This is a genomic window from Thermococcus sp. JdF3 (assembly GCF_012027495.1).
Classification (GTDB): domain Archaea; phylum Methanobacteriota_B; class Thermococci; order Thermococcales; family Thermococcaceae; genus Thermococcus.
The window spans coordinates 107803-223145 of the sequence record NZ_SNUK01000005.1 but is presented as its reverse complement, the minus strand read 5'-3'; the positions used below and the strand labels follow the sequence as shown (position 1 = coordinate 223145).

The 115343-nt window shown below is 52.9% G+C and carries 108 protein-coding genes, 1 tRNA gene and 1 pseudogene (2 of these 110 only partly in view); 52 read left to right on the top strand and 58 right to left on the bottom strand.

Going from position 1 to position 115343, the window contains the following annotated elements; all coding sequences use genetic code 11:
• Positions 1–713, top strand: partial view of a tyrosine-type recombinase/integrase gene (locus tag E3E42_RS09580; RefSeq protein WP_167904347.1) — the 3' portion only. The gene continues 211 nt to the left of window position 1, outside the view; the window shows 713 of its 924 coding nt (coding positions 212–924); its start codon lies off the left edge, out of view; it ends in the stop codon at positions 711–713.
• Positions 714–718: 5 nt separating this feature from the next.
• Here the strand turns inward: E3E42_RS09580 and E3E42_RS09575 are convergent, their stop codons facing one another.
• The 4 genes from E3E42_RS09575 to E3E42_RS09560 form a co-directional block, all read right to left on the bottom strand.
• Positions 719–1810 carry an ATP-binding protein gene (locus tag E3E42_RS09575; protein ID WP_370519645.1) on the bottom strand — a complete coding sequence of 364 codons (1092 nt, stop codon included), beginning with the start codon at positions 1808–1810 and terminating at the stop codon, positions 719–721.
• Positions 1811–1933: 123 nt separating this feature from the next.
• Positions 1934–3097, bottom strand: a complete 1164-nt coding sequence (locus E3E42_RS09570) for a tyrosine-type recombinase/integrase (RefSeq protein WP_167904346.1) — start codon at positions 3095–3097, stop codon at positions 1934–1936.
• A gap of 261 nt (positions 3098–3358) precedes the next feature.
• On the bottom strand, positions 3359–5095 hold the full coding sequence (locus E3E42_RS09565; RefSeq protein WP_167904345.1) for a DUF262 domain-containing protein: 1737 nt from the start codon (positions 5093–5095) through the stop codon (positions 3359–3361).
• 154 nt (positions 5096–5249) lie between these two features.
• A complete protein-coding gene (locus tag E3E42_RS09560) occupies positions 5250–5657 on the bottom strand; it encodes a hypothetical protein (protein ID WP_167904344.1) in 408 nt (135 codons plus the stop codon).
• 161 nt (positions 5658–5818) lie between these two features.
• Here E3E42_RS09560 and E3E42_RS09555 point away from each other — a divergent pair, with 161 nt between their 5' ends.
• Entirely contained in the window at positions 5819–6367 is a 549-nt protein-coding gene (locus tag E3E42_RS09555) for an integrase (protein ID WP_167904397.1), read from the top strand.
• A 565-nt stretch (positions 6368–6932) separates the two neighbouring features.
• Here the strand turns inward: E3E42_RS09555 and E3E42_RS09550 are convergent.
• The 4 genes from E3E42_RS09550 to E3E42_RS09535 form a co-directional block, all read right to left on the bottom strand.
• Positions 6933–7256: a hypothetical protein gene (locus E3E42_RS09550; protein ID WP_167904343.1), complete on the bottom strand. Its 324-nt coding sequence runs from the start codon at positions 7254–7256 to the stop codon at positions 6933–6935.
• Between the two features lie 32 nt (positions 7257–7288).
• The gene (locus E3E42_RS09545) at positions 7289–7966 is read right to left on the bottom strand and encodes a hypothetical protein (protein ID WP_167904342.1); all 678 of its coding nucleotides are present in this window, start codon (positions 7964–7966) and stop codon (positions 7289–7291) included.
• A 51-nt stretch (positions 7967–8017) separates the two neighbouring features.
• Complete coding sequence (locus E3E42_RS09540) at positions 8018–8386, bottom strand: DUF302 domain-containing protein (protein ID WP_167904341.1); 369 nt, start codon at positions 8384–8386, stop codon at positions 8018–8020.
• Between the two features lie 223 nt (positions 8387–8609).
• Entirely contained in the window at positions 8610–9071 is a 462-nt protein-coding gene (locus E3E42_RS09535; protein ID WP_167904340.1) for a hypothetical protein, read from the bottom strand.
• A gap of 743 nt (positions 9072–9814) precedes the next feature.
• On the opposite strand from E3E42_RS09535, the gene E3E42_RS09530 reads away from it, so the two are divergent.
• Positions 9815–12607 carry a minichromosome maintenance protein MCM gene (locus E3E42_RS09530; protein ID WP_167904339.1) on the top strand — a complete coding sequence of 931 codons (2793 nt, stop codon included), beginning with the start codon at positions 9815–9817 and terminating at the stop codon, positions 12605–12607.
• A 338-nt stretch (positions 12608–12945) separates the two neighbouring features.
• Here the strand turns inward: E3E42_RS09530 and E3E42_RS09525 are convergent, their stop codons facing one another.
• From E3E42_RS09525 to E3E42_RS09515, 3 genes are read right to left on the bottom strand one after another with little or no spacing between them, the layout of a single operon-like run.
• A complete protein-coding gene (locus E3E42_RS09525) occupies positions 12946–14280 on the bottom strand; it encodes a hypothetical protein (RefSeq protein WP_167904338.1) in 1335 nt (444 codons plus the stop codon).
• Positions 14267–14848: a hypothetical protein gene (locus tag E3E42_RS09520; RefSeq protein ID WP_167904337.1), complete on the bottom strand. Its 582-nt coding sequence runs from the start codon at positions 14846–14848 to the stop codon at positions 14267–14269. The genes E3E42_RS09525 and E3E42_RS09520 overlap by 14 nt, the downstream gene beginning before the upstream one ends.
• Entirely contained in the window at positions 14845–15492 is a 648-nt protein-coding gene (locus E3E42_RS09515) for a hypothetical protein (RefSeq protein WP_206206087.1), read from the bottom strand. The genes E3E42_RS09520 and E3E42_RS09515 overlap by 4 nt, the downstream gene beginning before the upstream one ends.
• 397 nt (positions 15493–15889) lie before the next feature.
• Between E3E42_RS09515 and E3E42_RS09510 the strand changes: the two genes are divergently transcribed.
• The 8 genes from E3E42_RS09510 to E3E42_RS09475 all read left to right on the top strand — a co-directional run bounded on the left by E3E42_RS09510 (position 15890) and on the right by E3E42_RS09475 (position 28066).
• Positions 15890–18967 (top strand): DUF1156 domain-containing protein, encoded by a 3078-nt coding sequence (locus E3E42_RS09510; protein WP_167904335.1) that lies wholly within the window; start codon positions 15890–15892, stop codon positions 18965–18967.
• The gene (locus tag E3E42_RS09505; protein ID WP_167904334.1) at positions 18964–22350 is read left to right on the top strand and encodes an ATP-binding protein; all 3387 of its coding nucleotides are present in this window, start codon (positions 18964–18966) and stop codon (positions 22348–22350) included. The genes E3E42_RS09510 and E3E42_RS09505 overlap by 4 nt, the downstream gene beginning before the upstream one ends.
• 1 nt (position 22351) lies before the next feature.
• Complete coding sequence (locus E3E42_RS09500; protein ID WP_167904333.1) at positions 22352–22882, top strand: hypothetical protein; 531 nt, start codon at positions 22352–22354, stop codon at positions 22880–22882.
• A 149-nt stretch (positions 22883–23031) separates the two neighbouring features.
• Positions 23032–25878 (top strand): helicase-related protein, encoded by a 2847-nt coding sequence (locus E3E42_RS09495; protein ID WP_370519644.1) that lies wholly within the window; start codon positions 23032–23034, stop codon positions 25876–25878.
• A gap of 240 nt (positions 25879–26118) precedes the next feature.
• On the top strand, positions 26119–26382 hold the full coding sequence (locus E3E42_RS09490) for a hypothetical protein (RefSeq protein WP_167904332.1): 264 nt from the start codon (positions 26119–26121) through the stop codon (positions 26380–26382).
• Positions 26383–26386: 4 nt separating this feature from the next.
• On the top strand, positions 26387–26662 hold the full coding sequence (locus tag E3E42_RS09485) for a hypothetical protein (protein ID WP_167904331.1): 276 nt from the start codon (positions 26387–26389) through the stop codon (positions 26660–26662).
• 51 nt (positions 26663–26713) lie between these two features.
• Complete coding sequence (locus tag E3E42_RS09480) at positions 26714–27145, top strand: EVE domain-containing protein (RefSeq protein ID WP_167904330.1); 432 nt, start codon at positions 26714–26716, stop codon at positions 27143–27145.
• A gap of 525 nt (positions 27146–27670) precedes the next feature.
• Entirely contained in the window at positions 27671–28066 is a 396-nt protein-coding gene (locus E3E42_RS09475) for a hypothetical protein (RefSeq protein ID WP_167904329.1), read from the top strand.
• A 295-nt stretch (positions 28067–28361) separates the two neighbouring features.
• On the opposite strand, the gene E3E42_RS09470 is transcribed toward E3E42_RS09475, so the two are convergent.
• Positions 28362–28438 (bottom strand) — tRNA-His (locus tag E3E42_RS09470).
• A 142-nt stretch (positions 28439–28580) separates the two neighbouring features.
• Between E3E42_RS09470 and E3E42_RS09465 the strand changes: the two genes are divergently transcribed.
• On the top strand, positions 28581–29219 hold the full coding sequence (locus E3E42_RS09465; protein WP_167904327.1) for a hypothetical protein: 639 nt from the start codon (positions 28581–28583) through the stop codon (positions 29217–29219).
• A gap of 1 nt (position 29220) precedes the next feature.
• Here E3E42_RS09465 and E3E42_RS09460 read toward each other — a convergent pair whose 3' ends face one another.
• The 5 genes from E3E42_RS09460 to E3E42_RS09440 form a co-directional block, all read right to left on the bottom strand.
• Positions 29221–29970 (bottom strand): biotin/lipoate A/B protein ligase family protein, encoded by a 750-nt coding sequence (locus tag E3E42_RS09460; RefSeq protein WP_167904326.1) that lies wholly within the window; start codon positions 29968–29970, stop codon positions 29221–29223.
• Between the two features lie 210 nt (positions 29971–30180).
• A complete protein-coding gene (gene hisS / locus E3E42_RS09455; protein ID WP_167904395.1) occupies positions 30181–31494 on the bottom strand; it encodes a histidine--tRNA ligase in 1314 nt (437 codons plus the stop codon).
• Positions 31495–31592: 98 nt separating this feature from the next.
• Positions 31593–32207, bottom strand: a complete 615-nt coding sequence (locus tag E3E42_RS09450) for a MarC family protein (protein WP_058937699.1) — start codon at positions 32205–32207, stop codon at positions 31593–31595.
• Between the two features lie 105 nt (positions 32208–32312).
• Positions 32313–33455 (bottom strand): cation:proton antiporter, encoded by a 1143-nt coding sequence (locus E3E42_RS09445; protein WP_167904324.1) that lies wholly within the window; start codon positions 33453–33455, stop codon positions 32313–32315.
• Between the two features lie 21 nt (positions 33456–33476).
• Positions 33477–34034 carry an HPP family protein gene (locus tag E3E42_RS09440; RefSeq protein WP_167904394.1) on the bottom strand — a complete coding sequence of 186 codons (558 nt, stop codon included), beginning with the start codon at positions 34032–34034 and terminating at the stop codon, positions 33477–33479.
• 158 nt (positions 34035–34192) lie between these two features.
• Here E3E42_RS09440 and E3E42_RS09435 point away from each other — a divergent pair, with 158 nt between their 5' ends.
• On the top strand, positions 34193–35656 hold the full coding sequence (locus E3E42_RS09435; protein ID WP_167904323.1) for an NAD(P)/FAD-dependent oxidoreductase: 1464 nt from the start codon (positions 34193–34195) through the stop codon (positions 35654–35656).
• A gap of 2 nt (positions 35657–35658) precedes the next feature.
• Here the strand turns inward: E3E42_RS09435 and E3E42_RS12035 are convergent, their stop codons facing one another.
• On the bottom strand, positions 35659–37347 hold the full coding sequence (locus tag E3E42_RS12035) for a transglutaminase-like domain-containing protein (RefSeq protein ID WP_167904322.1): 1689 nt from the start codon (positions 37345–37347) through the stop codon (positions 35659–35661).
• 131 nt (positions 37348–37478) lie between these two features.
• Between E3E42_RS12035 and E3E42_RS09425 the strand changes: the two genes are divergently transcribed.
• From E3E42_RS09425 to E3E42_RS09415, 3 genes are all read left to right on the top strand, one after another.
• Positions 37479–38006, top strand: a complete 528-nt coding sequence (locus E3E42_RS09425) for a hypothetical protein (protein ID WP_167904321.1) — start codon at positions 37479–37481, stop codon at positions 38004–38006.
• A gap of 46 nt (positions 38007–38052) precedes the next feature.
• The gene (locus E3E42_RS09420; RefSeq protein ID WP_167904393.1) at positions 38053–38961 is read left to right on the top strand and encodes a TIGR00269 family protein; all 909 of its coding nucleotides are present in this window, start codon (positions 38053–38055) and stop codon (positions 38959–38961) included.
• A 114-nt stretch (positions 38962–39075) separates the two neighbouring features.
• Entirely contained in the window at positions 39076–39732 is a 657-nt protein-coding gene (locus tag E3E42_RS09415; RefSeq protein WP_167904320.1) for a DUF257 family protein, read from the top strand.
• Between the two features lie 3 nt (positions 39733–39735).
• On the opposite strand, the gene E3E42_RS09410 is transcribed toward E3E42_RS09415, so the two are convergent.
• A complete protein-coding gene (locus E3E42_RS09410) occupies positions 39736–41700 on the bottom strand; it encodes an alpha-amylase/4-alpha-glucanotransferase domain-containing protein (RefSeq protein ID WP_206206085.1) in 1965 nt (654 codons plus the stop codon).
• 129 nt (positions 41701–41829) lie between these two features.
• Between E3E42_RS09410 and E3E42_RS09405 the strand changes: the two genes are divergently transcribed.
• The gene (locus tag E3E42_RS09405; RefSeq protein WP_167904317.1) at positions 41830–45291 is read left to right on the top strand and encodes a CARDB domain-containing protein; all 3462 of its coding nucleotides are present in this window, start codon (positions 41830–41832) and stop codon (positions 45289–45291) included.
• A 59-nt stretch (positions 45292–45350) separates the two neighbouring features.
• On the opposite strand, the gene E3E42_RS09400 is transcribed toward E3E42_RS09405, so the two are convergent.
• Positions 45351–45977, bottom strand: coding sequence for a diacylglycerol/polyprenol kinase family protein (locus E3E42_RS09400; RefSeq protein WP_167904316.1), 627 nt, complete (start codon positions 45975–45977; stop codon positions 45351–45353).
• Positions 45955–46644, bottom strand: a complete 690-nt coding sequence (locus tag E3E42_RS09395; RefSeq protein ID WP_167904315.1) for an HAD family hydrolase — start codon at positions 46642–46644, stop codon at positions 45955–45957. Before E3E42_RS09395 ends, E3E42_RS09400 begins: the two co-directional genes overlap by 23 nt.
• Positions 46645–46724: 80 nt before the next feature.
• On the opposite strand from E3E42_RS09395, the gene E3E42_RS09390 reads away from it, so the two are divergent.
• From E3E42_RS09390 to E3E42_RS09360, 7 genes are all read left to right on the top strand, one after another.
• On the top strand, positions 46725–46973 hold the full coding sequence (locus E3E42_RS09390) for a DUF131 domain-containing protein (protein ID WP_167904314.1): 249 nt from the start codon (positions 46725–46727) through the stop codon (positions 46971–46973).
• 1 nt (position 46974) lies between these two features.
• Positions 46975–48150, top strand: coding sequence for a cation:proton antiporter (locus E3E42_RS09385; protein ID WP_167904313.1), 1176 nt, complete (start codon positions 46975–46977; stop codon positions 48148–48150).
• A 37-nt stretch (positions 48151–48187) separates the two neighbouring features.
• On the top strand, positions 48188–49342 hold the full coding sequence (mfnA, locus tag E3E42_RS09380; RefSeq protein ID WP_167904312.1) for a tyrosine decarboxylase MfnA: 1155 nt from the start codon (positions 48188–48190) through the stop codon (positions 49340–49342).
• Between the two features lie 25 nt (positions 49343–49367).
• A complete protein-coding gene (locus E3E42_RS09375) occupies positions 49368–49619 on the top strand; it encodes a ribbon-helix-helix domain-containing protein (protein ID WP_370519643.1) in 252 nt (83 codons plus the stop codon).
• A gap of 9 nt (positions 49620–49628) precedes the next feature.
• Positions 49629–49994: a type II toxin-antitoxin system PemK/MazF family toxin gene (locus E3E42_RS09370; RefSeq protein ID WP_167904310.1), complete on the top strand. Its 366-nt coding sequence runs from the start codon at positions 49629–49631 to the stop codon at positions 49992–49994.
• Positions 49995–50103: 109 nt separating this feature from the next.
• Positions 50104–50538 (top strand): IS200/IS605 family transposase, encoded by a 435-nt coding sequence (tnpA, locus tag E3E42_RS09365; protein ID WP_167904308.1) that lies wholly within the window; start codon positions 50104–50106, stop codon positions 50536–50538.
• Entirely contained in the window at positions 50517–51827 is a 1311-nt protein-coding gene (locus E3E42_RS09360) for an RNA-guided endonuclease TnpB family protein (protein WP_167904391.1), read from the top strand. The genes tnpA and E3E42_RS09360 overlap by 22 nt, the downstream gene beginning before the upstream one ends.
• A 43-nt stretch (positions 51828–51870) precedes the next feature.
• Here E3E42_RS09360 and E3E42_RS09355 read toward each other — a convergent pair whose 3' ends face one another.
• Positions 51871–52731, bottom strand: coding sequence for a cation diffusion facilitator family transporter (locus tag E3E42_RS09355; RefSeq protein ID WP_167904306.1), 861 nt, complete (start codon positions 52729–52731; stop codon positions 51871–51873).
• A gap of 197 nt (positions 52732–52928) precedes the next feature.
• On the opposite strand from E3E42_RS09355, the gene E3E42_RS12030 reads away from it, so the two are divergent.
• The 3 genes from E3E42_RS12030 (at position 52929) to E3E42_RS09340 (ending at position 55605) form a co-directional block, all read left to right on the top strand.
• Positions 52929–53258, top strand: coding sequence for a hypothetical protein (locus E3E42_RS12030; protein ID WP_240913681.1), 330 nt, complete (start codon positions 52929–52931; stop codon positions 53256–53258).
• A 65-nt stretch (positions 53259–53323) separates the two neighbouring features.
• Positions 53324–54064, top strand: a complete 741-nt coding sequence (locus E3E42_RS09345) for a sulfite exporter TauE/SafE family protein (RefSeq protein ID WP_240913680.1) — start codon at positions 53324–53326, stop codon at positions 54062–54064.
• A 5-nt stretch (positions 54065–54069) separates the two neighbouring features.
• Complete coding sequence (locus E3E42_RS09340) at positions 54070–55605, top strand: flippase (protein ID WP_167904302.1); 1536 nt, start codon at positions 54070–54072, stop codon at positions 55603–55605.
• A 183-nt stretch (positions 55606–55788) separates the two neighbouring features.
• Here E3E42_RS09340 and E3E42_RS09335 read toward each other — a convergent pair whose 3' ends face one another.
• From E3E42_RS09335 to E3E42_RS09315, 5 genes are read right to left on the bottom strand one after another with little or no spacing between them, the layout of a single operon-like run.
• Positions 55789–57378, bottom strand: coding sequence for an alkaline phosphatase family protein (locus E3E42_RS09335; RefSeq protein WP_167904301.1), 1590 nt, complete (start codon positions 57376–57378; stop codon positions 55789–55791).
• Positions 57379–57384: 6 nt separating this feature from the next.
• Positions 57385–58533, bottom strand: a complete 1149-nt coding sequence (locus tag E3E42_RS09330) for a glycosyltransferase family 4 protein (protein ID WP_167904299.1) — start codon at positions 58531–58533, stop codon at positions 57385–57387.
• The gene (locus E3E42_RS09325; protein WP_167904297.1) at positions 58533–59690 is read right to left on the bottom strand and encodes a glycosyltransferase family 4 protein; all 1158 of its coding nucleotides are present in this window, start codon (positions 59688–59690) and stop codon (positions 58533–58535) included. Before E3E42_RS09325 ends, E3E42_RS09330 begins: the two co-directional genes overlap by 1 nt.
• The gene (locus E3E42_RS09320; protein WP_240913679.1) at positions 59683–60945 is read right to left on the bottom strand and encodes a terpene cyclase/mutase family protein; all 1263 of its coding nucleotides are present in this window, start codon (positions 60943–60945) and stop codon (positions 59683–59685) included. Before E3E42_RS09320 ends, E3E42_RS09325 begins: the two co-directional genes overlap by 8 nt.
• On the bottom strand, positions 60942–62126 hold the full coding sequence (locus E3E42_RS09315) for a glycosyltransferase family 4 protein (protein WP_167904295.1): 1185 nt from the start codon (positions 62124–62126) through the stop codon (positions 60942–60944). The genes E3E42_RS09320 and E3E42_RS09315 overlap by 4 nt, the downstream gene beginning before the upstream one ends.
• Before the next feature lie 71 nt (positions 62127–62197).
• Between E3E42_RS09315 and E3E42_RS09310 the strand changes: the two genes are divergently transcribed.
• The 7 genes and pseudogenes from E3E42_RS09310 to E3E42_RS09280 all read left to right on the top strand — a co-directional run bounded on the left by E3E42_RS09310 (position 62198) and on the right by E3E42_RS09280 (position 68754).
• Positions 62198–62803: an acyltransferase gene (locus E3E42_RS09310; protein WP_206206093.1), complete on the top strand. Its 606-nt coding sequence runs from the start codon at positions 62198–62200 to the stop codon at positions 62801–62803.
• A 10-nt stretch (positions 62804–62813) separates the two neighbouring features.
• Positions 62814–63917, top strand: a complete 1104-nt coding sequence (locus tag E3E42_RS09305; RefSeq protein WP_167904293.1) for a DegT/DnrJ/EryC1/StrS aminotransferase family protein — start codon at positions 62814–62816, stop codon at positions 63915–63917.
• 22 nt (positions 63918–63939) lie between these two features.
• Positions 63940–64890 (top strand): UDP-N-acetylglucosamine 3-dehydrogenase, encoded by a 951-nt coding sequence (locus E3E42_RS09300; RefSeq protein ID WP_167904389.1) that lies wholly within the window; start codon positions 63940–63942, stop codon positions 64888–64890.
• Positions 64887–66233 carry a nucleotide sugar dehydrogenase gene (locus tag E3E42_RS09295; protein WP_167904292.1) on the top strand — a complete coding sequence of 449 codons (1347 nt, stop codon included), beginning with the start codon at positions 64887–64889 and terminating at the stop codon, positions 66231–66233. The genes E3E42_RS09300 and E3E42_RS09295 overlap by 4 nt, the downstream gene beginning before the upstream one ends.
• Positions 66234–66319: 86 nt before the next feature.
• A complete protein-coding gene (locus E3E42_RS09290; RefSeq protein WP_167904388.1) occupies positions 66320–67453 on the top strand; it encodes a site-2 protease family protein in 1134 nt (377 codons plus the stop codon).
• A gap of 88 nt (positions 67454–67541) precedes the next feature.
• A pseudogene (locus E3E42_RS09285) lies at positions 67542–68512 on the top strand (TIGR00269 family protein).
• A 41-nt stretch (positions 68513–68553) separates the two neighbouring features.
• Complete coding sequence (locus E3E42_RS09280; RefSeq protein ID WP_167904290.1) at positions 68554–68754, top strand: TIGR04140 family protein; 201 nt, start codon at positions 68554–68556, stop codon at positions 68752–68754.
• A gap of 57 nt (positions 68755–68811) precedes the next feature.
• Here the strand turns inward: E3E42_RS09280 and E3E42_RS09275 are convergent, their stop codons facing one another.
• On the bottom strand, positions 68812–69570 hold the full coding sequence (locus E3E42_RS09275) for a hypothetical protein (RefSeq protein WP_167904289.1): 759 nt from the start codon (positions 69568–69570) through the stop codon (positions 68812–68814).
• Between the two features lie 139 nt (positions 69571–69709).
• Between E3E42_RS09275 and E3E42_RS09270 the strand changes: the two genes are divergently transcribed.
• Together E3E42_RS09270 and E3E42_RS09265 are read left to right on the top strand one after the other, a co-directional pair.
• Positions 69710–70324, top strand: coding sequence for a hypothetical protein (locus E3E42_RS09270; protein WP_167904288.1), 615 nt, complete (start codon positions 69710–69712; stop codon positions 70322–70324).
• A 4-nt stretch (positions 70325–70328) separates the two neighbouring features.
• On the top strand, positions 70329–70637 hold the full coding sequence (locus E3E42_RS09265; RefSeq protein ID WP_167904287.1) for a transcriptional regulator: 309 nt from the start codon (positions 70329–70331) through the stop codon (positions 70635–70637).
• On the opposite strand, the gene E3E42_RS09260 is transcribed toward E3E42_RS09265, so the two are convergent.
• From E3E42_RS09260 to pcp, 3 genes are read right to left on the bottom strand one after another with little or no spacing between them, the layout of a single operon-like run.
• Positions 70618–71229: a DUF2238 domain-containing protein gene (locus E3E42_RS09260; RefSeq protein ID WP_167904387.1), complete on the bottom strand. Its 612-nt coding sequence runs from the start codon at positions 71227–71229 to the stop codon at positions 70618–70620. The genes E3E42_RS09265 and E3E42_RS09260 overlap by 20 nt on opposite strands.
• A gap of 28 nt (positions 71230–71257) precedes the next feature.
• A complete protein-coding gene (locus E3E42_RS09255; protein ID WP_167904286.1) occupies positions 71258–73267 on the bottom strand; it encodes a DUF460 domain-containing protein in 2010 nt (669 codons plus the stop codon).
• Between the two features lie 39 nt (positions 73268–73306).
• Positions 73307–73909 (bottom strand): pyroglutamyl-peptidase I, encoded by a 603-nt coding sequence (gene pcp, locus E3E42_RS09250; protein WP_167904386.1) that lies wholly within the window; start codon positions 73907–73909, stop codon positions 73307–73309.
• A 61-nt stretch (positions 73910–73970) separates the two neighbouring features.
• On the opposite strand from pcp, the gene E3E42_RS09245 reads away from it, so the two are divergent.
• On the top strand, positions 73971–75083 hold the full coding sequence (locus tag E3E42_RS09245) for an NAD(P)/FAD-dependent oxidoreductase (protein ID WP_167904285.1): 1113 nt from the start codon (positions 73971–73973) through the stop codon (positions 75081–75083).
• 12 nt (positions 75084–75095) lie between these two features.
• Complete coding sequence (locus E3E42_RS09240) at positions 75096–75443, top strand: ASCH domain-containing protein (RefSeq protein WP_167904284.1); 348 nt, start codon at positions 75096–75098, stop codon at positions 75441–75443.
• Here the strand turns inward: E3E42_RS09240 and E3E42_RS12205 are convergent.
• From E3E42_RS12205 to E3E42_RS09230, 3 genes are all read right to left on the bottom strand, one after another.
• The gene (locus E3E42_RS12205; protein ID WP_370519648.1) at positions 75436–75576 is read right to left on the bottom strand and encodes a type II toxin-antitoxin system VapC family toxin; all 141 of its coding nucleotides are present in this window, start codon (positions 75574–75576) and stop codon (positions 75436–75438) included. The two genes, E3E42_RS09240 and E3E42_RS12205, sit on opposite strands and share 8 nt — an antisense overlap.
• 250 nt (positions 75577–75826) lie before the next feature.
• Positions 75827–77146 carry an RNA-guided endonuclease TnpB family protein gene (locus tag E3E42_RS09235; RefSeq protein WP_167904283.1) on the bottom strand — a complete coding sequence of 440 codons (1320 nt, stop codon included), beginning with the start codon at positions 77144–77146 and terminating at the stop codon, positions 75827–75829.
• A 124-nt stretch (positions 77147–77270) separates the two neighbouring features.
• Positions 77271–77489: an antitoxin VapB family protein gene (locus E3E42_RS09230; protein ID WP_167904281.1), complete on the bottom strand. Its 219-nt coding sequence runs from the start codon at positions 77487–77489 to the stop codon at positions 77271–77273.
• 97 nt (positions 77490–77586) lie between these two features.
• On the opposite strand from E3E42_RS09230, the gene E3E42_RS09225 reads away from it, so the two are divergent.
• On the top strand, positions 77587–78801 hold the full coding sequence (locus E3E42_RS09225) for a hypothetical protein (protein ID WP_167904279.1): 1215 nt from the start codon (positions 77587–77589) through the stop codon (positions 78799–78801).
• Between the two features lie 29 nt (positions 78802–78830).
• Positions 78831–78920, top strand: coding sequence for a DUF433 domain-containing protein (locus E3E42_RS12200; protein ID WP_167904385.1), 90 nt, complete (start codon positions 78831–78833; stop codon positions 78918–78920).
• A gap of 9 nt (positions 78921–78929) precedes the next feature.
• Here the strand turns inward: E3E42_RS12200 and E3E42_RS09215 are convergent, their stop codons facing one another.
• On the bottom strand, positions 78930–80429 hold the full coding sequence (locus tag E3E42_RS09215; RefSeq protein ID WP_167904384.1) for a carboxypeptidase M32: 1500 nt from the start codon (positions 80427–80429) through the stop codon (positions 78930–78932).
• 146 nt (positions 80430–80575) lie between these two features.
• Between E3E42_RS09215 and E3E42_RS09210 the strand changes: the two genes are divergently transcribed.
• Positions 80576–81409: a carbohydrate kinase family protein gene (locus tag E3E42_RS09210; RefSeq protein WP_167904278.1), complete on the top strand. Its 834-nt coding sequence runs from the start codon at positions 80576–80578 to the stop codon at positions 81407–81409.
• Here the strand turns inward: E3E42_RS09210 and E3E42_RS09205 are convergent.
• Genes E3E42_RS09205 through E3E42_RS09185 form a run of 5 tightly spaced genes read right to left on the bottom strand, consistent with a single transcriptional unit; the run spans position 81406 to position 85351 of the window.
• Positions 81406–81828 (bottom strand): hypothetical protein, encoded by a 423-nt coding sequence (locus tag E3E42_RS09205; protein ID WP_167904277.1) that lies wholly within the window; start codon positions 81826–81828, stop codon positions 81406–81408. The two genes, E3E42_RS09210 and E3E42_RS09205, sit on opposite strands and share 4 nt — an antisense overlap.
• Complete coding sequence (locus E3E42_RS09200) at positions 81825–83129, bottom strand: DUF58 domain-containing protein (RefSeq protein WP_167904275.1); 1305 nt, start codon at positions 83127–83129, stop codon at positions 81825–81827. The genes E3E42_RS09205 and E3E42_RS09200 overlap by 4 nt, the downstream gene beginning before the upstream one ends.
• Positions 83130–83138: 9 nt before the next feature.
• On the bottom strand, positions 83139–84092 hold the full coding sequence (locus E3E42_RS09195) for a MoxR family ATPase (RefSeq protein ID WP_167904273.1): 954 nt from the start codon (positions 84090–84092) through the stop codon (positions 83139–83141).
• Positions 84061–84513 carry a hypothetical protein gene (locus E3E42_RS09190; protein WP_167904271.1) on the bottom strand — a complete coding sequence of 151 codons (453 nt, stop codon included), beginning with the start codon at positions 84511–84513 and terminating at the stop codon, positions 84061–84063. Before E3E42_RS09190 ends, E3E42_RS09195 begins: the two co-directional genes overlap by 32 nt.
• Entirely contained in the window at positions 84500–85351 is an 852-nt protein-coding gene (locus tag E3E42_RS09185) for a DUF4129 domain-containing protein (protein ID WP_167904269.1), read from the bottom strand. The genes E3E42_RS09190 and E3E42_RS09185 overlap by 14 nt, the downstream gene beginning before the upstream one ends.
• 68 nt (positions 85352–85419) lie before the next feature.
• Here E3E42_RS09185 and E3E42_RS09180 point away from each other — a divergent pair, with 68 nt between their 5' ends.
• Positions 85420–85914 carry a DUF2118 family protein gene (locus E3E42_RS09180; RefSeq protein WP_167904267.1) on the top strand — a complete coding sequence of 165 codons (495 nt, stop codon included), beginning with the start codon at positions 85420–85422 and terminating at the stop codon, positions 85912–85914.
• A 6-nt stretch (positions 85915–85920) separates the two neighbouring features.
• Here E3E42_RS09180 and E3E42_RS09175 read toward each other — a convergent pair whose 3' ends face one another.
• Positions 85921–86217, bottom strand: coding sequence for a hypothetical protein (locus tag E3E42_RS09175; RefSeq protein ID WP_167904383.1), 297 nt, complete (start codon positions 86215–86217; stop codon positions 85921–85923).
• 125 nt (positions 86218–86342) lie between these two features.
• Here E3E42_RS09175 and E3E42_RS09170 point away from each other — a divergent pair, with 125 nt between their 5' ends.
• Positions 86343–86840, top strand: a complete 498-nt coding sequence (locus E3E42_RS09170) for a peptidylprolyl isomerase (protein ID WP_167904382.1) — start codon at positions 86343–86345, stop codon at positions 86838–86840.
• Here the strand turns inward: E3E42_RS09170 and E3E42_RS09165 are convergent.
• The 5 genes from E3E42_RS09165 to E3E42_RS09145 all read right to left on the bottom strand — a co-directional run bounded on the left by E3E42_RS09165 (position 86808) and on the right by E3E42_RS09145 (position 94594).
• Positions 86808–87722, bottom strand: a complete 915-nt coding sequence (locus E3E42_RS09165; RefSeq protein ID WP_167904265.1) for a type II secretion system F family protein — start codon at positions 87720–87722, stop codon at positions 86808–86810. The two genes, E3E42_RS09170 and E3E42_RS09165, sit on opposite strands and share 33 nt — an antisense overlap.
• A 5-nt stretch (positions 87723–87727) precedes the next feature.
• Positions 87728–88792 (bottom strand): type II secretion system F family protein, encoded by a 1065-nt coding sequence (locus E3E42_RS09160; RefSeq protein WP_167904381.1) that lies wholly within the window; start codon positions 88790–88792, stop codon positions 87728–87730.
• A gap of 11 nt (positions 88793–88803) precedes the next feature.
• A complete protein-coding gene (locus tag E3E42_RS09155) occupies positions 88804–92283 on the bottom strand; it encodes an ATPase, T2SS/T4P/T4SS family (protein ID WP_167904263.1) in 3480 nt (1159 codons plus the stop codon).
• Between the two features lie 3 nt (positions 92284–92286).
• Positions 92287–93069: a hypothetical protein gene (locus tag E3E42_RS09150; protein ID WP_167904261.1), complete on the bottom strand. Its 783-nt coding sequence runs from the start codon at positions 93067–93069 to the stop codon at positions 92287–92289.
• Between the two features lie 79 nt (positions 93070–93148).
• On the bottom strand, positions 93149–94594 hold the full coding sequence (locus E3E42_RS09145; protein WP_206206083.1) for a DUF515 domain-containing protein: 1446 nt from the start codon (positions 94592–94594) through the stop codon (positions 93149–93151).
• A 76-nt stretch (positions 94595–94670) separates the two neighbouring features.
• Here E3E42_RS09145 and E3E42_RS09140 point away from each other — a divergent pair, with 76 nt between their 5' ends.
• Both E3E42_RS09140 and E3E42_RS09135 read left to right on the top strand, forming a co-directional pair.
• Positions 94671–95003 (top strand): TIGR04076 family protein, encoded by a 333-nt coding sequence (locus E3E42_RS09140; protein WP_167904259.1) that lies wholly within the window; start codon positions 94671–94673, stop codon positions 95001–95003.
• Positions 94960–96033, top strand: coding sequence for a GTPase (locus E3E42_RS09135; protein WP_167904257.1), 1074 nt, complete (start codon positions 94960–94962; stop codon positions 96031–96033). Before E3E42_RS09140 ends, E3E42_RS09135 begins: the two co-directional genes overlap by 44 nt.
• Here E3E42_RS09135 and E3E42_RS09130 read toward each other — a convergent pair whose 3' ends face one another.
• Positions 96034–97284, bottom strand: coding sequence for an ABC transporter permease (locus E3E42_RS09130; protein WP_014788866.1), 1251 nt, complete (start codon positions 97282–97284; stop codon positions 96034–96036).
• A gap of 1 nt (position 97285) precedes the next feature.
• The gene (locus tag E3E42_RS09125) at positions 97286–98317 is read right to left on the bottom strand and encodes an ABC transporter permease (protein ID WP_167904255.1); all 1032 of its coding nucleotides are present in this window, start codon (positions 98315–98317) and stop codon (positions 97286–97288) included.
• Between the two features lie 119 nt (positions 98318–98436).
• On the opposite strand from E3E42_RS09125, the gene trm14 reads away from it, so the two are divergent.
• Complete coding sequence (trm14, locus tag E3E42_RS09120; RefSeq protein WP_167904253.1) at positions 98437–99534, top strand: tRNA (guanine(6)-N2)-methyltransferase; 1098 nt, start codon at positions 98437–98439, stop codon at positions 99532–99534.
• A gap of 24 nt (positions 99535–99558) precedes the next feature.
• Here trm14 and E3E42_RS09115 read toward each other — a convergent pair whose 3' ends face one another.
• From E3E42_RS09115 to E3E42_RS09100, 4 genes are all read right to left on the bottom strand, one after another.
• Positions 99559–100077 (bottom strand): cell division protein, encoded by a 519-nt coding sequence (locus tag E3E42_RS09115; protein WP_240913678.1) that lies wholly within the window; start codon positions 100075–100077, stop codon positions 99559–99561.
• 4 nt (positions 100078–100081) lie between these two features.
• A complete protein-coding gene (locus tag E3E42_RS09110) occupies positions 100082–101833 on the bottom strand; it encodes an OPT family oligopeptide transporter (RefSeq protein ID WP_167904251.1) in 1752 nt (583 codons plus the stop codon).
• A 341-nt stretch (positions 101834–102174) separates the two neighbouring features.
• Positions 102175–102513 (bottom strand): DUF4493 domain-containing protein, encoded by a 339-nt coding sequence (locus E3E42_RS09105; protein ID WP_167904249.1) that lies wholly within the window; start codon positions 102511–102513, stop codon positions 102175–102177.
• A gap of 45 nt (positions 102514–102558) precedes the next feature.
• Positions 102559–103236 carry a fumarylacetoacetate hydrolase family protein gene (locus E3E42_RS09100; protein ID WP_167904378.1) on the bottom strand — a complete coding sequence of 226 codons (678 nt, stop codon included), beginning with the start codon at positions 103234–103236 and terminating at the stop codon, positions 102559–102561.
• Between the two features lie 139 nt (positions 103237–103375).
• Between E3E42_RS09100 and E3E42_RS09095 the strand changes: the two genes are divergently transcribed.
• Positions 103376–104338, top strand: coding sequence for a hypothetical protein (locus E3E42_RS09095; RefSeq protein ID WP_167904377.1), 963 nt, complete (start codon positions 103376–103378; stop codon positions 104336–104338).
• A gap of 3 nt (positions 104339–104341) precedes the next feature.
• Here E3E42_RS09095 and E3E42_RS09090 read toward each other — a convergent pair whose 3' ends face one another.
• The gene (locus E3E42_RS09090) at positions 104342–106735 is read right to left on the bottom strand and encodes a hypothetical protein (protein ID WP_167904247.1); all 2394 of its coding nucleotides are present in this window, start codon (positions 106733–106735) and stop codon (positions 104342–104344) included.
• Between the two features lie 132 nt (positions 106736–106867).
• Here E3E42_RS09090 and E3E42_RS09085 point away from each other — a divergent pair, with 132 nt between their 5' ends.
• Complete coding sequence (locus E3E42_RS09085; protein WP_167904068.1) at positions 106868–107110, top strand: hypothetical protein; 243 nt, start codon at positions 106868–106870, stop codon at positions 107108–107110.
• 61 nt (positions 107111–107171) lie between these two features.
• On the opposite strand, the gene E3E42_RS09080 is transcribed toward E3E42_RS09085, so the two are convergent.
• Entirely contained in the window at positions 107172–108326 is a 1155-nt protein-coding gene (locus E3E42_RS09080; protein ID WP_167904245.1) for a tryptophan--tRNA ligase, read from the bottom strand.
• A gap of 120 nt (positions 108327–108446) precedes the next feature.
• Positions 108447–109856 carry an acetate--CoA ligase family protein gene (locus E3E42_RS09075; protein WP_167904376.1) on the bottom strand — a complete coding sequence of 470 codons (1410 nt, stop codon included), beginning with the start codon at positions 109854–109856 and terminating at the stop codon, positions 108447–108449.
• Positions 109857–110059: 203 nt separating this feature from the next.
• Here E3E42_RS09075 and E3E42_RS09070 point away from each other — a divergent pair, with 203 nt between their 5' ends.
• From E3E42_RS09070 to E3E42_RS09055, 4 genes are all read left to right on the top strand, one after another.
• Complete coding sequence (locus tag E3E42_RS09070; RefSeq protein WP_167904243.1) at positions 110060–110635, top strand: helix-turn-helix domain-containing protein; 576 nt, start codon at positions 110060–110062, stop codon at positions 110633–110635.
• A gap of 24 nt (positions 110636–110659) precedes the next feature.
• Positions 110660–110965, top strand: a complete 306-nt coding sequence (locus E3E42_RS09065; RefSeq protein ID WP_058939297.1) for a DUF211 domain-containing protein — start codon at positions 110660–110662, stop codon at positions 110963–110965.
• Positions 110966–111526, top strand: coding sequence for a transcriptional regulator (locus tag E3E42_RS09060; RefSeq protein WP_167904241.1), 561 nt, complete (start codon positions 110966–110968; stop codon positions 111524–111526). It begins immediately after the preceding gene.
• Positions 111527–111724: 198 nt separating this feature from the next.
• Positions 111725–113098, top strand: a complete 1374-nt coding sequence (locus E3E42_RS09055; RefSeq protein WP_167904239.1) for an alpha-amylase — start codon at positions 111725–111727, stop codon at positions 113096–113098.
• Between the two features lie 40 nt (positions 113099–113138).
• On the opposite strand, the gene E3E42_RS09050 is transcribed toward E3E42_RS09055, so the two are convergent.
• From E3E42_RS09050 to E3E42_RS09040, 3 genes are all read right to left on the bottom strand, one after another.
• Entirely contained in the window at positions 113139–113519 is a 381-nt protein-coding gene (locus E3E42_RS09050; protein WP_167904237.1) for a hypothetical protein, read from the bottom strand.
• Between the two features lie 99 nt (positions 113520–113618).
• Positions 113619–114668 carry a hypothetical protein gene (locus E3E42_RS09045; protein WP_167904235.1) on the bottom strand — a complete coding sequence of 350 codons (1050 nt, stop codon included), beginning with the start codon at positions 114666–114668 and terminating at the stop codon, positions 113619–113621.
• 504 nt (positions 114669–115172) lie between these two features.
• On the bottom strand, positions 115173–115343 hold the 3' portion of the coding sequence (locus tag E3E42_RS09040; protein ID WP_167904233.1) for a hypothetical protein. The gene runs 297 nt beyond the window's last position; the window shows 171 of its 468 coding nt (coding positions 298–468); its start codon lies off the right edge, out of view; its stop codon occupies positions 115173–115175.

Sequence of the window (115343 nt, the reverse complement as noted above, 5' to 3'; positions counted from 1 at the left end):
AGAACCTTCAGAAACAGTATTCCCCCTCCATGTATCGCAAGCACATCACATATCTCAAAAAGCTCTTCAGAATCGCCGGCATTCCGCTTGAACACAACCTCAAAAGCCCGAGATATGTTGGAGTGGACATGACAGTCATCACCGTTCAGGACGTCCAAACCCTCCTAAAGGTAATACACAGGGTTCAGTTTGCGAAAAGGGAAGAAGTCTCCGGGAGAATTGCCAACAAAATCATGCTGGGCCTCTTAATAATGGCGACGAGCGGTCTTAGAGTGTATGAGCTCACAAAATTACCCCTTTTGTATATTGACATTGACCGAGGACTCATCAAAGTGCCACCAAACGTCGCCAAAACGGGCCAGGCGCGGGTAACGTTCATAACAAAGGAAGTTCAGAGCCTGCTGAAGCAGTATGTCGAAAGATACAGCCCAAACCCCGATAAGCCAGTCATCTCTTACTTCAGCCTCGAAAAACCATTCATTCGAAAGGAAGAGCTGGCCAACCAGCCGATCCGGCCCAAGCACATGAGGAAATTCTTCTCGCAGGAATGGGACAGGCGGAACGGCAATGCAACGGTTAAGAAGCTTCTCATGGGGCACTCAATCAGGGGCGATATAAACGCGCTCCATTACTCCCACCACACAACGGAGAGCCTTCAGAGCGTTTACGATAAAGTCTTCAAAAAATTGAAATTCGGGGCAAAGCTCGTATGAGTGCCTTAGATGGATTTCTCAATTTCTTCCAATCTCGTTTCGAGAATCGCCTGCCGTAAGGGACGCTCTGGAATCTGGTAAACGCCCCGCTTGGGTTTTACTAAGAAACCCCCATCAACGAGGTTCTTGAGAACCTCCTTTGCCCGCCTTTCGGAGATTCCCACAACGGACGTTATTTCAGTAAGGACTTCCTCGGTCGTCACGCCATACGAGGGCCCCTTGGCGATCCTTTTCAGGGCGATTATATACGCGGGAGACCTGTATATCCTGATGAAGTCTCTCAAATCCTTCTTCCAAAGCCTGACAGCGTGATGAATCGTCCTCGCCAACGCTTCCCTGTGGGAATCCCCCTTAACCCTCAGCTTACCGTAATACGCCAGAAAACCTGGAACGTTTGAAAGCTCCCGGGCGGCCTCATAAAGCTCCTCCTCTGGGGCATCTGGAAGGCCCTTCCTCAAGTACTCAACGCTTTCCTCAACCGTCCACCTGGAGATGTGAATTTTCTCAACGTATCTCGCGAAGAATGGCTTATCTCCTGAGGGATTTATTATCCTCTCCAGAAGGCCAGGCATCGAGCCAGAGAGGACAACCGTTACATTCTCAAAGCCGTCTGAAATCGTCTGAAGCATGCCGAGCATGTTCAGTGGAGCGAACCTCGGAAGGACCTGGGCTTCATCAAACACCACCACCGTCTTTTTTCCCGACCTGTTCAGGTGCCTGAGGAGGTTCAGAAACGCATTCTGAAACTCGGCGATTCCCTTTGGCTTAACATCCATCTTCACGACTCCGAGGCTCAGTGTGGCGGAGTATTCTAGCTCTTCTGGTATGTTCGTCGAAACGGGGACGAGTTCGGTGTAACTTATTGCCTCACGCCCCATTCCAAAGGCCAGGTCATAATAAAGGTAATTGTATTTCGAGCGGTGCTTGTTGAGAAAGACGTTGATGACGCTGGTTTTGCCGACCCTCCTCGAACCTAAAATCGCCACAAAGTCGCCTTCATCAACGGCATTTTTGAGTTCCCTAACCGCCCTCCTGTGTGCTTCTCCATGGAGGTTTTTCTCATCTCTTATCGGGCGCGTGCTGAACAAAGTGAACACCCCATCACTAGTGACGGGCCGTCACTTTTAAAGGTTTCCATGCAGAAGTCTTTGACACCTTGAGACATGAAAGCGAACTAAGCCCAACTTTGGAACCAAGAAAAAAGAAAGACACAGGAAATCTCACCTTCTTCTCCTGCGCTTTCTTTTGCCCTTTTTGGGGAGATACCGTGAAACCATCGCCCGCTGTTTCTTCGTCAGGAATCGGACGTTGCCGAAGACCCTGTTGTATTCCTCAAAGAGCTTCTTGTGGTGCAATCCCCTTGCATAATGGAGCTCGTGAACCGTGCTCGGCGAGTGCCCGACGAGTTTTTTGAGTATGAGCTCGTTTCCGCCCTTTTCATACCAATATTGGATGAAGAACTTCCTGAACATGCCCGCCGTGAGCGTCCCCGGGCTGTAAATGAGCTTCACCCTCAGGCTCTTGTGCTTTTTGATGAGTGCATCGAAGAACGTCGGGTTCTCGGATTTTCTTGTCGGCACGGCGAAGAGGTATCCATCGTTCGCTTCGACAGCGTATTTGAATTTGGCTGTGTACATTTTGAGGCAGGCCCTTGCCTCCGGATGCAACGGGAGAATCTCGAAGCCTTCCACTTCCTTCAACTGTCTGCCGACTTTCGTCGCTGAGTGGGGAAGTCTGATTATGTTGTGCTCAAAGTCGAACCAGCTAATGTGCGCCCTCGCGATTTCTTCTTTCCTTCTGCCCGTCGTTGCCAGCAACAGCAGGAACGCGAGCGTCTTGCAGTACTGCTCCTCCTTTATTTCATAATCCTCAAAGAGGTCTTCGAGGGCCCGAAAGAGGTTGTCAATGTCTTCCTTGGTGACCGTTTTGGTGTTCATTGCAACATGCATCTTCCACTTTCTCCTGAGCTCTGTTTCCACGGCTTTGAGCCTGTTTATTATCTCAGGGTCGTTGATACCAACTGCCGTCAAGAACCTTCTCACAGTCGCGATTCTGTCCTTTTTCACCTTGTATCCGAGATTCTGGCCGTCCTTGCCCTTGAGGGAGTCCAGGTATTCCAGGTACTCTTCGATGGTCACAGCACTTACAACGTAAATCTGCTCCGATGACTGGCCGAGCACGGGCAGGACTGAGAGAAACTCTTTGAGGAACTGGATTTGCTTTTTCTTGTGCTTCTCACTGATGTCTTTGAGCTCCAGCTCGTTGAGGTACCTCTCGATTTCGCTGGCTGGTATTCCGTATCTTTCCCCGCGTGTCCTCTGGACGATTTGGATTCCGGCTGGAAGCTGGGCCTCGTATACACTTTTCACCATCGCCTCTGCCATACAAATCCACCCAAAATCTGAAGTTGGGAGTGGGCAATTAAATATAACTCTCCGCACTTAAACAAAGAAAAAGAAAATTGGAAATCAAAAAGTTAAGCCGTTATGGGTATTTCAAGGCCTGTTGAGATATATTTGGAGAGTTTTGTCATAATGGGCTCTTGTTCCAACCTCCGGACATTTTTCTTGAAAGTCCCGCTCTTTAGACGATGGATGAAGTTGGAGTGTTCACAGTTTATATTTGGGAAAGAAAATAAGGTTAAATTAACTAATGATCCCGGGATACTCCTTTTTCAGCGCCGAATACATTAATTCGACTCTTTTGCTCAGGAATTCCTCGTAATTCTCCAGTTTCCAGAGCTCTCTGTCGAGTGGTATGAAATGACTCATTAAGGTGTTTTCACTCAGACCAATCTTGTAGATATATCCCCGCTCTTCTGCATAATATCTTCTTGCATCCTCGTCATGAAGGGGTAAATCCCCGATTTCGGAGTTCGTGGACTTATGTATGAACGTTATGTTGCCCAGGTTGTTTATCATAATCTCCTTATCAGTGGGATCGTCAATCACCAGATTTTGGTCGAGGAACTCTCGGGGGAATATATGATGCTTCGCAAGTGAACCATATGGAACCTGAGTAATTAGATGTCCTGCCCAGTCGTTCGCGTTCTCTTGAGCAAGGAGGAGGTAAAGGATAAAGAGATACTGCCTGCCACTCCTCTTCATCACGTTTACATTGAGTCCCCTCATGAAAAGGTCTTTCCGAATCCTCGTTGGATACTTCCTCTGTTCAATGTTCCTGAGAAGTTCATTGTATGGGAAGGTGCCATTGCTTTCAGAGATTACACTCAAGTCCGCTTCAAGCTTGGAGTCCGGGCTTGTGCTGTAATATCCCACAAAGTTTACCAGGATAAACCAGTGTTTTATCCGGTCGATTTCCTCGGAAGAGAGATTTTCGAAGTCTTCAATATCCGCTGTGTAAAAGTACTTGGCGAGTGGAACAATGGTCTGCTGGGAAGGCAAGAGCTGGGCACTTGGAAGAGGGAGTTCATTTTTCACGAAGTCAACTGCAAGCTTAAATGCTTTGGCTGACTTCTGCAGAGTGGGTTTGAGGTTTTCCTCGGGATATTCTGCAATCCTGTCCAGACTCGAAGCGAATTTCTCAACATGAGATATCTGGGACTGAGCAAATCCGAAGTTTGACAAGACCAGTCTGATGATTGGTTGGATTTGAATCTCAAAGGTCTCCTCCCTAATCTTCCGGTAAATATCGTTGTATATTGTGTCTCGTATCAGCCCACCCATCTTCCCTGCTAAGAGTGAGAGCATGAGCTCGACGTTTCCAATACGCACGCCTTCTTTGTTTATTCTGATAAACGCTTGGGCCATTTCCATCACAGTTTCAGGATCCTCTTTGGTTGTACTCATTATGTAAACGGGGACTTTGTATTCGAGTATTCTTTTGATAACCGGCTCGGCCTTTTTGATGTATTCCTCGCTGTATCTTGTAATGAGATCGTTGTATGTTTTCATGTCGTATGTTGCAAAGGCTCTCAGGAGAAGTGAAACATCAATTCCACGCTTGTCGCTCTTATACAGCCTGTAACCTCCTTTGTCCGTTGGGTACAATGAGATTGGCACTTTAAGAGTAATCTCTCTCCCGTTCCGAGGAAGACGCCACCCATTGAAGAGGAGGAGAAGCGATGTTAGACGTTGCTGGCCATCAATAACATAATAATAATCTCCACCATTATCCACAACGGAATCCGTGAGGGGCACAGCGAATGGGTCATCTTTAATAAAGTCCTTGCTCGAGGGTTTCCAGAGGATGATTGCTCCAATTGGATATCCCCTGAGTATTGAATCGATTAAAGACTTTACATCGTCTTCGTCCCATACATAATCCCTCTGGAATGCAGGGAGGTAATAATTGTCTTTTTCCAATATGTTCTCAATAAGCTGGGGTATTGTCCAGACCTTCGGCTCGAGAAAAATCCTCACTCAGCATCACCAGAACAGTTACTTGAGAACAACATTCAAATACATTTCGATTTTGAATCTTTTTGATTCTCGCATCTTCAGAAAGTCTGCACAAGGGTATATTCGGCTTCGGGAGGTTGTTACATGGAATCCAAAAGCAGTAAAAATCAAAAAGTTAAGAGACAAGTTTGAACTCCATACCGTCTTTTGCATGCTGGAGTATCTCAAATAAAATGGCTTCTCGTTCGACTTCACTGAGGAAAAGCATAAGTGTGATCTGGGTATCTGGTTCTGGATTGCGGGTAATGATATTCTTTCGCCGAGTGCTTCCGTCCCAGATGCCCTGGATTTTCCATACCCTAATAACGACCTTGTTGCTTATCCTGAAGGGCTCTGCGAAGATTATCAAAGTATTAACAAATCGCTCCGAGAGTGCGCTGGCAAGGGCTGTAACTGACTGAGGAGGCAAGTATAGCACCTCAACTCCGTCAAAGTATTCTGGGATGTTCCTTGCCTGGATTGTTGCTGTAGGTTCGGGGAACACTCCCATAGTACCAGATGCCACATGAATCCTCCACGCCATGCCACCACCTCGGCTTCGAGCGGGGGGTGGGGAGTTAAAACTAACGGATCACTTCTGTGTTTAACTTACGACCCTAAGCTCAACAAATTGCCACCAAAAAGTAAAACTTATAAGCAAAATTTGCATTTAAGTTAAACAAAAAACACAATTAGGTGGCCATCATGGGCTGGGACCAAGGCCTGGATTACGAAGAGACTTATCGGCTTCTGCTCAAAGATCTCAAAGAGGCAAGAAAGAAGGAAGGTGTAAAGGCACTCAAGAGAAGAATGTACTTAGTGATACTTTTGACACAGCTTAGAAACGGTTCACGAATTGGAGAGGCAATTGAATTCATCTCCAAGGTCTCAAGAGAATACTCACAGGAAGCATTCATTACAGTTGAGAAACGGCGAGACGGATATCAACGATTGATGATCTTGCCCAGAGAGGTCAAAAAAGCGGATTTATTGGCCCTCGAGGGGCTCCTTGAACGGGAACTTCAGAAGCATGGTAAGAAAGGAGTCGTCATCAAAATATCAACGTGGGTGAAGAAAACATACGGCTTCAACACCCACAGCCTAAGATACGCGTTCGTGGGTTACTTAGCAGAAAAAAAGTATCCACCCCAACTCATTGCCAAAATAACCGGCCACAAGAGGCTAGATTATATCCTGCATTACACGCAGGAGAAGGCCGCCCACGAACTGCTCCTGAGATTAGATTCGATCTAAGTCCTCCGGACAATTCCAAAGAATACTTACACAAGTGTTAATTCAGTGTAAGGCATTTGCCTTACAGAAAAAATTTTTAAACCCAACTCGCGTATATTATGTCGGCGGCCCGTAAGGGTCGCACAGAAGCAAAAAGATGAGAAGAGAGAGTCACCCAGTCCAGAACCAATCATCATGAGCCTCCTGCTTGCGGGGCTGAACACGACCCGCGCCCCTCGTGCTGATTGACGCGCCCCTGAAAACCATGTCCGCCGGGTCCAACAAAGCACCTGCCGCATCAACCAGCTTTGCAATGGCTTTCGCTAATCTCCAGATTTCGTTGCCTCTCATTTCGACACCACCTCTTTCAACTTGTTCAAAAGAGACCCACCCTCGTTTTCTCTTTCCTTGTCTAACCCGGTTAAAGGTTTCGATTCTCCAAATTGCACTTAAAGAAAATCACGGGGAGAACGTGATGATGACTAACTCTCCAACTTTGAAGCCCACCAGCCTCTCCAACCGCCCAGAAACCGGGAGCACCCACGACTCAAACCTTAAATCTCCTGCGTAAGGCAATCACCTTACACTAATCCACCCGTTGTATCTCTCCCACGAGCATCTGCACGAGTTCCTTAGCACTCTTCCCCCTGAACTTGGGGACGTCTTCTTTTGAGTGAATTTCAATAACGTGCCGTTGAGCACTCTCAAAGTCATCAAAAGCGTCCAGGCAGGCTTTACAATAAAACTTCGAGCTTGAGGGGACCTCGAACACGAGGGCGCCAATGGCAACGTCCTCGTCAAAGCCCAGCTCCTTGAGCTTCTCGGTTGTTAAACCCATCTCCTTCTTGACAGCCTTGAGCAGGACCCCATAATCCTCACTCGCCAGCCCGGTTTCAATATGAAGGAACATTTCTCATCCCCCCATATTATCGAGGTCGAATATCAGTCGTCTAAATAATACACCATAAGCTCAATGAGACTGTCCTCTTCGAGTTCATCAAGGTAATTGTAGTAATAATCATCGTCATCATAAACCGTGGGCTGGACGTTATGCTGAGAATTCTGTTCTGCATTGCTTCCATCAAAAATTCCAGCCATGACAATTAAGAGGACAATACCAAGCACAACTTCTCCCTCAATGAAGCTGAATATTGCCATTACTAAAAAGAACCCTCCTAAAAGCAACCTAAACATCGCTCCAACTGTTCGACCCCAGTTGCGCCTTTTCTGTATTTTTTGAGGCATTTTATGCTCTTTTGGATGTATTCCCTCGTTTTTCGCTGGTGCCCTCTTTGCCTTGTGAGATCGATTTTCTTTTTGGACGTTGGGATCTTTCTTAGGGTTGGAGAGTCTTTGTTCTGAGCTGGCAATAATCTCAAAAACTAACTTGTCAGGGGTTCTTTTAACCAATTTTACACGTATCCTCTTGGGGCGGGGTTTATGAGGAATCCAGAAAATGTATGTTTCCCCCTCTTTGAATTTGTCCATCACCCAGAATGTCCCTTTGCGGTCTTTGAAGACTTCTCCTTTCTTAAAGAGAGATTCCCCTTCGGAGCCTGTAATCCGGAACTTTCCGACTTGTACAAGATTGTTTTTCTTCACGAGCTCCAGTTTCTTCATCCAACCCCTCCCGAACATCAAACAAAAAGATATGAGAGAAAGGTGAGGAAGTCAGTTAAATCCAATCTCTTTCAGGAGTTCCACAACCCTGTTGAACGGCTCTGCCAGAACCTCCTCGTCCCAGAACTCATCAGGGACTGCCATCTTCGCGTGAACTTTGCCACCGTCCTCGTACAGAAGCAGGTGGCACGGGGCAACCATACCGATCTCCTCGTTTCTCTTCCAGAGCTCGTAGAAGATTTTAGCATTGCAGAGGCCAAGCGTCTTGTACTTCGGCATGTCAATGCCGAGCTTGTTCTTGACAACAGCCGTGAAGTCCTGCTCCCAGACAACAGCAAAGCCGGCCTGCGGAAGAGCCTCCTTCACCTTGGCCTCGGCCTCATCGAAAGACCCATTGAACACTAACCTGGCCTCAATCATTCAATACACCTCCAACTAGCCCTCTCTAAGTTGCTGGGTCGATGTACGCCGAATATACCGCCAAACGGCAAAGCAGAATCAGGATTGCCAAATTTATAAATTTTTCGTGTAAGGCATTTGCCTTACACCAGTAAAGGATTTTTTACTTAATACAATTTGACAAATTGGGCCAGAGCAATCCCGCTTATTGGGTTCGAGAATGAAACAAAATGCACAGGCGATTTCAGCCATCTCGAACGGGCGTGAGACTCCTCTCGCCGTAATCTTTGAGGAGTATTCCAGCCGCGTGGATGAGCGCGTCGATGAACCACTCGCTCGGCTCGACCTGGAAGTATGCCATAATGGGCTTCCCGTTAAGTGCTCCCTTTAGGAGAACCCTGTCCTTGGAGAGTTTAATGAGAATCAAATCTGCAATTGCACCCGTTTTATGATTCCGTATAACCATTCCTCGGGAAATTAACATAAAACCGTTAATCCAAAATGCCTTAACGTCTTCTCCGTTGTGAACTTTAAATATTTTGACTTTTTTGATATTGATGCTGACGTCGAGATCGGGCGAGAAGTATCCATCGGCGATTGGGTCAATACCAATGTCCCCTGGCTGTGCTTCTTCGAGTTTCAAGTCCGGGTTATCTTTGATTAGTTTGACCACAATCTCGGAGGGAGTTAAGTTCTCCCCGTCCATCGGCACCACCTTCACGACCCCGAAGAAGACTGTGGGAGGCTGAAGTTTAAAAGAACTGCGTCAGGCTCCTGCCTTACACTTACGACGGCGAGACAGGGAAGTTAATGTTTAAAAAAATGTCGTTTTTATGTGCAGAAAAAATATATAAACCTGTTCCCTGTAAGGTTTTTAAGATTTTGTAAAAAATCCAAAGAGAACATCACGCGTACATTTTAGTGCATTAGGTACACAGGTTTGCACCTGTACCCTAAGGTTTCTGAAAAACAAAAAAATCGTTGAGGGAACCAGAGAACATTACGATGAACAAAAGTAAACATTGTGGGGCATGTTTGTGAATTCCGCTCGTGAAACTCGCCCCTTACCACTCCTTTTGTGTATATAAGAGAGGTTAGACCCCCCTGAAAATGCGAAAAATTCGAAGGGTACGGAGAACAGAGAACACGAATTTGAATACATTTGTACAGTAAAACTTGTACACGGGTGCGTTACTTTGGGGTGTATTATGTTCCCTGTTCTCCGTACCCTAATATTTTTTCGCGTACTTTCGCTGAACACCCCCCGTATATAAGCCATTTTTTGCAAAAATTTTACACTCCTCACCTGCGCACCACCTGTATAACCCTCACCAGGGGGCATCAGCGTAAGGCACTTACCTGACACCGCCGGTGTAAGGCAATCACCTTACACCAGCACCAGCTTGTTTTAATTGTTCATACCTAACTCCTTCTTTTCGGGTGGATGGTATGGTTGTGGAAGTCGAGAATGTCGACATTAACGACGTCATTTTAAGGGTTGAGGAGCTGAACCTGCGTGTCGAGGACCTCTTCAGGAGTCACGAAGAAATCAAAAAGAAGATCCATGAGAAAGGTGCTTCAAACATTGGGAGCTTTAGCTTCCTTGCACGGAAGGCTGTAAAGGCGATTTTTGGTGAGGAAGTTGGAGTCATTACCCAAGAGCACCTTGATGCTTTTGCAAAGATTTTACATCAGATCAAAGCAGAGATATCAGATGAGGAGTCGAGGAAAAAATTTTTTCCTCCGTTTTCTGAAGAGGAAAACGGCAAAAAAGACACAGAATCTGTTCCTTCCCAAAAGGAAAAGGAGGAAAAAGATAAAATCCAAAAGGAAAAGCAGGAAAATCTCAGAGAGATTTTTGAACTTCAGCTTCAGGCAATCAAAAGGACAGTTGAGTTGAACAAACAACATGACTCTCTTGTGATATTAGCATTATGTCATGAACGGGATTATGTTACATATTCTAACCTGATCGACAAGGTTACTCAAATCAATAAGGTTCTCGGAAAGAGATACGCCAACTCTTCCCTAAGACAGGCCATTTCAAGAGTCGGGAATGATACCAATATTGTGGAGAAAAAAGTCTCACGGGACGTGAGATACTTTCGTCTGCTCCCTGAAGTCAGGGAAGAAATATGTGAAACCTTCACAAAGCTCCTGGAACATGAACAAGCGAAGAAAGGTCTTAAATCCCTTGATGGAAGCGACAGAGAAGCAATGATTGAGGCCTTCAAAACATTCATCTCCAGTTACGTCGGGGAAAATGAGAAAAAGATTTATCGAGAAAAACTCGCCAGCCTGATGACGGAAGAAAGCAAGAAAAGCCTTGATATTGACTTCATCCATCTCAGCTCAGTTCTCGAATGTATTCCTAAGAAACTCTTGGAAGAACCCGAAGAAGTCATCTTGGCAGCCGAAGACGCCGTTGAACTCGTGCTGAAAGAGGAGTTCTTCCAAGATAACCCGCCCCAGATTCACGTTAGGTTTTACAACCTGCCCAAGACACTCGAACCACGATCTGTGGGTCCCGAACAGATTAACCGCTTCATTCAAGTCCGCGGCGTTGTAACGAGGCTCTCAAGCATCGAACCGTTCATCTCAAAGGCCGTCTTCCTCTGCAAGGACTGCGGAAACGAAATAATTCGCATGCAAAGAGAATACTCAACAAAGCTGATAAAACCGACCAAATGCGACGCCTGTGGCTCCAAAAACCTCGAACTCGATGCCGAAAAAAGCAGATTCAGGCGATACCAAACGGCGACAATCCAGGACCCTCCGGAGAAGCTGAAAGGAGGCCAATTGCCAAGGAACCTGAACATTATCCTCCTTGACGACCTCTGTGACAACATTATTCCGGGGGACAGAGTAATCATTACCGGCACACTGAGACTCCTCGAAGGTGAGGAGGACAACAAACCCGTGAAGAAATTTGTGCTAATCGTGAATCATATTGAGAAAGAGAGTAAAGACGAGGAGGACATTACAGTAACCCCTGAGGAAGAGCAGAGAATCCTTGAGGAAGTTAAGTCGCCAGAGTACAAGAGGAAGCTGATTCAGTCTTTTGCCCCGACCGTGCACGGATACGAGAACGAGAAGCTCGGCATACTGCTTTCCATCTTTGGAGGGCACGACGAGTATTCGCCCGTGGGGGAAAGAAAGAGGAAGCGAATTCACGTCCTTCTCGTTGGGGACCCGGGAACGGCCAAATCTCATCTGCTCGACTTCACAGCTAGGATTGCTCCCCGGGCCGTTAGGACCTCCGGAAAGGGAGCAAGCGGCGTTGGACTCATGGCCGCCGCCAAGAAAGACAACATCACAGGAAGGTGGACAGTTGACGCCGGAACCCTCGTGTTAGCAGATAACGGCTTCGCGATCATTGATGAGCTGGATAAAATGAGCAAAGAGGATCGTAACAGCCTCCACGAACCGATGGAACAGGGCAGCGTTTACTTCGCTAAGGCCGGCCTCAACATGGTCCTCAATGCAAGGGCCACAGTCATTGCCGCGGCAAATCCGAAGTTCGGCAAGATTAACAGGAACAAGACGCTCCCCGAGCAGATTGACCTCCCGCCCTCACTAATGAGCAGGTTTGATTTGATATTCACGTTCATAAACACAGTTGATGAGAAGAAGGACAAGATGGTTGCCGAGGCCATCCTAAAGAGGTGGTATGAAGGCGAACGGATTAAGCCCCCATATTCTCCCGAGTTCCTCAAGAAGTTGATTATTTACGCTCGGAAGAAGATAAAGACGCTGAAACTCGACCCCCAGCTGAATGAGGAAATTCAGGAGTATTACCTGAAGCTGAGGAAGAGGCTGAAGAACAGTGAGGGCTTTTCGGTAACGCCAAGACAGCTAGAGGCGGTTTTGAGGCTCGCTGAGGCTCACGCAAGAATGCATCTTCACGATACGGTGACGAAGGAGGACTTTGAGGTGGCTGTGAGTCTGCTCGAGTACTCCCTCCAGAGAGCGGCAATTGACGAGGAAGGCAACGTTGACGTTACGATACTTGAGATCGGGCGGTCATCGAGGCAGCTGAAGTTAAAGCAGAAGGTTTTAGAGGCAATTGAGCGGCGCCAGGCCTCCGGTGATTGGGGGACACCAAAAGAAGACATTATTGAAGATGTTCAGCAGTTAGGCTTTAAGCGGGTTGAAGTTGAAGAGATGCTCAAGGAACTCATGGAATCAGAGGAAGTTTACCAGCCGAGAAGCGGGTATTACAAGATAATGGAAAAAGATTAAACTAAATCCAGGCTTCGATGATTTCATTTTTTATTTCCTCTTCCTTAATTTCCCAAGGCTTTCTCTAATATATCCGCCACATCGTACACATAAAGCCCATACTTGTCAAGTACCTGTTGGAGTCTCGAGTACTTCGTCGGTGACATCATCATGCCACAGCAATTATCGTATCTTTCAAAATCAGACACGGATTCTCTGACAAAAAAGTCTTATGAGGACGGGTAGAATTAAGTGCTGCTTCGTGGGCTTCTGATGGGAATCTTGCTTTTTATCTCTTTGACCTTCTTACTGTATCTTCCAGAGACAGGATCCCTCACCCTGAAAGGGCGAACTTCCACTCAATCAAAAGAATCCATGAAATCAAACAAATTCTTCTTTGGTTTCTCAGTTGTTTTCTTTTTGCCCGTCCGCCGCTTTCTTGGTCTGATGCTTATACTCTCCAGCATTTTTTTGCCAGCTGTGGCAAAGTATTCTCTGCTCTCCAGGTGGTCCCGGATTGTTCCCTCAGACAAGACTTTACGCTTGAGTTCACTGAGCTCACGAAGTGCGATAACATTGCTTATCGAATGGCTAATCCTTTCGGCCACTGACTTTTGTCTCATCTTCATTGAAAGAATCTCTTCCCGAAGCCTGTCAAGGTTCGTATCCCTGAAGCGTATCTTGTCTGGATGCCAATAATAATATGAATCATTATCAAAGAGGCTGGTATCTCTCTTAAATACCGCTTTTTCATACTCTTCCTGGGTTGAAAAACCTTTTTTGATCCAATAATCATCGTTTTCAGGGTCCGAACCCTTAGACGGCCAAACGATTCCCTTCCACGGAATACCAACAATATCACCATATACAAAAGTGCCGAAGATATCCGATGGCCTAAGCTTAACTTCCCTTGGATGTTCCCTCTGTATCTTCTTGATATTTGAGAGGTAAATAATGACGTTTTTGCTTTCCTCCCCGAAGAAATCATCAATAAGCCTCTTAAGGGACCTCATTCTTCCTGAGCGGCTTTTGGTAAATGTGTGGCCTTTGAAATCCACCCAAATGTTGGTATATCCCTTCTCTGCATAATGAGCGATAATGCTCTTTGTGGTTTCCGCTGGATAATCCACATCAAGCGGCACAAAGATTGGTTTGGTATTCCACTCGTTCAAGGTTTCAACGACATGATCAACATACCTTACAAAAGACCGCGCACCATAATTAACAGCGGTTGCACCAGTTTCACGAGCAAATCTCACATGTGGAACGAACAGTACCGCAGAGTATTCGTGAAGATAATCCAAAAATCTTTCAAAGTATTCCATCCCAAAGACCTTCTGAGGGAACTTGGAAAATGAAAGCGGCAGAGCAATGTTATAATTAGCCAGTTCCTCGCTCAGCTTAAAAGTATCCCTAATGCCGTCATCATCACTTTCCCTAACGGCATGAAGTATCGAATTGTAACTTCTGTCCATATAAATCGTTCGATTGACTTCGAAGAGCGTCTCTTTCCTCTCCTTCAAGTCGAGAATTCTCCGACGGGCGCGGACAGGCACATCCTTGCTCAGATAAAGAGTCCTCACCGGAGTCTCAAGGCGAATTCCCCCGAGGTCAACCTTCTTGATAACGAATCCCGGGACGTCCTCGGCCGAAATGCTTTCCTCAACCCCAGTATGCAATTCAATTCTCGCCACTTCGCTCCACCTCTTCAATGAGCTGTTCCACAAGGGTTATCCCAGTTTTACTCAGATTAAACGGCCGACCTCCCCTTTCAATCGAATCAATGACACTGAAAAGAACGTGAAGGACTTCATCCTTTGTGAGCCTCTTATCCACCTTGTATGCATTCACCAAAAACCTGAGACTGTACCGGAGGAACTTCTTCAGCTCTGAAAAATTCTGCTCGACCCACTTCCGGGCCTTTCGGTCGTCCATGATAAGAGAGTGGAGACTTCCCTCAATGTACTTGGTATAAGCAATTGCCACACTCTCATATTCTCCTTTCTCAAAAACCTTATCCCCTATTATACTGAGCAACGCAGCATAATCGTACTCGTCTGCGAATTCCACTAACTCACTCAATCCGATTCTTTCAATCTCCGCCTGGTTTTTCCGCGAGATCTCATCATAAACCACCCGGCCCATGAGGAAGTTATATTTTCTCAGGAGATTTGCTAAGAACATTCCGTCATTGATTTCATTCTCAGCTAAAAACGCAATATAAAACGAGCTGTCCCCCACCACAGACTCCCTTCGACTCATATTATCCACCTTGCACTCTTTGCTCTTTGGAGGAGGGCCGCCTTCATATCTTCGGTTATTATGCCCTTCCTGACAAGACGATTAACGATACTCTCGGCATTTTTCAAGACATCGCGAGATAATTCAGATTTAATCGAATACTCCTTGTTGGTCTCGTCAGTGTAAAGCAGGAAAAGAAGTTCGTCCCACGAAAGCTTAGTGTAAAGCGGAACGATAAGTTCCACGGCGGAGAGAAGGGCAAGGGCGTCTTTGTCTTCCTGAGCCTTTCTTTTCAACCCTTCAATAAGCTTTCTGTAAACCCTTTCACCCTTGTCTGTAATTACGAGGTATCCACCTTTGGCCTTCTCAGCCTTTGATTTGTTTCTCGGGGGACGGTATTCCCAGCAGTCCACAACGTAAAGGGGATTTTTTATCGCATCATCCAAGTCATCAGAAAACGGCCCTTTCAGATGAGGCACGAACTCCACAAGCCGTCTTACCTCAGGGTGGAACTTCCAGAGGAAGAAGAATATCTTCTGCAGGTGGAGAACGCTAATCTCGCCACCAGCCTTCCCCAGGATAAGCAAGATGAGGTATTCGATGGTTTTGAGATCATTCTCGTCGTGAAACTCCCGGGACATTTCCTCCACCCGCAACAACGGCACATTAAGACAATCGCTCAATCTCTGATTTAAATTTTTTGAAAGTTACTGCGTCATAAGGCCATAAGTATGTTTCAGATTCCACTTTCCTCAATACACCTCAGCCTAATCCTCACCGGGATTTACTGTACTGATGGCCTCTCAACTTTAATGGAAATTGAGTAAAGACATTAAAAGACATCAGAAACCGCCCGCTCCACCGCCCCTCATACCCCATTCCGGGGTCGTGACGGGGAACAGGCGAGAGGTTCTTGTGAAAGTCACCGTACCCGTTCATTTTGGGATGAATCCCATAATAAGGATTCCGTGGGGGGCAACACCCGGGGCGTTACACGATGTATCGCCCATCATCAAAAGGTATTTATTGCGGGCGGTGTTAAGTTACCCGGGTGTGAATAACATGGAGAGGAGATTTATCGAAAGCCCCCGGTTTCCAATCTGGGAGGTCAATGAGAAGAGCCTCAAAGAGAAGGGCCCGGCAAGGCCGCCGTACTGGGAGATGGTCTTCTACTGGACGAGAAAGCCCCTCGTTGGAGCGAGGGCCGTAATTGCTGGAGCACTTTTACCGGAGGACATTGACGAGAACCGCTTTAAAACGCTCATCGACCTAAATGAAAAGACTCCCCACCGCGCCAACCCTAAGATTCCGGCCGAATGGGAGAAGTACTTCAGGGGCAAGAAGCTCCTCGACCCCTTCGCCGGTTTTGGCTCAATACCGCTCGAAGGGCTCCGCCTCGGATTGGACGTTACCGCCGTCGAGCTTCTCCCCACAACTTACGTCTTCCTAAAAGCCGTCCTTGATTACCCGAAGAAGTTCGGAAAGCCCCTCGTGAAGGACGTCGAGAGATGGGGCAACTGGATAACCGAGCAGCTGAAGAACAACCCCGAAATCAGGGAGCTTTACGACGATGACGTTGCCGTTTACATCGGCACCTGGGAGGTGAAGTGCCCCCACTGTGACAGGTGGACTCCGGCCATCGGCAATTACTGGCTGGCGAGGGTTAAGGACGGCAAGGGTTACAAGAGACTGGCATACATGAAGCCCGAGCGGGACGGCGATGAGGTCAGGATAAGGGTCATCGACCTCAACGAAATCCTCGGCGATGTGTCAAAGGCAAAGGTGGACACCAAGGCGGGGGAGATAACCTTCGAGGGCGAGGTTTATGTGAGGAAGGCCAGGGAAGCGGTAAAGAGCGGGAAGCTCAAGGAGGGCGACTTTAAGGTCGAGGGAGAGAAGGTGATTTTCAAGGTTCCTGAGGCGAACATTAGCAATCAGCAAAAACAGTTGAGGTGCTTGCTCTGTGGCAACGCAATAAAGTACGCTGACAAGAGCGGAAGACACTACACGGAGAGAGTTAAAGGTACCAATGAGTTTTATGTGAAGTTCGCGCTCAAGAAGTACCACGAGGGAGATGAAAGCTTCGCTCGTCAGAGGCTCCTCGTGAAGGTCAAGGTTAAAGACAGGGACTTAATTTTCGAGCCCGCTGGAAAAGAGGACAACGAGAGGCTGTGGAAGGCGAAGGAGAAGGTTAAGGAACTGCTCGAGAGGAAGGACCCGGACGTGCCGACAGAAAAAATGCAGCCCTACGGGGGGGCAACTCTTGGAGATATTTACAAAGTATTCATGAGCTGGAACAACCTCTTCAACCCGCGCCAGCTCCTCACGCTGATTAAGATTGTAAAGCTCATCCGCGAGGTCGGGAAGAGAGTTGAGGAGGAGAAGCTCAGGGAGGGCTGGAGCGATGAGAAGGCCTTCGAGTACGCCGAGGCGGTGGCGACGTATTTGACTGCAACCCTTGTACACTTTGCAGATTACAACTCAGTTACTACTGGATGGCACTCAGGATTTTGGGGGTTAATAAAAGTTGTTCACACGTTCACATCAAGGGGTATCACAATGAATTGGAACTGGAGTGATGTGACACCATTTAATCGCAACTCAGGCGCTTCATTCTGGGGAATGCACAAATACACAATAAGAAGCGTTGAGTATCTCACTGCAACCTTCGCCCCCTCTGGCCAGAAGACCCTCACTGACTTGGTAAGGGATAACACCGTGAAAGTTCTCCAGGGTGACGCGACCTCGCTCAACCTCGGCGAGAAGTTCGACGTCATCGTTACTGACCCGCCGTACGCTGATGATGTCGCTTACACAGAACTGAGCGACTTCTACTACGTCTGGCTCAAGAGGGCTTTGAGCGATTCCGACGGGAGGAATCTCGTCCCGAGGTTCCACAGAACGGCCTTCTTCAAGAAAATCGGCCCCAAGTTGGTTGAAATCAAAACTCAGTGGCAGGAGTTTGCGAAGAAAGAAATTTCAATGTATCCCGCCCGTTTTGGAAACAAATCAGGAAAAGAAGCAAAAGAAATTGCACAGCAACACTTCGAGAACCTCTTCAGCCAGGCCTTTGTTGCCATGAGGAATCACCTAAAGGACGACGGACTTTTGGTTACCTACTACGCCCACACCGACCCGGAGAGCTGGGCTAACCTCATCGAGGCCGGCTGGAGGAGGGCCAAGCTCCAGATAACGAGGGCGGTACCCATCGGCACCGAGTCAAAGACGAGCATCGTCAGCAGGGGCAAGATGAGCCTCGACACCTCAATTGTCGCAGTCTGGAGGAAGCCAGCTGGAGAGAGAAAGTCCGTCCAGATCTCAGCCCTCAAGACCGAGATGGAGAGAAAGGCCAAGGAGTCAGCCAAGGAGTTCATCAGGTATGGCTATGCCGGCCTTGACCTGCTCTATGGGGTAATGGCCGCTGTCCTTGAGGAGGTCACCAAGTACGGTGAAGTCCTCTCGCCGAAGGGCCCGCTCCCGACGGAGGAAGTCCTCAACGATTACGTTTACCCTGCAACGATAAGGGGCATAATCGAGGCCATAGCGGAGGTCGAGGAGGGTCAAAGGATAACGTCGAACGAGGCAGTCTTTTACACTGCATACAAGGTGCTTTTCGGCAACAAGACCCTCAAGCCCAACGACATAATACTCCTCAACCTTGCAACCTTCACCGAGCCGAACGGCCTAATCAGGGGGGGAGTGTTAAAGCAAACCGGCTCGGCCAGCAAGAAGGAGTTTACCCTTTACACTCCGGACCTTCTCGGGAAGAAGGCCCTCGATGCCAAGGAGCTCCAGAAGTTCCTTTACGAGAAGGGCCTCAACCCGCTTGAGCCGGAGCCGAGGAACGCGATTGACGTCCTCCAGCTCCTCGAGTACCACGCATTGCTTGGAAAATCCCGCCTTGAGGAGGTTATCGAAAAGCTCAGGAGGAAGTGGAGCGCTGAAGTCGAGGAGGCCCTCAACATCGCGAAGCTGGTGAGTGAATATTACACCGCCGTTTACGGCCAGCTCCTGTCCCCGTTGGGGGGCAGGATAAAGGCCGATGAGCGTGATATTGAGAAGGAACTTGAAAAGGACGGCCACTTTGAGGTTCTCCTCATGAGGAGGCTCGTCAGGAGCGTTGGAGGTGGAATGTTATGAAGCTTGGAGCCTTTGAAATCTGGGACGACGTGATGGACGAGGCCCTCGACAAGCAGGTGGCCCCGGAGCTCGGCGATGTGGTGAGCGGCAACGCCCCTGAGATATACACCGATTCGAGGGAGTTCTTCAGGAGGACTTACTTCACCGACTCGATGCTCGAAATCATCGGCAAGCTCGTCGAGACCCTCGAAGGCGGCGAGAGGCACAACATATTCCTCATTTACTCCCTCTTCGGTGGCGGTAAGACTCACACGCTCCTTACCCTTTATCATGCATTCAGAGAGCCGGATGCCATGCTTGATCCTGAGGTTCTGGCCGGCCACGATCCGGAGAAGAGGGAGAAGATCAAGGGGCTGGCGGAGAGGATAAAGGCCCTCGGCGGTGTTAAAATCGTCCCTGTTTACGGCAAGGGCAGGCTCGGCCAGCCGAGCAAGCCCCTTGAGGTCGGGCCGTATAAGGTGAGAACCGTCTGGGGTTACATTGCCCACGCCCTCGGGAGGTATTACATCGTCGAGAGGGACGACGAGAATGCCACGGTTCCGGAGATTGACACTCTGAGGGAGCTCTTCAGGGGAGAGAGAGTAATCCTTCTCGTTGATGAGATCGTGGATTACTTCGACAACCTTTACAACTCGGGGAGCGAGGACGACAGGAGATACGCGAAGAACGTGGATAACTTCTTTGACAGGCTTTCCACGGCCCTGCTCGGCTCCGGAAGCGCGATGGTCATGACGCTCCCGATGGAGAAGAAGGAGGGCATGTTTGAGGTCGAGAAGGAGTACAACAGGGAAGTCGTCATGGCCATCTGGGGCGCCGTCAGCAGGGTCGGCGGTTCCGAGCTTTACTCCCCGCTGAGGACTTCTGGAGCGGGCAACGAGCTCGTTGAGGTGCTCAAGAAGAGGATTTTCAAAGGAATTGATGATGAGGAGAGGGTCAAGACCCTGACCAGAATGCGCTCGGAGCTTAGCAATACCGACGTCTTCGGCCATGCGCATAACCTTGAGGACGAGCTCTGGAGGAGTTACCCGTTCCACCCGGAGTACGTGGACGTCCTCAGAACGATAATCGAGAGGACTGGATTGCAGAGGACGAGGGACATGCTCAGAATCACGAGAATCGTTGTAAGGGAGCTGGTCCGGAAATACTCCGAGACGGGCTTTGCTCCCTCAATGATAATGCCCCACCACATTGACCTCAAACACGAGAAGCTGAGGGGCATGCTGTTCGGCAAGAGCGAAACCTTCATGGATTACGCCACCATCGTTGATACTGACATTGAGAGAGACAAGTTCAAGGACTTCACCAACCCAGGACTTGCGGAGATAATTCTCAAGTACGTCTTCCTAAGGACGTATCCCTTTGACTCGCCCGTCCCCTTGCCGGGTTTCCCAACGGCCGATTCCATCGCGAGGGGCGTTTACGAGCCGAACGAGTTTGACACCAACGGGTGGCTTCCAACGGACATTGATGATACCGTTGAGGAGATAACGGCGAGCGTCCGCTTTGTGTATCTCAACAAGAAGGACAAAGTTCTCTGGTTCTGGCGCGTCGCCAACGTGGCCCAGATGGTGGACAGCAAGGCCAAGGAGCTCCTCGAAATGAGACCCGGCGAGGTGTGGAACGAGCTCGTCAAGTACGTGAACAGGATGATCAAGGAGAGGAAAAGACTAACTGCAACAAAGGGCAAGGGTGCTAAAATCGAGGATCATGTGACCTTCTTTAAGGAGCAGTACATCATTGTGGCAAAGGACCCGCAGGAGTTCCACGACACTCTGGATTACAAGCTCCAGGTGCTGGTGAGGGACGACGTTGATGAAAGAACTCTGAGGAAGCTGATTTACGCTTATGGAACCGGTACGAGGACGTACAGAAACACGGTTGTCGTCTGTTATCCAGTTGGGGGGAGCTTTAAACCGCTCCTTGAGACAACGGCAAGGATAATGGCGTGCGATGAGGTCATCAGGGACATTGAGGCCAAATACGGCAAGTTCGGTGAGGAAGTTGTCAAGATACAGATGAACATGGTGAAGGACATTAGGGGCAAGGGTCTGGAAGACCTTGAGACTCAGATTGTGAACTCCTTCAGGGGGGTGGCTTATCCAGAGGACGACGAGGTCCGCGTCACCAAGGCCCCGTCCAGCTCAAAGTCAGTCGTTGAGAACGTTTACTCCGCCCTGCTCAGCAAGGGCAAAATCGTGGACGAGTTTGACTTTGACTGGCTCGTGGAGACTCTCAGGGGCGTCGGTGTGGAAGTTCTGAGGCCCGAGGGATACAGGGTCTCGGAGCTCATCGCCATAATAAGGATGAACACGCGCCTGCCGATGATTGAGGACAGCCACATTAGCGAGGCCATAAAGAACGCCGTTCTCGACTTGAGGATCGGCCTTGAGCGCAATGGGGAGGTGTTCTTCAAGAAAGTTCACAAGGAGATTCCAAGCTCCGAGGAGGAGGGTAACCCGCCCAGTGCCGTTAAGCCAAGGGACCTAATCCTGCCGAGAAAGATCGCCCTTCACAGGCAGGTCTGCAGTCTGCTGAAGAAGGAGAAGGATTTAATCGTGCCTCAGGGGGACAAGGACTTCAGGGTGAAGACTTGGTACGAGGTTTATTCGCCATCATCCAAGATTGGAATTCCGCTGAAGAGCCTCGTGACTGGAGAGGAGGACTGCAGAGTAAAGGAAGGGTATTTCGACATGGTTCTCTGGGGCCACATCGTTGAGAAGAGGGAAGAGACCCCAATAACAGAGGGTGAATTCGAGCTTGAGATTGAAGTTCCTCAGGTGAAGGAGAAGCCGGGAAAACCTGTCCAGCTTGAGGCAAGGGTCGTACCCCTCGGAAGAGACTCTTTCACGGTGGAGCTCTCGGTGAATCATGGAGAGCTGGACTCTTACGAGGTTAGGCTTGAAGACGGAAAGCCGGTTGGGGTTACTTGGACAATAATCATGCCAGAGACGAGGACAATCGCGACGATTGAAGGACGGAGCCCCAAGAGAACGCGTTACAGGGACGTGAGTTTAATCCCAGACCTTGGCATTGAAATCGTTGAAACTGAAACCCTCAAAGAGGAGCACAAGGGCATGTTCCTGACTTCAATCCTCGACATTGAGGACGTTGATACGCTTGGCCTCATCCCCGAGAACGTTAAGGGCATCGTAAGCGGAAGCCTGAGGATTGACAGGCCGCTGTGGGAGGGCCGCTTTGAGGGCGTGGACAGGGAAGTGCTGACATATCTCGTAAGGGAGATGGAGGAGCTCCTTGAAGGCAAGGCCAATCTTGACGTGGACCTCAGCCTCTCGGAGGAAGTAATGATTGATGACCTCCTCTTCGAAAAGCTCAGGCCTCTCAACGGGAAGGTTCGGTTCAGGCTCAGGAAGGAGGAGGATTGAGGTGGAAGGCAGCGTCGAGTACCAGGTGAACCTCAGGTACATCAAGAAGGCCTTCCTCCCAGTAACGCGGGAGCAGAAGCTCGCCGAGTTCGTGCCGGTGTTCAACGTTATGGGCACAGGGGAGCAGAAAAAAGTCCCTGGAAAAGTTGAAGCGAGAGCGAGGGTGTACCTCCCTGAATTTCTCAATTTTACCAAGAAGCTGGGGTTTAAGGTCGAAGCAAACGAGAGTCTCCTCAAGTGGCTGAACCTGCCTCCGTCAAAAAGGGAAAGGCTGGAGTACAGCGGGAACAAGCGGATAATCCTGAGAACCAGCGATGATTACGCTTACCTTCGCCTGATGGTTTACGGCGTCGTTATGGCGGTTCTTAAGACACCAGCGGAGTGGGGTCAGCTTGAGGAATATGTGCTCGCAATGGAACCGATACAGCTTCGCTTCTGGGCTTCGAGGTTCAAAAACACTTATTGGAAGTATAAGAACCGGAGGAAGCTTGATTACCTTGCAAGACGCTTCCTGGAGGTGGAGTGGATTTGAGCGAGGACATTAAGGGAGCCCTTCTGGGGGACGTTCTCCTCCACAGCCCTGCACTGTTTTACACCGCCCTAACCGCTCCGGCAAGGAGGCCAATAACCCCCTTCAAGCATCAGTTCCAGCCCCTTTACCATGCCATGATCTCCCGGCCGGTGAGGATACTTATCGCCGATGAGATTGGACTGGGGAAGACTGTCCAGGCGCTGGCCATTGCGAGGTATCTTCAGCTGAGGGGCGAGGCCAAGAGAATCCTTGTCCTCGTGCCGAAGATTCTCCGCGAGCAGTGGAAGCAGGAGATAAGAAGAGTTGGGGGTTTTCCAACCGTAATCGAGAACGGTCGCGAGGTCGAGAGCAAGCTGAGGAACACGTATGGATACACGGTCGTCTCAATTGATCTTGCCAAGAGGTCCCCCCATCGCGAGAGGTTCCTCGATATTAAGTGGGACTTGATAATCGTTGATGAGGTTCACAACGTTACCCTCGGTACCCAGAGGTATGAATTCCTCAAGGACCTTGTTGAGGAGGGTGGACAAGACCTCAACCTGATTTTCCTTTCAGCGACGCCCCACCGGGGCAATCCCAAGGATTACCTCGCAAGGATTGCCCTCCTTGACCCAACTCTCACCGACCAGTATCAGAAACTTGACAAGCCGGGTTTTTACAGCAAAACTCGGGATACGCTCGTTATGAGAAGGACCAAAAAGGTCGTCAACGAGCTTGAGGGCAGGGAAGTCTTCAAGAAGTGTTATTTTGGAGCAGTTGTCGTTGAGATAAGCGACGCTGAAAGGGCCTTTTTTGATAAGCTCGATAAAACACTCTTCGAGATGATAAAAGATGCCAGGGAGAACTCTCCAGAGGCCCTTCTCGCGGTTCTTGTTAGGAAAAGGGCTTCATCGAGCTATGAAGCGGCAGTAAAGACAATCAGCAAGATTGCTGAGAGTGCAAACTCTGAAGGGAGTGGGAAGGCAGAGAAGGTTAGTAAATACATCAAAAGTCTCTTTGGCCTCGGTTATGATGAGATTGAGCTGGAAGACTTCAACGAGCTTGACGATGCCGTTGAGAAAATAATCGCGGAGTACTCCCCTCTGCTCGACAGGAAACAGGTGGAGTCATTCAGGGGACTTCTTGAGTTAGCAACACAAATCAAAGAGAGGGACAGCAAGCTTCAGATGGTGGCGGAGATTGCTGCATACCATATCAAGCAAGGGGGGAAGGTAATAATCTTCACGGAGTTCAAGGACACGCTGGAATACATAAAGAGAAAGCTTCCCAAGATTCTGGCCGACGAGTACGGCGTTCGGTTGGAAGGTCGTGAGATTTCCCTCCTTTATGGGGGAATGTCGAGCAGAGAAGTGGAAGAACAGATGGCCAGGTTTGAGAGGCATGGAAAGCTTCTGATATCAACTGACGTTGCCTCAGAGGGTTTGAACCTTCAGATTGCCAGCGTGGTCATAAATTACGAGGCTCCCTGGAGCCCGATAAAGCTCGAACAGAGGGTCGGAAGGATATGGAGGCTCAGTCAGCCAAGGGAAACAACCGCTTACACTCTGTTCCTAGCGGCAGAGACTGACCTGTACATTCTGGAGAACCTTTACCAGAAGATTATGAACATAACTGAAGCCATTGGAAGTGGGCCGCGTCTTGGCAAACCTGTTTTCGGAAAACAAATGTTTTCCGGGGATTTCGAGGCACTGTGGAAGGAAGAAGTCTCCGAAGAGAGTGCCAAGGGAGAACAGCCTTCCGAGTACGACCTTGTGATTGCGGCAATAAAGAGGGAACTTACAGGTTACGCGGGGGCCATAATACACACCCTGAAGAGTCTCCGACGGAACATTGAAAAAATGATTCCTTCAGACACGGCAAAGCAGGTTCGGGAGGAGCTTGAACATATACTCACTCCGAGAGACTTTGATAGGGACACAGTCTCCGAAGTGCTGAGGACTTATCTCACTGAGGTCCTAGGGAAAAGGAACATTCCAGAGATTTCCCCGATTCTTCATGATGTCGTTAAGGAAGGCCCCTCGAACCTAAGGCCGATGAAGATTGGTGTCAGGGGCGGGGATGGCGTTGAATACCTTTATTTTGTAAGGTTAGTTGACGAGAAAGATGGCCGGGAGTTCCATCGTTATCCTGTCCTCGTAAGGAGGAATGGTGGAAAGCTTGAGTTCCTTTATGGCGTTGACGTGTTGAAGCGCCTTATTGAGGTGTTCTCGCAGGAGTTCGTTGTTATTGGCCGGCCCGAACCCACAATGGAGGAGCATGTAATATCTTCCCAGCTCAGGACACTCGCAAGGGACAGGTTTTACAGGCCCAAGACAAAGTACAGAAATTACGAGCGGGCATTTTCAAGGGGCAAGCTGAAGAAGGGGCGCCTCTTCAAGAACACGAAAATTGAAACAACTGAAGTATTGAGGATCGAGGGCATCAGCGAGGAGAGGTTCAACATACTAAAGCATGTTCCCAGTGGGATTCTCGACGTTTATGGGCTCTCGGAGAAAGACGTGGAACCGCCCACCGATGAATACAAGCGCATCACCGAGAGGAACTTCGTGCCATTGGAGGATATCCTAAAGAGCGAACGGAAGGCGATGGAGATCGTCATGGAGCTTGAGAGGAAAAGGTTGGAGCAGGAGTATGGCCCCGGTGGAGGCTGGGAAGTCAAAGACGTCTCATTGAAGGCGCATTACGACATTAGGGTCGTCGAACCCGAGGGGGAAAAGTACATTGAGGTTAAGGGTCACAAGCCACTCCTGCTTACTGCAGAGGTCACGCCCGCGGAGTATAAATTCGCGACGGACTCCGAAAACGTGGATAAGTACTGGATTTATATCGTCGCAAACCTCGGAAAGAAAAAGCCGGCCATATTGAAGGTTTTCAGGCCTTTTGAAAGGGATGCTAAGGTTTACGCAGTCCTCGAAGACGGGAAGGAAGTTGAGATTACCGGAAAGGTCAGCATCAACATTGAGAACAAGATTCGGAAGATCCTCTTGGTGGGGTAATTTACTGCATCTCCGTTTATTCTCAATTTTTATCTCACAATTCCAAACGATTTTATAAAAACGTTTGAACTTTTGAGACTTTGGGACCATCAATGGAAAACGTGATCGTTTAGGTTACCTGAATAAATTTGTGTAATTATGCAATGAGCATCTTCGATAAAAAGTGAATGATATCTTGGCATTTAACGAACCAAAAATGTTATTTATTCCAAGGATTATAAATCACATTGGTGGGTTTAGATGGACCCTGGGAAGATTGTTTCCGCTTTTATTGGGCTCGGGATAACACTGTTTTTGACATTTAGTGTCCCGAGTATTGAACAGATAATTTACGATGCTTTCACACCCCTTGTACTTCAAACTTCTCAAGGAATTCAGGCATACGATTGGTTAACTGCATCTCTCATCAAAGTGACTTGGATTCTTATGGGGGTGTCTGTGATCATCTCGATTGTAACTCCAATAAGGGATGCACTTACGGAGCTTATATCCTCGCTTGGGTGATATGATGGATGAGTGGGACCTCCTTGAACAACTTGCTGAGACCTTTGAGGTACTGAGCAAGATGCTTATCGAAATTGCTCTTCCAAGCGCACAGTTCATAATCGCACTGACTTTTTATGGTCTTGTGTTGTATCTTTGGGATATCTTGGGAGTGACGCCCAATACTCCATTTTACAATGTGATGGTGGATCTCTCTAATGCCCTCTGGATCGGGATTAGTTTATTGGGACTTGCAGGCACATTATCCGCGTTGAGGCATCTGGAAGAGCTTCCATTCTAATGACAACTTATTTATCCTTTGACGTTCTTATTCTCTGGTTGGGTGAGTGGAATGAAGTACTGGCTCTGCATCACCACTCGCGACAACTGGGAGGTTGTCAGAAAGAATAACGTCTGGGGCGTGGCTAAGAGGCACAGGAACACCATCGCCAAAGTCAAGCCCGGTGACAAGCTCGTCTTTTACGTCAAGCAGGGGAGGAAGAACAAGGAAGTTCTCGAACCCAAGATCGTCGGCATCTTTGAAGTCGTGAGCGAGCCTTACACTGACTCAAGCAGAATCTTCAAGAGCCCGCCGCACCTAAACGAGACTTACCCCCTCAGGGTCAAGATTAAGCCCCTAAAGCTCGGCGAACTTGACTTCAAGCCTCTCATCCCAAAGCTGAAGTTCATCACTAACAAGAAGCGCTGGAGCGGGCATTTAATGGGCAAGGCAATGAGAGAAATCCCGGAAGAGGATTACAAGCTGATTGAAGGCCTTCTTTGAACCCCCTCGATTTCTTCACCAACTTTTTGCGAACGGTTCGGTGTAAGGCAAACGCCTTACACCGGCATCTCTAAGAGCACATTTCTGTACACCCACATGAAAAAGGGGTTTTCTGGGGGCTCGTCCACCCCATTGTCGCGCCACAAACCGCCCAAGGGGGTTGCCCGGAAATTATGAGAAAGCGTACTTTTACGTGCTCTGCGAGACTTTTTGTTTTAGCATCGTTTTTCAGCTAATTCAAGCCTTCTCGTGCCTTCTTTTTTGGGCGTGATTTAGTGAATGTACAAGTTTATGCGTTGCATTTTTTGCAACTCGCATTCAAATGCAAAAATTAATGAAAACAGCCCAATGAAAAGAGGCCCTCTCCGCCCTTCTTTTACACTTCACGAGTTGCAAAAAATGAAACTCGGGGGCTTCCGAGTTATCAAATTTGATAACTCGAGCCAAAGGGGGATTTCTTAATGACTTCACTCAGTGGTCAAGAGTTATGTTTAATTGCTCGTCCTGCAGGGCGGGTGTTGGTGGTTGGCGATGGAAGCGGTCGGAGTGGTTGTATCCAAACTCTTCCAGGAAATTGGAAGCCTAAACCTTGAGGAGGTCCATGAGAAGGTGGCTGGGGCACTGGTTGAGCGTTTGAGCGAACTTGACGTACCGAAAGAGTTCTGGCGGGAGGTTTACTCCCTGCTGATTGGGACTTATGCAGACCGTGAGGCTCTCCTTGATGCCAGGAACCTCTTCAATCACGTCCTCGACGACTTTGTTGAGCGGGGGTTGGTTGATTCAAAGAGTGCTCTTAAGCTTCGGATATTCGTTGAGTACTTCGAGCACGTGCTGTTCCCAAGGAGGCAGGACTGTGTGAGGGTTCCTTCCGTCACCGCCCTTGAGGCGTTCTTCGTTCTCGCTTATGGCGAGGCGGATTAATGCCCTTTATTATTTTTTGGCTTTCAGTGTAAGGCATTTGCCTTACACCGGTTTCTGCGTGCGAAAGTTGTTTAAATCGGGGTTCTTCACTCTTTTTGGTGTCAGGCTATGGGACCAAACACGTGTAAATACACGTGTATTTACACGGGTGATGTACGGAAGCGTTCAGAGACGCGTAATGTAACGCTGAGAATCCGGGCTGATTTGGTTGAGTTTGCAAGGAAAGAGGGCATTAACATGTCGCGTTTGCTGGAGTTGGCTTTGGAAGCGTTTTATTCCGGGAGAAATGTTGTTATGGGGCCAGGGCCGGGATTTGAACCCGGGCTAGGGGATCCACAGTCCCCTGTGCTAACCAGGCTACACCACCCTGGCCATTTCCAGCTAAACCTTTTGGGTTAGCTTTATAAAGTTTTCGACAGAAGGGGCTGAAAGAGGAAGCTGAGACCTTTTACTTACCCCAACCCACGCTTAACGACGCTTTCGCGGGAATTAAGAATCGTCCGGAGGTTTCGACATGAAAGCCAAACGCGAAGCCCTTGTGAGCCTCTTCACGGCTATGAGGGAAGGAAAGGTTGACGCGGATATAATCGATCACCTCATGCTCATCAACTCGATAAGGGGAATCTACACGACCTCCTCCTGCTCCGGCAGGATCGGCATAATGGAGGAACCGGACCTCGGGGCCAAGCCCCTCGCGAGGTGGCTGATCAAGGTCCACAGGCCGATGGAGTTCGAGGAGGCAAGGGAGGCCCTGAGAAACGCCGAGAAGGGCCTCATATTCCTCAAGAGCCAGCCGCCCATATTCCACATCGTCGCCGAGGACGTGGAAAAGGCAAAGAGGCTCCACGAGATCGGTTTGGCCTCGGGTTTTAAGTACACCACCTTCAAGGTCGTCTCGAAGCGCTACCTTGTGGAGATAAACGCCACGGAGTACCTGACGGCACCGCTCGGCAGGGATGGAAGGATACTCGTGGACGATGAGTACCTCCGTTTCGCGGTTGACCTCGGCAACGACATGCTGAGACGGAGCAAGGGCCGGCTGCCCCGGCTTGAGGAGAAATTCAGGGCACTGAGGGAGGAGCTCGGTGAGGACGAACTGTTCTACGAGCTGGCGGAGCGGTATATGATAGAAGAAAACTGGAAGCTACCTTAAATCACCGGCTCTCGTTCCACTCCGGATTTCCATACCTCTCCTCCACCAGCCTCTCGGCGAGCTCGAGCTCATAGTCGGTGAGCCCACCCTCCTCAGGCTCAAAGGCACTGAAGAAGCTCTCCCTGAGCAGCTCGTAGGCCTCCCAGCGGCTCAGATTTATGCCCTCGCGCTCCAGGGTGGTTACCCTCTCCCAGATGCTCGAAACGCCCTTGTCGGCGAGCTTGGCCTTGGAGACCCTGAGAACCCTTCCGAGTACCTCAACGCGCGTGGAGTACATGAACGTGCCGTGCTGCAGGATGACTCCCTTCCGCCTCGTCTGTGCGGAGCCACTGATTTTTTTCCCGTTGGCAACGATATCGTTCAGGCCTGAGAAGCCCGCCTCAAGGCCGAGCTCTTTCAGCGCATCAACCAGCGGGCCGGCTAAATAGCGGTAGCTGCTCTCAACGTTCCTGAGCATCGGATGGTAGTCCTCGCCGACAACGACGGAGTAGGTTACCTCGCCGTATTCGTCGTGGAACACCGAACCGCCGCCGGTAATCCTGCGGACGACGGGGATGCCGAGCTTCCGTGCCTCGTCAAGGTTGACGTCGTGGACGACGCTCTGGAAGCGGCCTATGGTCACGGAGCTCGGCGAGAAGGCGTACAGCCTTACCGTGTCGGGAACCTTTCCCTCTATCCTGGCCCTCATTATCGCCTCGTCTATGGCCATCTGGACCTCGGGCCTTGCAACGATGAGCGGGATGAACCTCATGGCACCACCAGGGTTAAAAAGTTCGAAGTGTTTTTAAGCCCAGCGATGATGACGCCCAAGCCCTTCCGAGGTGACGATGAGGAGAGCGGTCACCACTGAGCTGCTTTCATCCTCTCTAACCCGGGCCCACGATAAAGACATTTCCTGCCCGGATAGCCTTCAAGCGACAAAATTGGGTCAAAGAAATGCTGGGGAGATAAAGCAAACCCCTCAGCCCTTCAATAACCCAACCACGGCCTCCGCGACCCGAGCCTTCTCGACGGTTCTCTGCTCGCCGCTCTCCATATCCCTTACCGTGACCTTTCCTTCCGCCAGGTCCTTCTTCCCAACGAGGACGACGTACGGAACTCCGAGCTTTCCAGCATAATCGAGTGCCTTCCTGAGCTTTCTTCCAGTTAGCTCGCAGTCGGTTTTGACGCCCGCGGCCCTCAGGGCGCTCGTTATCTCAACGGCGGCCCTCCTCAGCTCGACGTCCTTCCCGATGGGTACGACGTAGACGTCGGGCCTGAGCTTCGGCTCCGGGATGAGCCCCTTCCATTCGAGTATCGGAATGAGGCGCTCGATTCCAATGGCAAAGCCCGTCGCCGGGGTCGGCTTTCCGCCGAAGACGGAGATAAGGTTGTCGTAGCGGCCGCCGCCGCCTATCGAGCCTATGCCGAGGTCGTTGGGGGCGATGGCTTCAAAGACTATGCTCGTGTAGTAGTCGAAGCCCCTCGCTATGCCGAGGTCTATCCTTATCCACTTCGAGACGCCGTAGGCATCGAGCAAATCGACCAGCTCGTAGAGGCGCTTGATTTCCTCCTTAGCTTTCTCGCCCGTGAAGAGCTCCTCAGCCTTCGGAAGAACCTCTTCGGGAAGGCCCTTTATCTCCACCAGCGCCAGGACTTTCTCGACGCCCTCATCGTCCAGCCCGAACTCCCTCAGGGCGCCGGCGAAGTCCTCCCTGCTCATCTTGTCCTTCTTGTCTATGAGCCTCATCAGGCCTACGTCGTCCTCAACGCCGAGCATCTTTGCGAACTCGTCGAGGAGAACGCGGTCGCCTATGTTAACGGTGAAGTCCTCGAGGCCGGTGGCGAGGTAGCTCTCAACGAAGAGGGCTATGACCTCCGCATCTGCCTCAACTTTATCGCTCCCGAGGAGCTCCACCCCTGCCTGCCAGAACTCGCGGTAACGGCCGCTCTGGGGTTCCTCATAGCGGAACATGTTGGCCATGTAGTACCATTTAACGGGCTTCGGGGCGTTCTGGAAGCCGTTGACGTAGAGCCTCGCGACGCTGGACGTCATGTCGGGTCTGAGCGAGAGGTTCCGTCCGCCCTTGTCGTCGAAGGCGTAGAGCTGCTCGACCACCTCCTCACCGCTCCTCAGCTTGAAGAGCTCGGTGTACTCAAAGGTGGGCGTGAGAACCTCGTGAAAGTTATACCGCTCGAAGACCTCGCGGATTCTCTCGAAAACCCATCTCCTCTTCGCCATCTCCTCCGGGAGCAGGTCTCGCGTTCCCTTAACTTTTTCAAGCCTTACCTTCATTCTCAACCCTCCTTTCCTGGAAAAAGTGCAGGGGGTTAAAAGGTTAGCCCAGGAGTTTTGGCCCTGGCCCGTTCTCCGGACAGTAGGCCGAGGGGTTGTCATCCAGCAGACGTCATCAGGAGGTATATCCCGACGACGCCCTGGACCATCATCTGGGCACCAATAGCCATCGTGAACATACCGATTATCCTTATGAAGACCCCCAGGGTCGTTTTGCTGACGTTCTTGATCAGGTACAGCGTCACGAACATGACGAGGGCCGTCATCAGGATGGCAAGGAACACCGCCGCGGTCGCGTGGTAGAGACCCTTCTCCGCGGTGAGGGTTATCGCGGTCGTTATCGCGGCCGGGCCGGCTATCAAGGGCGTCGCAACGGGGACGGCGGCAAGGGCGAGTATGTTCTTCTCTTTTTTGAGGGTCATCATTCCGCCGCTTTCGAGGGCCTCGAGACCTATCTTGAAAAGGACAAAGCCGCCGGCAACGCGGAGGGCGTTTATGTCGATGTGGAATATGTCCTGAAGAATTATCTGGCCCGAAACCGCAAAGAGGAACAGGAGGAGGAAGCCTATCAGGTTCGCCCTGACAATAAGCGTCCTTATGTCCTCTATGTGGAAGTCCTCCCTGAGCAGGCTGACCAGGAGTATCTTGTCGCTCGGGTCTATCATGATGAGCATGAATAGTGCGGAACTGAGTATCGAAAGCCACTCGCTCATGCTCCCCACTGCGGTGAGGGTTTTATAAACCTATGCCCGGAAGTGTACCTTGGCGATGACGAGACCGGCACTGGCTGAGGTGTGATGAGCACTCGGTTGGCCGAGCTAACGCCTCGAGAAGACCAGCTTGAGGAGCGGCGGCGTGACCAGCGTCGTCGCCATGACCATTGCGATGGCTATGGAAAAGCTCTCGTTCGTCAGGATTCCCTCGGCGAGGCCTATGTTGGCCATTATAAGGCCCACTTCCATTCTCGGAATCATTCCAACGCCTATCTGGAGGGACTCCATGGGGCTGAACTTCGAGAGGATTCCGCCGATTCCACAGCCGATGATCTTCCCGACTATGGCGAGGAGTGAGTAAACCAGCGCGAAGGCCCCCGCCGCGAGGACCACGTGGGCATCGGTTTCGGCGCCGACGCCGACGAGGAAGACGGGAATGAAGAAGGCGTAGCCGAGGGTGATTATCTTGTCGGTTATCTTCCTCGCGTCATCGCTCCCGGCGACGAGTATTCCCGCCAGGTAGGCACCGGTTATGGCCGCTATCTGGAAGTACTCGGCGAGGTAGGCGAAGATGAGCATCACGACTATCGAGACCGTGGTGACGGTTTCGGGGAGGTTTATCCTGTGGGAGGAGCGGAGAACCTTCTTGACGATTCCCCTGCCTATGAGGTAGCTGAGGAGGAAGAAAGCGGCGATTTCAACGAGAAGCACCGCTATATCCCCTACGTAAACCGTCCCCTTGGTGTTCATGGCCACGAGAATCGTCAGGATTATTATGCCCAGGACGTCGTCCACCACGGCGGCGGCCAGGATAGCCGCACCGACCCTCGTCCTGAGGCGCTTCATCTCCATGAGAACGCTCGCGGTTAAACTGACGCTCGTCGCCGTCATGACGCCGCCGAGGAAGAGGGCCTCCATACCCGGGTAACCCCACCTAAGGGCCACGGCGTAGCCGAAGATGAAGGGAAGGGCAACACCCAGGGAGGCTATGAGAAAAGCCGGGAGGCCGACGCGCTTGAACTCCTCCATGTCCGTTTCGAGACCGGCCAGAAAGAGGAGCATTATGACGCCCAGCTCGGAGATGAGCCGAACGCCCTCGCCGTAGGTCACGAAGTTCAGAAGGGACGGGCCGAGGAGTATTCCCCCGATTATCTGACCCAAAGCCGCGGGGAAGCCGAGCCTCGAGCTTAGGTAGCCCATCAGCTTGGCCGTAATCAGTATGACCGCCAGCTCCAGGAAGACGTCCATGGTAACACCCGATTTTAGTGGTCAGAGGGAGACGAGGCGTATGAGGCGTATTATGTCCTTAACCTCCAGCAGGCCGTGGGCCCTGCCACCGTCGTCCACCACGGGAAGGTGGTGCTTTCCGGTTTCGAGCATTATCCTTATGGCGTGCCCCAGGTCGTCGTTGATTCCAACCGTTATAGGCCTGGTGACCATTATGTCCTCCACCCTCGTCGCCCTCGTGACGGAGTACCTCTTCAGCAGGCCGAAGCCCACTATGGAGTGCCTCCGGGGAACGTCGAAGAGGTGGAGTATGTCCTTCATCGTGACGAATCCGACGAGCTTTCCCTCGGAATCAACGACGATAGCGGAGCTTTCCTCCTCGCCCATGCTCTCGATGAGAGTTGCCAGGGAGTCGTGAGGGTGAACGACGAGGTAGTCGCGGTCCATGACCAGCCTCACGGGGACCTTGGAAACGTACCTGATGTTGTGGCTAAGCTCTTCCTTGCGCTGGAGCTGGAGGAGCCGTCTCTTGCTGTGGATTATCCGTATCTTCTTCGCTTTGGCCTCATGGGATTTTTCCCCGGCATTCAAAGTGTCCATACACCCCACGTTTAAACACTAATGTGCGAAAGTGTTTAAAGATTTCGGAGATTCCTTTGAGTGTTACGTGTCAAAAGTATCGTACGCCCCCGACAGGTTAACCAAAAACTTGCCAAAAACTTTTTAAGGGCCTGCCCATAGACATCGGCAAGGGAAATATGGTTTCTGAAGCAGGAAACGGAAAGACCTACGATGTCGTGATTATAGGCGCCGGCCCCGCCGGCCTCTTTGCGGCCTACGAGCTGGCGGAAAAGAGCGATTTTAGGATTCTGGTGATAGAGGAAGGCGGCAACGTCGAGCAGAGGATCTGCCCGATGTACGATCTCGGCTACTGCATCGGCTGCCAGCCCTGCCACATAATGAGCGGCGTAGGCGGTGCGGGGGGACTGAGCGACGGCACGATAAACCTCAGGCCGGACATAGGCGGTGATTTAAGCGAGCTTACGGAAGACGAAAACTACGCCTGGCAGCTCGTCTGGGAAGTTGACAGGATTTTCCTGCGCCACAGGTCACCCAGAAACCTGTTCAGGGGAAACCCGGAGGAGATCCGCTACTGGGAGCAGAGGGCGGCACAGGCGGGTGTGAAGTTCATCCCGATAATCCAGCGGCACATAGGTTCGGACAGGACGCCCGAGGTTATAGCGGATATAAAGAGGTACCTCGAGGGCAAAGGCGTCGAGTTTCTCCTCTGGACCAAGGCCCTGGAGTTCGGGCCGGGCCGGGTGAAGGTGAAGAGGGGAAAGAACATCTTCACGATCAACGCCAGCTACATAATCGTCGCCCCCGGAAGGGGCGGGGCGGACTGGTTCCACGACGTGGCCGGGAGGATAGGGCTTGAGGCGAGGCACGGGCCGATTGACGTGGGCGTCCGCGTCGAGGTTCCCGCGATAGTCATGGAGCCGATAACGAGCATAAACCACGACCCCAAATTCCACATCTACACCGACACCTACGACGACTTCGTGAGGACCTTCTGCACCAACCCGAACGGCTTCGTCGTCGAGGAGAAGTACGACTCCTACGTCGGCGTCAACGGGCACTCGATGCACGAGAAGAAGAGCAACAACACCAACTTCGCCTTTCTGACGAGGATAGAGCTGACCGAGCCGGTTGAGGACACCACGGCCTACGGGAAGAGCATAGCACAGCTCGCAACGACTATCGGCGGCGGAAAACCGCTCCTCCAGCGCCTCGGCGACCTCAGGAGGGGCAGGAGGAGCACGTGGGCGCGCATAAAGAGGAGCGACGTTGAGCCGACCCTGAGGCACGTCACGCCGGGGGACATAGCGATGGCCCTGCCGCACCGCGTTGTGACCAACATCATAGAGGGGCTTGAAAAGCTCGACCGCGTTCTTCCGGGCGTTGCGAGCGACCACACCCTGCTCTACGCACCCGAGATAAAGTACTACGCCATGAAGGTCGAGGTGGACGAGAACCTTGAGACGAGCATAGAGGGAATCTTCGCTGCCGGCGACGGTGCCGGCCTGAGCAGGGACATAGTGAACGCGGCCGCCACGGGTCTTTTAGCGGCGAGAGGGATACTCAAGAAGGAGGGCATTTTCACGGAGAAGGACTTCAGGAAACCGGGGAACTGGAAGAACAAAATAGAGGAAATGGAATAGTTTCAGCCCGCGACCTCCATGACCAAAAGCAACTCCGGAACCTCAAATGAATCCCCTGTGTGGTCTCTAACCGTTATTTCCCCGTATTTTCCGATTTTTAGATAGTAGTGGTCACACTGGCTCAGGATTTCACGCCACTCGCCCCCATCGAAATCAGGCCCAGGCCATAGGTAGCGGACGAGCTTCCCGGCCATCAGGGGGGTGTAGTAGAACCCAATGAGGGGGTGGCGCGAGGAGAGCACCCAGCCCTTCTCGAAACCACCCGGAAGGTAGCCGTTGGCGTAGTCGCCGGTGGCCAGCAGGGCCCCGAAGTCCTTCTCCGCGAGGTCCCTCAACCGCTCATCTTTCGTGTACCCTGGGTACTTCTCAACGAGCAGTTTCTCGACGAGGGTCTCAAGGCTCCCGATGTCCCCCTCTCCAGGTGCTCTGGCCATTGCCTTGAGGCGCTCGGCCCCCCAGGTCCAGTTTCTAACCACGACCTCGCCACGCTCATCTAGCGAAACCATGTAAACGGTCACGTTCTCTATCTCGCCCATGCCCGTGTATATCGAGTACCAGTAGTAGTTTCCGAGGGGAACTGGCGGAAGTCGCTGGTCGAGGACGAGGTAGGTGCCGTTGACCTTGATGGCAACCGTCGCGTGCCCGGTGCTCCTGTTCCAGTAGTCGATGCTCAGAACGTAGACTGGACTAACGTTGGCCTCGAGGAGGAGGCCCGCCGTCAGGAGGGCATAATCGGTGCAGATTCCGCTTTTCAGGCGGTAAGCCGTGTCGTTGATGGCCTGGACGCGGGTGAGGTTGAGGTACAGCCACTTTTCGGTTTCGTTCAGGCTCTCCCACCGGGCCACGCTTTCCTCAACGAACTCGGCCTTGGTATGGTTGTAGGTTATTGTAGCATTTATCCACTCAAGGATTGCCCACGCCCGGTCAAGAACCGAGCCGCTGGAGAGGTTCCTGGCTATACCGGAGATTTGCTGCCTCATAATCCTGCTGAGACCTGCCTTGAGAGTTTCCTCATCGAGCCCGTATCTCCAGTCCAGAGCGGGATCGGTCCCGATTTCAACCTCATAGCCGTCGGACAGGTAATCCTCATCTGTGTCGGGGCTGATGGGGTCGAGGCCGTGCTGGGCCTCGTAACCGTCAAGAAGGGTATCGTTGTCGGAGTCCTCCTCCCACGGGTTCGTTCCGTAGGCAAGCTCCGAGTAATCGTCAAGCCCGTCATCATCGCTGTCCTGCCTGAGCGGGTCGGTGTGATATGTGAAAATTTCCCCGTAGTCACCCAATCCATCTCCGTCGGTATCGGCCGAGAGGGGGCTGGTGGTGTAGTTTAAAAGCTCGCTGGGATCACTCAGGCCGTCTCCGTCGGTGTCTTTCATACGGGGAGAGGTGTTGTAGACGTTCACTTCGAAACCATCGCTGAGACCATCGTCGTCAGTGTCCTTGAGTGTCGGATCAATGCCGTGTTCCAGTTCAAACCCATCGCTGAGACCGTCCCCGTCGGTGTCATTATTGTTGGGGTTCGTCCCGTATTTACCCTCCTCCGAGTCGGGTATTCCATCACCATCGCTATCAGCGACGCCGCTGCCCGTGACGGTTGGAGTGAGTGAAGTCTGCCCACCTCCAATGCACCCCGCGGAGAACACGGAGATCACGAGCAGTGAAACCACGAGGAACACCAGCCCAATCCTGCGCACGGAACCTCACCAGAACACGGGGCGCAAGAAGGACTCTTAAGGTTTTATCTCATCACATGATACTTTCTCACCATGTGAGATTAAAGGAAAAATTTCTAAGATCCCGCGATACAATTTTGATGGGTGGTCGTATGGAAGCGCTCGCCATGGTGATAGGCTCGGCGGTTGCGTATCTCTTCCTCTCGGGGAGGAAGGAAAAGGAATGGGAGGAGGAGCTTGAGCTCAGCAGGGGCCTCAACATCATAAGAACCTTCAAGGACCCGGACTATAACATAACCCCCAAGAACCGGCAGAACACCAAGGTCGCCGTTAAGCACGCCATTAAAATAGACAAACGCGCCCTCCTGGAGGGCATGCCAAAGAGTGCGACGGTGATTATCGTGGACAGTGCGGGAAGGGCCTACGCAGGCAAGTTCGGAGGAATTGAATATGAAAGGAGAGGCCTGATCCTGAAGAAAGACGTCCCAAAGATCAAAATACGAACGGCAAAGCAGGGCCGGCCAGTTGTGAGGGAGTACGATGAGATCCGAGAGGTATACGTCAAGCTGATGAAGAGCACCGAGGGGATAATAGACGAATGGAGGAGGGACAAGTTCTACTACGCCGCAATCGTGGCAAAAAAGAAGGGTGTGTATCCATTTAAAGTACGGAGAGGATAACGTTAAAAGCCCCCAACCTCTTCTATTTTTGGTGAGAGAAATGCCCATGAGGTGCAAGTTCTGCGAGAGGCCGGCGTTTATAAAACTCCACTACCCGAAGATGTACCTGTGCCCCGAACACTTCACCGAGTACTTCGAGAGAAAGGTCAAGCGCACGATAGAGCGTTACAAGTTGATAAAACCCGGCGAGAGGATTCTGGTCGTGGTGAGCGGGGGAAAGGACTCGGCCGTTACAGCCCACGTCCTCAAGAAGCTCGGCTACGACATCGAGTGCCTTCACATCAACCTGGGCATCGGCGAGTATTCCGAGAAGAGCGAGAAGTACGCGAGGAAGCAGTGCGAGAAGCTCGACGTTCCCCTCCACATCGTCCGCGTTAGGGAGCTCCTCGGGAAGGGCATCGGGGAAGTGAGAACGCGCAGACCGACCTGCTCCTACTGCGGGCTGACGAAGAGATACATCTTCAACAAGTTCGCCTACGACAACGGCTTCGACGCGGTAGCTACCGGCCACAACCTCGACGACGAGGCGGGCTTCATCCTGGCAAACATCCTGAACTGGAACACGCAGTACCTGGCCAAACAGGGACCGGTAACCCCGGCGCAGTTCAACGGAAAGCTCGTGAAGAAGATAAAGCCCCTCTACGAGCTTACCGAGAGGGAGGTAGTCGCCTACGCTCTCGCCAACGGCATAGAGTACCACATCGAGGAGTGCCCCCACGCGGTCGGGGCCACGACGATAGAGGTCAAGGGCATACTCAATGAGATGGAGGAGAGGAGGCCAGGGACGAAGATAAACTTCGTGAAGGGCTACCTCAGGAAGAAGGAACTCTTTGAAGGGGAGCTCCAGGAGGCCGACCTCAGGGAGTGCAGGGTCTGCGGCATGCCGTCGAGCGGTGAAATCTGCTCCTTCTGCAGGTTCTGGCGCAGGGAGGAGCCGATAAACTTCAGACTCTGATTCCTCCCCTTTCGAGGGACGGCTTTCGAGAGAGGGGAGTAAGACAAAAGACTATTTAAATCTAGCAGGGATATTTTCTCACATCATCAACACCACAGGTAGCAGGTGATAAAAATGAGCGTACCCGACGGCCTCATGATGAACCTCTGGGAATCACTAAGGATGGGCGAGATAGTCCTCATGGAGCGGACGGACAGCGGGGATCAGTACTTCGGATTCTACCAGTTGGTGAACTGGGGCAGAAGCAGGGGGTACAAGGTCGTGGTCATCGACATCCTGGACTCGCTCCACATTCTGAAGGCCAAGGCGCGGCTCGCCGGCCTCGATGACGGGGTTCTGAACAGCGTGAAGGTCATCAAAATAGGGGGCACAATAGAAATCGGTGAAGTCGTTGGGTGGATACGGGACATCTCTGAGCCGGTTATTCTCGCAAAGAAGTTCATGGAGACCTACACCACACTTCTCGAATCAGGAGGACCAACCCTAACGGCCGTGGTGGGTCTTGAGAAGCTCTTCGTGGCATCGGAGTTCTCGCCGAAGAACGTCCAGGTCATAATCAGCGCCATATCCAAATACGTTGGCGATGAGAGGAGGCTGTCCGTCCATTTCCTGAAGGCCAACGTTATAGACGGCATGAGACAGCCGGTGGTCAAACTTCTGGAGGACCTGGCGACCACTGTAATCCAGATCTCGAGAAAGGACAAGGTGACGGAGTTCAGGGTGCTGAAGTCGGTGGATCCGAAACTCGAGGGAATGACGATAAAAATGTGAAAATCAAAGTTCCCTGAACCGCAGTCTGAATCTCAGCTCCCCATCGACAGGCAGGAGGACAGTGTAGCTGACGCCCTGCTGCACGAAATCCCAGCCGGCTTCGCTCTGACTGAGGGTCTTTATTGGGTACTTCCACACCCTTGCCTTTTTGTCGAGCTCCACCGCCACCCTTCCGATGCCGTGGGGGTCGTTCACCTCGAACTTCTCAGCCTCGAACTCCGCCGGCTCCTCCATGACGCTGTGGACGGCAAGGTTAAGCTCGACGCCGAAGAGGGCCTTTGAGTCACTCCTAACGGTGTAGTCCACCACGAAGCCATCCTCAGTCAGGTGGAAGGTCTTCTCCACCCTCGCCGGCCTTCCGGAGACGGTTCCGTCCCTCTCGAGGGTGACGCCGCCCTCAAAAAGGCCGTAGTCGTAGGCACCCGTCACGAAGTCCCCAAGCTCGATGTGCCTGTTGAGGCGGTACTCCTCGAGTGCCGTCTCCGGCTCAAGGAAGTGGTCCTGCAGGATGGCCCTCAGGTGGTCATCGTAGGCGAGCTCGCGCCGTATCTCGTCCGGAATCTTCCTGCCGACCTCGTGTATGCTCGCCACACCCTCCTCGCCTTCCTCCTCGGGGGTGGCGGACTCAGGAACCTCGTGGTAGTGCTCCCAGCGCCTCGCGAGCACATCGTTGTAGTTGACGGCCCTCCTGCGTGAGGAGAGCTCAAAGAGGGCACCGCCGTAGGAGGGCTTAAAGACGGCATAGAAGTTCTCGTCCTCGATGAATACCTCATCGCGGCCGTCAAAGTCTATGTCGCGGACGAAGCTGCCCGTGGAGGCGAAGCCGTTGGCCCGTATTATGTTCTCCCAGACCGCCCTGCGGAGGTGCGGGAGGTAAACCCCTCCGAATACACCGTGCCAGTAGGCGTCGTTGCACTGGGCCTTGAGGATGAACCTCCTCGCCTCGGGATTGTCCCTCACCAGCTTGCTCACCATCAGCATCCTCTTGTGCATGTAGTTGCTCTCGGGGTACTTGAAGAAGAAATTCTTCCAGATTCCTCCCCTGACGAAGACGCGGTACTTCTCGAACTGGCCGTGCCCCTTGAGCTTTTCAACGAACTCCACGAAGAGCTTCGCCTGCTTTGCCGGGAGGGACCACTCGCTCATCTCGAAGTAGGAGGCAATGGGCAGGTAAACCAGCCCGCGGGGCTTGAACCTCGCAAGGTACTCGGAGTAAAGCGTTAGATTTATCCTCTCATCGCTCGAAATCCTGTCAAAGAACTCCCTGAGCCAGCCCTTCTCGTAAACCCACTCGTACGTTCCCGGCCAGACACCGAACTTCTCACCGTCGTCGTGGAAGACAGCGACCCTGCTCTCGTCACCGTTGTCAAGGCTGTGGAGGTACTCGACGGTCTTCTCAACGGGGCGGAACGGGATGAGGTAGCGGAGCTTCTCGTCTATCGGGAAGACAGCTATTACCTCCCCGCCGTCCTCGGTGTAGTACGGCCAGTAAAGTTCCTCCTTGCTCAGGCCGGCACTCATGAAGTGGTAGTCATCGACGATGACGTAATCGATTCCCGCCTGCCTGAGGCTCTTAACGAGTTCGGGCTGCCAGACGCGCTCGGTGAGCCAGACGCCCCTGGCGTCGTAGCCGAGTTTCTTTGCAAAGTCCTTCAGGAGGGTTATCTGCTCAATCCTGTCCTCTTTCGGGATAGCCGCCAGAACCGGCTCGTAGAAGCCTGCCACGACTATCTCCAGCTGTCCTTTCTTCACCAGGGAGCGGAGGAGGTCTATGTATTCGGGCCTGTTGGCCTCGAGCCATTCGAGGAGGGGGCCGCTTATGTGAACCGCGGCCTTCATGTTCGGGTACTCCTCCAGAATCTCCATGAAAGGTCTGTAGGACCTATCGTAGGCGCTCTCGAAGACCCAGCCGAAGTTTCCGAGGGGCTGATGGTTATGAATGCCAAATATAAAGTTCACCATTGCCAACCACCCACCAGATATGTTATCACTAGCGGTGATATGGGAAGAAAGGCATATAAACCTTTTTCTCCTAATACTCACCACGGGTGACTACCGTACACCCCTGGGGATTTACCCCCACTGGAGGTGGATAATGTGAAGAAAACGGCGGCAGTTGTGTTAATGTTCGTTCTGTTGCTTGGTTTAGTGCCCACGTTTAGCGGCCTCGTCAGCGCCATGTACGGCACTAAAATCATAGACGGCAGCCTAAGCGACTGGACTCCAAGCGATTTGGTTGCGGTAGGCAAAGATACCGGACTTGAAGGAGCCAACCTCGACAGACTCTATGTTTCATGGGACGACCAGTACCTGTACATCGCGATAAAGACGAACAATACAAAGCACTGGAACACCGTTCTTGGAATAGGAATAGACGTGGATCCCGGAACCGGCAACGGTTACGTTGGGGTCGATCAGGATGGAGACCCATCGAATGGTTTTGAGGATATCTGGTGGAGGGACATTGGTTTTGGAGGGGATTATGCTATAGATTACGAGCTCTACTTCTGGTACGATTCTGGAAGCCAGGGGATAGGCGGTGGAGACTTCAAGCACTGGAACGGGAACGGATGGGAGGATGTTGGCATAGGAAACGTCAACTACGCATCATCCCCGGACCCTTCCTTTGGAACAGTGGAACTTGCAATCCCCTGGGACAAGCTCGGTGGATGCCCGGAAAGGATTGCAGTAATTACCTGGCTCGCCGGCAGTGATGCCCACAGCTCGGCGATAGATACGCTTCCTGTTGATCCTGCGGTGGACTATCCTGCCGTTGGAGACGGCGAATGGACCGACAAGGACATACTCACAAACCTCGTTGAATTACATGTCACCCCCAAGACAATAGATGGCAATCTCAGCGACTGGAGCGAGAACGAACTGGCGGCCGAAGATACCACTGGTACGGGCGTTGACGTGGGCAACCTCAGCAAGTTCTACGTCTCCTGGGATGACCAGTACCTCTACCTTGCCATTGAGACCAACAACACCAAGAACGGAGGAATGGCGTACGGCTTTGGAATCGATGTTGACCCAGGGACTGGGAACGGATATACCACAGGTGGAGACGCCTGGGGGCGGGGCATAGAGTTCTCCAATGGATACGCGCTGGACTATGAAGTTTACTTCTGGTGGGACGACGGGAGCGCATCAATAACCGCCGCGCAGCTCAACCCATACGAGGGCGGCTGGAGCTGGCCAAGCCTGACCGATATGGGTGGAAAGTATAACTACACTGGAGACAGTTCAACAGGCCTTAAAACCCTCGAAGTCGCAGTACCATGGTCAGCCATCGGAGGAATGCCCAGCAAGTTCGCGGTCGCCGCATGGGTAACCGGTGGAGGCGGCTCTGCCGTTGACGTCCTCCCGCAGGAAGGTGCCGCCGCGGACAACGCAGACGAATGGAGCGACACGGACGTCATCACCGAGATGGCGGACTTCGAGATGTTCATTCCCGTGCCCGAACTCACCGCCAGCATAACCGGCCCCGGTATCGCGGGACTCAACAGAACGACCGAATACCGCGTCACCGTGAAAAACCTCGGTTCCCTCCCGGCCTCCGATGCCGAGGTCAGGGCCTACGTCAACGATACGCTCATCTCCAACTGGACGGTTGACCTCGGTGCCGGCGAGGAGAGGGAGCTCACCTTCACATGGAGACCAAACGAAACGGGCAGGTACACGCTGAAGGTTACGGTGGACGAGGACAACCTTATCACGGAGGCCAACGAGGACAACAACGTCGTCACAATGGACGTTGATGTGGTGTGGGTTGGAAAAATAGAAGTTGACGGCAACCCGAACGACTGGCCATCGGCGAACCTGCTCAACGACACGTACACCGTAATCAACGGAACGTTCATCTGGAGGGACGCCGAGAACGACCAGAGAACGGACAACGACAATTACCTCGAGGAAACCGGTCACACCTCAAGCCACGCCGACCTCACCGAGGTAGCGGTGACGAAGGACGACCACTACGTTTACTTCCTCTTCAGGTTCAGGAACATGAGCAACATGAAGCTGGGGGCAAACGGAGCAACGTTCATAGCCGTCCCGATCGATTACAAGGACGGCGGAAAAGCCGGAGGTTTTGCCGGCAGTATGGACATGAGTTCGGTTATAGAATGGGACATCCAGATGGCCGTGAACCTCAAGTGCTCTGGATGCAGCGGGAACACATCAGTAAAACCCGCGGGCAACAGCGTTGAGTCCATACTGTACTTTATAGACCCGAACAACGACATGGTCACGGTGAACGGGGCCGTCGTTGGGGTTAACATCTCAGCGAACACAGTCGAGGTCAAGATTCCGGTGGAGGTCTTCAACGGCGCCACTGACTTCAACTTCCAGGTCGCAACCGGCCTGAGCTGGGGAGGAGGAGTCTGGAACTTCGGAGAGCCGTTCAGCGACGACGAGATCAGCGACGCCGTTGATGTCCTCAGTGACAAGCCCACCGGGGAGGAGGTCATGGACGGATACCTGGATTACTACATCCACATCGAGACCAACGGCATGGTCGAGAAGGCAAACGATGTGGATTACACTTCCGTCCGCAGGAAGGTACAGATGCAGAAATTCTGGAGGGGCTTCGTGTCCCTAAACAAGTATTACGGAATGTGGCACTTCAAGAACGACTACGGGCGCTATCTCGAACTCGACGAATACTTCAGGAACGCCACCCTGCCGGAGGAGATAGAGAAGAAGGTCGAGGAATACGAGAACACCGTGAACGACCTCCTCAAGCTCTACAACGAGGGGAAGGAGAACATCGATAACGGAAACGCCGCCCTGGGAGCGTCCATTAAGATATTCCGCGCGTACACCGGACTGAAGCGGGTAGTGCACGAGATGGAGGCGCTGAAGAAAATCGTCGAGGAGGGCAACCTCGAAAGGCTCGAATACCTCAAGGAGCTCTCCAAGAACCTCACCAAGACCATAGACGGAAACCTCGACGACTGGAGCGTCCAGCCGGTGGCAGTCGATGAGACCGGCTACGGACAGGATGGCGCGAACCTCAAGGCCCTCTACGTCGATCACGACGACCAGTTCCTCTACATAGCCCTGACCACAGAGAACAGCGCCTCGTGGAGGGTTTCCTACAGCATATCCCTCGACTACAGGGCCGGCGGATACACCACCGGCCAGGACAGCTGGAGCAGAAAGGTGAGCTTCAGCAGGGGAATAGATGCACAGCTATACTTCTTCTGGAACGGGGAGTTCTTTGGAGACCCCGGAACCAGCACCATAACCAGCGCCCAGCTCGCCCTGTGGAACGGAACCGGATGGAAGTACGAGGACCTCAAGTGGATAGGATTCTACGCATACACGGGCAACCAGAAAGACGGTCTCCAGACCCTCGAGATAGCGATTCCATGGGAAGCCCTCGGCGTCAAGCCGGGAGAGATAAACGTGGTCGCCTACGTCACGGGACAGGGTGCCGGCGATTCTGCCGTTGACTCACTGCCGCTCCAGGACGCCGTCAGGGACAGCGACTCAGGCCAGGAGTGGGGCGACGCCGATACCTTCACCCAGTTCGCGACGGTCACGGTAGAGTGACCTTTCTTTTCGATTTTCCATTTTCCACTCTTCTGCAATGCCGCTATACAAACAAAAGCTCAGATGAGCAATCCCGCCAGGTAAACGGCTAAGGCCACCGCCAGCTGGTTGGAGAAGTTGTCGTCGGGCGGGAGGTTGTAGAACTCCGCCACGGTTCCAGCTATGGAGCCCACCAGGGCCAGCGGAAGGCCAACGAGGGGCCAGAGTATGGCAACCCCCGCGAGGAAGTAGGCCAGGCTGCCCTCGAAGCTCTTGCCGTTGGAGAAGCGGTGCCTTCCGAGGGATTTTCCTATTATCGCCGCCAGGGCATCGCCAACGGTGGCGACGGTGATTGCACCAACCGCCACCTCCATCGGGAAGAAGTACACGACTATGAAAGATGCCGCGGCGAAGTAGATGTGAGCCGCGACGCGGTAGCGCTCGTGGGAGCGGGTTATCTCGTCTATGTGTTTTTCCAGAACCTCAACCCTTCCGATGACGTCCCCATCAACGTATATCCTGAGCCTCCTCTTTATGTTGTCCCTCAGCTCCTCTATTATCCTGAAGGGCTCGAGGACGACGAAGAGGAAGAAGGCCAGACCTATGAAAGTCAGGGTAAGCTCCCTGCCGAACAGGTGATATGAGAGCGGAACGAGCAGACCCGTCATGTGGAGGGACTTACGCTTAAGCTCGCTTTTCATGCTCACGCTTTATCACCTCCAGGGCTTCGATGAGGTCTTTGACCACGTAGTCGGCGTGCCTGGCGAGTCTGCCACTGAAATAGCCCCTCTGAACCAGTATCGTCGTCGCCCCAATCTCCTTCCCCCCACGCATGTCGGTGTCGTCCCTGTCCCCGACCATGTATATCTCCTCGTCCGGGAAGAGACGCCTGGCGAGCCTGAAATTGTGGGGTTCGAGCTTGCTGTGGCCGGTTTCACCGCTTATTATCAGTGCGTCGAAGTAGTCCTTTATCCCAAGGTACTCCAGCTTCTTCCTCTGCCATTTGGTGGAGGAGTCCGTAATGAGAACCAGTCGCGCACCCATGGCTTTGAGACCCCTCAGGAAGGAGACGGCATCAGGGTAAAGCTTCAGATTGGAAAAGAACACCCTATCGACCAGTTCCGTTATCTCATCCAGCTCGTCCGGGCTGATTTTGGAGTAGACCTTGCTCATCACCCTCTCGACGAGCTTATCGAAGTCGAGGGTGTGAAATTCTCTCGACTGCTCCAGCTCGCGGTAGCGGGCCGTGAGAATGTAGAAGAACGCCCTGAACTTCCTCTTCCTGATGAGATAGGGTATCAGGCGGAGAACGCTGTACCTGCCGGCCTCCCAGGTGTTGCAGAGCGTGTCGTCGAGGTCAACGAGCACGAGCATATTAAAGAATCCCCACGGGTCGTTTTAACCCTTTGGGTCTGACGCTAAGTTTTAAAAGGTGAAAAGGAAGCCCATACCGTATGGACGGGAAAACGCTGATACTGAGCGGGATGGCGCTTATATTCATCGGCTTCCTGCTGGTCTTCATAGGCACCATCGTTTCTTCAATCGGAGGGGAAGCCGACGTTGAAGGTGGTGGGGTGATAATGATAGGCCCCATTCCGGTAATATTCGGAACAAATAAGGGGGCCGCTGGGCTCGCGGCAGTACTGGCGGTAATACTCATGGCACTCTGGCTAATTGCGGCCCTGCTGACAAGGGGGGACTGACGTGGACTTCCTGGCGGCGCTCGCGATTCTTCTCGTCACGGCAAAGAGCATAGAGTGGCTCTTTGAGAGGGTGGAGGTACACCCGATAATAGCCCACGTCCTCACCGGAATACTCCTGGGACCATTCGTCCTTGGATTGATAGAACCGACGGATGATCTGGGAGTCCTGGCCGAGTTCGGGCTTATAATGATGATGCTCTACATGGGGCTCACCAGCAACTTCTCCGCCATAGCCCAGAACACCAAGAAGGCGGTGGTCGTTGCGGCACTTGGCGTGGCGTTCTCCTTCGCCCTGGGCTTCCTCACCGTCGAGGTGGCGGGGAAAGGAACCACGGCCGCGATATTCATCGGAGTAACCCTTGGAAACACCGCGATAGAGGTAACCAGCGGCGTACTCGTGAAGGAACGTGTGAGGAGGGAGGTCTCATCGATACTCATGGGGGCAGCGTTTGCCGACGACATAATGGCGGTTTACCTGATCGGCATAATCACCGCCCTGGCTGGAGGGGGGCTCGACGCGGCTTCCTTTGGGATATTGACGGCCAAGATATTCGCATTCATAGCCGCAACGCTTCTGGTATCTGAATACATCTTCAAGAGGTCCCGGTGGTTCTACTCCATCGTCAAGAACCTCAACGTGTTCTTCACCTTCACGCTCATCCTGACCTTTACGCTGGCCATAATAGCCCAGTGGGCGGGCCTCAACCAGATAATAGGCGCCTACCTCGCGGGCCTCACCATAAGCCGCCTCCGCGAGAGGAAGGACCCGCTCGTCGTGACGAGGATAAAGCTCAACGAACTCATAAACGACCTCCAGGTCGTTCTCACCGAGTTCTTCATACCCCTGTTCTTCATCTACGTCGGGCTGATGTTCAACCCGCCCCTGGCCGACATAAGCCTGGCCCTCATAGCGGCGCTCTACCTCGCGGCGGTGATGGGCAAGCTCATCGGCTGCGGCCTCGGTGCGAGGCTCTTTGGCCTGAACTGGAGGGACTCGATAACGATAGGTATCGGAATGGGTGGCAGGGGAAGCCTGGAGCTGGCCATACTCACGTTCGGCCTCTCCGCGGGCCTCATAGATCAGGTTCTCTTCGCGAGCGTCATAGCGGTCTCCATGCTCACCGCGCTGACAACACCGGTGTTCTTCAAGGGCTACCTGAAGAGGGCAAAGGCTTAAATTCGGGGGATAAAACTAGGCACAGGCTGGTGAGACCATGTTCCCGAAGAAAGGAGCGAGCGAAGAGGAAGTTCTGGCGGAGCTGGAGGAGAAGACGTCAGAGGACCTGACCTTTGATTCAGGCAGGATTCTCGGCTCGATGTGCACCCATCCACATCCCTTCGCCGCGGAGGTGGTGCGGCGTTACATCGACAGGAATCTGGGCGACCCCGGGCTGCACGTTGGAAGCCAGAAGGTGGAGAGAGAGGCAATAGCAATGCTGTCCAGCCTTCTCGGCCTCGAAAGGGGCTACGGGAACATAGTCTCAGGGGGAACTGAGGCCAACATTCTCGCCGTGAGGGCGTTCCGCAACCTGGCGGATGTGGAGAACCCCGAACTCATACTTCCCAGAAGCGCCCACTTCTCCTTCCTCAAGGCGAGCGAGATGCTGAAGGTCCGGCTCGTCTGGGCGGACCTGCGGGAGGACCACTCCGTCGATGTGAGGGATGTTGAGGAAAAGATAACCTCCAACACGATAGGCATCGTTGGAATCGCCGGAACCACCGGCCTCGGGGTTGTGGACGATATTCCGGCCCTGAGCGATCTGGCGCTGGACTACGGGCTTCCCCTCCACGTGGACGCAGCCTTCGGGGGTTTTGTCATTCCCTTCGCCAAGGCTCTGGGCTACGATATCCCCGACTTCGATTTCAGGCTGAGGGGCGTCAAGAGCATAACCATAGACCCCCACAAGATGGGGATGGTTCCCATCCCGGCGGGAGGGATAATATTCCGCGAGAAGCGGTTCCTGGAGGCGATAAGCGTTCCCGCGCCGTACCTCGCCGGCGGCAAGGTCTGGCAGGCGACGATAACCGGAACCCGGCCCGGGGCGAGCGCTTTGGCGGTCTGGGCGATGATAAAGCACCTCGGATTCGAGGGCTACGCTGAGATCGTCAAGCGGGCCATGGAGCTGAGCAGGTGGTTCGCGGGAGAGCTCAAGAGGATCCCGGGGGTTCACCTCATCCGCGAGCCGGTCCTCAACATCGTTTCCTTCGGGGCAAAGAACCTAGAAGAGGTCGAGGAGGAGCTTAAGAAGCGCGGCTGGGGTGTGAGCGCCCACAGGGGATACATCAGGATCGTCATGATGCCCCACGTCAGGAGGGAGCATCTGGAGGCGTTTCTGGGGGATCTGAGGGAAATCCTGAAAACCTTTTAAATATGTCCGACAGAATATCCCATCGGTGAGACTATTGACGGCGGGAGTTAAGGTCTCGGTGAGGCTTCCCCCCAAACTTGCCAGCGAGATAGACAGGCTTGTGGAGGAAGGTCTCTTCAGCAACAGGAGCGACTTCATAAAGGAGGCCATCAGATACTACCTCAGAAACGTCAAGGAAAGCATGGAGGAGGATGAGAAGTGGGTCCTCGCAGCTGTGGAGAACGTTCTCAGAGAGGACTGGGAAAGCGAAGAAGACAGCTTCTGGGACGATTACTGAGGTGGAAACATGTTTAAGAGGGGAGAGATAGTTCTCTTGCCATTTCCATTCAACGACCTGAAACGGGCCAAGACCAGACCCGCACTCGTCGTTTCCAGCGAAAGGTTCAACCGAATCAGCAACGCCGTGATAGTACTCCAGATAACATCCAACATTGATAGCGGTTTCAGGGAGTTAAACGTCCTAATTTCGGACGAAGACATAGAGAGATACAAGGGAACGAAGCCGATAATCCCGAGCATCGTCAAACCTTACGTGATAGTTTCAATCAATAAGCGGCTCGTCATCAAGAGGATAGGTCTCCTGAAGGAGCACAAGATGAGGGAGGTCCAGAAATCGATCAGGGCCGTTCTCGGCCTTACATTTTTCTTTTGAAAGCCTCGCCGTTCACGGCGGGGATACAATAAACAACCCAACGAGCCTTTGAACGGGAAAGCACAAAGTATTTAAACCACAATACAAACCATACATTAAGGGGTTCACAATGAAGCCAGAAACACCAACACTCTCAAGAACAAGGCACGCAAAATACTACTTAGCCTATCACTTCATTTGGATACCAAAATACCGGAGGGACATTCTCATCGGAGAAGTCGCCAAAAGGCTCAAACAAATGCTCAAAGAATACGCCGGGGAAATTGGCTGTGAGGTTATTGCCCTCGAAGTAATGCCCGACCACGTGCACGTTTTCCTCAGGGCAAAGCCAAACCTCTCGCCCGCCAAAATAATCAACCACTTGAAGGGCAAAACCGCCAGAAAACTCCTCCAAGAATTCCCCGAATTGAGGGCGAAAACCACGAATGGAAGATTATGGTCACGCTCCTATTTCGTGGCAACTGTCGGCTACGTGACGGATGAGATAGTTAAACACTACGTTGAAACCCAATGGGAGCGTGAATTAAAACGAAGAGGAGCGTAACCCTAAAACTCCAACCCTCCAAAGAGCAAGAGGAGAAACTCCATCAGTTAGCTGACCTTGGGGCCAAAGTTTGGAATAGAGTGAACTACCTCAGGCGACAACAATTCTTCCAAGAGCAAATCGTGGACTTCAATACGACGGAAAAAACCGTTTATGTGGAGTTTAAGAAAGAAATCGGTTCAGCCACAGTCCAACAAATAGCGAGAAAGAATGCAGAAGCTTGGAGAAGCTTCTTCTCACTCCTCAGGAAAAAACGGAACGGTGAACTCCCCGACTGGCTTAAGCCAAAACCACCGAACTACTTGAAGAAAGACGGGAAGAGAAAACCCTTAATCGTCTTGAGAAACGACCAGTACAGGATTGAGGGGAACAGGTTAATCCTCAAAGGCCTTGGGAAGTTCAAACGCTTGGAAATCCAGTTCAAGGGAAGAATACACTTGAGAGGCAGGCAGGGACGGTTGGAAATAACCTACGACGAGGTAAAACGCAAGTGGTATGCTCACATCAGCTTTACGGTAGAGGAAAAACTCGATGGTGAGGAATGGGTTAAGCTCCCAAGGAAACCAAAGGGGAACCTCTCTGCGGGAATTGACCTTGGAGTAAACAATCTAATGGCAGTTTACGTGGAAAGCGGAGAAAGTTTCCTCGTGAATGGAAGACCGCTCAAGAGCATTGACTTCTACTGGCAAAAGAGGATTGCCGAGTGTCAATCAAAACTCAACAAGTCCGGAGCCAAAACGAGTAGAAAGCTCAGGAGAATGCATAAGAAGGCCAAACTTCAGGCCAAACACTACATTAACACGGCAGTCAGGGGAACGGTTAGAAGGCTTTACGAGTTGGGTGTCTCCACAATTATCGTTGGTCATCCCAAGGGAATAGCTCGGAACTCTGATAAGGGTAAAAAGCAGAATTTCCTCCTCTCTCACGTGTGGAGGTTCAATTACGTTATCAAACGTCTAAAAGAGGTTGCGGAGGAGTATGGTATTTCTGTTGTGGTTGTTGGTGAGGCTTTAACTTCTCAAACGTGCCCCGTTTGCGGGAAGCCCCACGATGGGGCGAGGTTCGTTAGGGGATTATTTAAGTGTCCCGCAACGGGGCTTGTGTTTAATGCGGATTTAGTTGGAGCATTTAACATTTTGAGGAAGGTCGTAAAAACCATAACCCCGAGTTTGGGCGGTTTGTTCGCCCAAAGGAGGGGTAACGGGGGGAAGGCCCTCCCCGAGGGGCCGAAGGCCCGCTTTGAGTTGGGCTTCAATGAAGCCCCTCAAACCTCCCTGCCAGTTGGTTAGGGGGTTCTCGTTGGAACCCTCGCCCTTCAGGGCGGGGAGGAGGTCAGTGAGTAACCCCCTTTATATCCACGTGCACGAAGGCGACCTCAACCTCGGGGAGGCTCTCTATAACCCTCTTCACCTCCTCGCTGACGTCGTGGGCCTCCTTCAGGGAAAGCTCCGGCGGAACCTCTATGTGAAGCTCAACGTGGAGCTTGCTCCCGACGTAGTGAGCCCTCAAATCGTGGACGCCGAGGACGTTGGAGACGCCTAGGGCGCGCCTCTTTATCTCCTCACAGACCTTGAAAGATGGAGCTTTCCCGGTGAGGTAGCCGACGTTTTCCAGAATTATCTCGAGGGCCACCTTGACGAGGAAGACGGAAACCACGAGACCCGCGAGGGAATCGCCGTGCTGAAAGCCGAGTTTCTGCGCACCCAGACCAATGAGAACCGCAACGCTGCTGAGGGAGTCGCTCCTGTGGTGGTAGGCGTCGGCTATTAGGATCTGACTGTTGAGCCTTTTTCCAACGTGAACGGAGTAGCGGAACATGAGTTCCTTGGCGAGTATGGAAACGACCGTGACTCCGAGCATGAGACCGTTTACCTCTATGCTCTCCCCGTGGAGGAGCCTCATCAGGGAATCCCTTCCAATTTCGTAGGCGACCACGATGAGGGCTTCCCCTATGAGAAACGCCACCAGGGGCTCAAATCTGGAGTGGCCGAAGGGGTGGCTTTTGTCGGGCGGTTTTGAGGATATCCTAATGCCCGCGTAGCCGATGACGCTCGTGATAACGTCGCTTAAGGAGTGGACTCCGTCGGATATCAGGGCGATGCTGGAATACATGAAACCTACGGCTAGCTTAAGCAGGGAAAGGAGAACGTTGCCAAGGATGCTGACCCAGATGGGCCTGTACACCTCCTCCACGGTATCACCACAATTTTGTGCATATGCACACAATATTTAAGCCTTACCGTCCCCTATTTGGATATTTAACTTTATTAGGTTTTCCAATTTTATTAGGCCAACCTAATAAAAGAGCAATAAAAATAAGCCGACGGTCAGTCCGTCACTCCATCATCACGAGCCTCAGGCAAGGCTGAACTCATCATCCCGGGAAAAGGTTGAAGATGGGCCTTAAAAGGGTTGCTCAGAGATCACCTTTCCGTCCTCATCAATCGGTTCGCCCATCACTCATCATCGCAGGGGGAGATTGGAAGAGGGGCTTAAAACGGTTGCCCAAAAAGATACGCCGAGCGATACATAATTCCCACGACCGATGGAAAATCTTTAAATTTCCATTCCCAGCCCCCTACGACAAGATTAAGGCCAGGATAGAGGGCACCGGATTCACTTTGGTTTCAGACTACGTGACCTACGTCTTCCGCGAGTTTCTGGCGAGCCTCAAAGAAGAGGAGAAGGAGGAGGCTTTCACCGATTTTCACCGAGGATGAGAAAGAAAAGGTTAAGGAGCGCCTTAGGGCCCTCGGCTACCTGCCTTAAACTGGAGGTTAAGGCCTTGAACCCGCTGACCTTCGTAGGACTGGGCTTCCTCGTCGGCTTTCTCGTGGGCCTAACGGGGGTCGGCGGCGGGGCCCTGATGACCCCTTCCCTCATCTTTCTCGGCGTTGAACCCCTAACTGCCGTCGGAACCGACCTGCTCTACGCCACCGTCACCAGGATATTCGGCGTCTTCTTCCACGGGAGGAAGGGCAGGATAAGGTACGATATAGCGCTCCGCCTCCTCGCCGGAAGCGTCCCGGCGATAGTTCTGGGCGGGATAATCCTCCGCGAGATAGACCGGAACGCCCTCAACGACCACCTTACCATGCTCCTCGGGGCAATACTCGTCGTCAGCGCAGTTTTGAGCCTCCTCAAAGGCGAATTCCGCGTCCCGGTGAGGCCGAGGTGGGCCTACGTTTACCTGCTCGGCTTCATCGTTGGCCTGACGGTTCAGTTCACCTCCGTCGGAGCTGGCGTCATAGTCAGCTTCACCCTGATGAACGTTGCTAGGCTCGACCCGAAGGATGTGGTTGGGGTTACTATAGTCCACGGGCTGGCGCTTTCGGCCCTCAGCTTCCTGAACTACGCGGGAATGAGAAGCGTGGACCACTCCCTAGCGGGGGTTCTCATAGCCGGGACTGTCCTAGGGGTCTACCTCGGGACGCATGTTAACACTCAAGTCGACAAGGAGAAGCTTAAAAGGGCCATGAACGTGATAATACTGCTGATAGGCATTTTCACACTGCTGGGCAGGTGAAAGGCTTGGACGAGGTTAATCATGCTCTCCAGAGGATGGCGAGGGGGACGGGAATAGTTTTCTTCGGAGGAATAATCGGAGTTCTTATAACTTTTGTGTCACGAACCCTCGTAGCCAGGCATTTTGAGAGGGCCCAGTACGGAACGTTTAATCTCGCCCTCACTCTCCTGAGTATAGGCCTCATAATGGCCCTTCTGGGGTTTCCATCAGGACTGCCCAGGGAGCTCTCCCGCTACCGTAAAGAGGGCCCGGAAAGGGTAGCACGTCTCATCTCCACGTCCCTGATCCTAATCCTCATCACCTCTCTGATGATTACGGTTGTTTATCTGCTCCTCGCCCCCTACATCTCCCAGATCCTCAACGACCAATACCTCACAAGGGCCCTTCGCCTCACGGCTCCAGCAATGCCATTTATGGCATTGACCTCAATTATAATAGCGATTTCCAGGGGATTCGGCAGAGTAAGAGAAAACTTCTACTACCAGAAGATACTGGCACCTTCGGCCTATCTGCTGGTTGTCCTCATCGTCGTTTTCGGAGGGCTAGATTTCGAAACCCTCTTCGTGGGATACGTTCTTTCCCAGGCCCTGACTTCCATGAGCCTCCTCATCGAGACCCTCCGGCTGGGCATTCTCAGGCTCAGGTTCTCCTTCGACGCTACCATCGCAAAGGGTCTGGTAGTGTTCTCGGTGCCCCTCATGCTTACGGGGATACTGGACTACATCATGAACTGGACAGACACCCTGATGCTGGGCTATTATTTCAACTCAGACATCGTCGGCCTTTACAACGCTGCCTCACCCCTGGCAAGATTCATTCCGGTCTTTCTAGGGTCCGCTGGCTTTCTCTTCACTCCCATAGCAACATCATTCTATACGGAGGACAAAATGAAGGAACTCAAAAGGATATACCAGATAATAACTCGGTGGATTTTCCTGCCGACGTTTCCCCTCTTCCTGCTACTCGTGGTCTTTCCCGAGATCATGATAACGGCCCTATTTGGGGCGAAGTACGCATCATCTTACCCCGCCCTTGAGATACTCGCCATCGGGTTCATGTTCCACACCCTCCTTGGGCTTAACGGGATGAGCCTGACTGTTATCGGAGAACCCACCTCAAACCTCATTGGAAACGTGTTTGCCGCAACATCCAACGTCCTTCTCAACATCATTCTTATACCAGAGTACGGAATAAGCGGCGCGGCCATCGCCACTTCGGTTTCCTACATTGTCGCAAACCTCTTCCGCTCCGGATGGCTCTACCGCAGGACGGGGATTCATCCATTTGGGAGGAGCTACTCCCTGCAGGTGGGTGTCGCAATTCTAATAACACTCGCTCTGAAGGCTCTCGCCCCTGCCAACGTGGGATTTATCACTGCCCTCATCGTAGTCGGTGCGTCGTTCCTGTGTTATGCAGCAATAATACTCCTCCTGAAAACCGTGGAGCCCGAGGACATTGATCTGGTAAGGGCAATAGGCCAGAAGTTCGGATGGGATCTGGGGTTCATTACCAGATTTTTGGAGAGGTTTGAAAGATTATGAACAACAAATCGCTATTTGTATGCCCTCAGCTATCGTCCAATGTCTAATGAAACTGAGGCTTAACATGAACCCCAGAAAGTTTCAGCCCCATATGAGATAGCTACCAAGCCTTTACTAAGAGAAATAGATGGTCTGGAAATAAAAATCAAAGAGTACAAAAACTCCTGTTCAAGAAGAGCATGTCTAAAGTCTGCCTTTAACCTTAAGATTCTTAACAGCTCTCTTGATCTTTTCCTCAGTTTGTTTCTGCTCATAGTAACTGGGGTTAACATATTTAGGTTTTCTTTTTATGAATGTCGAATCCTCTTTAAAAATCTCCATTAAAACCTTTCCGTCCATATCATCAGGAATTGGAATGCCAAAAATATGGAGGATTGTTGGTGCGACATCAATAATTTCCGCTGGCCGAATTTCATGCCCCTCCTTAATTCCTGGGCCACATGCAAGGAAGATACCATTTATATGATGAGTTCCAAATGAAGAGTTCACGCTCTCAAAGACAGGACCACTCAGGTCTAGAAATGTTGTAAGGCCATACCCCCTCTTCAACAAAAATACAATATCAGGAGCCTCAGGGAGGTATGGGCCAGAATAAATCTCTTCTTTCAGGTATATAGCCTCAATAACAGGCTCTCCTGTTTCCGGGTCTTTAAGGTTAGACAGCTTAGATACTAACTCATCCACAAGTCTCTTATATTCAATTTCATCGTGAACTTTTTCACGATTAATTGAGAGGTACTGTGATGCTCCTGTGAACAAAATTCCAGGATAAACCAGACTCTCCTTAAGATCTATCTCAACAGATGAGGCGGGTAATTTTGATTTAAGGCGTATCGGGAGGTATTTCCGTATCCAGTCCAAGCGAAGTTTTCTAAGAACTCTCAAAATAGAGGCCTGAGTGATGCCAATCTTCATTAGCAAAGAGCTAGTGAAATTCTCGGGAGATTCCTCTTTCTTTTTAAGTTTAATATACCCCATGTCATAAAGCCATCTAGTAATGTTGAAATACCTGTTAAGCTCACAGAACCCATGGTCAGACATCAGCATGATAATAGTATCTTCTGGCACAGAGTTCAGTATGTTCTCCAGACTTCTATCAATTTCAGAGTATATCCGAAGCATTTTTTCTTTGTTTTGAAACTGTTTGTGCTGAATGACATCAGTTGCCCTAAATAAGACGAAGAAAAAGTCCCATGAATAATTTTCCATTAGATGAAGAACGACTTCTGTTCGTTTCTGTATTGTTTTAATCAATTCATCTACGAATTCTTCAGTATCCCATTTCTTTTTAACGACTTCCGGATCCGGTTCTATAATATACTCAAGTTGTTCCAACTCCCGCAATAACTCAGGTGGATAAGTATAATCACTTGATCCTGGAGGGGTCAACATACCAGAAACCATAACCCCCTTGATCTTTTCAGGGGGGTACGTAACAGGATGATTTATAACTACTGATGTCTTGCCATGGAACCCAAGGTAATCCCATATCTTTTTGGATTTCACATCAGTAGACCTTACTATTCTAACTTTCCCCGTTTTATTGTCAACAATTAAGAAGTTATATACTCCCAATTTTGCTGGATTTTTACCAGTAGCAAATGACGGCCAAGCAGGCACCGTAACCGGAGGAAGAGTACTCTTTAAAATCCCCCAAGAACCCCGCTCAAGGAGTTTTTTAAATGTTTTCAGTTTTTTCTGCCTAACAAATGGAATGATCACGTCCCATGTCGCTCCATCCAATCCCACTACCAAAACTTTGGTATCTGACATGAGCAATCACCCAAGAACCTTGTTATACACTCCCAAAATTTGGTGTACTACCTTGCTCCATGAGAACTGCTCCGCATACTTCCTCATCTTTTCCCTGTCCCACTCTTTGTTAAGGGCCATTAAAATTTTCTCTGCTAAGCACTCCGGATCCTTAGGAGGACAAAGGAACCCATAATCGTTGGAAATTATTACTTCCTCACTTCCACCATTATACGTAGAAATTACAGGTTTCCCACATGCCAAAGCCTCAATGTTAACAACACCAAAATTTTCTACTAAACTCGGTAAAACAAAAACATCCGCGGCATTCATCCAAAGAGCCACTTCATCGTGAGGTTTGCGTCCTACAAGAAACACATGTTTTTTAAGCCCAAGACTTAGTATCTCTTTTTGAAGATGGCTATATAAAGGTCCTCCTCCAACAATATAAACCACAAAGTCATCCCGTAGTTCCTGAAGTATTTTAGCCGCTTGTATTAGGTATATATACCCTTTTTTCTCTACAAGATTTCCAACACTCACGATGACTCTTTTGTTAGTGGGCACGCCCAGAGTCTCCCTTGCGACGAATTGATCAATTGGATAGAATTTTTTAAGGTCTACTCCATTTGGAACATAGTATAATTTAGAAGCAGGCAACCCCAACTCCTTTAAGAGTTCCACACATTTTCGTGATACATTAATTATAGCGTCAACAGAATTCCAAGTCTCCATAGCATGCTTTTTTTTCATAGAATTAAGCCTAGTTACATGAAGACCGTGTGTTGTTAATACCAAAGGAACTCTATAAACTTTCTTCAGTTTGAGACCGGCATACCCGCTTGGCCACGTGAAGTGAGCGTGGATCAGGTCAAACTCAAGCTTTTCGCGTTTTATCACCCTCAGGGCAGCCTTAAAGAAGTTCTCCCCCAGTTTTTTCCTGAAGTACGTTACGGGAGCGTGGAAAAACCTCGGGAAAAACACCTTTACATTATCATACTCGTAGTTAGCAAGGCCTTTATTTACACCCCACGGCTGGGGGGAGATAACGTAGATGCTTTTAAAGTACCTTTTTAGATACCAGATCTGATCTTTGACAAATATACCTCCATAGTACATGCCATCCCTATCTGGGTAAGAGTTTGTGACTATCAGAAGATTTCTATCTTCCTCCATTATTTACTCCCTCCAGAATTTATCTTAAAAAAGTATGCCCTCTTAATGGCTCTTTTATTAACTTTCCAATTCCACTTTTCCCTCAACCCCGAGGAAGGCCTTATTTTCAGGATGCCATCAAGCACACTTTCAAGATTGTCACTATCAACATCAACGGCAACTCCACATCTATATAAATTAACGAAGTCCTCCATTAGCGAATTTTTGTTGACTATTACCGGAACTCCCATTGCAATGCTCTCGAACATTTTAACTGCTATTCCCCGCCTAATGTTCTCTGTTGGAGGATAAACCGAATAAACAACATCACATAGAGAATAATACTTGGGGACGTCAGGGTATTTAACCTCTCCAATAAACTCAACATCCGCTTCCGAATACTTGGAAGATACTAATTCCTGCATCTTTTTTTCCGAAGGGCCTCCCCCCACAAAGAGGACCTTCACTAGTTTATTCTTCTTCGCAAGCTCAAGCAATGGAATAAAATTGGAGACACTCCTTATACTCCCTATATATCCCACAACAATCTTACCTCGTTTTTTCTTGGGAACGCAATAAAAAGATTGAAGTTCAGGCACATTCCACACTACGGGGATTTTATCGGGGGCCACTCCACCACTCACTAAGAACTCCTTAATCCCCTTGTGCTGTCCTCCAAGAGATCTACTTACGGTTATTACAGAATCTGCCAAACGGGCAAATAGGAGTTCGGATGCTCTAAGGAGCTTTCTCAAAAGACTCTCGGTTTCGTTTTCCTTCATTAAGGAAATGCGGGTATAGTACAGGTCATGTATATCATAGATAAACTTTGTTTTCAAAAGACGGGATAAAAAGAAAGCCAGTGGTGCCGTATCCATGTCGTTTGCATGGATAGCATAAATCTCATCCCGGTGATCCATGATATACTTAAAAGCTTTGAGATAAAAAATGGGGATCTTTAAAACAAAATCCCCCAACGACGAATATTCTGACTTCACGACTATTCGATGGACTTTGATCCCATCTATTACCTCGTTGGGAGAGTATCTGCCTTCCCTATCCCACGCCACAACAGTTACCTCAAAACCCAGTTCTAGTAGGGTTTTTGCTTCCTTGTAAACTCTCGGATCAGGTTTAAACGGATTCGTGAGCAACAAAAATACTCTCACATCAATCATCTCCCTGCAACTCACCGCTACCACTTTTTAAGTATCCACGAACATGTAAACCATAACTCAAAGAATCCAACACCTCAGAGGTCATGAACATGTCCGGGAAGTTCTTCGAAGGCTCAATCGTCGAGGTTTGAATTCCAAGGAGCCTCGTTGCAAGGCGGAACAGAGCATCATTCTTCACATCCTCCGAGAATCTCCTTCTTGAAATCTGCCTGTAAAGGGCATAGCCAAATCTAAACAATCTATGCCCGAGTGGATAATCTCCAATCATTGCGCTCCTAAAGGATACTACGACATCCCTCGGAAATTCTCTCCACTTTCCCCGCTCCCATCTAAGCACGATGCTGGGGGTATTGTCTTTTAGGGGACTTAACAGCAAACTGGCGTTCGTGAGATACTCCTCCTTCCACTTAGAAGCATACATGAAGGATGCAATACCAAACGCATATGCCCCGGTCAGATAGTATGCGAACATCAGCCCACTCTCTGCCCAGTTAAACCTCCCGTTAGGACGCTGAACGTGTGAGAGCCATTCGACTCCCCGTAACATACATCTTTCAAGCCACCGTTCTCCAATGACGTTCTGAATCTTGGAGAGGTAATACAGGGTGACTCCCTGGTAATGAATGCAGGGTACATTTAGGTTATATTTAGCATTTCCGGGGGTTACAGTATACGGAAAGGCGCCGTTTTTAAATTGTGAGTCACAAACTCTTCTGGCGGCTCTCTTGGCGCCGTCAAAGGATAACTCATCTCCAAAGACGCTGTAGTACTGAGCCAAAAAAGCTCCACAGGTTGCATTGACATTGGGATAATCCGCTGTGTACAGCTTGGACTTGCGGAAATATCCCGGCTCAATCTCGTTATTTAGAACAAAATCTCTCGCCTTTTTCAGGGACTCTTCGATACGCCGTTTCGACCCCCCATCGAGGTCTGGATGTAAAAAGGCTATGATCAATGCCTCCCCAACAAAGGACGTTACAAGAGCAGACTCCTGGTTGTAGTTAGGATGAACCTCGTTCCATGAGCCGCTGGAATTTTGTCGGGATAATAGAAAATTCACAAGCTTGAGGATTAAATCGGTATCTTGATCCCCCCTGAGTCGAATGAGTGATTTTAAGTACTCAGCGGAGACTCGATTCCTGACTATCCCAAAAATGGGATCCTTTATGTATCCCATCTCGTCTTCTATTATTAAATACTCAGACACTCGATCCAGCAGTGAGTGAAGGTACTCGCTAAGCTCTGTTTTCATCATCTATCCCTCATGAGGTTGAGGATCCTTAAAAACATTCGGGCTGAGTTTTCCCGACTATACTTAGACACATATTTTAACCCTCTGATTGCCATTTTTCGACGGTTGGAGTTCATGAGATACTTTATACACATGGCCACTTCCTGGGGAGTCCTGCCCACACATCCAGCCCTGCTTTCCGATGCAATTTTCTCGATCTCCCCATGGCCAACACCCACAAATGGCAGGCCGCACGCTAGGTACTCATATATCTTGGAGGGTATCGCGTACTTCAAGCTTTCATCAATCCTTATTGGAGCCACTCCAATACTGGAGGAACAGAGAAGTTTAACAACCTCCTTCCTGGGGAGTACCCCTATGTATTTAACCCATCCTGATATCCCAAGTTCTTCTACCCTCGCCAGCACATTTTGAAGTGTCTCGCCTTTCCCAGCCAAGATTAAGGGTAGCCTATCACTTTCATCAATGGCAGAGTATCCCCTCAGAAAAGTGTCAAAATCCTGGGCATGGCCAAAGTATCCCGCATAAACCATCTGAGGCTTACGAATAGAGTTATCGCATTTAAAGAGTTCCAGATCAACACCATTCGGCACGACATAACATTTTGAAGGATTAATTCCGTAATCTTCCCACAACTGCTTTCGTATCATATGGGTTACCGTGGTTACGGCCTCGGCAGAACTTAATGCCCTGGATTCAATGAATCTAAAAGCCCTCTCAACTAGACTGCCGGATCGTATGAAGCCCAGACTGACGCTGACGTCTAAGAAAAGGTCTCTCACGTCCACTATAACCTTCTTTTTTAGAAGTTTAGCAATTAGTGCAATGAGATACATCTGAGGAGGGGGCGATGTAACCAGGACCACATCCACGGATTTTCTGTTTAAAATTAACCATATACTGGCCACAATAGGGAAAATAGTATAATATAACGCCCGTTCTATATTCGATGCATTTTCCCCAGGTTGATACGTAAAAAGCCTGATGACGTTCCCTTCCCTCTTAAAAAGCCTGAATTCCCGCTTGAAACTGCCGAAAGGGTACGTTTCGATTGAAGAAACAACAATCACTTTAACACCAAATAGAGTCAGGTACTTGTATAGATCCCCCATTCTGGATGCGTTCCCTCCCTTCTCCGGGGGAAACACCTGAGAAAATACCACAAGACTACTAGTCGGATTCATAGAGATCCTCCTATTTCATACCTCACAAATGCTTTTATAACCTTAACGTGTCAAAAGTTGTGGTGTTCCCCATGGCTAAAAAATATTTCGCCCACCCCTTGGCTGTTGTTGAAGAGGGAGCAGAGATTGGAGAGGGAACGAGAATCTGGCACTTTGCCCACATCAGAAAGGGTGCCAGGATAGGAAGGAACTGCAATATTGGAAAGGACGTCTACATCGACGCTGACGTCGAGATAGGCAATAACGTTAAAATCCAGAACGGAGTGAGCGTTTATCACGGCGTTAAGGTCGAAGACGACGTTTTCCTTGGCCCCCACATGACCTTCACCAACGACCTCTACCCGAGGGCCTTCAACCAGGACTGGGAGGTAGTGCCAACGCTTGTAAAGAAGGGGGCGAGCATTGGGGCCCACGCCACGATAGTATGCGGAGTTACCATAGGCGAGTACGCGATGGTCGGGGCCGGAGCCGTCGTTACCAAGGACGTCCCGCCCTTTGGACTCGTCTACGGGAGCCCCGCACGCTTAAAGGGCTTCGTCTGCTACTGCGGGAGAAAACTGGAGGAGAAAATCAGAGAGGATGAAGAACACATAATCTTCAAATGCTCCCACTGTGGAAGGGAGGTTAAAATAAGGAGGGAAGATTACGAGCGCTATCTCAAGGAGAAAGACCTCTGAGGCGATAGAAATGAGAAGCATACCAATCGCCAAGCCCCTGATCGGGGATGAGGAGATAAACGCCGTCGTCGAAGTATTGAAGAGCGGAATGCTGGCCCACGGGAAAGAGGTTGAGGCCTTCGAGAGGGAGTTCGCCGATTACCTTGGAGCCAGACACGGCGTTGCCGTCGCCAACGGCACAGCGGCCCTAGACGTAGCCCTCAAAGCCCTCAGGATGGGGCCGGGGGACGAGGTGATAACCACCCCGTTCACGTTCATTGCATCAGCCACCTCGATCCTCTTCCAGAACGCAAAGCCAGTTTTTGCGGACATCGATCCGAAAACCTACAACCTCAACCCAGAGGAGGTTCTTGAGAAGATAACGGACAAGACGAAGGCAATCCTCGTCGTCCACCTCTACGGCCAGCCCGCCGACATGAAGGCCTTCAGGGAGATAGCCGAGGATTACAACCTCTACCTCGTTGAGGACTGCGCTCAAGCGCATGGGGCAATGTTTGAAGGGCAAAAGGTGGGAACCCTCGGCCATATAGCAGCGTTCAGCTTCTACCCGACGAAGAACATGACCACCGGCGAGGGCGGAATGGTTGTAACTAACGATGACGAACTCGCGAGGAGAGCCAGGCTCATCAGGAGCCACGGGCAGGCCGAGAAGTATCTCCACGTCGAGCTCGGCTACAACCTGAGGATGACAAACATCGGCGGGGCCCTCGGCAGGGTTCAGCTCAGGAAGCTCGATAGGTGGAACGAAATCAGGAAGGAGAACGCAAGAAGGCTCAGCAAGGGCATCGAGAAAATCCCGGGACTCACGCCACCGTACGTTGACCCAAGGGCATATCACGTCTTCCACCAGTATGTGATCAGGGTTGAGGATGACTTCCCGCTCGGCAGGGACAAACTTATGATGAAGCTCCGCGAGAGGGGAATCGGCACGGCCGTCCACTACCCAATGCCCGTCCACCACCAGCCACTCTTCCAGAAGCTCGGCTATGAGATGGACTGCTGTCCCAACGCGATAGAAGCCAGCCAGAAAGTCCTCAGCCTACCAGTGCACCCGGCAGTTAGTGAGGAGGACATCGCGTACATACTGGAAACACTGGATGAACTTTCCTCTTAACTTCTTGTCTTCGGTGATGAGAATGCTCCGCGTTGGAGTTGTTGGTGTTGGAATGATGGGCCAGCATCATGCCAGGGTTTACTCGGAGCTGGCCAGGGAAGGAAAAGTCGAGCTCGTTGGGGTTGCAGATGCGGACTTTGAGAGGGCCAAGGAGATAGCCAGGAGGTTTGACACGATTCCCTATGCAGACTACAGGGAGCTCGCGAAGGAAAAGCTGGACGCGGTGAGCGTTGCCGTTCCGACCTCTCTTCACAGGGACGTTGCCCTGGAGTTCATAAATGAAGGGACGAGCGTGCTCGTCGAGAAGCCGATAGCAGACACCATAGAAAACGCCAAAGCGATTATCACAGCCGCGGAAGAGGCTGGGGTTACCCTGATGGTGGGCCACATCGAGCGCTTTAACCCGGCGGTTCTGAGGCTCAAAGAGCTCATATCCGGGGGAGAGCTGGGCGAAATGGTAACGATCAGCGCCAAAAGGGTTGGTCCAATGGCGGCCCGCATACGCGACGTCGGGATAATAATAGACCTCGGGGTCCATGATATAGACGTGATAAGCTACCTCTTCAGCGAACCCGTTAGGACGGTCTACGCCCGGGCCGGAAACGTTGTCCACCCGGCCGGAGTTGAAGACCACGCCCTAATAACGCTCGGCTTTGAGGAGGGCACCGGGATAGTGGAGACCAACTGGCTCACGCCCCACAAAACCAGAACCTTAACAGTCGTAGGAACCGCTGGCATAGCGTACCTTGACTACATCGACCAGACCCTCAGGCTCTACAACAGCGACTGGGTCAAGGAGGCCAAGATACAGAGGAGAGAGCCCCTCAGGAACGAGCTGGAACACTTCATTGAATGCGTTGAGAAAAGGGAAAAGCCCATTGTGGATGGAGAAGCAGGTCTCCACGCTCTCAGGGTTGCCCTCCTTGCCCAGGAGAGCGCCAGAACCGGAGAGGTCATGGGGGTGAAGGCATGAAGCTCATCGGCCTGACGAGGGATGAAGTTAAAACTGCCCTCAAGAACGGCGAGGTTACAATAGCCGTCTACGGCATGGGGAAGATGGGCCTTCCCTTAGCGGCGGTCTTCGCTGACCACGGTGCCAGAGTCATAGGCGTGGACATTAACGAGAAAGTCGTTGAGATGATAAACAAAGGCGAGAACCACGTCAAGGAAGAGCCGGGCCTCGATGAACTGGTCAGAAAAAACGTTGAGGTGGGAAGGCTCAGAGCAACGACGGATGGCGTCTGGGCGGCCAAGCAGGCTGACGTCATGGTCATCCTCGTACCAACTCTCACGGACGAGAGGGGCAACCTAAAGCTTGGGCCGGTCTACGATGTGGCGGAAAAGATTTCCCAGGGGCTCGAAAGGGGAGACATAGTTATAACTGAGGCTACTATGCCACCAGGAACCACCGAGAGCCTGATTCCAATTCTGGAGAAGTCAGGTTTGGAGCTTGGCGAGTTCGGCCTGGCCCACGCTCCCGAGAGGACCATGACAGGAACCGCCATCAGGGACATCACCGGCCAGTACCCCAAGATAGTTGGAGCCAGCGACGAGAATACCCTTGAAGCCGTCATCGGCATCTATGAAACCATAAACAGGAAGGGCGTAATTCCCATGAGCTCTATCAAGGCTGCCGAGGCCGTTAAGGTCTTCGAGGGCGTTTACAGGGACGTCAACATTGCCCTCGCCAACGAGCTCGCCATGTGGTGCGAGGAACACGGTTTGGATGCCCTTGAGATCTTTCAGGCGGCGAATACGCAACCATACTGCCACCTTCACATGCCAGGGGCCGGTGTTGGCGGTCACTGCATTCCCGTTTACCCCTGGTTCGTGATAAACCTCGCGAAAAAGACTAACCCACGCCTGATCAAGACGGCCAGGGAAATAAACGACTCGATGCCCCACCACGTTGTTGAACTCACCATAAAAGGCCTCAATGAGATTGGCAGGCCGCTGAAGGGAAGCAACATCCTCGTGCTCGGCCTAACGTTCAGAGGTGGAGTGAGAGAGTTCATGAAGGCCGCCGCAAAGCCCATCATTCAGGAGCTCAAAGAGTGGGGCGCCAACGTTTACGCTTACGACCCGCTGTGCACTCCTGAAGATGCGGAACGCTTCGGAGCTGAGTGGAAGGAGGACTTCAAGGACATCGACGCGATAGTCATTACTGCGGATCACAAAGAATTCAAAGAGCTGGACCTTGAAAGAGTGGCCAAGGAAATGCGCAACAGGGTTATAGTGGACGGAAGAAATGTTCTGAAGCCCGAAGAAGTTCAAAAGCAACGGTTCATGTATCTAAGAGTAGGGAAGGTACAGTAAAACTTATCTTCTTTATTGGGATTTTGAATAATCATTGAAGAGTACGTTTTTAAACCCCACCGGCAAGCCCCTATCAGGTGACCCAAATGAACACCGCCCTCATCACAGTCATCATTGGAATCGCTGCCTTCTGGGTTATCCTATACGCCCTCTTCGGGAGACGGGAGGAGAAGGAGGAGGGCCTGACGGTTGATCTCTTCATCGCCATGTGGAGAACGAAGAGACTGCTCGGGTTCATCGACGGTCTCGCACGCAGGAGCAGACGCTTCTGGAAGGTCTACGCGGATGTCGGAATCGCCCTTGGCTTTATGGGCATGGCCTACGTCTTCTACGCACTCCTAAGAACGGCACTGAAAACCATCCAGAGCGGAGGGGAGGGCGGAGGTGTACAGCTCGTCATCCCCGGGGTAACGATACCCCTCTGGTACGGCCTGATAGCCCTCGCCGTCGTCATGGTGGTCCACGAGCTGAGTCACGGAATAGTGGCGAGGGCCGAGAACCTGCCGCTGAAATCTGTGGGTCTGGTTCTCCTCGCCGTCATACCCGGCGCCTTCGTCGAGCCGGACGAGGAGGAGCTTGAGAGGGCCTCCCTGCGCACCAGGCTGAGGGTTTACGGGGCCGGCTCACTCGCCAACGTTGCAACGGCGCTCCTAGCTGTTTTGATCCTCAACTTCGCCATCTCACCCGTTCTTCAGCCATCCGGAATCCTCGTGTCCGGCGTGCTGGAGGACGGCCCGGCCCACGGAATCCTTCAGAAGGGGGATGTTATAGTCGCCATGGATGGTGTTCAGATAAGGGACATGGAGAACTTCATAAACTTCATGAACGGGACGAAGCCGGGTCAGATGGTCACGCTCACGGTCCTCAGGGAAGGTCAGGAGCTGAACCTCCCGCTGAAGCTCGGGGCGCATCCGGATAACCCGGAGAAGGGCTACATAGGAATCTACCCCGCGCAGAACGTGGTCTCAAAGGTGGGAGCCGACTGGCTGGTGCTGCCGCTGTTCTTCACCTTCTACTGGATATACGTGCTCAACATAGGCATCGGGCTTATGAACCTCTTCCCGCTCGTCCCGCTGGACGGCGGGAGGATGCTCGACGACGTGTTCAAACGCTACCTGCCGGAGAGCGTCGCGAAGCCGGTCAGGTACTTCACCATAGGGGTGGGCCTCTTCCTGCTGGCCCTCAACATTCTCCCGGCAATAATGAACCTCACGGGGTAGCGCCATCCAAGTGCACCCACCCCATCTTCTTCCGGCGGCTTGAAGCCAACCTTTTTAAGAGGCGTTCCCACTCCCCTCCGGTGGGAGGATGAAGTGTTCGAAATGCGGCCGTGATGCAGTCTATCATGCGAGATACACCGGGCGGTACTACTGCAGAAAGCACTTCAACGAACTCGTGGAGAAGAAGTTCAAGGAGACCGTCAAAAGGTACCGCCTCATAGAGAAGGGTGAGAGGATAGCCGTGGGTGTGAGCGGCGGAAAGGACAGCGTCGTTCTCATGCACCTCCTGGCGAAGCTGCGCGAGAGGTTCCCCTTCGAGCTGGTCGCGATAACGATTGACGAAGGAATAGCCGGGTACAGGCCTCCCAGTGTCGAGATAGCCAGGAGGAACGCCGAGAAGCTGGGCATAGAGCACAGGGTCTATTCATTCAAGGAGTACATGGGCTTCACCCTGGACGAGACCGTTGAGATAATGGGGAGCTTTGAAAAGGGCGAGAGAGTTGGGGCGTGCTCCTACTGCGGCGTCTGGAGGCGCTGGCTCCTAAACTACGCGGCTAAGGACGTGGGCGCCGACAGACTGGCCGTGGGGCACAACCTCGACGACGAGGTTCAGATGTTCATCATGAACATACTGCGCGGTGATGTGGCACGCCTCGGAAGGACCGGTCCCTACTATGAGGAGATACACCCAGAGCTTGTCCCCAGGATAAAGCCCCTCCGTGAGATTCCCGAGAAGGAGATAGTTCTCTACGCGGTCCTCAACAACATGGAGGTTGATTTCAGCGAGTGTCCCTACACCGTTGAGGCATTCAGGGCCGAAATTCGGGACTGGATCAACGAGATGGAGGAGAGGCATCCGGGGACGAAGTATCAGATACTGAGGAGCTACGACAAGCTATTCCCCCTCATAGCGAGGACGTACACCAAAAGGACGAGCGAGCTGAACAGGTGCAAAATCTGCGGCCAGCCGACGACGGGAGAGATATGCAAGGCCTGCCAGTTCCGCCTCCAGGTGGAGAGGAGGGCAAGGAGAGAGGGCTAACGTTCCGGGTGGATTAACTGAGAGAGTATTTATAAACGGCTGTTCAGTAGGGTGAACAATGAGGCGGGAAATCCTAACTCCAATTCCCCCTGCCGAGCTCGAGGAAATCATGGAAAAGAGCGGGGCGGAGGTCAAGCTGACGGTTCTCGGGAAAATCGAGAGACACGGCATACCCCTCAGCAGGGTTCTGATCGAGGGAAACGAAAGGGAAATCGAACGCTTCATGAGGGGGCTCCGCCTGGCGAGGGCGGGGGGTTAGTTCGGAACCCTTCGCCAGCTACCGTGCGACTATCAAAATGACTAAAAACATGGGGTATCACCTAGACTGAACGGGACTAAGCTCAACCTTTCCTCCCCAGAGCCTGAAGCTATACTGACTTTTCAGTGGGTTGAACTCCGGGAGAGGAGATTTTCTGATGATCATCCTCTCCTTCAAGGGGGCACTGCTGGAGCTGAACTCAAGGACGTACTGGCTGTAGAGGGAAACCCATGCCACAATGTCACCCGAAGCCCGTCCCCTGTTGAGGAGAAAGATATTTATCGGACGCTTCCGGGTTTCGGTTATTCTGGCCTTCTCCTTATCCGCGATGAGACGCTGGAAGACCGACAGGAAGTTCTCCGTTCCAAACAGAAAAGCCAGCCCATCTATGGTGACATCTATACCAACCGGCCTCCTGTCTCCGATGCGTTCGGTCAGCAGACGGCGGTAGAGCCTGCTGTACTTCGGTAAAAACGTACCGGCATCCATCGTCCCATCGGTGTATACAAAATCGTACGGATATTCGATCCCATAAAAAGAGGAGAACACATCTATAACTGCAACATTACCCGCCATACCCTCCGAAGCAATGTCAAAATCGGCGGCCCTGAGCTCCATCTCCAGCGATGATATCGGGAGAACAGAGTCAATTATCACCCCAAAATCTCCCGCGCGAATACGATTCCTGAGTATCTCAAAAGCAAGGGCCCATCCCTTGGAGTATGTATCGTAAACGATGAGGAGGTTGCTGTCCTCGAGCAGACCGCCCCCGAGAGCCCTGTCGAGAGCAGGAATACCGGTGCTTAAAAGCTCCATGGTATCACCCCACACGTTTTATTTAACGTTGTATTTAAAACTATTCTTCATCTTCTGTATCAAAGCCGAGGATGTTCTGCGATTCAGAAAAACCTCATGTTATAAATAATCGGTCGTTCCATCTATAAATGGTGATACCATGGAAGACGTCAGGGAGCTGAAGACCATCCTGGAGAGGGTTGAGGGCAAGCTGATAGCGGCGGGGAAGATGTACGGCGCGATGAACTTTGGGGCATGGCTCTCGGTGATGCTGTTATACTACGTGATCATCGGCGTTTTTGACCTTCCCTGGCAGTTCAATATCGTTTACTGGCCCGTGGCGTTCATGCTGGCGATGGGTTTCACGGGAAGGGTATGGAAGAGACTTCAGAGGCTGGGTATGGTAACAGGAAACGAAGTGGAATCATCGACCACCGGCGGAATCCTCATAGCATTCTCCTGGATAACGGGAATCATCCTCGGGTGGGGCCTCGTACCCAGAATGAATCTCGGCGTAAACCCGGATTCCAGCCTCGCGGTGGGTTTTCTGAGCTTCATAGCCTTCTCGGTCTTCGGCATGTGGCTGATCTTCGCAAAGTACAGCGGAGTGGAGTGGGAGATTATTCCCTCATTCCTGATTCCAGCCCTGGGAATAGCCTTTGCGGCCAAGATGGAAAGCGGGGCCATGGTCTGGGCGGGATTTCTCGTCGCGCTGGGGTTCTCACTCTCGGTGATGCTCTACATCTACTCCGCCTTCAGGGCAATAGAGCGGTGATAGCATGGAGGCTCTGCGGGAGCTGAGCAGAAACCACGTCCTGGGGAACCCCATAAGGTTAGGAGCCATGCTCTACCTGCTTCCACGAGGGAGGGCCCTCTTCAAGGAACTCCTAGAGGTTCTCGAAGTGACACCGGGAAACCTCGACTCTCATCTCAAGGCCCTGGAAAAAGCGGGCTACGTCGAGCTCTACAAGGTCTTCGCCGACAGACCGAGGACGGCGGTGAGGATAACCGAGAAGGGAGCGAAGGAAACCGGGGAGTATCTGAGGGCTCTGAAGGAAGCGCTATCACTCATTTCCCGGGAAGGGTGAAGGGATAGTCCCTCCCTGAGACCATCAGCAGGCCGGACAGTGCCCCGAGTTGTTCCATCAAAACGTCTCTAACCTTGTTGAGGAGCGTTTCTTGAAGGATTCCCTCGGTGAAGTGGCTTCCAATCCACTCCACGAACTCCCAGCCGATGCCCACAGCGAGGAGAACCACGAAGGAGTAACCCAGCAGCTCCCCCCTCTCCAAGTCCGGCCTGAGGTTCATGAGCACCTCCGTTATAATCAGCCACATCACGAGGCCGCCGAGGAAGTGGCTTATCATATCCACGCTCCTCATCTCGACGTTGAAGAGATCAACGGTGGTGAAAGGGACGTTCACGAGGGAGGTGTGTACGGCCAGGAAAATAGAGGTTATCGCGAGGGTTCCGCGGTTGAAGAAAGGGCTCAGCAGGGCGCCGGCGACACCATCTGGCCTTTCGTAGCGGCCGCTGACGTGGTAAGTTAGGAGTACGAAAGCTATCATCCAGCCGGTTCTCAGGATATGGTCCACCCTGCGGTAGTATATCCCGGTGAGAAAGCCCACCGCGAGCACGACGAGCGAGGTGAAGATAATGTGGGACTCGCGGTTTATAAGCATCACCAGTCCGGGACGTTTCCCGAACTACTTAAGTCTTTCTCTCAGCCCTCGCCTCCTCTTCAGCCTTCCTTTTCAGCTCCTTCTTCCTCTCCAGCCGGTACTCCTCCAGAAGACGGAGAACCTTTTCCGCCTCTCTTTTCTCGTCCTCCAGCCTCCACTTCTCCAGAAGCCCATCAATGGCCCTCTCCAGGGTCTCGCGCTCCACAACCGCGAACTCATCGACGCGCTTGACGTCAAGCTCCTCCGAGGTGAAGAAGGGCACGTGGGCCTCGCGGAGCACCTCCGCCACCGGCTCCGGAACCGGTTTCTCCGTTATGAGGGCCCGGATGCCCTTCCCGACCAGCTCCTCTGCGATCGCCTTCCCCGCCCCAGCCGGGTTCACCACGAAGAGTACATCCCCGCGCCTGATCCCGATGTCGCGCTCTATCCTCTCAAGCTCGCGCCAGCTCAGAACCTCCATAACCTTGAGCGGGATCGCACTGCCGCGGATTTCAACCACGTTCATGCGCTTGACCTGGACCAGGTCCCTGCTCAGACGCTCTATGACCGCCTTGGCTTCCTTAAGCTGCTTTTCCAACACCTCTATGCGCTTAACCTTCGCCTCAAGCTCCCTCTCGCGGAGTACCTTCCTCCTCACCTCCTCGTCGTAGTCAGCTATGCGCCTCTCGAGCCTCTCGATGGTTCTCCTCTGCTCCCTGATTATCCCGCGAAGCTCCTCGTTCTCCCGCTCGAGCAGCTCTATCCTCCCCTTCAGCTCGCGGATTTTTCGGTGGTAGGGCCTCACGTCAACACTCGGCCCCTCTTCGTGCTCTTCCTCCTCCCTCGGCCTCTCCCTTAAGGTCACCCTCTGCATCGCCTCCCCGAGGTTGTAACCTTGTATAACGAGGGCCTTTACCTCGTCGGACTTCTTTGTCAGGCCGGCCTCCCGCAGCCTGGCATCCACGTGTTCCAGCTTCGGCTTCAGCCGGAGGTAGGCCTTGTAGGCGGCGGCCAGAGCATCGCGCTGGTGGTCATCCTCAACGGTTATTCCGAGGTCCCTCAGCAGTTCGTTCTTGTCCTGAACGCGGAGGCTCTCCCTGGGAACGAACAGGTTTGCCTTGAAGGAGCGTGCTATCTTCTCCACGAAGCCCGGGGCGGGGGAGACGTCGGTGGCCACTATGACCGGGTGACCGACCTCGCTGATGAAGCGAAAGACCTCGCCGATGGGCATGTTTCTCTGGCTGTGGAGGGCCACTATCCTCCCGTTCAGGTCTATAGCCGCTATACCGACAGTTATCCCCGGGTCTATGCCGACTATGATGCTCCTCCTCTCCCGTATCGCCTCCTCACCCTTCAGCGGAGCGAAGCCGAGCTCGGCCCTCTCAACCGGGTAGATTCGAACCTCAACGTCCCCGCCGCGCGCGGGTCTTATCAGCCCCGCCAGCTCCTCCCTGGCCGCGTAGACTCGGAACTCCCCCCTGGCCAGGCCGTAGTCCCGCTCCTCCGTTTCGAGGTCGAAGGGTATCTCCGCCCTTCTGAGCCTGTCCTCTATCTCCCTCACCTTATCCCTGACGAGGTTGTGAACGCGCTTTCTGTAGCGGTCCTGGCTCCAGCCACCTTTGCCGTGGCTCCTTCCCCGGGTGACCTTGATTATAACCTCGTCCTCGAAGGCGAGAACCTCGTAGCCGACCCCCCTGCTCGCAAGGAGTGCGGAGAGCCTGGCCTCCTCGTAGGGGTCGAAGCGGTCTCCTGCCCTTATGCCGTGCTCCTTCGCGAGGCTCTGGAGGGAGCGCTGCTCACCCGGCCTTCCGGTCACCTGGACGAGCTTCGTTCCGGATGGAAGGGCGCGGAGGAACTTCCTCAAGTCCTCACCCAGCTCGGTGACGCTGTCAACGGCGACCATCTCGGGCCGCTTCGACTGGATGAACCGGATCAGCCTGTAGAGTGTGAACTCACCCTTTCTCTCCAGCCTGCCGTTGAACCAGCTCACCACCGCGAACTTCTTCGGATTCTCACTTATCACATCAATGCCGAGGATTAGAATAGGCCTCACCCTCATGGGCTTTGTAGGGGGTAGGAAAGAGGATTTAAAAAGGTTTCAGACCTCAAGCGAGGTCCTAACGGCGACCTCAAATGCCCGCGTTATGGTTTCCAGGGCCATAGAGGGCCTCGGCTTTTCCAGGGCCTGCTCGTGGATAAAGGGCACATGGATGAAGCCAGCTCTAGTTTCCATCCCTGCAACGGCTATCGTGTGGAGCGCCGTGAACATGGCCGCGTTGCAGACGTAGGTGCCGGCGGTGTTGGAGACCGCCGCAGGTATGTTCTCTCTCCGAAGGGCAGCAACGATGGCCTTTATGGGGAGCGTCGCGAAGTACGCGGCCGGGGCGCCCTCAAAGACCGGCTCGTCCTCGGGGGCAAAGCCCTCGTTGTCCGGCATCTTGCTGTCCATCACGTTTATCGCAACCCTTTCAACGGTCACGTTGGGCCGTCCCCCAGCCTGACCCGTCATGATGACCACATCGGGGCGCTCCTCCACGATGAGCCTCGGCAGAATCTCCCTGACTCCCCTGAAGGTCACCGGCAGCCTGTGTTTTATCAGCCTCGCCCCGCCTATACTCTCCGGAAGCCGCTCAACCGCCTTCCATGACGGGTTTATCTCCTCTCCCCCAAAGGGTTCAAAACCTGTTATGAGAACCTTCATCTCAATCACCGGGAAGGTTAGGTTTTTAGGGTTTAAAAACTACTTCGGACGAGGGGTGAGGATGAAGTACGATGTTCTCATCATTGGTGGCGGGCCCGCGGGCAACTACCTTGCGAACCTGCTCGCCAGGGACTTCAGCGTCGCTGTAGTCGAAAAGAAAGGTGCGTTTGGAGGTAAAGCCTGCACGGGCATCATCGGGGCGGCGAACTACGAGAGGCTTGGCCTCCCTGAGGAGGCTGTAATAAACGAACTCCGCGGTGCGGTGTTCTACTCACGGATTCAGAGCTTTGAAATAGAGAGGAAGACCTCCCAGGCATACCTTGTGGACAGGAAAGCCCTGGAGAAGAGCCTGGCCGAAAGGGCCGCTCGGAGGGGTGTGGAATACTACATGGCCACGACTTTCAAGGGGTTCAGGAACGGGAAAGCCGTGCTCCAGCACCTGGGAGAAACCCTCGAAGTTGAGGCAAGCTTCTACGTTGGGGCGGACGGCGTTAACAGTGCCGTTGCCAAAGCCATCGGGGCCAGGACGGACGCGGAGTTCCTGAGCGGCTATGAGGTGGAGGTCGTTGGGGAGTTCAGGAAGGACTTCGTTGAGGTCTGGGTGAACAAGGACATGAACGGGGACTTCTTCATGTGGGTGGCGCCGGTGAACGAGGGGCTGGCGAGGGTCGGAACCCTCGGGAGCATCGAGGCCCTCAACCGCTTCCTCCGGGTGAGGATGCTCAAGCCCACCTCCATAGTCGAGTTCAAGGCGGGTTCGGTTGGTTTCGGCTGGAGAAAGCCGTGGGTGAGGGGCAACGTGGCACTGCTCGGGGACGCGGCACTGCAGATAAAGCCGACCACCGCGGGGGGAATCGTCTTCGGGATGCTCTGCGCCCGTGCCCTCAGGGAAGCCCTGATGGTGGGGAAGCTGGCTGAGTACGAGAGGCTCTGCCGGGAAATACGGAATCAGATAAGCTTCGGACTGCGCTTCAGGAAGATTTTCAGGGGAATGAGCCAGGAGAACATCGAGCGCGTCTTTGAGGTTCTCGGAAGCGCGGAGGCGAAGGAGGTCATAGAAGGGCAGGCCGACTTTGACGACCACGTGAAGACCGCGAAGGCGATACTCAGGAGGCCAAAACTCCTCGCAAAGCTAATAAGGATAAGCCCGAGCATCGTTCGCTACCTCGTCTGAGGAGGTGAAAGGGTGGCGACGTGGAGGATGGGGCTCCAGGAGGAGTACCTGAAGGCGATAGCCGAGGGAAGGAAGAGGATTGAAGGCAGGCTTTACGACGAGAAGAGGCAGGGAATCAGGCCGGGAGACGAGATAATCTTCGAGAACAAGCTGGTGTGCGTCGTGAAGGACGTGAGGGTTTACTCCTCCTTCAGGGAGATGCTGGAGAAGGAGGGCATTGAGAACGTCCTCCCGGGAGTGGGGAGCGTCGAGGACGGTGTTAAGGTGTACCGCCGCTTCTACTCGGAGGAAAAGGAGAGGAAGTACGGGGTGGCGGCGATAGAGGTCGAACCTGGGGCGTGGGTTGGAGAGCCTAAATGATGTGAACTTCAAAGCCCAATTCCTTCAAAACCTCAAAGTCGCTGTCCAAGGTTATTACCGGCAGGCCATTAACAATCGCAATTGATGCTATGAACAGGTCCCTAAAGGACATGGGACTTCCCTTTTCCCGCAGTTTTTTATGGAGATACGAGGCTATTTCGGCGCATTTCCCATCAAAGGGGAGCTCGATGAGCGTTTCAAGTCATATGAGTTCATCTTTTTTAGGCATCCCGACAAGGATTTCGAACTTGATATCGAGGTTATGTAGAAGGTGTTGTCCAAAGCCGTGACTTTTTCAAAGACTTCCTCGTTATCCCTAGCGATTTCTATTATCACATTTGTCTGACCTCCTCCCCGCCCTTCAGGGCGGGGGTTCCAGTGAATTAACCCCTCGCCAGTGACGGGGAGGTTTGAGGGGTTCTCATCAGGATAACCCTCGAAGAGGATTCTTCGAACCCCTCGGGGAGGGCCTTCCCCCCATTACCCCTCATCCGGAAGGCCTTAAGACCCTCCAGACTTGGGGTTATGGTTTTTACCACTTTCTTCAAAATGTTAAACGCCCCAACCAAGTCAGCATTCATTACAACGCCCTCTCTGTGGCACTTAAATAACCCACGAACAAAACGAGCGTTAGAATGGCGTTGGCCACAGAGAGGGCACGTTTGAGAAGTGAAAGCCTCACTAACAACCAAAACCTGAATACCATACTCTTCAGCAACTTCCTTCAAGCGTTTAATAACGTAATTAAACCGCCACACGTGAGAGAGGAGGAAATTCTGCTTCCTGCCCTTATCGGAGTTCCGGGCTATTCCCTTCGGGTAGCCAACAACGATTTTAGAAACTCCCAAATCATAGAGTTTTCTAACGGTTTGTCTAACTGCCGTGTTAATGTAGTGTTTGGCCTGAAGTTTAGCCCTCTCGTGCATTCTTTTGAGCTTTCTGCTCGTTTTGGCTCCGGACTTGTTGAGTTTTGACTGATACTCCCCAATCTTCTTCTGCCAGTAGAAGTCAATACTCTTTAACGGCCTCCCGTTCACGAGAAAGCTTTCTCCACTCTCGACATAAACGGCCATTAAATTGTTCACTCCCAAGTCTATTCCGGCTGAGAGGTTGCCCTTTGGTTTCCTCGGGAGTTTAACCCCCTCCTCACCCTCAAGTTTTTCCTCGACAGTGAAACTAACGTGAGCATACCATTTACGCTTTACCTCGTCGTAAGTTATCTCTAACCGCCCCTGCTTGCCTCGCAAGTGTATTCTCCCCTTGAATTGAATTTCCAGTTTCCTGAACTTCCCGAGCCTCCTCAACTCGATGACGTTATCCTTAATCCTGTATTGGTCGTTTCTAAGCGGAATAACGAAGAGTTTTCGCCCGTTCTTCTCTCTGATGAACTTTGGTGGTCTTGGCTTGAACCAGTCGGGGAGTTCCCCCTTCTTTTTCTTTTTACTGAGGGAGAAGAATGAACGCCATGCTTCCGCGTTCTTGCGACAGATTTGCTGGACTGTTGAACCACCAATCCAGTCTTTGAAAGAGTGATATGCCTCCTTCTCGGTGGTTCCAAAGTCTATTTTACCAAACTCCTTGAACTGCTTGAGTCTTTCGTAGTTGAGTTTATTCCAGATTATTGCTGTTGTGTGGGCTAACTGGAAAAGAATTTTCTCTTGCTCCTTCGAGGGCTGGAGTTTGACCGTTACCGAACGTCTCATCTTAAGCTGTGGTATGAATTTTAAGCTTTAAAAAAGTATTGCTTTCCTGATGAAAAGCCGGTTGGGTTGTTTATTGCATCCCCGCCCTAAAGGACGAGACTTGAGAAGAGAGAAAAGTCAAGGACTACCCCCATTTTTCAAACTCCTCCTCGATCTCTTTGAGCTTCCTCTTTGTTTCCCGGTACTCCTCCTCACTCAATATGCCGCGCAGGTGGCGCAGAGCGTCGACGTTTCCCTTTCTCTCCCTTAAGAGCTCCCGAAACAGTTCACTGAAAGATTTCTTGCCCTTAATCCGGACGAGTTCATTGTAAACATCGTCCGAAATCGTTATCGTCTTAACCATGCTCTCACCAATACATTGTGTGCATGCATCATATTTACGCATTATTCCCCCTGAAAACATTAAAAATTGATATGCTTTAACCAAGAGGGGAGGCAAAATGGCCATCAAGTTAGAAAATGACCATATCGCGGTGAGAGAAACTTACAAAAGCTCCCGGGGAGGGGATTACACTTACATCGTCATGGACTCCAAACTGATGCACATTTCCAAACTTTTCAGACCTTCCAGGAAGGAAGATGAGGAAATTACGTATGACATTTCGATAGAAGAAGCAGAAAAGGTTTTTGGAGAAGAAATTGAACTCGTTGAGTTTAGTTTCTCGAACAGAGGGCATTTCTATCCCAAGATTTACAGGATAAACCTCCAGACGAAAACTATCAGTCAGGAGCTCTCCCGAAACAGAGAAATTCTTGGAAGATACGAATTTGAAATCCTTGGAAGCGAGAATCAGGCCATCAACGAATACGAGAGAAAGGCTCCGCCGCTCATCAAGAAGGTATGGGAGACAGAAAAGAGGCTAAATCTGGAGGTTCACATAAGGGGAGCAAGGGGCGAGGAAGTTCACGAGAATCCTGAACTGGCAAAGTTCAACTCGCTGGTCTTTCCAAATCCAAGGAGCAGAACAAGGTCTCTAAAGGAGAAAATCCGGTTTGCACATGAACTCTATGTTCTGATGCTCGTTATTGACGCTATGCTCAAGGAAACTCCAGAGGAGAGGACACTTCAGATAACGCACAAGGACTGGCCAACACTGGTGGGAAGCAATTTAAACCCACCAGTTACTGTGTGGTACCAGTTCTCAATAAAAGATTGGACTAAAGTAGTGTGGGGCCGTTTCTGGCTGATAATTGACGAGGCCGCAAAGAGAATAGCAAACGGCGAATACGAAGAAGCTGAGAAAATTATTGGAGTAAAACTCCCCAGAACTTATGCAGAAGCCATGAAAGTTCTTGCATCGATGCGCTCCTCCAAAAGAATCCATGTGAAACCCGACATCATGATTTTCAAAGGAGAGTACCACTCAAGGAAGGATATCCTCGAAAATCCACCTAATAGAGCAGTTCTAATAGACGCGAAGGTTGAGATGACCCAGAACGACCTAAAACAGCTCCTAGAGTATAGAGCCAAGTTTCCCGAAACTTTTGGGAACATTAAGTTTATTGTGGCGGCGATTGATAAGATGCCAGCTCACTACATGCACAAACTCGAACGTGAGGGGTACAAGGTAATAGAGCAGGTATTTCCAAACAAACCCGGGGAGAATGAGTTCCAGGAAGTGATAAGGAACATTATTGGAACGTGGAAAGAGTAGAGGAAACATAATTAAGACTTCGTGCGTAGATACAAACCAATGGATGGACATTTGAGGAAATAATAGAGAACTATCCCCCACTGACAGAAGAGGATTTGAAGGCATTTCTGAAAAGTTAAAAAGAGAGGTCAAAGGTACCTCTCCCGCACCCACCTGATGAAGTACTCCGGGTCCAGCTCCTCGCCGATGGCCTTCCTGAGAAGCTCCTTCGGCGGGTAGATGCTTCCGTGCCTGTGGATTCTCTCGCGGAGCCAGGCCTTTATCGGCTCGAACTCCGCGTTGGCCACCTTCTCCTCGAAGTCCGGGATATCGCGCTTCATGTGGTAGTATATCTGCGCCGAGAGGAGCGTTCCTATGCTGTAGGTCGGGAAGTAGCCTATCGTTCCGTGGGCCCAGTGAATGTCCTGGAGGATTCCCTCACGGTAGGTCTTCGGCCTTATGCCGAGGAGGTTCTCCATCTCGTCGTTCCAGAGCTCCGGTAAATCCTTCGCCTTGACACCCTCGTTGAGCATCATTCTCTCGAGCTTGAAGCGGAGCAGAATGTGGAAGTTGTAGGTGACCACATCCGCCTCGGTCCTTATGAAGTCGGGCCTGACCATGTTGAAGTACAGGTAAACGTCCTCGGGCGTGTAGTTGGCCATGAAGGGCAGGTTCTCCTTCAGGACCGGGTAGATGAGTCCCGCGAACTCCCTTGAGCGGCCGATGATGTTCTCCCAGAAGCGGCTCTGGCTCTCGTGGATTCCAAGGGAGACTCCCCCGACTATCGGGCTGAACATGAACCTCTCGTCCTGCTGGAGCTCGTAGAGTGCATGACCGAACTCGTGGACGGTGCTGAGGACGGTCATTCTGAAGTCGTAGCCCTCGTAGCGGGTAGTTATCCTGACGTCCCTTATTCCGAACTCGGTCGTGAAGGGGTGAGCTGAAACGTCAAGCCTTGAGCGGACGCCGAGCGGGAAGCCGAACTTCTCAAGGATCCAGCGGTTCACGCGCTCCATCTGAGCCTGCTCATAGCTCTCCTTCTCGAGCGGGTGGCTCTGGGGAACCCTGCCCTCCTCCATTATCTTCTCGAGGAGAGGCTTTAGCTCCTTCTCCAGCTTGTCGAACATCTTCTCGACGTCCCTGGTGGTGAGGCCCTCCTCGAAGAGGTCGAGTAAAGCGTCGTAGGGCTCGTTCTCGTAGCCGAGGTATTCAGCGGCGCGCTTCGCCAGATCGATTATCCTGTCCAGCCAGGGCTCGAACTTGGAGTAGTCGTCGCTCTTCTTGGCCTCCTCCCAGGCCTTGGTGGCCTGGCTCGTGACCTCGCTCATCTCCCTGAGGAACTCCGGCGGGAAGGAGCGGCTTATCCGTATGTTCCTGTCCAGAACGCGAACGACGCCGCGCTCGTACTCGTTGAGGTCCTCCAGGCCTTTGGCCTTCTCAACGAGCTCGACGAAATCTGGTTTGAGCAGAAACTCCTGGGAAAGCACTGAAAGCTCGCCCTGGGCGACGGAGCGCTCGAGGATTCCCTCCCCGGGCATGTTGACCTCCATGTCCCAGCCGAGGACGCTCTGAGCGTGGTTTATCGCCCATATCCTGCGGTACTTCGTCAGTATATCCCTGATGGTTTCGTTCTGGAAGACGCTCTCCATGGCAACCACCTGAAGGAGTTTGGGAGGCCGAACTTTTAAACCTTTTCGATGAGCATCTAAACGAAGGAGTAGAACTCGATTACTCAGACCGGAAACGGCTTAAGCGGAAAACCATAGTGACATGAAAAGCGAGGGCGGTGATGTGAATGGAACTTGACCTGGTTGTCCTCGGACACGTCTCGATTGACCACATAAGGTTCCCCGGAAGGGAGGAGGTACTTCTGCCGGGCGGAGCGGCGGCGGCCGTGGCCACCTCCGCCGCCCTGGCCGGGGCGAGGGTCGGGCTGGTCACCAAGGTGGGGGAGGACTTTCCGCGGGAGTGGCTCGAAAAGCTCTCCTCCGTTCTGGACGTTAGGGGCGTTCAAATCCTGCCCGGAAAGACGATTCACATCTACATGATTTACCACGAGGACGGGAGCGTCGATGCCCCTGTGGAGATGGGTGTTGCCAGGAATATGGGTGAAACGCAGATCCCAGAGGAGTACATGGAGGCAAAAGTATTTCACATCGCACCCATTCCGCCGGAGGAGCAACTGAAGGCCCTGAAGAGGCTCGAGGGGAAGAGGACGAGCCTGGACTTTAACCCGACGTACATGGCCGACTACCGGGAGAAAACGGACCTCCTGCGGGCGGTGGTCTCGCGTGCCGAGATCATCTTCCCAAACGAGAGGGAGGCCCTCGTTATGACCCGCGCGGAGAGTGTCGAGGAGGCGGCGAGGGTTCTTCACGAGTGGGGCGCAGGAATTGTGGTCGTAACCCGCGGCGAGAGAGGAGTCCTCGTTTACGACGGGGAGTTCCAGGAGTTCCCCGCCCTTTCGATAGACCCACATGAGATAGTGGACCCCACTGGGGCCGGGGACGCCTTCGCCGGCGGCTTCCTGGCCGGCTACGCCAGGGGAGAGCCCTTGGAGACCTGCGTAAAACTCGGACTGGAGAGGGCGAGGGAGGTCCTGAAGAAAAAGGGGAGCTGGAGCATCTAGTCAGTCGCGAGCCTGACGAAGACGTAGAGCACGACCAGCAGGAAAGCGGCCAGGGCGGTTACCTCCAGCCTCGGCAGGAGGGGCGACAGGGAAAACATCAGCAGGTACGTGGGGAAGGCCAGACCAACCGCCGCCAGAAGGACGGCGTAGTGCTCCAGCGGTGCATTCTCCCTGTCGAGGTGGGCCATCTCTATGACCAGAAGGGCAAGGGCCATAACCGCCAGGCCGTAGAAACCGCCGGTCCTGGTGTAGATTAGGAAGGCCCCCACGGAGATGAAAAAGAGGGAGCCGATGAAGTACCACTGAAGGCCCATGAGGGCCAGGGGAAGAAGGAGGAGCGTGCGGCGGTCGATCAGGGCCAGCAGGAGGAAGAGCGGAACCAGCGGTGCAAGGGAGTAGAGCCTTCTTTTTATCCTCATACCTGGATCACCTCCGCTATCGCGGCCTTCAGCGGCTTCCTGACGTCCCAGTCTATTATCCTCCCATAGCCCGCCATTTTCCTTAGCACGGCCCTCCTATGGAGGCTGAGCAGCTTGAGGGCCAGCTCCTCCTCGCGGCTCTTTGGCTCAACGGCGGTGTAGGGGTCCGGGCTTATGACGACGACGTTGTAGCCGAAGGCGGACATTATCCTGAGCGCCTCCCTGCTCTCCTCGGTGAGGAGGGGGGAGAAGTAGACCAGCTGCGCCCTCGGCGGGAAGTGGGAGCGTATCAGGTGCTCGACCTGGTAGGCTATCATGTTGTTCCTGTCGGGCCTGGCCGTGCTGAGGAAGTCGATGCACTTGAAGAAGTGCCTCTTGCCGTAGTCCGGGCGGACCCAGAGGGGAACCTCCTCTGCCAGGAGCAGGCCGAAGCTGGTTCCGCTGTTCAGGGCGTTGAGCATGAGCGAGGCGGCGGCTCGAATGAGGTCGTCGAAGACCAGCTCCCCGGTGTAGGAGGCATCGACGATGAATATCACGTCCACCTTGCGCTCGCTCTCGTACTCGTTGGCCATTATCCTGCCGGTCCTGGCGGTGGCCTTCCAGTTGATTATCTTCAGCGGATCGCCGGGCTGGTACTCCCGGATAGCGTGGAACTCCACGCCCTCGCCGACCCTCGGGCTGGGAAGGGAGCCGACGGTTATCTTGGTTCCCCTCGTGGAGTAGGGCGTTGGAACGTCCTCTATTATGGGAACGCCTATGAGCTCGGTGTAGAGGTCGAACTTCTTCGTGAAGTGGAAGAAGCCGAAGGGATCGCGGTAGCTCAGCTCGACCCAGTTGAACTCGTGGATTCCGCGCTTAACGCGGACGCGGTAGCGGAGCTCCCTCAGCTCGCCTTTCCTCAGGGACAGCACCCACTCGGTTCTCCCGTCTATCAGCTCAAGCCCCTCGGGAAGGTCCTCCCTCACCTTGAGGCTTGGAATCCTCTCGCCGGCCCTTATTTTGAGCACTATCTCAATCTCAGTGCCCTCGAGGAAGCGGTTGTGGGGAATCACCCTCTCCAGCTCGACGTCCATCTTGGGCTTGAAGAAGAACACCGCGACGAAGACCAGCCAAAGGGCCGGAAGGAGGAGGTAAACCAGATCCCAGCGGAGCAGGAGGAAGGCGATGAGGACAAGAAGCCAGAGGGCCAGGAAAAGCTCTTCAGCCTTTTCCGTTGGAACCATTCTCCCCTCTGGCCCGGCGTCCTCAGCGGGCCCCTTCCCAAGTTCAGCGGGTGTTGGAGTCCTTGGAACCGGCTGCACCGTTCCACCTCACTCGAATTTAGGAACCGGAACGCGCTCGAGGAGCTTCTCCATTATGCTCTCCTGGCTCACCTTGGTGTACCACAGCTCGCGCTTGAGGATAAGCCTGTGGCTCAAAGCCGGAACGGCAACGGCTTTAACGTCGTCGGGAATCACGTAGTCCCTTCCGTTGAGGGCGGCGTAGGCCCTGGAGAGCTTAAGAAGGGCCAGGCTCCCCCTCGGAGAGGCGCCTATCTCTATCTCCCTCCTGTCCTCCCTGGTGGCCGTCACGATGTCCGTTATGTACTCCAGTATGGCGTCGCTGACGTAGACCTCCTCCACAGCCCTCTGCATCTCGACCACTTCCTCCGCGCTCAGAACCGTCTGGACGTCCGGTTCCTCCTTCTTCCTGGCCATTCTCCTGCGGAGTATCTCTATCTCCTCCGCCTTCGAGGGGTAGCCGACGCGGAGGCGGACGAGGAACCTGTCAAGCTGGGCCTCCGGGAGCGGGTAGGTTCCCTCCTGCTCTATCGGGTTCTGGGTCGCGATGACGATGAAGGGCCTGGGAAGCGAGTGGGTGCTTCCCTCAACGGTAACCTGCCTCTCCTGCATGGCCTCGAGTAGAGCGGACTGTGTCTTCGGCGGGGCGCGGTTTATCTCGTCCGCGAGGAGTATGTTGGTGAAGACCGGCCCCTTCCTGAACTCGAACTCGAGGGTCTTCTGGTTGAAGACACTCACTCCAAGTATGTCGCTCGGGAGCAGGTCCGGCGTGAACTGGACGCGGGTGAACTGGACGCCGAGGGCCTTGGCGAAGCTCTTGGCCATCAGGGTCTTTGCCAGTCCCGGCAGATCCTCCAGCAGGACGTGGCCGTCGGCGAGTATCGTGGTCAGGATAAGCCTCAGCACCTCGTCCTTCCCGACTATCGCTTTCTTTACCTCCGAGAGAACGGCGTTACCCTTCTCGTGTATCTCTCCCACCTTCATTCAGATCAGCCTCCACAATGTCAAGCGCCTTCTCCAGGTTGTCGAGGAAATCGCCCTCCGCGCGGAGGGTCCTTATGGCCTCGTTCGGGTCCGTGAGGAGTGAGTGATAGGTGGAGTTGTAGTCATCGGACAGGGTGGCGTAGATTTCGGCTATCTTCTCCTCCACCAGCGAGCGGGCGACCCTGCCGGTTCTGGCCTTCCGGAGGAGGGAAACGGTTCTGTCTACGTCCGTCTTCCTCTCAACCCTCTGTTCGCGGTCCCGCCTCCGTCTCGCCACGTTCATCTCAACACCGAACAGAAAGAACGCCATCACTGCCCCCAGGAAGAGAACGGCCAGCCACCTGACCAGGTAGGAACCGGCCAGGGTGGCGACCAGCACCAAAACGGAGCCAACGATAAGAAGGGCCCTATGAAACCTCATTCACAGCACCCCTCATCTTCCTGTAAAGCTCGAGCGCCTTCTCCGCATCCTCCCACGTAACCTTCTCCGGGGCGTACTTTGCCTTCTCAAAGAGCTCAGTTATGCCCCTGAAGGGCTCTCTGAAAATTTGAACCCTCTCCGCGTGCTCCCAGTGGGTCCAGCTTTCCTTGTATGGAACGCCGAGTATCTCGAGCCAGAGGACGGCGTTCTTGTATATCCCAACAACCGCCTCCCTCGGGTCGCTGAACATTTCCAGACCGAGTTCCTCCACCTTCCTGTCAAAGAGCTCCGCCTTAAGCCTCATCTCCCTGAGCTTCCTCCTCCTGAGGGCCTCGCGGTAATAGATCACGGCGAAGTAGGACAGGCCCGCGAGGAACAGAAGCGCCGCACCGTAGAGAACGTAGCTCGAGGGAACCCCCGAGTGAGGGGCGGCTGAAACGGTGTCGTTGTGGTAAACCGGCGCCGGCGGGATAGCGCTGCCGTTGGCCGTCGTGCTGTTAAGGGACGAGTTGAGGGTGGAGTTCACGGAGGGAGTGGGATTCGAGCGGCCGATGTAGTAGAGTATCCCGGCCGCACCGGCTATCGCGAACGCCCAGGCCATAAGATAGGACCTGACGTTAACGGGATACTTTTTCTTGCCTGGCGGGAGGTCCCTCCAGCTCAGGAGCACAAGAAAGATGACCAGCAGGGAGACGGCAACGATTGCGAGCAGCAGAACGCCGAAGGAAGGGGCCTCACTCCGCTGAAGTCCGGAGTTTTTAACACTGTAGCCCATCATGAGGGTCATCAGTGCAAACAGCAGGGTGTAGAGTGCCGCGAATTTTACCCTGATGGACATTTTTATCAGGAGCGGTACGAAGGGCAGGTTTAAAAGCTTTTACCCCGAGGTAAACCTTGGGTGGTAGCATGGAGAAGATGCCGAGGCTCTACGTGGAGGCTCCCGCGGAGGAGTGCATCAAAGGCGGAAAGGTCACCAGGGACTGTGTGATAATCCAGGGGAGCGTTGAGGTCTGGCTGGAAAAGGGTGAGGAGGTTCCCGACTTCGTGGAGGCGGAGAGGGCGAAGTTCCTGGCGAAGGAAATCTACGACCGCTTTTACCAGTACGTGGACGGAACGGAGGGAAGGATGCTCGCCGACGCGGTACTAATTCTCCCCGACGGGAGGACCAGGATATACCTGAAGAAGGGCGACGAGCTGCTCATCCTCCCCGTGGAGGGCTATACAAAGACCATCATAGCCAACGTTGGCAACCGTGTGAGGAGAGGAGACGCCTTCGCGGCGGTGACGACGAAGAAAGGGGAGGTCCACTACCTCAAGCCGCCGAAGACGGGAACGGTTGTCTTCATAGACGAGATAACAAGCAGGCCGCACTACGTGTACTACATCCTGCCCGAGGAATGAAGGGGCTCACCCCTTCCCCATCCCCGCCATCATGGCGTCTATGCTCGACTTGAGGGCCAGCTTTATGCCCTCCAGGGTGTCCATCCCCTTAAGTGTCCGGGTGTTGTGGGCGCTGGTTATGATTATCGACCACTTGTAGAGGTTCTCCTTAACCGGAACGCTCTGGAACATGGCGATGAACTTCTCTCCCCCCACCGAGGCCTCGAGTATCTCCACGTCCGTCTCCCCCAGCTTGGTGGAGTAGACTTCCCTAACTTCGAGGTTTCCATACTCCTTACTCAGCATGTCAGAAAGGTATCCCATGTCAATCACCGGCATTATATAGTGCAACGTCCTTATATACCTGTCGTGCCTTCCGAAAGGGACACCAAAAGCGTTATAAGGCGCGGGAGTAACCCCCCTTGAAGACAGTTTTGGAGTTGAAGGAAATGAAGATTGAAGCTGGAGATTTTGTGGTGTTCCACTACATAGGCAGGTTTGAGAACGGTGAAGTTTTTGACACGAGTTACGAGGACATCGCCAGGGAAAACGAGATATACGTCGAGGAGAGGGAGTACGGCCCGCTCGGCGTCAATGTCGGTGTCGGCGAGATCATCCCGGGCCTCGATGAGGCACTGCTGGGGATGGAGATCGGTGAAAAGAAGACCGTCACAATTCCGCCGGAGAAGGCCTACGGTATGCCCAACCCGGAGCTGGTCATAGAGGTTCCCCTCACCGAGTTCACCAACATAGGGATGGAGCCGGTTGAGGGCATGTACGTCATGACCGACTCGGGGATAGCAAAGATAGCCAAAGTCGGGGAAGAGAGCGTCAGTCTCGACTTCAACCACCCGCTCGCAGGAAAGACCCTCGTGTTCGAGGTCGAGATAGTGGACATAGAAAAGGGAAAGGACTCAGAGTCCGAAGCCACCGCTGATGTTGAGTGACGAGACGCCTTGATAGACGGCCACACCCACAAGCATCAACATGAGGCTGTACTTAAGCCCGGCGGAGTACTTTCCTTCTCTTATTACCCCAATTCCAAGGCCGGAGATAAAGGCCTGAATGATAACGAAGCCCAGGAGTATCAGTTTGATGGTGTCAACCGGGAGTACCACCATGTCCGTTCCCATTGTCTCCATGACCTTGTAAACGACCGCGAGTATCATGGGGCCTATGAATCCACTGGTGATTATAAAAAACATCATCTGCATGCCAGTGGAAGCCTTGCGCTCCTGTCTGATTCTGAGTATCTCTCTCACGTCGTTGCCGACGTAGACCAGAACATCGCTCATAGGGGCACCGCGCTCTAGGGCCTCAATGATAATCATCATCGATCTGTACAGGACCACCGATTTTCTGTTCCGAATTGCAAAGGCCCTGAGGGCATCGACGGTGGGACGGCCCTTCTTTATCTCCGCCACGGTCTTCTTAAACTCATCAGTCAATGCCCCGAACTTGGCCGTGGTAAGCTCCTCCAGCGCCTCCGAGAAGGATATTCCAGCACGGAGTGAGCTGGCAAGGTAGAAAAACGCATCGGGAAGGTTCTTCTCCATCTCCTCAACACGCTTCATGACTTTCCAGTAGGGATACCCAAAGGCCATACCAAGGAAGAGGGCAATGAACGCGGCCACAGAGTAGGGCCATGTGGACACCATCTCCACAAGGAGCGCACCAATAATACCGAACAGGATGGAGATAACGAGATACTCAACAGCAAGGAAGTTCAATCCCGCCGAATAAATGAATATCTCATAACGCTTCACCCACTTCTGGGGAAGGATCCGTTGAAACGCAGAGACTAGCAGAGACGTTATTCCACGGGGCATGCGGATCACCTGGGTTCTCCCTTCTTGATCATGTTTATGATTATGAACGACACCCCCGGAAACGCGAAGAGCAGTATCACCGCGAGCGCCTCGGGGGGCATGACGAGGTGCTGGGCCATCACGGAACCTGCCAGGATACCAACGACGAACATCGTGGGCATGACGATCGTGAGAAACATATAAATGAAGGATATACCGTTGACTTTCTGGACGTACTCAACCAACTTCATCCTGTACTCAAAGGAGAAATCCTCCGCCATCTTATAGAGTATCTCGGAGAGGTTGCCGCCAAACTTAACCGCCCTCAGTATCTGTTTAACCACCCTGCTAACGCTTTCGGACGCCATTTTCTGCTCAAACTTGGATAGGGAGTCTTCAAAGGAAGAACCAGCCCTCATCTCCATCAGTATAAACTCGAACTCTTCAGAGATTGGGCCATAGTCAGCCCTGGACACCGAAAGCATGGCCTCCGCGATACCGACGCCGGCACTGAGCAGTGAGGCCATATGCCTGAGGGCGTAGGGAAGGGCACGTTCCACCTCCACCACGCGTCTTTTCCACACCATGCGGGGGTAGTGCCTCATGTACATGAATCCACCGATAAAACCAAGGATCGCCAGCAGGACTATTATATCGGGTGTCAGGTAGAGCAGATATCCAAACAGGGCAGAGAACACCGCGGAGAAAATAGCCACCAGGAGTATGAGGGCGACGTATTTTTCCTTGGGCGTTGTCATGCTGGCACGGTAAAGGTCCTCATCCAGGCCCCGGAGGGATTTAGTAAGGGACTCTATGGGGCCCTTAAAGTAGCGCAGCATGGCATCCGCAAGCCTGTCAGAGAACGGGCGCTGTATTTCCTGCTTCCGCCACTCCAGAATTTCTTCAAGCTGCTTCTCCTTTTCCTCCTCCCGCTTTTCAGTTTCCATCTCCTTCTGGAGCTGTTTGAGGGCCTTCAGTCTCTCCTGAACTGACCTGCCCTCCGGTATCCTTCTGACGGGCCTTTCCGCAACCTCGATAGTTTTTCCCCCGAGGCGCTCGAGGAAGTTGACAAACGCATCGAAGACCCCCATCGACATCACCTTCAAATCAAAGTCTTTATCTGTCTGCTCGTCTCAGTGCTGCCCTCGGCCTCGATTTTCTTCAGAAGCGACTCCTCGTCTATGTAGAACTGCCGGATATAGTAGCCCACCTTCTCGATGCTCCTGATACCTCTTTCAATCATCCAGTCAAGGATTATCTTTCTCTTCTCCTTCTCCAGTTCCAGCTCGGAGACGCTCATTCCCGTGTGGTGGGCGAGGAGATTGAGGGTTCTGCTGGGGACACCCGTTGATACGAGCTCGTCCTTGGCAGGATCGTACTTGTAGAGCTTGTTGAGCTGTATGCTCTCTCCCTCAACTCCCGATATCTCCGCTATTTCAGTAATGCGCCTTATGGTGCCCTTCTTTCTGCTGTGGAACCTGACCTGCATGATGATTATATCCAGCGCCGGAATCATAATCCTCGGAACGGACATGGGAGGGCTCTCAAGGCGTATTATTGTCTCGCGGGCACTGTTGGCGTGGATTGTGCCCATACAGTTCGAAACAAGTATACCATTGGCAACGTAGTTGTGATCCTCCTCGACGGTGAGGTCGTAGAGGTACTCTATACCCAGCTCCGCCGGCTCGACCTCATCAACACTCACGACCTCGTCCCAGTAGACGTCGCCGTCCGCTATGAGTTCAAGCCTCTTCGCCTGAACCCAGGCCTCGTCATCGTTCAAATCCTTCGCCACCCGCTGGAGGGCGAGGGCTATTCCCTTCAAAGCGGAGCGCCTTATCTCCTTCACCCTGCCCTTCTCGACGTGGCGTATGAGGCTTTCCGAAACCTTCTCGCCGGCGTGGCTGGTGGCGAGCTTTGAAAGCTCGGAAACCCTGAGGTTGAGCCCCCTCCTTATGGGTTCGAGCATTGCCGGCGAAATCGGAACGCGGTCGGTCCTCTTTCCGCGGTGCGGTCTGTACTTCCTGATGAGCTCCTCAAGCCTCGCCTTCTTCCGTGAGTGCCTGAGGGGAACCGAGCGGTTGAACCTGATGAGGTCATCAACGCCCCTCACGGTAACCCTGAAGGTTACGCCCTCCTTGTAGCCTTTGTTCCTCACGCGGGAGACCGTGCTTATTATCCCGAGTCTCTGAAGGGCGTACCAGACCTTCCTCGCGAGGTTCTCACTCTTCGTCGTGAGGATTACGGCCGGGCCGTTCTCGTCCACGTAGCCATCGGCATCGAAGAGGCCCGCTATGAAGTACCTCAAAAGCTCGTCGTTCGACAGCACCAAATCGGGCACGTCGAGGTTCTCCTTCCTGCCCTTGGGAATTCCGAATGCCCTGTGAAGGAACTCGGCGAATATCTTCGAGCCGTAGGTCACAACGGTGTAGCCCTCGTTTCTTTTGATTTCGGGCTCGCTCTCCGGCAGGAACTCCGACAGGGCCGAGGTGAAGGCGTTCATGTAGGAGGAGTCGTCGAAGGTGGCCGAGACGTAGTAGCCGTTCGAGGAGATGTAGCCGTCGCCGAGGAGTACGCCAACGGCATAGGAGAGCTTCTCGTCCACCTCGCGGACAATCCTTACGGGCTTCGAGTTGACTGAGATTAAATATTGGGCCATTTCAGGCGGGATTCCGTCGTTCGGAACCTTCACGAGGCCCTCTCCGCCGGGGACGATGTAGTAGTCACTTATCCCCGCGTAAACCTCCGGACTTACGATGGCCTTCCTCTGCGGTGGCCTCGGCGGTTTCCTCATCACCGCGACCCTATCGCCGGGTTTCAGCTTCTCCGCCTCTTTTCTCACGACGTCGCCATCGGAGAAGACGAAGAACGGGTGGGTCTTGGTGAGTATCACCTCGTTGCCTGTCCTCGTTCTCACGCGGATAAGCTTCTCCCCGGGCCTTACCTTTCTCCTCCAGACCCTTGAAACGATGTGCTTCCCGGCATTCAGGTCGGGGCCGACGCTTACCACCTCAAACCTGTCCTTCTCGTCGAGGACTATGTACTCCAAATCCCTGTAGGTTTCAACCCTGTCCGAGTACTTCTCGAAGAGTTCATCGATGAGGTCGCCGATGAGCACGAACCTGCCGTCCGAGAGCTGTATGACCGAGAAGTCGTAGAGGGCCCCATTATGTCCCGTGTTCATCGCCGTGAACATCGTCCTCGCTTCCGGACCACGAACCTCACCAACGATGATTCTATCCGGCCTCATACGGAGGGTGTTCTTAACGAGATCGTCCATTGTTATCTCGCCCTTACCTTCAACGTTGGGCGGTCTCGTCTCAAGCCTCACCCAGTGCTCCACCGGGAGCTGGAGCTCCGCGGTGTCCTCTATGGTGATGACGCGCTCGCTCGGTGGAATAAACATCCCGAGTGAGTTGAGGGTGGTGGTCTTACCGGAACCGGTACCACCCGCGACGAGGACGTTGGCGGGCTTGACACCGAGTCCATCGACAAAGATCCAGAGGAGGGCCGCTATGTCGGTGTTCATAGTGCCGTATTTGATGAGGTCTATGATGGTGAGCGGGTCCTTCTTGAACTTACGGATGGTTATCGTCGGGCCGTCGAGGCTGATCGGCGGGATTGTCGCGTTCACACGGCTTCCATCGGGAAGGCGGGCATCAAGGAGGGGACTCTGCTGGTCTATCCTTCTGCCGACCTCCCTGGCTATGCGCTCGATGATGTTCAGTATCTCCTTCTCCTCCTCAAACACGATGTTGGTCTTGCACATGTTAAAGCGCCTGTGCCAGACGTAAACCGGCCTGTTGTTTCCTATGACCATGACTTCCTCAAGGTTGTCGTCGCGGACGAGGGGATCAAGCTTGCCGTAGCCTATCATGACCTGAACTATCATGTCGGCGAGTACCTCTATCCTGCCCTCCGAGAAGTGGGGGGCCGCAGACTTCAGCATTTTCCTGATGGCGTTCATGAAGACCCTTCTCCGTTCCTCCGGATTTGGAAAGGCGGTGGGGTCTATCTGGAGCTCCGTTATTGCCCGTTCTTTTATAAGGCGGAGGAGTTCCTCTTCCTCTCTGCTGAGTTTAGGGAGACGTATTTCATATATCGGGACGGGTTCTCCCTTAACCCGCAAAATGCGAACGTTACCATAGGCATCGAGAACCTCAGCCTTTCCAACGTACTTTGTTTCCTCCGCGGGAGGGAACGTGCTCAATATATCCTGAAGGGTTGATGGGGGTGGTGATGTGGGTTTCGCCTTGGGCCTGGGCTCCTCCCTCGGCGGTGCCGTGGAGAAAATCTCCCCCAGAAGGTCCGCCCCTGTGGGGCGACTCTGAGCGGCTTCCTCGGGAGTGGTGGGCTTGCTGAGTATCTCCTGAAGGTCTATACCCCCACTCCCCGCAATGGGGAACGGGGCCTCTGGGGCCTCTTTTTCACCGGACTTCTTTCTCTCAGGTTCTTTTTTTTCATCCCTGGGAGCGGTCTTTTTGCTGGAGGTCAGCATATTCTCCAGTAGGTCATCCTCACCGTTCAGGATTTCATCTATCCAGGAGGTGGGCTTTTTCTTCTTCTCATCATCAAACGCCAACTTTTACAGCCCCCCCGCGCTCCATTCAACACGGTAGGTTATCTCCACACCGGTTCCCGTTGTGACGACCCACACAGGCAACTCGTATGATTCATTCGACGGGAGAACCTGACCTGGCATTCCAACACTGACACCGGTAAGAAGCGTTGGAGTGAGCTGGAACATCCCCTGTGGCATCTGAACGCTGTTTTCTACGTTCACAGAGCGCCTCCCTGTTCCGGTGTATTCAAAAAGTGCGTCCACATACTCGCTGTAGTTCATGGTGTAGTTCGGAGTGAAGTCGTACATCCTCCCATCAACGAACACAACCGGGACGGTAACGGCAAAGAACTTCCTGAACGTACCCTCATCCCCCGAGTACACGTTGAACTTAACGACTCCCTGGTACTCCAGAATACGGATGTGTCCATCGACGAGTGGGAACATTGAGAGCGCCGAGAGCTGGGATGGGGAGTTAAGGAGAGGAGGCACAACAACACCGCAGCCGATGGAGGTACCATCGGTTCCCCCACACGTAATGGACGGGAGAGAGTATGACTCGGTTTTGGAGACCCTGACGTTTATCACAACGGTTTCGTACGGCATAATCCATATGCCAGGATTGTAGTTAAGGTTCATTCCCTTATCTATGTAGAACCCAAGGTCCGTCTCATTGTTCCCGCGCCGGTAAACGGTTATATTGTACGCGGGATTGAGAACAAGAAACTTGGGAAACGGGGCGGTGTTTACAAGGGTAACGTTAAGGTCGATTAGAACATCACCCTGGAGTGTGCCTGCGGCCCGCACTTGATAGTGGCCAGGCAGAGCCGCAAATAACGAAATGAAAAGTAAAAGAAATGCCGCGGGGCGTTTCACGGCTATCACCTCACGTCGATACTCTGACAAGGTAAAGGGAGTTCTGGTTGGCCAGCACGTCCGGGACAAATATCGAGGGAACTTTGACTATAACGAGCAGCTGGGTGTTGTGGTCAATGGCCTCCAATGACGTGTCCTTCTCGAGGTCAAGAACCTTCCATCCGTACGCACTGAGCTGCTGCTTAACCTCCTCGCTGGCCTGTATCTTACCGGCGGCTATCGCTTTGAGTATCTCCGCCAGATTCACGCTGTAGGAGTAACTGCCGGACGAACTCTGACTCACTGACTGACTGTTGGTAACGGAGTCACTCGCACTGCTGCTGTCAGATATCGAGGCTCCACCAGGGGAAGCGGATGAGGAGTGGCTCTCACTGTAAGTGGTCGATGAGGAAGTGGAGGAGGAACTTGACTGACTCTGGGACTCACTCACTGATATCGAACCCGACTGAACCGGCAGGAGGACAAGCTCAAAGTACCCGTCAACCGTCGTTGTGTTCTGGCCCTGGATAAAGAGTTTTATTCTGTCACCCGGCGAAAGGAACGCACCGTTTATGTTTCTCTTGGGGAGGACAAGGGACATCTCCACCCACTCAACCTTCACGACGTTGTACTTCATAAGCTCCTTATAGTCCATAATGCCTCCCAGCACAGCCTTGGCATCCGCCTTAGTGACCATCTTCTTGGAGTCCCCGTACTCAAGTATCACATCCTGTCCGGGGAGGGCGTCAATGCGCCAGTAGTAGTAGTCCCTCCACACCTCCAGGAGGTACGGGTCGGCCTTTATGGAGTTGACCTCATCAACACTGGTGGCGGACATGACGCGCTCCTTGAGGTCGTTCATGTACGTTACAGTTTTGGTGCGGATGTCATCCGGTAGAGGCATCGAGAGAAGCGGCTGGAACTCAAGCTCAAGGAGTTTTAATTTCTGCTCCTTTGTCCGGTTCAGCTGCTTCTCCAGCTCCACCCGATGGAGTTCATCGATACATGAATTGTACTCACGCAACGCAATGTCATAGCTCCCCTTAACATCAACGGCATTGAGTTCATCAACGGATTTGGCATGAAGGATCTGGTTGAGCAGCTGGGATTTGATAGCGTTAGCTTTGGGGGAGCAGTTGGTATTGTTGAATATATCGGGCTTGAAGTAGAGGTTAACCTCGGCCAGTTTTTTGTTTCTGGCGTTGGTAAGTTCCTCGGCGGCACGGTTTTGGAGATAAATGTAGGCGCCAACTGATGTCAGAATTAGCACGATTATCACGATAGAAACTCCTATTAGGATCCTCTTCCTCCGCTCTTTCTCGCGGATACTACCAACCGAGCGCGGTCTCCGGGAGGGTTTTTTAGCAGGGGCAGGTTTTGGGGCCACGGGGGGTTCTGGTTCGGCGCTGGCTTTACCCAGCTCCCTCAGACGGCGAATCTTCGCCTCGATATCCTCGGACACGTTGAGCACCACCATCAATCGTTATCATAACGGGCTTCTTATATCGAATAGTTTTTTGAACGTCAATCTTTATTTAGGTTTCGGTGAGGGTATGGAGCGGCTAGAGATTCGCGTAGCAGAAATACGGGGAAAATGCCCCGTTTTTCATGTTGGAGACAGGATAGTGGTCGAGGGGCCGGAGGTAAAGCTCGAGGAAACCGACGCCATATGCACCCATGCATTCGCATCGCTCCTGCCGTACATAGTTGCGCTGCGAAAGGGTATTAAGCCGAGTGAACTAGGCCTGGGCAGGGGAGAGAAGGCATACGTTCAGTGCCTCGACCCGGGGCCGCCGTACACGGACGGCGGCACGGTAATCCTCGAGATAACGGTGGTGAGAGATGAAGGCGAGAAAGGCGTGGAGGGTGGTGAGGGAGGTAGTTGACGAGGCCGACGTTATCGTCGAGGTCGTCGATGCCCGTGACCCCATAGGAACGAGGAACCGAAAGCTTGAGAGGCTCATCCTGGAGAAGGAAAAACCACTCCTCATAGTCATGAACAAGGCAGACCTGGTTCCAAAAGAATGGGCCGAGGAGTACAAGAGGAAGAGCGACGTTCCGGTCGTTTTCATCTCCGCCCGTGAGAGAAAGGGAACCGGGATACTGAGGAGGGAGATAAAGAGGCTCGCCAGGCCGCTTTTGGATGAGAGGGAAAAGGTCAAGGTGGCCCTCATCGGCTATCCCAACGTGGGGAAGAGCACGATAATAAACACCCTGAAGGGAAAGAAAGCAGTTGGAACCGCCCCGATTCCCGGCTACACAAAGGGTAAACAAGTGATAAAGCTGAGCAAAAAGCTATGGCTCCTCGACAGCCCCGGCGTCATCCCGATAGACGACTTCGACGAGCTGGTCATCAAGGGAGGCTTCCCCGCGGACAAGATAGATGAACCAGTAAAACCGGCGCTCAAACTCATCAGGCGTATTCTGGATACGAGGAAGGAGGCCCTCACCGAGAAGTTTGGCATCGAGGAGTTTGAGGGCGAGGAGGAGATCCTCAGGAAGATAGGCGAGAGAAGGGGCCTCATAAAGGCCGGCGGTGAGGTCGATCTGGAGGAGACGGCAAGATGGTTCCTCAGGGAGTGGCAGACCGGCCGTTTTACTCTTTTCGGAAAGGAGAAACAGGAAAAAGAAGAGTTCACCCGGGACTTCGAGGATGTCCTTGAGGGAGTTGAAAGGGACCTCCTCCTGGACCCGAGGAGGATACTCTGGAGGTACGGGGACGAGCTGAGGGGGAAGCTGGACGGCACAAAGCGCGTAGGAATAAGGGAGATAGAGGGCTTCACCGTGGGAATAGCGACGGGCTTCAAGAAGTGCCACGGCGGAACAAAGCTCCTGGAGCGGCTGACAGGCAAGCACGTCCTGGCGAGCGAGTGCTTCGGAAAGAAGTGGAAGGGTGTGGTGGCGATACTGGAGTAGCTAACCGGAGCCGGAGGAGACAAAGGCCAGACCGGCGCTTAGAACGGCCATGGCAAGACCCGGGGCCACTATCCACCACCAGTAGCCCCCGTAGAGCGCCCCCTGGTTCATGGCCTCTATCATGAAGGAGCCCCAGTTGGTGCCCGGAATCAGGCCGAAGAATCCGAACACTGAAATCAGCGCCACTATCCTGGCCAGGAGTATGGTGGAGTACCTGAGGGAGAACTCCCCGACCGGCGGGAGTATGTGCCTCCTCAGGACCCAGAGCGTGCCGGCACCCATGCTCACCGCGGCTTTGACGTACTCGTTCACCTTCTCCTTTATCGTTATCATTCTAACCGTCTTGGCGAACTTCCCGAGGGTTAGGAGGGCAACGAAGAACATGAAGAGGACGGGGTTTATCCTGACCTGCTGGCCGTAGCCCTGGGTGGAGAAGAGCCAGACGAGGACGACGAGGATTGGGAGCATCGGCAAAGCCACCAGAACCTCCAGGAGGAACGTTATGAACTCACCCAGGGCACCGCCAACGTAGCCCGAAATGAGACCTATTAGAACCCCCAGAACCACTATCAGCACCGTGGTGAAGAAGGCCAGGTAGAGGGTGTTGTTCATTCCCTTGACGAAGCCCACCCACATGTCCCTGCCGTAGGAGTCCGTGCCGAGGAGACCGTAGCAGGTTCCAAGGATTTCAACGGAAGGGGTCGCGTTTCCTGCTAAGCGAACCTCAAAGACGTACTCCCCGTTGAGGGTTGCCATACTTCCGTCGCGGGAGAACAAAAGCTCGGTCGCGGAGAAGAGGACGTATCCAGCTTCGCTGAGATTGAGAACGTCGGAAAGAGAGGAAACAACTGCCACCCGCATGTTGGTGTTGAGGCTGAGATTGCTGGAGGTGGCGATGCCCCGATAGAGGGGCACTCTGATCCCGTCCGGCCTTAAAACGCTTATCTCAACCTCCTCGCCGTAGGGAAGGCCGTAGAATCTGACGTCGCTCGGCTTATCGCGGTAGGTATGTTCGTAGGAAAATCTGTAAACCGAGGAACCATTCGCCTCAACGAGCGACGGCTCCAGGAAGACAGTGGGAGTTCTGTCGCCGAATAGTGCGAACCACGAGGGATATGCCATTCGCGGGTTGTCCTTCCAGTAGTTGAGATTCTCCCAGTTGGCAATGTCCTCCTCGCTCACGCCCGCGTTCGAGAAGATTACGAAGAGCGCGAAGATTACGAGTATCGCCACTCCCGCTTTCCTTCCCATTTCAGCTCACCCTCGGATCGAGCAGTCCTTTGGTCAGCTCCAGCAGGAGGGAGAAGAGGAACGTTATGGTGGCTATCGACAGCGTTACGACGAAGAAGAGGCGGTAGTCGAAGCGCACGACGACGCCTATGGCCGGGACTATGGTCCTGACGAAGCTGGCCCTCAGGAGTGTTCCAAGGCCGCCGAGGCCGAAGAGGACGTCTATGACTATGTAGTCCGTGAACATCTCAACGAACTTCTGGACCGTGAAAGAACTCAGGACGATGGAAACGTTTCTGAGAACGTGCTTCCTGTATATCATCCCCTCGGGAAGGCCCTTGGCCCTCTCGGTGAAGACGTAGGGCTTTCCAAGCTCGTTCCTCACCTCGTGGGCCACCGTGACCACGAACTCCCAGACGTAGACGAAGACCAGCGTGGTAACGGGAAGGACGAGATGCCAGAGGATGTCGATGAAGCCCCCAAAGCCCTCCTTTGGTGGAGTGCTCCTCAGGCCGGCGATGGGAAGAACGCCGAGCTCAACGGCGAAGACCGCTATCAGAACCGCACCTATCCACCAGGAGGGCAGGCCGTTGAAGAAGCGAGCCAGGCCCTCAACCGTCCCAAGGAACCTTCCGTTTGCCAGCTTAAAACCCAGGAACAGACCCAGGAAAATCGTCAGGAGCATGGCCAGCCCCATGACGGCGAGGGTCACCTTTATGACGTGGGCGAAGTCGTACTTGGGGTTCTCGCGGTAGTAGTCAAAGCTCTTCCTGAGGAGGTCTATCCCCATGAGGAGAAGGTTGTCGGTTTCGACTCCCTTTGCCTTGGTGAGTATTCGATAGTAGTACTCATCAACTGTCAGGCCCTCCCTGGTGGCGTTCCTCTCAAGCTCGGCGTAAAAAACCGGGTTGGATTCGCGGATATTAAGAACCGCCTCGTGGGCGTACTCCCATGTCAGTTTGTTCGAGCTGGCGCCGGCTACCAGAACGATCACTAAGAGGACGCCGAGGTAAACCGCCACCAGCCGGGTGAGGGTCCTAAGCGGGAGCCTCATGACAAATTATTTTGACCGAAAATGGTATATAAAGATATCGGAACAAGTTAAATATAAAAACTCTAAAAATACGGAAGGATGGGGCAGGTTTTTTAAACGGGAGCAGACAACGTGACTACATGAGGCTTTTACTGACGACTTCTAAGGGAATCGAGGATCTTGCAAAGGGGGAGGTTGAGAACCTGCTCTCGGGACTTGGGGTTCCGTTTCGTGTGGAGGAGAAGCCGCTCGGCGTTGAAGGGCGGGTTCTTGCCGAGGTCGGCGGGGCTTACTACACCGACGAAAAGGGAAGGAAGCGGGAACTGAGCGTCCCAACGTACCTGAACGAACGCTCCAGGCTCCTCCACAGGGTTATATTGGAGATAGCAAGCGAGCGCTTTGAAGGGATAGGCTATGACGAGCCGGAAAAAGCACTCAAACGGATTGAGGACTTCGTTTCATCGCTCCCGATAGAGCACTTTGTAAAAGTCAGCGAGAGCTTCGCCGTGAGGAGCTTCCGGAAGGGAGAGCACAGGATAACGAGCATAGATGTCTCGAAGACCGTTGGTAAGGCGATATTCGAGCGTTTAGAACGCTTCGGAACTCCGAGGGTCAACCTCGACCACCCGGCTGTTATATTCCGGGCAGAGCTGGTTGGGGATGTTTTCTTCCTCGGGGTAGACACGACCGGGGACAGCTCGCTCCATAAGAGGCCCTGGCGCGTTTACGACCACCCGGCGCACCTAAAGGCCAGTATAGCCAACGCACTGATTGAGCTGGCAAAACCGGACGGGGGTTCGTTCATCGACCCATTCTGTGGGAGCGGTACGATTCCTATAGAGCTGGCCCTGAGGGGCTATGATGGACGGATAATCGGCCTGGAGAAGTATAGAAAACACCTGCGCGGGGCCGAGATGAACGCCCTCTCCGCGGGGGTCTTAGAGCGGATAGAGTTCATCCCCGGCGACGCCACCAGGCTGAGCGAATACGTCGAGAGTGTGGACTTCGCGGTGAGCAACCTTCCTTACGGCCTTAAAATAGGCAGAAAGAGCATGATCCCCGGGCTTTACTCGGCTTTCTTCCAGGAGCTCTCAAAGGTTCTCGAGAAGCGTGGCGTCTTCATAACGACGGAGAAGAGGGTGATAGAGAAGGCGATAACCGAGAACGGCTTTGAAATCAAGCATCACCGCCTCATCGGCCACGGCGGGCTCATGGTACACACCTACGTGATAGAATAGCCGGGGAAAGAAAAGAAAGAGAGCTCAGACCTTCAGCGCCTTGACCGCGCTGAGGGTCTCCTTGAGGTCCTCGTAGCCGTAGCGGAGGTATCTCCTTCCCTCGTTTTCATAGCCGTCCGCGAAGGCGCTCCAGGCCCTGTTGAGGGCCCTCTCGCCCCTGCTGAAGACGCTCATGATGGTTCCGTAAGTCATGAGGCCTTCTATCCTGAGGGGTTGCGCCTTCTCGGCGAACTCATCGAGCTCCTCGAGGATTCCGGTGAGTTCTTCAACGGCCTTCTCGCGCGGGGCGTCCATTATCCTCTCGATCCTGCCAAGGGCATCGGTGAGGAGCCTCTCAAGCTCCCTGACGCCTCCGGTTCCGCTCTGGGCCGCCCTGTGGAGCTCCTCCTTCGCACCCTGGCGCCTGAGGAAGATGCCCGCCCCCATGACGACCAGGGAAGCGGCTAAGCCGCCCCACATGGGCGGGATCCTGGCGGCGGTGATGGCTCCCGCAACGAGGCCTACCGTGAGCAGGACGTTTCCAGCGAGCTTCTTCATTTCCATCACCTCACGGGTGGAGCACTCCCATAACGGTCAGGACCGCGAAGAGGAGCGTCATTGCCGCCTCTCCGACCATCAGTCCGGCCGCGACCGGGAGCACCTTCTCGGTTATGAACTCGTTGCCCTTCTTCCTCTTCGCCACCTCGTGGACGATACAGCCGAGTCCGTAGGGCAGGATGTAGAGCATCGGCAGGTACATCGACAGGCCGACGAGGACGCCAAGTCCCGGTATTCCGCTCATGGAGAGGGCGAAGCCGAGGATTCCTCCCGCGATGAACTTGTCCACCGGGACGTTGCCGCCGAGGATCGCATCGACCATGGACTTGAGGGCCATGGCCTGCGGTGCCGGGACGGTCTCGTTTCCGATGCCGTAGGCCTTCCATATGAGGCCAACGACGGTGAGGGCTATTATCGGGCCTATCCAGGCGGTGAGGAGCTCAACCTTCTGCTGCCTGGAGGGAATACCTCCAACGAGGTGGCCGGTCTTGAGATCCTGCATCATGTCAGCGGCGCCGGAGATGGCGACACCGACGGTGGCTCCAAGGAGTATGGTCAGCGGCACCTGCTTGCCGGTGAGGTAGAGGAGTATCATGACCGACACGAGGGAGAGGCCCGAAACCGGGCTCCAGTCGGTCATTCCGGTGGACATAGCAACGAGCAGCGCCGCCACGAATATCCAGGCGACACCGACGAGTGCCGTGAGCAGGCTCCTGCCGATGCCGAGGTTACCCAGCTGGTAGGTGGTAATGAGGAGCAGCAGGAAGGCAAGGGCTATTCCAGCGTAGAGGTACTTTATCGGGAGCTCCTCGTTCCTGCCGGTTCCGAGCTTGCTCGCGTTGGCTATGCTCTTAAGGGCGACTATAATGACGGGCATCGAGAGTATGAGGCCCGCTATCGAGCCGCCGAGGAGCATTCCGATACCGAGCGGCCTGGTCATGTTGGCGTAGACGAAGCCGCTGACGGCACCGCCGGTGACGTCGCTCGGGAGCCAGCCGAGGGTCTTAACTATGGGCGTGATGATGTAGTAGGAGAGTATTCCACCGGCGAGGACTATGAGGCCGTTCCTTCCGGTGATGAGGCCCATTCCAAAGACCATCAGCGAGAGGGCCATGGCCAGGCTGACCCACTCGGGGAGGTGGAGTATAGCGCCAAGGTCTATGTACTCGGGGATTATCTCCGGGAGGCCGAGCACCGGGAACTGCTGGATGAGGTAGACTATTGCACTGACGGCCATGCCCAGGAAGAGCAGTCTGGCCTTCTCGATTCCGCTTCCAGGGGTCTTCAGGACGGTGGCAACGGCAGTCCCGGTCGGGAAGCGGAGGCGGTCTATCTCAATCATCTGCTTCCTCAGTGGGATTATGAAGGTGATTCCAAGTATAGCTCCGGCCGCTGTGGCGAGGAAGAAGTAGGTCGTGTTTATCTCCTCGTGGAGTCCCATGATGTAGAGCGCCGGGATGGTGAAGATGACTCCCGAGACCGAGATGTTGACGGCAGAGGCTATGGTCTGAACGATGTTGTTCTCGACGACGGTTCCCTTCTTGAGGATTCCCCTCAGAACTCCCCAGCCGACGATGGCAGCTATCGCCGAACCGCCGGAGGTGAAGCCCATTATCATTCCCGCGTAGGTGAAGCTGGCCGCCATGAAGGCGCCCCAGATGACGCCGAGGATTATCGCCGCGGGCGTCACTTCGCGGTAGGTCTCGTCCGAATCCTTACGCTTCCAGCTCGCGTCTCCAACCTTCCAGTTGGCGTCCGCCATCTCCCAACCTCCTGTACAGTTATGAGCATTCATGTCCATGTTCCGTGGGAATGTGCATTCCTGGGAGATTGGTCCGTTTGGCAATATAAAGTTTTTCAGCCCTGTAAATGCCAAGAACGCGGATTTAAAACCAAAGACGAGTTAAAACAGACTTCTATGCCGTTTTTAGTCTCAGCATGAATAAAAATTCATCAGGAAGATGGACAATTGGACACCAACGCACATTACGACATTGAAGGCTCGAAGGGTGTTTAATGTGCCGTTTAATCCGCCGAACGATGGTTAGTTGAAACTTGAAAATGCTGAAGCGATTTAGGAAAAGTTCCGGGAAAAACGAAGGCTCAGGTCTTCAGGGTCACGTCAATGACCGCGGTCTCGTTGCCCGGATTGCTCACCGCGACCTTCCACCTGCCCTCCGGAAGCTCAACGACCGCATTTACTTCCCTGACGGTTCCAAAGTCCCTCAGCACGGTTCCGTCGGAGGAGACAACCTTCACCTCGACGGGGACGCTGGAGCTTATCTCGACCGTCAGGTTCGCCGGGCCCCTGAAAGGCCACTCCCTGCTCTCCCCGGCCGGAACGTTCTTTCCCCTGGCGTAGACGAAATTGTTGTCCAGGCAGGCGGAGCTGAGCACCACCAGGACCAAGAGGAGAACTACCAGCCAGCGGACGGGCTTCATAACACCACCGAAGACAGTTAAAGATTAAAAACTTAAAAAAGTTTCTCAGCACAGTATTGAACCCTCGGCCAGGACGTCGAACTCGACATTCCCAATTCCCTCAATCCAGGCCTCAATCCTGTCGCCGTGACTGAGCGGGCCTACCCCTGCTGGAGTCCCGGTCGCTAGTATGTCTCCCGGCTCGAGCGTCATGACGGAGCTTATGTACTCTATCAGCTCCGGGACCTTGAAGACCATCTCGCTCGTCCGTCCGAGCTGTCTTAGCTGGCCGTTCACCTTGAGGCCTATCTCCAGGTCATCTATCTTCAGCTCGCGTTTATCAACGACCCTCGGGCCGACTGGAGCGAAGGTGTCGAAGCCCTTGGGGAGGCTCCAGGGAAGGCCCTTCTCCCTCGCCTCGGCCTGGAGGTCGCGGGCGGTTATGTCGAGGAGTATCGTGTAGCCGAGCACGTACTCCATCGCCTTTTCCCTCGGCACGCGCTTCGCGCGCTTTCCAATTATCACCGCCAGCTCTACCTCGTGGTCAACCCTCCTGCTCATTCTGGGCAGTATTATAGGCTCACCCGGGCCTATCAGCGAGCTCGGCGGCTTGAGGAAGAAGACAGGCCTTTCTGGAACCTCACTCTCCATCTCCCTCGCGTGCTCGGCGTAGTTCTTCGCCAAAGCCACTATCTTGCCCGGCCTCAGTTCGTAAAATCCATCGCGGAATGGAAGGCGAACCATCGTCAACACCCCAACAACGGTTGGGGGCATCGGTTATAAACCGCTCGCGGGAAGGCTGGCCTCATCCCCTCACAAGGGCGAGGCTCTCAAAAGAAAGAGGTAATAAACCACTTCTCCCAAACATTCACCGGTGAAACCCATGAAGCTCGTCGTCCTCAAGGAGAGGGGAAGCACGCTCGTCTTCGTTTTCCTGGTGCTTTTCATAGTGCTCTTCACGGTGCCCCTGATATACATGCTCATCAACGTTCCCGAGGGAGGGGTGTTCATACTGGGGTTCTTCATCTTCTTCCTGCTGATGATGTCCCTCGGGGCCTACGCCCTGCTCAAAAAGCGGAGGGAATACCGGCGCGCCGAGAACTTCGCGAGTCTGGTGGGCTTCTCCGACTCAGGGGCAACTTTTCCGGAGGAACTTGAACTCGAGACGGGAAAGCTTGAGATGAAGGGATACTGGGTCGGGAGCGGAAAGAACCGGAGCTACCACGTGGAGAGGAAGTTCATTGCGGAGGGGAAGATAAGGGCGTCAGGGGTTTTGTTTCCCAAAGCGGGTTTCAAAGCGGCCGTTTCACCGGACGGCACGGGCTTTGTTAGGGCTCCAGCGGTTCGTATAACCGACGAGCTTTACAGGAACATCCTGCTGCTCTTCTTCACCGACGAGGGAGAGGTCAGGGGGAGCGGCACGGTGGCGGTTGCCACGGAGAGCGATTCGGCCCAGATAAACTTCAGGGGGGAAGGAAAGTTCATTGCCGGAACGGTCTATTCCACCCTGGCGAAGGCGAGGCGCGTAAAGGTCGCCCTCAGCACGGATGGTTTTGAATATGAGAAGATAATCGGGAAGGGGCAGAGCTTCGAGTTCAGGGAGAGAATGCTCCTGGAGGAGAAGGTCATCATGGTCGGCTCCTACGGCACGATAACGCCCAAGATGGTCGCCCATTCCCTCGGCGGCGGGACCGTCCTCCTCGGCCACGGCGAGTTCATAATCCGGGGAATTCTGGACATACGGCTGAGGCCGGACGTTAAAGCCGAGGAGACCTTCAGGGTCGAGCTGGAGGAAGAAGCCGAGGAAGAAAGGAAGTTTGAGGAGGGGTGGGGAGTTTTTGAATAACAATCAGCCCTTTCCAGTTTTGAGGACTTTCCACGCCAAGAGCCTGCCGGTGTATTTTCCACCCAGAGAGCCATAATCCTCAGGCTTAAGGTATCTCCTCGATGCACGTAGGAGTGAAAGAACTGTCCTGTAGCACCCGGGTAGTTCTTCCCCTTTTTTGCCCCTCTTCTTGAACTCCGAGATGCACTTCTCAAACCGATATTTCAAAAGAATTTTTAGTCCATCTTCAGGTCTGCCCCGTATCATTTCAAACCAGCCCAAACCGAACTTCGAAACTAATCTGTCAACCAGTTCAACATTTCCTTCGCTCAACAGCCCATCTACCAGATAAGGAAGTAAATACGTTTTGAGTTCCTTTTCCAGAATGAAAATAGCCGTTGATGTGTACCCATTCTTCTCCATATAGGCCTCAAGGAAGTAGTTAGTTAAATCTTGCTTAGAAGGCAATTCTGACGCTCCAAGTGCGCGCCTGAGAGACGGATCCTCTATTATGTTCGCAAATACCTCAAGAAGTTTACCATTTTCAATTAGACCAAGGATCTCGTTGATTTCGTCTTTGTCTTCAGCGTTGAAGACCAGAGCAGCAATGAACCCCCTCACGAGGTAATGAATATCAGATGGATAAAGCCTCCCACCCTTTGAACGTCTGACCTGGATGAGCCCTTTCACAGTGCTTTTAAGTATCTCCATTGGATCAATTCCAACGCTAACCAAAAGTTTGACAAATCCGGGAGAACGCAGATAACGCACAATGGAGCTGATACCATATTCCTTACGGGCTTCTTCAATGGCTTCTTTAACTAAGCCCCTTGCCATATCCCTGAATTCATCGTATTCACTTAGGAGCACTGCAAGCATAAGTTTATGATCAAGGATACTAACTTTAGCCCCGAGGTTTAAAAGCCGTGATATAAACTTCACAACGACCTCTTGAGGGAGTTCACTGCGCTCGTCCAAAAACAGGGAAATAACTTTATTTTGCCGATCATGACACAGACAGTGGACGTCTATTCTTTCTATTTTTCCGTTTATTTCAAAGAGCCCATTTCCCCAAACACTCAACCAAAACTTTCCGAAATCAACGCTTGAACTCTCGAGTTTATTAAGGCACTCTTTTATATCATCCTCTGCTTCCTGGGGAAGGAACAACTCAAAAACTCCAGGATTCGTTTCTAAGTACCTACACTCTTCTATACACATCATCTTCGCAATCTTCTCAAACTCCCTCCAGCCATCATCAAAATTTTTCTCCAGGAGGGAGAGGGCCATAAAAGTGTAATAACGAATAGACGGTATTTCATCATCGAACTTAAGTTTGATTACGCTATCCCAAAATCCAGCTTTGACCAGCGTTTCCGCTATACTCCAGCGATAGTACTCAAAATTGGAACCCGGAATTGTTCTTAACTTTCCAAGTTCTTTTTTAGCGACCTCAATTGCACGGTCAAGAAGGGTCCTATCACTTTTTCTCGATGCCGTCCGAATCATTGATCTGGAAACTTCAAGCCGATGCTCTGGGAAGAGATAGCCCCTCTCCAGAATCTCGCTGTAAAAGGGTGTGACATCGGTGAAATCGGAGGCAATCTCTATTATTTCCAGCTCTATGGAAAGTGAGCCGGCAGCCTTGATGAGTTGCCTAACGTAATCTTCCAGCGTCTCGGGATCAAGCTCTTTACCGGCGTTTTTAATGAACTCTTCAATCAGGCCAATAAGCTCTTCCTTATTCAGGCCTTCAGAGAGGAGTACCCCCTTGATAAAGTTTAGTGCCCTCTCCCATTTTCCAACATGGATCTCATTGAGCACTAAAGCTCCCAGGATTCGAGCGTTGGGACGCAGAAGTATCAACGCAACAAGATTCTCAACGTTTTCAAAGAGCCTCTCGTGTATTTTCTCTCTGTGAGGATTGCGCTGTCCAGTCCACGGAATATTCTTGATTAAAGATTCAATAGTTTTTGAAACCTCCTCGTAAGGGTGAAAAGAATACTCTCCCACCCAGCTCTGAGCCAGCTTCAGGTAATATTCACCTTTTTTCCAGTCTTCCTGGATCGCTTCGTTCGCCACTTCCAAAATGCCCCACAAAACGCCACCTCTGACGTGTTTAACAGGAATCCCCAAAGAATCGGCGATAGATTGAGAGTATCTTTCAAGGTTCGTCAGGACATCGTAGTCAAGGGGTTCTGCGACACCTTCAAGCTTGGGGTTTCCTTCCAGTTCAAGTGCGACCTTAGCGAGGTAGAGAAGAAATTGCATTGTATCGGAGTTGCTTATGGATTTTTTACCGTGCTTGGCTTTTAAAGCATCTTTTATCTCCTCAAATGCTTCAAAAACATCGTTTTTGAGCTTGAGGGTTCTCCAGGCATTTTCTTTTTTCGAGCTGATGTTCTCATTTTCACCCATCGTGCCCACCACTTTGAGGTCTGTTCTGGAGGAGTTAAATATATTGTGACTCAAATATCAGATTATTAGCTCAAAAACATATATCAGTAACTAAGCCCAATAGTATAACGACAACACCCGGAGGTGACCCAAATGGGAAAGAAGGGCTCCAAACCCATGACGCCCGAAGCGGCCTCAAGGATACAGAGCGCCGTCGACAGCGGAAGGGCCATTAAAGCCGACGCCGGTTTTAAGGCCAGAGCGATGAGGGCGGCCGCGAGGAACTCGAAGAATAACAGGGATTATGAGGAAGAGTTTGAAGACACCATCATTGAACTGATACTCGATGATGGAGCAGAGCCAGACGAAATCTTTGACATCGGCAACTGGTTCTGATGAGTCCACTCAAAGCTAAGAAAACAAGAAACGGCCGAATAAACGACCGCAACTTAGTCTTTCAGCCCCTCAACGGCTCCGGAATCGCCCTATCCCACTGCTCCCTCGCCAGCTCACCGGTGTACTTGAACTTCTCGACCTTTTTCTCGGCCTCCTTGCGCTTCTTCTGGTGCTCCTTGAGGAACTCCTGAACGCGCTCGATCAGCTCGCGCTTGCACTGGCCGCAGAGGAGCTCGCCACTTTTGCACGCGTGATAGCGCTCCATGAGCTTCTTATCGTCCGGCTCGAAGAATATCTCGAACCACTTGAAGACGACGCACTTCTCGGGTTCTCCTCCCTTCTCACGCTGTTCCTTGGCGGTTGCCCTCCCGCCGGTGAGGGCGTACTTCCATATCTTCTTACCCGCCTCTTCGGGGTCATCAGTGAGGTAGACGGCCGTCTCTGGCTTGCTTGCACTCATCTTTCCGCCGAGGTCTATCAACCCCGGAACGAACTTGGAGTGAATTGCAGCGGTCTTGTAGTAGCCGAGGCTCTCCGCGAAGTCTCTCTGGAGCCTCCAGTAGGGGTCCTGATCTATGGCCGCTGGAATCAAACAGCGCTTCTTCTCGAAGAAGGTCGGAGCGGCCTGTATGGCCGGGTAGAATATCATTCCGATCTTGCTCTGGTCCGTGAAGCCGAAAACGGCCCTGGCCATCGAGTAGTTTATTTTCCTGGCTATAGGAATGGCCATCTCGTATATCTTGGTGAATTCGCTGTCCTGGAAGATGAACGTTTTATCCGGGTCGAAGCCGACCGCTATGATGTCAAGGATGTTGTCGTAGGCCCATCTCTTGGTGTCGTCGAAGGTGAGCTTGTCCTTGAACAGAAACTTCTCGTCGTCGGTTATCTGGATGTAGAGATTGACGTCAAAGTTCTCCTGGAGCCATTTGGTGGCGTAGAACGGTATGATGTGACCTATGTGCATCGGCCCGCTCGGACCCCTGCCGGTGTAGAGGAAGAAGCCCTTCCCCGTTTCGTAGTCGGCAAGAACCTTATCGTAGTCCCTGTGAGAGAAGAAGAACTTCCTCCTGAAGAATATTGGAAGTTCGCTCTTCGTAAGCTCCGCGGTCTTCTTTATAAGCTCATCCGTAAGCGGGCTGGTTCCGAACTCGACTATAAGCTTCGCGTAGTCTACCACACCTTCAACGTCCCATGGAGTGACCTTAAAGTCGCCCATTCAAAGCACCTCCATCTCCAGTGGAAACGAAACTCCAGACTAAGACGGTCAAGAAGAGGTCGGCTTCACCAGGGCCAAAAGCAATCACCCAGCATGGGAAGAGAAAGGGAGAAAGGGAATTTAAAGTTTTCCATTCTCCTTCAGCCACTCGCCGTACTTGACGAGGGCGTAGACCGCATCGACGCCGTCCTCGACTGTCTCGTAGACGGGAACGCCCTTGAGCTCGATGTTCCTGGCCATCTTGTGCGGATAAGTCCCACCGGGGGCGACGAAGACTATCGGCTTGCCGTACTCCTGCATCCTGGCTATCGCCTCGACGATTCCCTCGTCGAGGGCCGGGCTCTGGAAGAGCGCTATGACGACGAGGACGTCAACGTTTTCATCCTCCAGCGCGTAGCGCATGGCTATCTCATATCTGCTCGACGGGGCGTCGCCTATGACGTCTATCGGGTTCCTGTAGCTCATGTGGTGCGGGAGCTTGCCTTCCTCGATGTCTTTCCTAAAGCGCTCGTTGGTTTCTTCGCTCAGCTCGGCGAGCTTCATTCCCTTCTCGAGCAGGCCGTCACTCATCATGACTCCCGCTCCACCGCCGTTGGTGACTATCGCGACCCTGTTGCCCTTCGCCGGCTTCTGCATCGCCAGGGCCTTCGCGTAGTTGAAGAGCTGGCGCATGCTCTTGGCGCTCAGAACGCCGGTCTGCTCGAAGGCGGCCTCGTATATCTTGAAGGAACCTGCGAGTGAACCGGTGTGGGAAGCTGCGGCCTTGGCGCCGGCCTCAGTTCTACCGCTCTTGAGTATGACGACGGGCTTCTTGAGGGTGACCTCCTTGGCAGTGTTGAAGAACTTCCTTCCGTCCTTGACGCCCTCGATGTAGCCGGTGATGACTCCGGTCTTCGGGTCGTCGCCAAGGTAGGCCATGAAGTCGCTCTCGTCGAGGTCGGCCATGTTTCCGAGGCTGATGAACTTGCTCATTCCTATCTTGTGGCTGGCGGCCCAGTCGAGGATTGCAGCACCGAAGGCACCGCTCTGGCTCATGAAGGCTACCTTTCCGAAGGGCGGCCTCGCCTGTCTCTCCGGCGGGTTGAAGTTGCAGTCGAAGCCGTTCTCGAGGTTGGTGACGCCGAGACAGTTCGGACCGACGAGCCTTATTCCCCACTTTCTGGCGCGCTTAACAAGCTCCTCCTCAAGCTCGACCCTTCCGGCCTCCTTGAAGCCGGCGGAGATGACGACGGCGCTCTTAACCCCCTTCTCGCCGCACTCGTCTATGACGTCGGGGACAAACTTCGCCGGAACCGCTATGACGGCGACGTCGACATCGTCGGGTATCTCCTTAATGCTCCTGTAAACCTGGAACTTCTTCCCGTTGACCTCGACCTCGCCGCCCTTGACGTTGACTGCGTAGACCTTTCCGTCGAATTTTAGTGTTATCGAGCGCATTATAGCGTTTCCAACCTTTCCGGGGACGTTTGACGCCCCGATGACCGCGACGCTCTTCGGATAAAACAGGAAATCGAGCTTTGGTGCCTCCATCTTGTCCACCTCCGAAGGTTTTTCGGGAGCCCATATTTAAGCCTTCCTCCCCAGATGGGTACATCCGGGAAGATGGATATTTTGTCCAGCAGTGGCCCTAATGAACCGGGGCCTTTACATATATAAAGTTACCGCAGGAAGCAAAAGGGTTATATGCCATAACGTTAAAAGAAGCATTAGAACGTTTAAATTGGGTGGTGGAAATGGCGAAAGTGAAGGTCATAACGGACCCGGAAGTTATAAAACTGATGCTTGAGGACACGAGGAGAAGGATCCTCGGACTGCTCCGCAACAAGGAGATGACCATCTCCCAGCTGAGCGAGATACTGGGGAAGACGCCCCAGACGATATACCACCACATCGAGAAGCTCAAGGAAGCCGGCTTAGTCGAGGTCAAGAGGACGGAGATGAAGGGCAACCTGGTGGAGAAGTACTACGGAAGAACGGCCGATGCCTTCTACATCAACATGTACCTCGGAGACGAGGAGCTCCGCTACTTCGCCCGCTCAAGGCTCAAGATAAAGCTGGAGATATTCAAGGCCCTTGGATACGAGTTCGATGACGAGGGGCTCCTAAACACGATGGATGAGCTTCTCAAGAAAGAGCATGAGTACAAAACGGAGATATCCAAAGAGATCGAGGCCAACGAAGAGGCGCTCAAAGACTTCTCCAATGAAGATATCATCCACGCCATCGAGTGGCTGGCCATGGCCAGGATGGGCCGCGACGAGGAGACCCTGGCACTCTTGAAGAAGCTGGGAGAAATACTTAAAAAATAACTCCCAAAGGGGAAGCGATGGGATATGGCAAAGGGGATAAGGTTACTGGTTCTGGACGTGCTTAAACCGCACCAGCCGATGGTGACGGAGCTGGCGCTCGGACTCAGCGAGCTCGATGGGGTCGATGGGGTCAACATAACCCTCGTCGAGATAGACAAGGAGACGGAGAACGTCAAGATAACGATGGCCGGCGACAACCTCGACTACGACGAGATAGTCAGGACGATAGAGGAGTTCGGCGGCGTGGTGCACAGCATAGACATGGTTGCGGCGGGTAGGAAGATCGTTGAGGAGGGAGAAACCCCCCAGGACAAGCTGGAGGAGTACTGAGTGAGGGAAGTTTTGATAATCACAGAACCCGAGAAGGTGAAGGTGCTCTCAGAAGGGACCAGACTCAAAATCCTACAACTCCTAAGGGATCGCCCAATGACCGTCAACGAACTCAGCGATATCCTCGGAAAGGACAGAACGACCATATACAGACACATAAAGATGCTGGAAAACGCAGGTCTCGTGGAGGAGCTTGAGGTCCAAGGAAACGAAAGGGTTTACTCCAGGACCGCGAGATTGTACCTCATCAAGGCAGACCCAGACGAGAGCGTAGAGAAGTTCAGACAGGCTTACCTCCAGGTCGAGGCGGAGAAGCTCGTCCAGATCCTCGAGAAGGCAGGGTTCAAAATAAAAAACAGAGAGAAGCTGGTAAAACTTGCCAAGGAGGTCCTGGACGAAATAGAGATTAATTCTCAGTCGATCCTCAAGAGAATATCCCAAGCCGACGTCGACTTAACGGAGATAGAGCTCTTCCACCTCCTCAACATGCTTGTCTTCATGCAGAGCTGCGAGCTGTGCGGAAAGGCCCAAGAGGCCCGACACATGATTGAAGATGACTAATCCGTGTTATCCGCCCTTTCTCTTTCAACTGGCCCTCCCAAAGGGCAGCTCACGGAGAGAAAAACTCAATGTTGAAACGGGATGTTTCATTTCTGACCCTCCATCCGGTGTTCTTTTACGTCCCACAATGAACAATAGTGGCAAAGTTTAAATATTTCACCATCGGTGATATATTCTGACCATCCGGTGGTGATTGCCATGGCCAGAAAGGTGTTGGTGGCAATTCTAGTACTTCTGGTCTTTCTCAGCGCCTCGGCAGTTCCGGCAAAGGCGGAAACCCTCGAGAACGGCGGCGTCATAATGCAGGCCTTCTACTGGGACGTTCCCGGTGGGGGAATCTGGTGGGACACCATAGCCCAGAAGATACCCGACTGGGCGAGTGCCGGGATTTCAGCCATCTGGATTCCCCCCGCGAGCAAGGGCATGAGCGGCGGCTACTCCATGGGCTACGATCCCTACGACTACTTCGACCTCGGCGAGTATGACCAGAAGGGAACCGTTGAGACCCGCTTCGGCTCAAAGGCCGAGCTGGTGAACATGATAAACACCGCCCACGCCTACAACATGAAGGTCATAGCCGACATAGTCATCAACCACCGCGCCGGCGGAGACCTCGAGTGGAATCCCTTCGTGAACGACTACACCTGGACCGACTTCTCCAAGGTTGCCTCCGGCAAGTACACCGCCAACTACCTCGACTTCCACCCGAACGAGCTTCACGCGGGCGATTCCGGAACCTTTGGCGGCTATCCGGACATATGCCACGACAAGAGCTGGGACCAGTACTGGCTCTGGGCCAGCCAGGAGAGCTACGCGGCCTACCTCAGGAGCATCGGCGTTGATGCCTGGCGCTTCGACTACGTCAAGGGCTACGCCCCCTGGGTCGTCAAGGACTGGCTCAGCTGGTGGGGCGGCTGGGCGGTAGGAGAGTACTGGGACACAAACGTCGATGCCCTCCTGAGCTGGGCCTACGACAGCGGCGCCAAGGTCTTCGACTTCCCGCTCTACTACAAGATGGACGAGGCCTTCGATAACAACAACATTCCCGCGCTGGTAGATGCCCTCAGGAACGGTGGGACGGTTGTAAGCCGCGACCCATTCAAGGCCGTTACCTTCGTCGCCAACCACGACACCGACATAATCTGGAACAAGTATCCTGCCTACGCGTTCATTCTCACCTACGAGGGACAGCCGACAATATTCTACCGCGACTACGAGGAGTGGCTCAACAAGGACAGGCTTAAGAACCTCATCTGGATACACGACCATCTCGCGGGAGGGAGCACCCACATAGTCTACTACGACAGCGACGAGCTTATTTTCGTGAGAAACGGCTACGGCGACAAGCCCGGACTGATAACCTACATCAACCTCGGCTTAAGCAAAGCCGGAAGGTGGGTCTACGTTCCGAAGTTCGCCGGCTCCTGCATCCACGAGTACACCGGCAACCTCGGTGGCTGGGTTGACAAGTGGGTGGACTCAAGCGGCTGGGTCTACCTCGAGGCCCCGGCCCACGACCCGGCCAACGGCCAGTACGGCTACTCGGTCTGGAGCTACTGTGGGGTGGGCTGAAGTCTCCCACTCCAGTTGTTTCCATTCTTCCCGTTTCTGTTTACGGCGACACTTGAGTGGCTCCCTTTCTCGCGAATCCTGGCCATAGGAACTCAAAAATCCCGCTGAGAAGCCAGGCCGTGAAGAACATTACCGTCTCCCTGGAGACCCCATGGACGCTCCCTCCAAGGAGCAGGAACTCCGCCCCAACGAGAACCACCAAAGCAGCATACAGAAGGACGTTCCGGAGTAAAAAGGCCAGCTCCAGTTTCCCGTTCCGGAACTCCCAGGTGCGGGGGAGGAGGGCACCCACAACCCAGAGAAGGACCAGAACGAGCATTGTCTCGGGGGAGAATCCCCTGACCGCGAGGACAGCGAGTGCAAGGACAACGACCGGGACCGACATGACAACTCGAACCGCGTTTTCGGAGACCATTTTCACCACCTGCAGCTACTCCAATCAGGACTGCCAACAAAGCTTCCACTTCATACAGGTTCACTCTTTCACGTTTTTGCACCATGACTGGTTCTCTCTGAGATTTTAAGATTCCTTCACGTAGAGGGGACTAACCTCAACCTCGAATTTCAGCGTATCCGTTGGGACAATCATCCAGTTGGCAACGTTGAACTTCGCTTGAGCCTCAAAGGATAACCGGGCTGTGTTCGGCTTGGAGACAACGATAACGCTGGGGTTTGCCTTGAGGATTGCTCCGTAGGCGGGTTTTGAGAGCCTTCCACTTCCAATCTTCTTTACAAAGTCATAATGAATGAACTTAACATCCCTCCCCAGCTCATGACTTCGAACCTTCCATCTGAAAGTGATACCGTCGTTGGTTTCCTCACTAACCGATGCGGACGCGGAATAACTGAGTAAGTTTCCACCCGCATTTATTGTTGAAGTGTATGAATAGTATTTTTTGGGACCCCCATCCATACCGGGTAGCCAATCGTTTATCCATATTTCTGATATGGGTATTCTGTCCGGGACACTTATGCCAACGGTCATCTCATCAACGGCTATGTCGCTCCTCTTGGGATTGCCCGACTGATGAATCTCCACAAGGTAGTATTTCATCCCCGATGTTGTGGGTACATAGCTGAATTCTGCCGTTACCCCCATCTCCATTGTGTTTCCAACGGAGGCCTTTTTCCATGTGACTGCCCCAATGTCGGTCCAACCTCGGGTTCGTCCCATTATCGATATCTTCCTGCGTGCCGGCCTCTGCGAGAAGTTCTTTGCTTTTTTAATGAAGTCCCCTAAAACGGCCTCCTTTTTTGCCGGCCCCTCCACGATGTAGTAGTAAACTCTGTCTTGGGTGTCCCGATACACTCCCACGAACGTTACCCGGGATAACCCTCGGTCAGGAATTATTCTAAGCGGCATGTTTTTGCGGTTTATCTCCACCAGGGCTTTCACTGCATCCTCCCCGTAGAAGTACATCATTTTGCCCGGCAGGCTTGGCAGGAGTTTGATGTCCAGCGTATCTTTGTTGGATTCCTTTGTCTCCTCCGCGGATATATTTGTTCCAGCCGCTGTCACTCCAAGCATAAGTAGTCCTAAGATGGCCGCCACCAGCGGGCGCCACTTCAAGCGGTTCACCTCCAAGAGTTTCCAGCGGATATAAAATCCAAGTCCTTAAAAGTTTTCTCATTCAATAGTAATTTATAACAAATATGAAAAGGCTCAACCACCGCAAAATGACTCTATTCACGATCCGCAAGGCCAAGCGTTTTTCAGCCCCCAACGCCAGTCCAACCATGAAGAGCAGTAGCGTCCAGAAGAGCGAAATTATCGCGTGGAGTACGGATAAAACCCGAAAACCCACACGAAAACATTAGACGCCGAAACCACCCCGGAGAACACGAACCACAGCCTGCTTTCCAGCGAGCAGTACTTCGAATCCCTATAGGCGGAGCACATGGGCCACATCAGTGCCGGGAAGCCCAGCCAGTAAAAACCCGTGACAAGAAGGGCCTCAAGTCCAAAGTACCCACCAAGGAGTGCCAGGGCCAGCTCGGCAATCCACCAGCGTAAAATAAAGTGGGGGAACTTCAGTTCAGGGGAGTTTCATTTTGACACCACCCATTTATGATATCAAAGTGGTATAGGGACGAGGATCAAAAACACCAAAAGCCCAGCTAAAGCGCAAGATAAATAGGACTTCTTCCCGGCGCTCAATCCTCTACCCAGCAGTAGCATAGCCAAGATTAACCCAAACATCAGAGCTATCTGCTCCACAATTATCCTAAAAGGAACCCAGTCATT

Bases quoted from the DNA above. Each gene is read 5' to 3' on its own strand.
- E3E42_RS09570 (WP_167904346.1), bottom strand. From the start codon at position 3,097: ATGGCAGAGGCGATGGTGAAAAGTGTATACGAGGCCCAGCTTCCAGCC.
- E3E42_RS09560 (WP_167904344.1), bottom strand. From the start codon at position 5,657: ATGGCGTGGAGGATTCATGTGGCATCTGGTACTATGGGAGTGTTCCCC.
- E3E42_RS09555 (WP_167904397.1), top strand. From the start codon at position 5,819: ATGGGCTGGGACCAAGGCCTGGATTACGAAGAGACTTATCGGCTTCTG.
- E3E42_RS09550 (WP_167904343.1), bottom strand. From the start codon at position 7,256: ATGTTCCTTCATATTGAAACCGGGCTGGCGAGTGAGGATTATGGGGTC.
- E3E42_RS09545 (WP_167904342.1), bottom strand. From the start codon at position 7,966: ATGAAGAAACTGGAGCTCGTGAAGAAAAACAATCTTGTACAAGTCGGA.
- E3E42_RS09540 (WP_167904341.1), bottom strand. From the start codon at position 8,386: ATGATTGAGGCCAGGTTAGTGTTCAATGGGTCTTTCGATGAGGCCGAG.
- E3E42_RS09535 (WP_167904340.1), bottom strand. From the start codon at position 9,071: ATGGACGGGGAGAACTTAACTCCCTCCGAGATTGTGGTCAAACTAATC.
- E3E42_RS09530 (WP_167904339.1), top strand. From the start codon at position 9,815: ATGGTTGTGGAAGTCGAGAATGTCGACATTAACGACGTCATTTTAAGG.
- E3E42_RS09520 (WP_167904337.1), bottom strand. From the start codon at position 14,848: ATGAGTCGAAGGGAGTCTGTGGTGGGGGACAGCTCGTTTTATATTGCG.
- E3E42_RS09510 (WP_167904335.1), top strand. From the start codon at position 15,890: ATGGAGAGGAGATTTATCGAAAGCCCCCGGTTTCCAATCTGGGAGGTC.
- E3E42_RS09505 (WP_167904334.1), top strand. From the start codon at position 18,964: ATGAAGCTTGGAGCCTTTGAAATCTGGGACGACGTGATGGACGAGGCC.
- E3E42_RS09490 (WP_167904332.1), top strand. From the start codon at position 26,119: ATGGACCCTGGGAAGATTGTTTCCGCTTTTATTGGGCTCGGGATAACA.
- E3E42_RS09485 (WP_167904331.1), top strand. From the start codon at position 26,387: ATGGATGAGTGGGACCTCCTTGAACAACTTGCTGAGACCTTTGAGGTA.
- E3E42_RS09480 (WP_167904330.1), top strand. From the start codon at position 26,714: ATGAAGTACTGGCTCTGCATCACCACTCGCGACAACTGGGAGGTTGTC.
- E3E42_RS09465 (WP_167904327.1), top strand. From the start codon at position 28,581: ATGAAAGCCAAACGCGAAGCCCTTGTGAGCCTCTTCACGGCTATGAGG.
- E3E42_RS09460 (WP_167904326.1), bottom strand. From the start codon at position 29,970: ATGAGGTTCATCCCGCTCATCGTTGCAAGGCCCGAGGTCCAGATGGCC.
- hisS (WP_167904395.1), bottom strand. From the start codon at position 31,494: ATGAAGGTAAGGCTTGAAAAAGTTAAGGGAACGCGAGACCTGCTCCCG.
- E3E42_RS09450 (WP_058937699.1), bottom strand. From the start codon at position 32,207: ATGAGCGAGTGGCTTTCGATACTCAGTTCCGCACTATTCATGCTCATC.
- E3E42_RS09445 (WP_167904324.1), bottom strand. From the start codon at position 33,455: ATGGACGTCTTCCTGGAGCTGGCGGTCATACTGATTACGGCCAAGCTG.
- E3E42_RS09440 (WP_167904394.1), bottom strand. From the start codon at position 34,034: ATGGACACTTTGAATGCCGGGGAAAAATCCCATGAGGCCAAAGCGAAG.
- E3E42_RS09435 (WP_167904323.1), top strand. From the start codon at position 34,193: ATGGTTTCTGAAGCAGGAAACGGAAAGACCTACGATGTCGTGATTATA.
- E3E42_RS09425 (WP_167904321.1), top strand. From the start codon at position 37,479: ATGGAAGCGCTCGCCATGGTGATAGGCTCGGCGGTTGCGTATCTCTTC.
- E3E42_RS09420 (WP_167904393.1), top strand. From the start codon at position 38,053: ATGAGGTGCAAGTTCTGCGAGAGGCCGGCGTTTATAAAACTCCACTAC.
- E3E42_RS09415 (WP_167904320.1), top strand. From the start codon at position 39,076: ATGAGCGTACCCGACGGCCTCATGATGAACCTCTGGGAATCACTAAGG.
- E3E42_RS09395 (WP_167904315.1), bottom strand. From the start codon at position 46,644: ATGCTCGTGCTCGTTGACCTCGACGACACGCTCTGCAACACCTGGGAG.
- E3E42_RS09390 (WP_167904314.1), top strand. From the start codon at position 46,725: ATGGACGGGAAAACGCTGATACTGAGCGGGATGGCGCTTATATTCATC.
- mfnA (WP_167904312.1), top strand. From the start codon at position 48,188: ATGTTCCCGAAGAAAGGAGCGAGCGAAGAGGAAGTTCTGGCGGAGCTG.
- E3E42_RS09370 (WP_167904310.1), top strand. From the start codon at position 49,629: ATGTTTAAGAGGGGAGAGATAGTTCTCTTGCCATTTCCATTCAACGAC.
- tnpA (WP_167904308.1), top strand. From the start codon at position 50,104: ATGAAGCCAGAAACACCAACACTCTCAAGAACAAGGCACGCAAAATAC.
- E3E42_RS09335 (WP_167904301.1), bottom strand. From the start codon at position 57,378: ATGTCAGATACCAAAGTTTTGGTAGTGGGATTGGATGGAGCGACATGG.
- E3E42_RS09330 (WP_167904299.1), bottom strand. From the start codon at position 58,533: ATGGAGGAAGATAGAAATCTTCTGATAGTCACAAACTCTTACCCAGAT.
- E3E42_RS09325 (WP_167904297.1), bottom strand. From the start codon at position 59,690: ATGATTGATGTGAGAGTATTTTTGTTGCTCACGAATCCGTTTAAACCT.
- E3E42_RS09320 (WP_240913679.1), bottom strand. From the start codon at position 60,945: ATGATGAAAACAGAGCTTAGCGAGTACCTTCACTCACTGCTGGATCGA.
- E3E42_RS09315 (WP_167904295.1), bottom strand. From the start codon at position 62,126: ATGAATCCGACTAGTAGTCTTGTGGTATTTTCTCAGGTGTTTCCCCCG.
- E3E42_RS09310 (WP_206206093.1), top strand. From the start codon at position 62,198: ATGGCTAAAAAATATTTCGCCCACCCCTTGGCTGTTGTTGAAGAGGGA.
- E3E42_RS09305 (WP_167904293.1), top strand. From the start codon at position 62,814: ATGAGAAGCATACCAATCGCCAAGCCCCTGATCGGGGATGAGGAGATA.
- E3E42_RS09300 (WP_167904389.1), top strand. From the start codon at position 63,940: ATGCTCCGCGTTGGAGTTGTTGGTGTTGGAATGATGGGCCAGCATCAT.
- E3E42_RS09295 (WP_167904292.1), top strand. From the start codon at position 64,887: ATGAAGCTCATCGGCCTGACGAGGGATGAAGTTAAAACTGCCCTCAAG.
- E3E42_RS09290 (WP_167904388.1), top strand. From the start codon at position 66,320: ATGAACACCGCCCTCATCACAGTCATCATTGGAATCGCTGCCTTCTGG.
- E3E42_RS09280 (WP_167904290.1), top strand. From the start codon at position 68,554: ATGAGGCGGGAAATCCTAACTCCAATTCCCCCTGCCGAGCTCGAGGAA.
- E3E42_RS09275 (WP_167904289.1), bottom strand. From the start codon at position 69,570: ATGGAGCTTTTAAGCACCGGTATTCCTGCTCTCGACAGGGCTCTCGGG.
- E3E42_RS09270 (WP_167904288.1), top strand. From the start codon at position 69,710: ATGGAAGACGTCAGGGAGCTGAAGACCATCCTGGAGAGGGTTGAGGGC.
- E3E42_RS09265 (WP_167904287.1), top strand. From the start codon at position 70,329: ATGGAGGCTCTGCGGGAGCTGAGCAGAAACCACGTCCTGGGGAACCCC.
- E3E42_RS09260 (WP_167904387.1), bottom strand. From the start codon at position 71,229: ATGCTTATAAACCGCGAGTCCCACATTATCTTCACCTCGCTCGTCGTG.
- E3E42_RS09255 (WP_167904286.1), bottom strand. From the start codon at position 73,267: ATGAGGGTGAGGCCTATTCTAATCCTCGGCATTGATGTGATAAGTGAG.
- pcp (WP_167904386.1), bottom strand. From the start codon at position 73,909: ATGAAGGTTCTCATAACAGGTTTTGAACCCTTTGGGGGAGAGGAGATA.
- E3E42_RS09245 (WP_167904285.1), top strand. From the start codon at position 73,971: ATGAAGTACGATGTTCTCATCATTGGTGGCGGGCCCGCGGGCAACTAC.
- E3E42_RS09235 (WP_167904283.1), bottom strand. From the start codon at position 77,146: ATGAGACGTTCGGTAACGGTCAAACTCCAGCCCTCGAAGGAGCAAGAG.
- E3E42_RS09230 (WP_167904281.1), bottom strand. From the start codon at position 77,489: ATGGTTAAGACGATAACGATTTCGGACGATGTTTACAATGAACTCGTC.
- E3E42_RS09225 (WP_167904279.1), top strand. From the start codon at position 77,587: ATGGCCATCAAGTTAGAAAATGACCATATCGCGGTGAGAGAAACTTAC.
- E3E42_RS09215 (WP_167904384.1), bottom strand. From the start codon at position 80,429: ATGGAGAGCGTCTTCCAGAACGAAACCATCAGGGATATACTGACGAAG.
- E3E42_RS09210 (WP_167904278.1), top strand. From the start codon at position 80,576: ATGGAACTTGACCTGGTTGTCCTCGGACACGTCTCGATTGACCACATA.
- E3E42_RS09205 (WP_167904277.1), bottom strand. From the start codon at position 81,828: ATGAGGATAAAAAGAAGGCTCTACTCCCTTGCACCGCTGGTTCCGCTC.
- E3E42_RS09195 (WP_167904273.1), bottom strand. From the start codon at position 84,092: ATGAAGGTGGGAGAGATACACGAGAAGGGTAACGCCGTTCTCTCGGAG.
- E3E42_RS09190 (WP_167904271.1), bottom strand. From the start codon at position 84,513: ATGAGGTTTCATAGGGCCCTTCTTATCGTTGGCTCCGTTTTGGTGCTG.
- E3E42_RS09185 (WP_167904269.1), bottom strand. From the start codon at position 85,351: ATGTCCATCAGGGTAAAATTCGCGGCACTCTACACCCTGCTGTTTGCA.
- E3E42_RS09180 (WP_167904267.1), top strand. From the start codon at position 85,420: ATGGAGAAGATGCCGAGGCTCTACGTGGAGGCTCCCGCGGAGGAGTGC.
- E3E42_RS09175 (WP_167904383.1), bottom strand. From the start codon at position 86,217: ATGGGATACCTTTCTGACATGCTGAGTAAGGAGTATGGAAACCTCGAA.
- E3E42_RS09170 (WP_167904382.1), top strand. From the start codon at position 86,343: ATGAAGATTGAAGCTGGAGATTTTGTGGTGTTCCACTACATAGGCAGG.
- E3E42_RS09165 (WP_167904265.1), bottom strand. From the start codon at position 87,722: ATGCCCCGTGGAATAACGTCTCTGCTAGTCTCTGCGTTTCAACGGATC.
- E3E42_RS09160 (WP_167904381.1), bottom strand. From the start codon at position 88,792: ATGGGGGTCTTCGATGCGTTTGTCAACTTCCTCGAGCGCCTCGGGGGA.
- E3E42_RS09145 (WP_206206083.1), bottom strand. From the start codon at position 94,594: ATGGTGGTGCTCAACGTGTCCGAGGATATCGAGGCGAAGATTCGCCGT.
- E3E42_RS09140 (WP_167904259.1), top strand. From the start codon at position 94,671: ATGGAGCGGCTAGAGATTCGCGTAGCAGAAATACGGGGAAAATGCCCC.
- E3E42_RS09135 (WP_167904257.1), top strand. From the start codon at position 94,960: ATGAAGGCGAGAAAGGCGTGGAGGGTGGTGAGGGAGGTAGTTGACGAG.
- E3E42_RS09130 (WP_014788866.1), bottom strand. From the start codon at position 97,284: ATGGGAAGGAAAGCGGGAGTGGCGATACTCGTAATCTTCGCGCTCTTC.
- E3E42_RS09125 (WP_167904255.1), bottom strand. From the start codon at position 98,317: ATGAGGCTCCCGCTTAGGACCCTCACCCGGCTGGTGGCGGTTTACCTC.
- trm14 (WP_167904253.1), top strand. From the start codon at position 98,437: ATGAGGCTTTTACTGACGACTTCTAAGGGAATCGAGGATCTTGCAAAG.
- E3E42_RS09115 (WP_240913678.1), bottom strand. From the start codon at position 100,077: ATGGAAATGAAGAAGCTCGCTGGAAACGTCCTGCTCACGGTAGGCCTC.
- E3E42_RS09110 (WP_167904251.1), bottom strand. From the start codon at position 101,833: ATGGCGGACGCCAACTGGAAGGTTGGAGACGCGAGCTGGAAGCGTAAG.
- E3E42_RS09105 (WP_167904249.1), bottom strand. From the start codon at position 102,513: ATGAAGCCCGTCCGCTGGCTGGTAGTTCTCCTCTTGGTCCTGGTGGTG.
- E3E42_RS09100 (WP_167904378.1), bottom strand. From the start codon at position 103,236: ATGGTTCGCCTTCCATTCCGCGATGGATTTTACGAACTGAGGCCGGGC.
- E3E42_RS09095 (WP_167904377.1), top strand. From the start codon at position 103,376: ATGAAGCTCGTCGTCCTCAAGGAGAGGGGAAGCACGCTCGTCTTCGTT.
- E3E42_RS09090 (WP_167904247.1), bottom strand. From the start codon at position 106,735: ATGGGTGAAAATGAGAACATCAGCTCGAAAAAAGAAAATGCCTGGAGA.
- E3E42_RS09085 (WP_167904068.1), top strand. From the start codon at position 106,868: ATGGGAAAGAAGGGCTCCAAACCCATGACGCCCGAAGCGGCCTCAAGG.
- E3E42_RS09080 (WP_167904245.1), bottom strand. From the start codon at position 108,326: ATGGGCGACTTTAAGGTCACTCCATGGGACGTTGAAGGTGTGGTAGAC.
- E3E42_RS09075 (WP_167904376.1), bottom strand. From the start codon at position 109,856: ATGGAGGCACCAAAGCTCGATTTCCTGTTTTATCCGAAGAGCGTCGCG.
- E3E42_RS09070 (WP_167904243.1), top strand. From the start codon at position 110,060: ATGGCGAAAGTGAAGGTCATAACGGACCCGGAAGTTATAAAACTGATG.
- E3E42_RS09065 (WP_058939297.1), top strand. From the start codon at position 110,660: ATGGCAAAGGGGATAAGGTTACTGGTTCTGGACGTGCTTAAACCGCAC.
- E3E42_RS09055 (WP_167904239.1), top strand. From the start codon at position 111,725: ATGGCCAGAAAGGTGTTGGTGGCAATTCTAGTACTTCTGGTCTTTCTC.